Here is a 110,538-nt window from a genome sequence, read left to right as displayed (position 1 = left end):
GCGGCCGCGCCCTGCACGGCGTCCGCGTCGACCCGCGTGAGCCCCGGCCCGCCCGAGATCGTCAGCGTCTCCCGCGGGGGTACGCCCCTGGTCATCGGCCCAGCACCGCCGCCAGGTCCTCGAGGCCGCGCAGGTCGCCGTCGAGCCCGGCCAGGAGCGCCGTCATCTCGTCCCGGAACCGCTGGGCCGCCTCCGACTCCCACGCGATGCCGAGGCTGCGGCGGCCGCCGGCCGCGGCGTCGACCACGTCCTCGCGCGCGGCGAGCAGGACGGCGCGCGCCTCGCCCCCCGCGGTCGCGCTCGATGCGCCGAGGGCGGTCGCCGGAAGGAGCGCGGCGGTGGTGTCGGGCGGGACGGGAGTGGTCATGCCGGGACGCTAGGCCGGGCGACGGGCGTCCCGGCCGCTGGTCGGGCACGCCTGTGCACCGCGCCCACCTGGGGACAGGCTCCGCGCCACGGGACACCGCGCCGCCGTCCGGATCAGCCGCCGTCCGGATCAGCCGCCGTCTGGATCACACGGGCTGCGCGACCTCGGACAGGCGTTCGCGGTCGGACAGGATGTCGATTCCCACCACGCGGCCCCCGCGCACCGTGAACGCGAGCACCGAGAACACCGTCCCGTCGTCGAGCACCGTGACGAGCCCGGGCGACCCGCCCACGAGCGCGAGGCGCGAGAACCCAGCGGTGCCGAAGTGCAGCCGCGCCTGCTCGGCCACGGCGCGCGCGCCGCGCAGCAGCCGGGACATCTCGCCCGGGCCGTAGTCCACCCGCACCGTCACCTCGGGGTCGAGCAGGGCGAGGAGCCCGTCGAAGTCGCCGGCCTGCGACGCCGCGAGGTAGGCGGACACGACCTCCCGCCGCCGAACGACGTCGTCCTGCACGGGCACGGCCTCGCGCACCTTGCGCCGCGCCCGGCTGGCGAGCTGGCGCGTGGCGGCGTGGGACCGGTCCACGATCGGCGCGATCTCCTCGAACGGCACCGAGAACTGGTCGTGCAGCACGAAGGCGACGCGCTCGGCCGGAGCCAGCGTGTCCAGCACGACGAGCAGCGCGACGCCGATCTCGTCCGACTCGATCGCCCGCCGCTCGGGGTCGTCGAGCCCGTCGGCCGGCGACACGAGAAAGTCCGGCAGGTGCGCGTGGCCCACGGACTCCCCCAGCGACTCCCACGCCGCCTCCCGGCGCGTGGACCGCGAGCGCAGCAGGTTGAGCGCCACACGGCCGACGATCGTCGTGAGCCAGCCGCCGAGGTTCTCCACGCCGGCCGTCCCGGCCGACTGCGCCCGCACCCAGGCGTCCTGCACCGCGTCCTCCGCGTCGGCGGCGGAGCCCAGCACCCGGTACGCCACCGAGCGCAGGTGCGGTCGGAACGCCTCGAACTGATCCGCCATGAGCTGGTCCGTGCTCACCGGTCACACTCCTTCGCCGGGCCGTGTCAGAGAGATGACAGCAACCGCTGCCGGTACCCACCGAGCCGTGCCACCCAACCACGGGGCCACGACACCGGCCGCACACGACCGATCATCCGAGGAGCCCGCATGACCCACCTGACCTCTTCCGACACCCTCTCCCGCACCCTCACCGTCGCCCTCACCGGGCGCCTGCTACTCCCCGGCGACGACGGCTTCGAGGCCGCCTCCACCCCGTGGAACCTCGCCGTGCGGCAGCCCGTCGCGGCCGTCGTCGAGGCGGCCGACGCCGACGACGTCGCCGCAGCCGTGCGGTCCGCGCGGGACGCCGGGCTGGCGGTAGCCGCGCAGTCGACCGGCCACGGCGCGTCGGGAGACGTGGCGGACGCAATCCTGCTGCGCACCCGGGCGATCGACCGCGTCGAGGTGGACCCGGCGCGGCGGGTCGCCCGGGTCGGCGCCGGTGCCTCCTGGGGCGCCGTGCAGGCCGCGGCCGCCCCGCACGGCCTCACGGCCCTGCTCGGCAGCGCCCCCGGCGTGGGCGCGGTCGGCTACACGCTCGGCGGCGGGCTCGGCTGGTTCAGCCGCGCCCACGGCCTCGCGGCCGACCACGTGCGGTCGTTCGACGTCGTCGACGCAGACGGCGCACCCGCCACGGTCACGGCGGAGTCCGACCCGGAGCTGTTCTGGGCGCTGCGCGGCGGGGGCGGCGACCTCGCCGTCGTGACCGCGATGGAGATCGACCTGGAGCCGGTGCCGGCGTTCTCGGGCGGCAAGGTCGTCTGGCCCGCTGAGCGCGCCGCCGAGGCCCTCGACATCTTCCGCGAGGTCACCGCGGCGGCCCCGCCCGAGCTCAGCCTGTGGCTGTCCCGCGTCGAGGCGCCCGGCGCCCCGGCCGTCGTCGTGCACGCCGCCTTCCTCGGTGACGCAGGAGCAGCGCGGGAGCTGCTGGCGCCGTTCAACGCCGTGCCTGGCGCCCTCGGGCCGGACGTCGACACCGCGATCGGCCCGGTCGGGCTCGCCGACATCGGCGACATCACCGCCGACCCGACCGACCCGGCCGCGGGCCGCTCGCGCGCCGAGCTCCTGTCCCGGATCGACGACGAGGCGGTGGACCGCCTGTTCACGACGCCGGTCGCGCCGCTGCTGATGCTGCAGCTGCGGCACCTGGGCGGCGCGCTCGCCATCCCGGGGGACGGCGCCGGCGCCCTGGGAGCGATCGCCGAGCCGTACCTGCTGTACGCGTTCGGCCTGGCGTTCGAGCCGGGGCTCGCGGCCGCCGTCGGCCACCGGCTGGAGGCGCTGCCCGCCGAGCTCGCCGGGCCAGGAACCCTGCGCAAGCCGGCGACGTTCCTCGCCCCCGGCGAGAGCGCGGCCGCCGCGTACGACGCGACCGCCCTCGCCCGGCTGCAGGAGCTCAAGCGCGCCCGCGACCCGCACGGCACCATCCGCGGGAACTACCCGCTCCTCGGCTGATGGCACAGATCCCCGGACGAGCGAGCCGTCGGTCGAGCCTGCACCGTCCTGAGCCTGTCGAAGGGTCGCGACCCCGTGGCCTCGGCAGGTTCGACCGGCGGGATTCGCCCTCGTGGGAGAATGTGGGCCGTGACCTCCCCCGCGCCGCAGACCTCGCCGACCGACGTCCAGCCCGCCCGCGTGAACCTCGCCGACGTCACGCCGCCCATCGCGCTCGGCCCGCTCGACGGCCGGTACCGCGGGGCCGTCGCGCCCCTGGTGGACCACCTCAGCGAGGCCGCGCTGAACCGGGCGCGCGTCCACGTCGAGGTCGAGTGGCTGGTCACGCTGTGCAATGGAACTGCGGGCAACGGCCCGTCGACGAACGAGGGCGAGGCCCCGGGCGCCGTCGTCCCCGGCGCCCCCACTCTGACCGACGCCGAGATCGCGTACCTGCGCACGATCCCCGCCACGTTCGGCGCGGACGAGATCGCCGAGCTCGCCGCCATCGAGCGCGAGACGGTCCACGACGTCAAGGCCGTCGAGTACTTCATCAAGCGCCGCATCTCCGCCGCCCCCGACGTCCTGGGCGCCACGAACCTCCCGGCCGCGAGCGAGCTCGTGCACTTCGCCTGCACCAGCGAGGACATCAACAACCTGTCGTACGCGCTCATGGTGCAGGGCGGCGTGCGCGACGTCTGGCTGCCCGCCGCGACCGACCTGGCCGACCAGCTCGCCGGCATGGCTCGTGAGCACGCCGACGTGCCGATGCTGAGCCGCACGCACGGCCAGCCGGCGACGCCCACGACCATGGGGAAGGAGCTCGCCGTCCTCGCGCACCGCCTGCGCCGCCAGCTGCGCCGCATCGAGGGCGCCGAATACCTGGGCAAGCTCAACGGCGCCACCGGCACCTACGGCGCGCACACCGTGGCCGTCCCGGGGGCCGACTGGCCCGCCGTCTCGAAGGCGTTCGTGGAGCACCTCGGCCTCACGTGGAACCCGCTCACCACGCAGATCGAGTCGCACGACTGGCAGGCGGAGATCTACGCCGACGTCGCCCGGTTCAACCGCATCCTGCACAACCTCGCCACCGACGTGTGGACGTACATCTCGATGGGCTTCTTCACGCAGATCCCCGTCGCGGGCGCCACGGGGTCGTCGACCATGCCGCACAAGGTCAACCCGATCCGGTTCGAGAACGCCGAGGCCAACCTCGAGATCTCCTGCTCGCTGCTGGACACCCTGTCGGCGACGTTGGTGACGAGCCGCCTGCAGCGCGACCTCACCGACTCCACCACGCAGCGCAACATCGGCCCCGCGTTCGGGCACTCGCTGCTCGCGATCGACAACGTGCGGCGCGGCCTCAAGGCGCTCAACGTCAACGCCGCCCTCATGGCCGACGACCTCGACCACAACTGGGAGGTGCTCGGCGAGCCCGTCCAGTCGGCGATGCGCGCCGCGTCCGTCGCCGGCGTCGAGGGCATGGAGAACCCGTACGAGCGCCTCAAGGAGCTCACCCGCGGCCAGCGCGTCGACGCCGCGCGGATGCGCGAGTTCGTCGCCGGCCTCGGCCTGCCCGACGACGTCGCCGCGCGCCTCGCGGAACTCACACCCGCGTCGTACACGGGCGTCGCCGCGCAGCTCGTCGCGGACTACCTGGACTGACGGCCACACCCGGCCGCCGAACAGGCGGTTGACACCGTTATGGGCCTCAGACGCCGCCCATAACGGTGTCAACCGCTTGTTCGGCATCGCGGCGGATGCCCACTCGCGGATCAAGCGGCGCGCGACGTGCCCGGCGCCCGGAGTCCACCAGCGGCGGACAGGAGAGCCCGGTGTGAGGCACGCGCCTCGGCCAGCTCATCGAGTCGGTTGACGAGCCAGCGCATCGCAGTCGTCGCGGCAATCGCGAAGGCGAGCAGCGCCCAAATGTTCCCGAGGTCCACCGTCTCCGGATCGAGGGATCCCGACCAGAAGAACGACGAGCGCGCCAGCCCGACGGCAATGACGACCCCGGCGAGCGCCGGCACAGCCTCCCTCGTCCGCGGCCACAGAAGCCCGAGGCCGAACAGGCCCGCCAACGGGACGACGATCGCCTGCGCGGTCCACGTCGTCGAACCGACCCCGGACCACCAGGGCGCCCCGACGTGTGCCGAGTCGGCGAACGTCGCCGCAACGTAGCCGCCAACTGCCGACACCATGAGCGACAGGACGGTCACGGCGCGGCGCCAGTCGTGTCCCGTCACGCGGCAGCGCGCATGCTCCACGACGGCGCCCGCGTGGACGACCAGCCCGACCATCCACCCCGCGTCGAGGTATGCGGCATACTCGCGGCCGGTGAGGGCGAGCACCGCGACCGTCACGACGGCGGCAGCCGCGGCCGTCGCGACCAGCACCCGACCCGTTCGCGCGGCACCAGCAAGGAGCGCGACGACACCGACCGCCCAGATCGCCCAGGGCAGGGCCATGGGCACGGTCGACACGAACGACGGCGCACCGGCGCCGGCGAGGAGGGCCGAGGCGGCGGCCAGCGCCCTCGCCGCCGGGATCACGAGAAGTATCGGGAGGCCGGCGAACAGCACGCCGGTGCCCGAGCGGCGCTGCCCCGGCGTCGACCCCAGCGGCGCGAGCAGCCACTCACGCACGGCGGCACCGAGCAGGTCGTGACGCTCGCCGCGGGTGGGGCGCGACTGCCCGGGCTCGGCGCCGTCGAGCAGGTGGCCGAGCATCTCGGCCTCGTGCGCGCGGCGATACGTGTAGGGGAAGAGCCGCAGCAGCCGGCGGTAGTCGCGGACGAGCACCGGCGTCACGGGCATCTGAGCGTCGCTCATGCCGGCACCTCCCCCAGCCCGGCCGCGGCGGGGCGACCAGATCGCGCGGCCCGAGAGCGCTGTGCCTCGAGCCTCTCGAGCGCCTGCCGCGCCTGGACTTCGGACCGCCGCGCCTCGACGTCGAGCCGCGTGCCACCGTCCGCGGTCAGCCGGTAGTAGCGCCGCAGCCGGGAGTCGACCACCACCTCGTGGTCCACCTCGACGAGCCCCGCCGCGACGAGCCGGTCGATCGCGCCGTACAGCGTGCCCGCGCGCAGGGTGACGCGGCCTTCAGAGCTTGCCGCGACGTCCTGGGAGATTCCGTACCCGTGCGCCGGCCCCTGCGCCAGGGCGGAGAGGATGAGGAACGCCGGTTCCTGCAACGGTCTGCTAACGGTCTCCGATGCCATGCCCGGAAAGATACCATCGTCACGAGACTATGCACGTCGACACGCGTCACTGCCGCGCCGCACGTCGTCGAACAGGCGGTTGACACCGTTATGGGCGGCGTCTGAGGCCCATAACGGTGTCAACCGCCTGTTCGGCGCCCTGCCGGGTCACTGAGCCATCGCCTGCCGCCCGAGGACGGCGAGCAGGGCGAGCTTCTCCTCCGCCTCGGAGCGGGGCGGCGCGGTGAGCACGAGCAGCGCCTGGGTCTGGTCCTCCGTGAACAGCACCTGGCAGTCCAGCTCGATCGGGCCGACCTGCGGGTGCAGCAGCGTCTTGTGGTCAGCGAAGCGCTGCGACACCTCGTGCCGGTCCCACAGCTCGGCGAACTCGTCGCTGCGCGCCCGGATCGCGGCGACGAGCTCGCCCGCCCGCGAGCGCGGCCCGAGCATCCCGTGCGCCACGCGCAGGGTCGACACGAGGGCCCGGGACTGCCGGTCCCGGTCGCCGGTGGGGTACGTCTCCCGCTCGGCGGGGTCCGTGAACCAGCGGTAGGTGTCGCTGCGCGCCCAACCGGTCAGCCCCGAGCGGTCGCCGAGCAGCGCGATGGCGAGGTCGTTCGCGACCAGGGTCTCGGCCAACGCGGACAGCACCAGCGCGGGCGTGTCGGACAGCCGGTCGAGCACCCGGCGCAGGGCGGGCGAGACGTGCGACGACATCGTGACGCGGTCCGGCGCGCCCCGGCCCGCGACCCGGAACAGGTAGTCGCGCTCGTCGTCGGTCAGCCGCAGGGCCCGCGCGAGCGACGCCAGCATCTGCTCGCTGGGCTGCGGGCCACGCTGCTGCTCGAGGCGCGTGTAGTAGTCGGCCGACATCGCGGCGAGCGCCGCGACCTCCTCGCGGCGCAGGCCGGCGGTCCGGCGTCGCGCCCCCGCCGGCAGGCCGACGTCGGCGGGCCGCACCGCCTCGCGGCGGTGGCGGAGGAACTCGGACAGTGCGGCGCGATCCATGTGCCCATCGTCCGACGTCGTCGGCCCGTCGGCCAGGCCCCAGCCAGGGATCGCCGGTCCCCCGATGACCGCTCCTCTCCCGCCCGCCACCCCGGCGACGCAGGGTGGACGGCATGGACATCACCCGCAGCACCGTCTTCATCCCCGGCGCGACCAGCGGCATCGGGCTCGCCCTCGCGCTCCGCCTCCAGGCCCGCGGCGCCGCCGTGATCGTGGGCGGCCGGCGCACGGCCCTGCTCGACGAGATCGTCGCGGCCCACCCCGGCATCGATGCCGTCCGCATCGACACCGCCGACCCGGACAGCATCGCCGCCGCCAGCCGCGAGGTCCTCGAGCGGCACCCGGATCTCGACGCCGTCGTCGCGATGGCCGGCATCATGCAGGTCGAGGACTGGACGTCGCCGGACTTCCTCGCCACGGCCGAGCGGACCGTGGTCACGAACCTGCTCGGCCCGATCCGCCTCGCCGCCGCCTTCCTGCCGCAACTGCGGACCCGGCGGGCCGCAGGTACGAGCGCCGCGTTCGTCACCGTCTCCTCGGGCCTGGCGCACGTGCCGCTCGCGGTGACGCCCACCTACAACGCGACCAAGGCCGCGATACACCGGCTCAGCGAGGGCATCCGGCTGCAGCTCGAACCGGTGGGCGTGCAGGTGATCGAGATCGTGCCGCCGTCGGTCCGCACGGCGCTCATGCCGGGCCACGAGGAGAACCCGATCGCCCTGCCGCTCGACGATTTCGCGGACGAGGTGGTCGACCTGCTCGCCACGCAGCCCGACGCCCACGAGATCCTCGTCGAGCGCGTGAAGCTCCTCCGGTTCGCCGAGACGTCGGGCGCGTACGACGCGACCCTCGCGCACCTCAACGCGACCGACCCGCACGCCGTCGCGCGCAACGCCTGATCGGCGCTGGTCACTGCTTCTTCGTATTGAGGTACTTCGCCGCGACGTAGCCCACCTTGCCGTTCACGGAGATCTTGACCCATCCCTTCGAGGGCTCCCAGATCTTCTTCACGGCCTTGCCCCGGTTCATCGAGGTCAGGACCTTGCCGCTCGTGCTCGGCTTGGAGCGCAGGCGCAGCCCGTTGACCTCCACGTACCGCGTGCCGAGAGAGGTCAGCGTCGGCGAGACGTAGGACGAGTGCATCCAGCCGGTGGTGCCGTCCCGCGTCACCTTGCGCCACACGCCCGAGCTGGCGCCCGGCTTGGCCGTCATCACCCGGTTGACCCGAACCTCGCGCACCACGCGGTAGTTCGTGCCCGGCCCGGACCGCAGGTTGACCTTCGTGGTCGTGTAGTAGGTGCACGACTTCGGCACGGTGCGCTTGTACGCCCACGCGGCGCCCGCGGTGAGGGACGCGCCGTGGTTCTTCATCCAGGGCAGCGGGTCGGTGGTCTTGCCCGACCCCTTGTACGCGCCCTTCCAGATCTCCAGGTGCAGGTGCGGGGCGGTCGAGGTGCCGGAGGTGCCGACGTCGGCGATGCGCTGCCCGCGCTTGACGTACTTGCCCTTCTTCACGTATTTGTCGCCGTCGATCACGTGCCCGTAGACGGCGAAGACCTTGCCACCGTTGGCGTTGGACCGGATCACCACCACCTGGCCGAAGCCGGGCGCCGACCCGGCCTTGATCACCGTGCCCGGGGCCACGGACTTGATCTTGGTGCCCTTCTTGGCGCCCATGTCCTGCCCGAGATGAGAGGCGGACGCCGCCTTGATCGGCATGCACCGGGGCCCGTAGTACGACGAGAGCCCGTAGGACTTGTCGGGAAGCGGCCGGACGGCGGCCGACGCGGCACCGGCACCCACGACCCCCGTGCTCAGCGCCACCGCGGTGGCGATCCCCATCGTGAAGCCGGTCGTGATGATGCGTCGCAGAGTGCGCACAGCCGTTCCCCTCAGCGTCAGCGTCCCTCGGGCACCCTTGCCCAGACGCACGGTAAGCACGGGTTGTCCAGGACGCACCCGGGAGCGGAACCCTCCTGCCGGATGACGTGAACCTTCCCGTCAGGGTGCAACTGTGAAACTCTTTTGCGTGTCGCGGGGCGCGCCCCGTGACACAAGGGATTCCCGACCACCGGAGGCCTGCAATGACGCACTCGTCCGCTCCCCACCTCACGCCGGCCGGCGACGGCACCGTCGCCGCCCACGCCGTCGACCGACGCCGCTTCCTCACGCTCGCCACGGCCGGCCTCGCCGGCTCGGCGCTGTCGGTGACCGTCGGCTCGATGACGCCCGCCGGCGCGTCGTCCCTGGCCGGTTCGGCCGCCTCGCGTACCACCGAGCAGCCCACCGACCTCCCCGCCGCCCGCAAGCGAGAGCTGCGCGCGATGTGGATCTCGTCCGTCGTCAACATCGACTGGCCCTCGCGCACCGGCCTGAGCTCCGACGAGCTCAAGGCCGAGTACCGGCACTGGCTGGACGTGGCGGCCGGCATGAACCTCAACGCCGTCTTCGTGCAGGTACGCCCCACGGCGGACGCCTTCTGGCCCAGCCCGTACGAACCGTGGTCGCAGTACCTCACGGGCACCCAGGGCGGCGACCCGGGCTTCGACCCGCTGGGCTTCATCGTGGCGGAGACCCACGCCCGCAACCTCGAGCTGCACGCCTGGTACAACCCGTACCGGGTGTCGATGCAGACCGACCCGGCGCAGCTGATCCCCGAGCACCCGGCCCGGCAGCACCCGGACTGGGTGTGGCCGTACGGCGGCAAGCTCTACTTCGACCCCGGCCTGCCCGAGGCGCGCGAGCACATCTACCGCGCCATCCTGCACAGCGTGGAGCACTACGACCTCGACGGTGTGCACTTCGACGACTACTTCTACCCCTACCCGGTGGCCGGCCAGCCGCTGCCCGACGCCGCCACGTACGCCGAGCACGGCGGCGGCTTCGCGACGATCGAGGAGTGGCGGCGGCACAACGTCGACGAGTTCGTGCGCGAGATCTCCGTGCGGATCAAGGACCTCAAGGGCTGGGTCAAGTTCGGCATCAGCCCGTTCGGCATCTGGCGCAACGCCTCGACCGACCCGAACGGCTCGGACACCGCCGGCTCGCAGTCCTACGACAACCAGTTCGCCGACACGCGCCGGTGGGTGCTCGAGGGTTGGCTCGACTACATCAACCCGCAGATCTACTGGCAGTTCGGGCTCGCCGTCGCCGACTACCTCAAGCTCGTCCCGTGGTGGGCCGACCTCGCCGCACAGTCCGGCACGCACCTGTACATCGGCGAGGCGCTGTACAAGGTGACCTCGGGTGTGTTCACGGACCCCGCGGAGATGACGAACCACCTCACGTACTGCGCCGAGGTCACGGCCCAGGGCACGCCGGTGCACGGCAACGTGTACTTCTCGGCGGTGCACGTGCCGCAGGACCCGCTGGGCTCGATGTCGCAGGTGCGCGCCGACCACTACGCGCACCCCGCCCTGGTCCCGACCATGCCCCGCCTGCCGGGCACCCGGGTGCAGCAGCCGGTGCTCACGCACGCCCACCGCGACCGGGGCGGCGTCGAGCTGCACTGGGTGGACGCCGCCCCGCACCGCCGCCGTGCGACGTCGTTCGCGATCTACCGCGCCGCCGGGAAGGGCGGCCGGGTCGACGTCGACGACGCCACACAGCTGCTCGCCACGGTGCGCTCGGACGGGCGGGTGCTGCAGGACTTCACCGACACCACGGCCGCACGCGGCGAGCGCTACACCTACGTCGTGACGGCGCTCGACCGCCTCTGGAACGAGTCCCGCCCCAGCCGGACACGGACCGTCGCTGGCTGAGCCTGTCGAAACCCGCTGGTTGAGCTCGTCGAAACCGGGTTTCGACGAGCTCAACCAGCGGTCGGCGGTCAGCGGTCGCAGTCGAGCGCGCGGAGGTCGACGGCGTCGGCCATCGCGTCGTACCCGGCGTCGTTGGGGTGCAGGTTGTCCCCGACGTCGTAGCCCTCGAGGAGGCTGCGCGGGTTCTCGGGGTCGCGGGTGGCGGCGTCGAAGTCGATGACGGCGTCGTACTCCCCGCTGGTGCGGGTCCACTCGTTGACCTCGGCGCGGATCTCCTCCTTGTCCTCGTCGTAGTAGGAGGCGCCCTCGAACGGGGTGAGGGTGGCGCCCACGATGCAGACGTCCGCCGCGTGGGCCCGGGCGATGAGCTGCCGGTACGCGGCGACCAGCTGGTCGGCCGACGTGGCGTCGCCGTTGCCGATGTCGTTGATGCCTTCGAGCACGACGACGGTCGCGACGTCCGGCTTGGCCAGCACGTCGCGGTCGAACCGCGCCTGCGCGCTGACCCCGGCGCTGTCCACGAGCACGCGGTTGCCCGAGATCCCCTGGTTCATGACACCGAACCGCTGGGGACCGGGAGCGTCCGCGAGGCGGTCCGCCAGACGGTCCGGCCAGCGGTGGTTCGCGCCGACCGTGGAGCTGTGGCCGTCCGTGATCGAGTCGCCGAGCAGCGCGAGCGTGTCCACGCGCTCGGGCGCGTCCACGACGACCCCGCTCACCCAGTACCAGTGCTCCTCGGTCCGGGTGAACGCGTCCCCGCCCTCGTCGGCGGCGACGTCCCCCGCCTCCGAGACGTAGTTCGTCTGCATGGCGAGGTTGTGGCCGGTGAGCGCCGCCTGCTCGCCCTCGGCGTGCACGCTCACGGCCAGGTTGGCGTCGGCGGGGACCTTCCAGCCCACCGGGTCGCTCAGCACCTGCGCCCCGGGCGGGACGGTGATGCTCGAGGCGCCGGAGAACTCCACCTCGCGGTTGCTCCCGGGCACGACCTCGGCACCCGAGCGCTGGAGCCCGACGTACACGGAGTCGAACGTGACGGGCGCCGTGCCGAACGCGTTCGAGAGCTCGATGCGGACGCCTCGCCCGCCGATGCTGGTGTGCACGACGTTCCGCACGGTCTGGTCCGCGAGGGTCCCCGCGACACGGTCGGCGCTGGCGCCCCAGGTCACGACCTGATCGGTCCTCGACCCCGACCGATGGTCGGAGGCCGGGCTGGCGCTGGCCGTCGGCGCGGCGGCCGACACCCCCACGACGGCGGTGGACGCCGCGAGGAGGATGGTGAGGGTGCGACGAACGGCGGTTCCGGTCTGAGGCATCGTTGACTCCTGGTCCGGTTCTTCGGGATGACGCAGCAACCGTCGCCCGGACTGTGGCTTCGCGCAACCGTTGGTTGAGCTTGCGTCGTCCTGAGCCTGTCGAAGGACGACACCGAGCTCAACCAACGGAGGAGTGGAAGATTCCGTTGCCCGGGCCGACGGGCAGGTCGAGGAAGAAGAACACCGTCAGGATCGCCGCCCACACCAGCCAGAAGCAGACGGTGAACGGCAGCAGCCGCGCCATCACGGTGCCGAGCCCCGCCTGCGGCTCCCATCGCCGCAGGTACGTGAGCAGCACGATCATGTACGGGTTGAGCGGGGTGATGATCTGCGTCGCCGAGTCGCCCACGCGGAACGCGGCCTGCACGAAGCCGGGCTCGTAGCCGATCAGGGCGAACATCGGGACGAAGACGGCGGCCATGAGGGTCCACAGGGCCGAGCCCGAGATGATGAACAGGTTGAGCAGCGACGCGACGACGAGGAAGCCGAGGATCGCGCCGTAGCCGGTGAGCCCGATCGACTCGAGCGCCGACGCCCCGGACACCGCGATCCACTGCCCCACGCCGGACCAGTTGAACAGCGCGATGAACTGGCCGAGCACGAACGCCAGGACGACGAAGCCGATCATGTCCTTGAGCGCCCGGCCGAACATCACCGGGACGTCCTCGATCCGGCGCACCGTGCCGACCGTGCGCCCGTAGACGATCGCCGGGATCAGGAACAGCGTGAAGACGATGAACACGATCGAGCTGAGCAGCGGCGACTCGGGCAGGAACCCGCCGTCCTCGTTGCGCCACGGCGACCCGGGCACGAGCAAGGCGGCGATCATCACGGCGGCGACACCCAGCGCCATCAGCAGGGCGTGGCGCAGGCCGCGGCGCTCGTCGTCCGTGGTGGCTGCGGTCGCGTTCGCGAGCGGGTCTTCGCCGTCGGTGGCGACCTGCTCCAGGGGCACGCCCTGGCGCCGGATGCGCGGCTCGAGCACCTTGTCGATGAGGAAGCCCGCGAGCAGCGCCAGGACGATCGAGGAGACCGAGTTGAAGAACCAGTTGGACAGCGGGTTCACCGGGTCGCCCGGGTTCGGCAGGATCTGCGCGACCGAGCTGGTGATGCCCGCGAACAGGGCGTCGAGGCTGGTCACCAGGATGTTCGTGGAGTAGCCGGCGCCCGCCGCGGCGAACCCGCCGAGCAGGCCCGCGACGGGGTGCCGGCCGGCGGCCCGGAAGACCATCGCGGCCAGCGGCGGGATGATGATGAAGGCGGTGTCGGCCATGATGCTGCCCATCACGCCGACGAAGCCGACGGCGTAGGCCAGCGCCCACCGCGGGGCGGAGCCGAAGGCGTAGCGCACGGCGGCCCCGAGCAGCCCGGACTTCTCCGCCACCCCCACCGCCATGAGGATCGGCAGCACCGTGACCAGCGGCGGGAACCCGAGGAAGTTGGCGCCGAGGTTCTCGGTCAGCCACGTGAGCCCTTCGGCGGTGAACAGGCCCTTGACCTCGACGACCTCGTCGCTGCCGGGCATCTGCACCGTCACCCCGGCGAGCGCCATGCCGGTCGACGCGACGGCGATGACGCCGAAGAGGATGAGGAACAGGGTGAAGGGCTCGGGGAGCTTGTTGCCGACCCGCTCGACGCCGGCGAGGAACCGGTCGGTGCGGGATCGTGCGTCGACGGTGCTGGTCACGCGAGGCGACGTTAGTGGTCCGGATCACACGATGCGAGAGTTTCGTCCGTATCGTGAGATTCGCGCCGTTCGTCCGCGCGGCGGGTCCCGCCTCCCTACGATGCCTGACATGAGTACCCGACCCAGCACCGCCTACCTCGACCACCTCTTCGAGGAGACCGAGACGAAGCGGCGCGCGACGATGCCTCCCGCCGCCGCCCCGTCACCCCTGGACGAGACCGTGACCGCCGCCGTCGAGCACGCCGCGGAGGCGCTCGAGCCCGAGCTGCGCGAGATCATCGAGCGGCTGCACTCTGACCCGGAGCCCGCGTTCGAGGAGCACCGCAGCGCCGCCGCCCTGGTCGAGGTGCTCGCCCGGCACGGGATCGAGGCAGAGCTCGGCGCGCACGGCGTCCCGACGGCCTTCCGGGCGGAGCTCGGCTCTTCCGAGAGTGCAGGCGGCGGCACCGACGGGCCCACGATCGCGATCTGCGCGGAGTACGACGCGCTGCCCGTCATCGGGCACGCCTGCGGCCACAACGTCATCGCCGCCGCCGGGGTGGGCGCGTTCCTCGCGCTGCAGGGCGTCATGACGTCCGAGGGCAGTTCTTCACGCCCGGCACCGGTCGGCCGGGTCGTGCTGCTCGGCACCCCGGCCGAGGAGGGGCACTCCGGCAAGGAGGTGCTGGCGCGTGCGGGGGCGTTCGACGACGTCGACGCGGCGATCATGGTGCACCCGTACGGGCAGGACGTCGCCGAGCAGGTGTGGCTCGGCCGCCGGCTCCTCACGTGGACGTTCACGGGCCGGGCGGCGCACGCGTCGGCGCAGCCGTTCATGGGTCGCAACGCGCTGGACGCGGCGAACCTCGCCTACCAGGGCATCGGCCTGCTGCGGCAGCAGATGCCGCCCGTGGACCGCGTGCACGCGACGGTCGCCGAGGGCGGCACCCGGCCCAGCATCATCACCGAGCGCGCGGTCATGAGGCTGTACGCCCGCTCGAAGTACCCGGACACCCTGCGCGACCTGTCGGAGCGGCTCGACGACATCGCCCGCGGCGCGGCGCTCATGACCGGCACCGAGGTAGAGATCGCCTGGGACGACGGCGCGCTGCCGAGCCTGCCGGTGCGCACCAACGCCGCGCTCACCGAGCGCTGGGTGGCGGCGCAGCGCCGGCGGGGGCGCGACCCGCTGCCGGCCGGCGTCGTCTCCGAGAGCCTCGCCGCGTCCACCGACTTCGGCAACGTCTCGTTCCGCGTGCCGGGGATGCACCCGCTGGTGCAGGTCTCGGGCCCGGAGGTGGCGCTGCACACCGCGGAGTTCGCCGACGCCGCCGCCGGGCCCGCCGCCGTCTCCGCCGCCGTCGACAGCGCGTGCGGGCTGGCCCTCACCGCCCTCGAGTACCTCACCGACGACGCCCTGCGCGCGGCCGTGCACGACGAGTTCGCCGCCCAGGGCGGCCCGCTCGACGTGCCCCGCTACTTCGCTGGTTGAGCCTGTCGAAACCCGCTTCGCTGGTTGAGCCTGTCGAAACCCGCTTCGCTGGTTGAGCCTGTCGAAACCCGCTTCGCTGGTTGAGCCTGTCGAAACCCACGGACCAGGTTTCGACAGGCTCGACCAGCGAACGGAACGGGTCAGCGCGCGGCGTCCTCCCCCGGTCGGCGGGCCCGACGAGCTCGGGCTGCCGGGTGCCGCCGTCACGCAGCAGGTTCGGCTGCGCGGCGGGCCGCTCGTCGGCCACGGTGAACCGGACGGTCTCGGGGAACTCCCGGCCCGGTTGTCGGTGGCCGTCACCGTCGCGGCGTGGTGCCCTCGTCGAGGTCGGCCGGATCCGGCAGGCGCGCCACAGGTGGGCGTTCGACCGGGTGGCGTTACCGCCAGCTGTCACCCGCGAGGGCCTCGGCGCTGACCAGGTGCTGGTCGCCGAGCACCGGCGCGTCGCCCTGCTTGCCGCCGTCGCGCCACGCCAGGGCCTGGCCGGCCCAGTCGCGCCAGTGCGGCGTGTTCACGCCGAGCGCGAGCTGCAGGTCGTCGGGCTCGCCGCGGACCGTGTAGCGCTCGGAGAACTGGATGCCGTCGAGCTCCAGCGTGAGGACGCCCGGTCGCGCGCCGTCGGCCATGTACGCGAAGGGCAGGCCCTTCTCGTCGAGTCCGCCGGAGTACCAGTCGCCCGACACGGCGCCGGCCACGAGCTGGGTGTGCTCGAGGGTCTCGTACAGCGCGGGGGCGTTCTCGGTGATGACGTCCCGGTGGTCGACGACCGGCGCGTGCGCCGCGACGACGACGAGCTTGCCCTTCGGCACCTCGGCGAGGTCGTTCTCGAGCCACTCCAGCTGCTGGTCGTCGATCGCCTCGGCGTAGCCGCCGGCGGCCTGGCCCTTGTCGGTGATGTTGTCCAGCACGACGGCGTGTGCCTGGCCGACGTCGTACGAGAAGTAGCCCGGGCCCACCTCCTGGCGGAAGGTGTCGAGGGCGTGGGAGTCGTCCGCCGCGTCGTAGTCCATGTCGTGATTGCCGGGCGCCATGCGGACCGGCACGTTGGCGGCGGCGTAGATGTCCTTGAGCGCCGGGTAGAGGCTCAGGTCGTCGCCCACGTTGTCGCCGAGCAGCAGGATGCCGCAGCTCGCGTAGTCGTCGCGGGCCATGAGGTCCGCCACGGCGCCGTCCCGGGCGTAGCCCACCTGGGTGAGGTCGTACGTCTGGGTGTCCGCCGCGATCGGGCAGCTCTGCGCCGCCTTCGCCGTGGCCTTGTCCTTCGCGAGCGGGAAGTTGACCGCCTCCGGCAGCGGCCCGGTGACCGGGATGCCGCCGTACTGCAGCTCCGGCGATCCCTCAGGCAGGTGGTTGTAGCTGAACTGCGCGACCTTCTGCTCGTCCACGGGCACCTGGTAGCCCGCGGGCTGGGTGACGAAGACGGTCATGTTGTCGAACGCCGGGATGCTGAAGCGGCCCTTGCCGTCCGTGGTGACCACGTCGCGGCCGTTGGAGACCGTGACGCCGGCGATGCCCCTCTCGCGCTTGTCCTGGACCAGCCCGAGGAGCGGGGCGAGCCCTGCGACGGCGCAGGTCAGACGTGTGCTGCGGGGGTTCATGTACGTCCTCCGGGGTCTGGGAGAGCGGATCGAGTACACGCCCTCGTCGGGGCGCTCCGGCATGCCGACGACGACGCTAGTGAGCCAAGGCAACCGTCCGGTGACGTCGAGACGCCGGGCAGCGGAACGTCAGGGGGAGCCCGGCGAACTCTCAGCGAAACCTCGCGCGACGTGGGTGCCAGCGTTTGCGCCCCGCCACGATCCTCGTTATCGCCCCCGGGCGGGCGGACACCCGGGGGTGCGGACTGGCAGTATCGACCTATGCACGAGCGCGCGGGGAAGCCGGCCCAGGACATCGACCTCATCGACGTCGACACGGTGGTGGGGGCGTACTACGACCTCACGCCGGACGCGGACGACCCGGCCCAGCAGGTGGTGTTCGGCACGTCGGGCCACCGCGGGTCCAGCCTGGACACCGCGTTCAACGAGGCGCACATCGCCGCGATCACGCAGGCGATCGTCGAGTACCGCTCGTCGCAGGGCACGGACGGCCCGCTGTTCATCGGTCGGGACACGCACGCGCTGTCGCTGCCCGCGTGGCAGACGGCGCTGGAGGTGCTCGCCGCGGCGGGCGTCACCGTGATGGTCGACGCGCGCGACTCGTTCACGCCCACGCCCGCGGTGTCGCAGTCGATCCTCATCCACAACGGCGCCGCCACCGAGGACGGGGTGCGCACCCACGGCCCGGGCATGGCCGACGGCATCGTCGTCACGCCGTCGCACAACCCGCCGCGCGACGGCGGATTCAAGTACAACCCGCCGCACGGCGGGCCCGCCGGGTCGGAGGCCACCGGCTGGATCGCCGACCGCGCCAACGAGATCCTGCGCGCCGGCGGCCTCGCCTCGGTGCGCCGCGTCTCCCTCGAGGACGCCCTGTCCGCAGAGACCACCCACAAGCACGACTTCCTCACCACCTACATCGACGACCTGCCGAACGTCATCGACGTCGAGGCGATCCGCGCCGCGGGCGTACGCATCGGCGCCGACCCGCTGGGCGGTGCGTCGGTGGAGTACTGGGGGGCGATCGGCGAGCGGTTCGGCCTGGACCTCACCGTGGTGAACCCGCAGGTCGACCCGCGCTGGGCGTTCATGACGCTCGACTGGGACGGCAAGATCCGCATGGACTGCAGCTCGCCGTACGCGATGGCGTCGCTGGTGGAGCGCATGGTGTCGACAGGCTCAGCCGGCGGGGCGGCGCCGTTCGACATCGCGACCGGCAACGACGCGGACTCCGACCGGCACGGCATCGTCACGCCCGACGCCGGCCTGATGAACCCGAACCACTACCTCGCGGTCGCGATCGAGTACCTGTACGGCGGGGCACGTCCCGGCTGGCCGGATGGAGCCGCGATCGGCAAGACGCTCGTCTCCTCGGCGCTGATCGACCGGGTCGCGGACGGCCTCGGCCGCCGCCTCGTCGAGGTGCCGGTGGGCTTCAAGTGGTTCGTGCCCGGCCTGCTCACGGGCGAGATCGGGTTCGGCGGCGAGGAGTCCGCGGGAGCGTCGTTCCTGCGCCGCGACGGCCGCGTGTGGTCCACCGACAAGGACGGCCTGCTGCTCGCGCTGCTCGCCTCGGAGATCCTCGCGACCACCGGGCGCTCACCGTCCGAGCACCACGCCGACCTCGTGGCCCGCCACGGCGAGTCCTGGTACGCCCGCGTGGACGCACCCGCGTCGCGCGAGCAGAAGGGGAAGCTCGCCGCGCTCTCCCCCGACCAGGTCACCTCGACGACCCTAGCCGGGCAGGACATCACCGCCACGCTCACCGAGGCGCCCGGCAACGGCGCGAAGATCGGCGGCCTCAAGGTCACGACCGACGACGCGTGGTTCGCCGCCCGCCCGTCCGGCACCGAGGACGTGTACAAGATCTACGCCGAGTCGTTCGTGTCCGCCGACCACCTTGCCGAGGTCCAGGCCGAGGCGAAGACCCTGGTGGACGGCGCGCTGCGTGAATCCTGATCCGCGACGCAGGGGCGTCGGCGCCGTCAGCGACGACGCGGTGGCGCTCCCCGCTTGATTCACTCGCACCCGGCGCTACTCACAACCCACTCCGTCGCCGTCCCGGTCGAGACGTGAGGAGTAGCCGGGGTCGCCGCGGTGCACCGGGGCGGCCCCGGCCTCGTGCGCCTCGCCGCAGTTCGCGAACGGCTCCCGCTCGTCAGAGGACTGGTCGTCAGCGTTCTGCTCGTCAGGCTCCGGCGCCGTCCCGGTCGCGTCGACGTGCGGGGCGAGGCCGCCGGTGGGCAGCGGCTCGTCGGGGCACCCGGCGAGCACGCGGGCGACGGCGTCGTACTCCGCCTGCGTGACCCACAGCTCGTACGCCTGCTTCACGGCCACCTGCCGTGCCACGTACTGGCAGCGGAACACCTTGTTCGGCGGCAGCCACGTGGCGGCGTCGCCGTCCCCCTTGCCGGAGTTCGCCGGGCCGTCGACGGCGAGCAGGTTCAGCGGGTCGTTGGCGAGCTGCCGCCGCGACTCGGCGTCGAGCTGCTGCGCGCCCTTCTGCCACGCGTCCGACAGCGCGACGAGGTGGTCGATCTGCACCGCCGTCGACGTCTCCTGCCCGCGCTGGAAGTCGATCGTCGTCGCGATGTACGGGTCGGCGAGCACGCCGGTCAGCACGAGGCAGTCATGGGTGTCGGGGTCCGTCGTGGTGCGGGTCAGGTCGCGGGCCAGGATGTCGTTGCGCGTGTCGCAGCCGTTGCGGTCGACGTCCGCCCAGGCCGGCCCGAACTGCTCGCGCTCGTACCCCGTCTTCGGCGCGCGGCCCTTGATCGGCAGCTCGTCGAGGGCCGCGAGCGCAGAACCGACCTCAGCGGGCTCGGACGGCTCGGGCTCGGACGGCTCGGGCTCGGACGGCTCGGGCTCGGAGACAGCCGGAGCGGACGTGGCGGGCGCAGCATCGTCGGCGACCTCGCCGCCGAGATCCGTCCCACCCGGCTCGACCCCACCCGCACACGCACCGGCGAGCAGCGCGACAGCGACACCCAGGGCGGCGAGCCCGCCGCGCCGGGTGGAGGACGGGGCCCTCACCGGGCGGAGTGCGCGAGCAGGTCGGCGTACTCCGGGTGCCGCTGCACGTAAGCCTTGATGAACGGGCACAGCGGGACGATCTTCTCCCCCGCCGCGCGCACCTGGTCCAGCGCGCCGCGCGCGAGCTGCGCACCGATCCCCTGCCCCTCGAGGGCGGGGTCCACCTCCGTGTGCAGGAAGGTGACGACGCTCCCCGACCGCTCGTAGTACGCGCCGCCGGCGGTGCTGCCGTCGTCGAGCCGGGCGACGAACACCTGCTCGTCGCGGTCGTCGACGACCGTGACGGACGGTGAGGTGGGCCGGGGGTCGGGGGTGTCGTCGCTCATGGGGACATCCTGGCCGCCGCCGCCGACATCTGTCGCCACCCGGTGGGAGAATCCGCCGGTGACAGTGCCCACTCCCGAGGTCCCCGACGCGGCGCCGGTGACCCGGGCCCGCAATCCGTACCTCGACGTCCTGCGCGAGCCCGGCGCCGCCCGGTTCTCCGTGGCCGGTGTGATCGCCCGGCTCCCGATGTCGATGGTCGGCATCGGCACCGTGCTGATGGTGCAGGGCCTGTACGGCTCGTACGCGATGGCGGGCCGCGTCTCCGCCGTCCTCGTGGTGGCGCAGGCGCTGGTGGCGCCGCAGATCGCGCGGCTGGTGGACCGCGCCGGCCAGTCCAGGGTGATGACCCCCATGCTGGTGGCGACGACGGTCGGCCTGTTAGGGCTGGCGGCGGCGGCGGTGCTGGGCGCCCCCGAGTGGATGTTGTGGGTGTGCGCCGCGGTGGGTGGCGCGAGCCAGGGCTCGTACGGGTCGCTCGCGCGGGCACGGTGGTCGTACATCCTCCCCGAGCCGCGGCGGGTGCATACGGCCTACTCCCTCGAGTCGGCGCTCGACGAGCTGGTCTTCATCGTGGGCCCCGTGGTGGCCACGACCCTCGCGACGACGGTCGCCCCGGCGGGCGGCCTGCTGGTGGCGGCGGTCGTGGGCGGCGCCGGCGCGGCCTGGTTCCTCACGCAGCGGGGCACGGAGCCGCCCGCTCGGCCTCGCGCCACTGGGCTTCATGAGGGCGGGGCGCCGCAGGACGCCGAGGGCCGATCGGCGATCCGGATGCCGGGGATGCCGGTGCTCGCCGTGGTCTTCGTCGGCATGGGCGTGATGTTCGGCTCGAGCGACGTCGCGACCGTGGCGTTCGCCGAGGAACAGGGGGTCAAGGGGCTGGCAGGCCTGGTGCTCGGCTGCTTCGCCCTCGGCTCGATGGTCTCGGGGCTGGCGTACGGCGCGCGGCACTGGCTGACACCGCTCTCGACCCGCTTCACGATCACCGCGTGCGGCATCGCCGTCGGGGTCTCGCTGTTCTTCTTCGTGCAGAACCTCGTGGTGCTGGCCGCGGTGATGTTCGTGGCCGGGTTCGCCATCGCGCCCACGCTCATCAACGGCAACGCCCTGGTGCAGGCCCTCGTGGCGCCGCACCAGCTCACCGAGGGTCTCACCTGGGTGGGCACGTCGCTGGGCGTGGGGGTCTCGCTCGGGTCGTGGCTCGCCGGTGTCGCGGTGGACACCGCCAGTTCGCATTCCGGTTTTCTCGTCACGATGTCGGGCGGCTGGCTGTGCGCGCTCCTCGCGCTGGCGGCGCTGCCGGGCATGCGACGACGGCAGCCGTACGCCCCCGCCGGTTGAGCTTGCGCTGCCCTGAGCCTGTCGAAGGGTCGAAACCAAGGGTTCGACCCTTCGACAGGCTCAGGGCAGCGCAAGCTCAACCAGCGAGGTCAGGGCTCCGGGTGGTGGGCGTCGTAGCGCCAGAACCGCGGCTGGAGCCGGACGACGAGCCAGAGGACGGCGATGCACGCGAGGCCGCCGACCACCGCGGCCCACCCCTCGCCGAACCACGTGGCCTCGCTGCCGAGCACCATCTCGCCGAGCCGAGGGCCGCCCGCGACCACCACGATGAAGACGCCCTGCAGGCGGCCGCGCATGTGGTCGGGGGTGGCGGTCTGCAGGATGGACTGCCGGAAGACGGACGAGATCGCGTCGGAGCCGCCGGCCAGGAGGAGCGCGACGCCGGCGAGCACGACGGCGCCCCACAGCACGCCGTCCGGGGCGCCCGGGCCCACCGCGACGAGCACGGCGCCGAACGCGGTGATGCACAAGCCCCACGACGTGATCGCCCAGACGATGATCCGGCCCTGCCAGCGCACGCGCACCAGGGCGCCGGAGAACACGCTCGCCAGGATGCCGCCGATGGCGAACCCGGCCGCCAGCACGCCCGTCGTCGTCTCCCCGCCGCCCAGGTAGAGCGCGCCCGCGGCCGGCCACAGCACGCGCGGGAAGGCGAGGACCATCGCCGCGAGGTCGACCAGGAACGTGGTGCGCACGTTGGGTCGCGTGGCGAGATAACGCAGCCCGTCGAGCACCGAGCTCAACCCGACGCGGCGACGGGCGGGGACGGCGTCGGCCTCGCCGGTGACCTCGCCGCCGACCTCGCCGCCGACCTCGCCGGCCGTCGGTTCGGGCGGGACCGGCGGCAGCCGCCAGACCGCCCACAGGGCGGCGGCGAACAGCAGCGCGTCGAACGAGTACGCGATGCCGTAGCCGCCCCAGCCCACGAGCGTCGCTCCGATGAGCGGTCCCCCGGTGAGCGCGATGTTCATCGACAGCGTCTGCAGCGCGTTGGCCGCCGGCATGAGCTGCGGCTCGAGCAGGCGCGGCACGATCGACGAACGCGCCGGGTTGTTGATGGCGAAGGCAGCGGACTGCACCGCCACCAGCGCGTACAGCAGGTTCACCGAGCCGACGTCGAGCCAGGCCTGCGCGGCGATGCCCGCCGTCACCAGCCACAGCACCGACGACGCGAGGAGCGAGACGGTGCGCCGGTCGTAGTGGTCCACCAGCGCCCCGCCGTACAGGCCGAGGGCCACCAGCGGCACGAGCGCCGCGATGCCGAGCGTGCCCACCGCGAGCGTCGAGCCGGTCAGCGAATACACCTGCAGCCCGACTGCGACGACCGTGATCTGCGTGCCGATGTTCGACACGCCGAGCCCCCACCACAGCCGCCGGAACGCCGGGGAGACCCGGAGCGGCGTGAGGTCGGCGATCAGGCGGGGCACGGTGCCCCACCGTAGGCGTGTGCCGCGGGATCAGGCGACCGTCGTGCCGAACGCAAGGCCGAGCAGGTACGTGACGCCGGCCGCGCCCAGGCCGATGGCGACCTGTCGCAGCGCCCGCGTCCAGGGCGACGTGCCCGACAGCAGGCCGGTGATCGCGCCCGTGACCAACAGCGACACGCCGACCAGGACGCACGCCACGAGGACCGCCTGGCCACCCGTGAGCCCGAGCAGGTACGGCAGCACGGGGATCAGCGCGCCCGACGCGAAGAAGCAGAAGCTCGAGATCGCGGCCCCCCAGGCCGTGCCGTGGGTCTCGAGGTCCGCTTGCTCCGACGACTCGGCCGACTCAGGGGAGGCTGTCTCGACGTCGGCGTCGTGGTCCAGCACCTCGGGCGCGAGCGTCCCCGTCGCGGCCAGGCCCGCCAGCACGTGGTCGGCCCGCCCCTGCGCCTCGTCCGGCGACATCCCGCGCGCCCGGTAGACGAGGGCCAGCTCGTTGGAGTCGACGTCGAGGTGCGGCAGGACGGTCGCGCTCTTCGGGTCCGGCGTGGACGCCTCGAGCAGCTCCCGCTGTGACCGCACCGAGACGAATTCCCCCGCCCCCATGGACAGGGCCCCGGCGAGCAGGCCCGCCACGCCGGTGAGCAGCACGGTCTGCGACGAGACCCCGGACGCCCCGATACCGAGCACGAGGGCGAGGTTGGAGACGAGGCCGTCGTTGGCGCCGAAGACGGCGGCGCGGAACGTGCCGGACATCCGGTTGCGGCCCCGGGTCGCGAGGGCCCGCACCACCTCGCCGTGGATCTGCTCGTCGGCCGCCATGGTGGCGGTCGCGAACTCTTCGCGGTCGTACGTCGAGCGGGCCTCGGCCCGTTGCGCGAGGGCGAGCACGAAGACGCCGCCGAACCGGCGCGCGAGGAGGCCGAGCATGCGGGTCCGCAGGTCCCCGCGCAGCGGGTGCCCGACGTCGTCACCCAGCAGGTCGAGCCAGTGCTGCTCGTGCCGCCGCTCGGCGTCGGCGAGGGCGAGCAGGATCGCGCGCTCCTCGCCGGTCCGGCGCCGGGCGAGGTCGCGATAGGTCGCCGCCTCGGCCCGCTCGTCGGCGAGGTAGCGGCGCCACCGGCGCACGTCCGCGGGCCGGCGGGCCGGTCCGTCGTGAGGGTGCGCCGTCGTCGCGTCGCGCGCAGCGCTGCCACCAGCCGTGCCGTCATCCATGCCGTCATGATCGCCGCTGCGGCGCGGCCGTGGGTTCCGGCCGGAGCCGCGCCCGCTTCCGGGGCTTCGCGCCACGTTTTTCGGATGTCCGCACCCGCCGTGTGGACACGCACCCGAGTGTCACCGGCACGGGGCACAATAGGGGCGGCGCCCGGGGTCTGCCCGAGCGTCGCTCGTGGGCGGCCTCGTGGGTGACCTCGTGGGTGAACAGGAGCGGCAAGCCAGCAACAGGAACATCAACCAGGAGCAGGACACCAGGGCTCGGACACTGGGGGACTCCGGCGTGATCATTGTCAGCACCGACGGCTCGTGCCTCCGCAACCCCGGAGGCGCGATCGGCTGGGCGTGGATCGCCCACGACGGCGGCCGGTTCGACTCCGGCGGCGCCGCGTCCGGAACCAACCAGGTCGCGGAGCTCACCGCCCTGCAGCGCGCGATCGAGGCGCACCCGGGGGCAGAGCCGCTCTTCATCGAGTCGGACTCCCAGTACGCGATCCGCTGCGCGTCGGAGTGGATCCACGGGTGGAAGCGCAAGGGCTGGCGCACGGCCTCCGGCGGCCCCGTGAAGAACCTGGAGCTGATCCAGGCGATCGACCTCGCGATCACCGGCCGCGAGGGCCCGGTCCGGTTCCGCTGGGTGCGCGGTCACGTGGGCAACCCGTTCAACGAGCGGGCCGACCAGCTCGCCGGCCTCGCGGCACAGGAGTGGGCCGCGGGCCGCGGCCGCGTCGACGAGTTGCTCGTGATGGACGACGCCGCCTCGGAGGGCCCGGCGCGGGACGACGGCGGCCCCAAGGACGCGGAGCGCCCGGCCGCGAGGCCGCCCCGCGATGCCGAGCCGGTGGGTGCCCGAGCCGACACCGGCTGGGAGCTCGGAACCCTCTTTGACTAGCGCCGACCTTTTGAACAGCCTCGACGCCCAGATCGTCGTCGAGCACACCTCCGACCGCCCGGTCGACCTCGGCCTGACGCTCACCCCGCTGCGGCACGGCGCGTACGACCCGACGTTCCACCGCACCCCCGACGGCACGGTCTGGCGCACGACCCTCGTACGGTCCGGCCCCGTCACCCAGCGGCTCGTCCCCACGAGCGACCGGACCGTCGTCGCGCAGCACTGGGGGCCGGGCGCCCGGGAGGTGGCCGACGACCTGCCGCACCTGCTCGGCGAGGCCGACGACACGACCGGGTTCACGCCGCCCCTGCAGGCGCGCGACGCCGTGCGGCGGGCGGCCGGCCTGCGGATGTGCCGCAGCGGCCGCGTGCTGGAGGCGCTGGTGCCGGCGATCCTCGAGCAGAAGGTGCAGGTCGTGACGGCGCACCGCGCGTGGCGGTGGCTCGTCCTGCGGCACGGCACGCCCGCTCCAGGCCCTGCGCCCGACGGGTTGCGCGTGGTTCCCACCGCCCGGGGCTGGGCCGCCGTCCCGACGTGGGACTGGCACCGCGCGGGCGTCGACCCCCGCCGCGCACGCACGATCGTGCGGAGCGCCCAGGTGGCCGCCCGCCTCGAGCAGGCCGGCACGCTGGCCGGCGCCGAGGCGCGGGCACGGCTCGAGAAGGTGGCCGGGGTGGGTGTGTGGACGTCGGCCGAGGTGGCACAGCGCGCGTTCGGCGACGCCGACGCCGTGTCGGTGGGCGACTTCCACCTCGCCGGCGCCGTCGGCTGGGCCCTGACGGGCGAGCGCACCGACGACGAGGGGATGCTGCGACTCCTCGCGCCCTACGCGCCGCACCGGCACCGGGTGGTGCGCCTGCTGTTCCTCGAGCGCCGGGCACAGGCGCCGCGCCGAGGGCCGCGCCTGTCGATCGCGGACTACCGCGCGTTCTGAGCGACCTGTGGTTGAGCTTGTCGAAACCTGGTCTCGACAAGCTCGACCGGCGTCACTCGGGCTCGACCGGCGTCACTCGGGCAGGGCGCACACGCCGTCGACGCAGACGGCGCCGTCGTCGCCGAGAAGCTGCAGCGGGCGTTCGCCGCCGGGGGTGTCATGATGCGGGGCCGCGGCCTCCGCGGCGCTGACGGACATCAACGTGGTGCGGCGCGGGTTGGCGATCGAGTGGGACGAGCTCGCGGTGGCGTCAAACATGATCCTCCTCCAAGGGCCTCACGGCCGCGGGGCTCGAGCCTGTTCGACCCCCCCGCGACGTTGCCCGCGACGGTGCGGGACGAGGCTTCGATTCTGAGTGATACCGCGTCTCACTGCCAGGCGTGGCGTTGTGAGATGCGCCTCGTTGGGCCGCGTCAGGCGGCATCACCCTCGGCCCGGACCTGGTCGAGCACCTGGACGAAGACGTCCGGGTCCTGCGCACCCGAGACGCCGTACCGCCCGTCGAGCACGAAGAACGGGACGCCGTTGATGCCATACGCCCGGGCGCGCGCGATGTCGTCCTCGACCGCCTCGGCGAACGTGCCGGCATTGAGGGCGATGACGACCGCCTCGCGCTCGAGGCCGACCTCCGCGGCGAGGTCGGCGAGCTCCTCGACGTGGCCCACGTGCTCGCCCTCCGTGAAGTACGCGCGCAGCAGGCGCTCCTTCATCTCCGACTGCTTGCCGAAGGCCTTGGCGATGTGCAGCAGCTCGTGCGCCTTGAGCGTCTTGGTGTGCTTCACCTGGTCCATGCGGTAGGTGAGGCCCTCGGTCGCTGCGAGCTGGGTCACCTGGTCCTGCATCTGCTGGGCGGTCTCCAGCGGGATGCCCTTGTGCTCGGCGAGGAACTCGGTGGCCGAGCCCTCGAAGTCCACGGGCGTGTCGGGGGAGAGCTCGAACGAGTGGTATTCGATCTCCACCTCCGGCGCCGCCCCGTCGCGCTCGGCGATCCGCTCCAGCGCGGACTCGAACCGGCGCTTGCCGATGTAGCACCAGGGGCACGCGACGTCGGACCAGACGTCGATCTTGAGAGGAGCCGTTTTCAGAGGAGTCACGACAAGGCGAACGCCCCGCCCCGGGTCTCGATTCCCGGGGCGGGGCGTGGCGTGCGTCGCACGGCCCGATCGCGTCAGGTCAGCGTCAGTTCAGCGGTACCGCACCGTTCGCGCTCTCGGCGGGCTTCGTGCCCGACCCTGCGGCCGACCTTGCGGCCGGGCTTGCGGGCGTCAGCTGGGAGCCGGCGATGCCCGCGATGAGCTCGTGGATGTCCACCCCGGTGAGCTGCTTGATGACGCCCTGCCCCTCGCCGAGCACGGACGCGACCGACTTCGTCACCGACGACGCGCCGTCGGTCGAGATCACCGTCATGCCCTGGATCGAGCCGATCGGCTCCGCGGCGGCCCGGACGATCTCGGGCAGGCGCTCGATGAGCTCCTGCACGAGCGCCGCCTCGCCGTACTTCTTGAGCGCCTCGGCCTTGGCGTCCGTGGCGACGGCCTCGGCGCGGCCCTCGGCCTCGACGGCGAACGCCTTGGCCTCGCCCTCCGCCTTGACACCGGCGGCGAGGGCGATCTGCCGGTCACGCTCGGCCTCGCCCGCACGGCGGACGGCGGTGGCCGACGCCTCGGCGTCCTGGATGGCGGCCGTCTTGTTCGCCTCCGCGATCGTGGTCCGCTTGAAGGCCTCGGCCTCCGTGGCGGCGTTCGCCGCGTCACGACGAGCCGTGGCCTCCTGGACCTCCGCGTACGCCTGCGCCTCGGCCGGCTTGCGGACCTCGATGTCCAGGCGCTCCTGCGTGACGCGGGCCTTCTCGGCCAGCGCCTCACGCTCCTGCTGCGCCACGAGGCGGTCCTGCTCGGCCCGGGCGAGCTGACCGGAGGCGTCGGCCTGGGCGTTGGCGCGGTCCGTGTCGGCCTTGATGACCGCCTTCTTCAGGTCGAGCGCCTTCTGCCGCTCGGCGATCTGCTCGGCCGCCTCGATGACGGCGAACTCCGACACCCGGCGGGCCTCCGCCTCGGAGACCTCCGCGACCTGGAGCGCGCGGGCGCCCTCGGCGCGGCCGAGGTTCGCCAGGTATTCCGATCCCGGGGTGGAGATGTCGGAGATGTTGAGCAGGTCGACCTGCAGGCCCTGCTCGGACAGGTCGGTCTTGGTCGACTCGACGACGCGGTCGGACAGGCCCTTGCGGTCCGAGATGATCTGCTCGATCGTCATGTCACCGACGATGGAGCGCAGCGAGCCCTCGAGGGACTCCTTGATGATCTCGGTGAGCATCTCCTGCTGGGACAGGAAGCGCTGGGCGGCGCGGCGCACGCCCTCGTCGTCCCCGCGGACCTTGAAGTTGATCGACGCCTTGATCGCGATCTTGATGCGGTTCTTGTCCACACCCTCGACCGTGATGCCGATCTGGCGCTGCTCGAGGGAGATCGCGAAGCCCTGCTGCAGGATCGGCCAGACGAACGTGCGGCCGCCGATGACGACCCGCTGGCTCTGCCCGGCGGATGCCGTACGACCGGCCCCGCGGCCGACGATGACGAGCGCCTGGTTGGGCGGGACCCGGCGGATGCGCTGGGCGACGAAGGCGCCGACGGCGAGCAGCGCGACGACGAGCGCCGCGACCGCGATCGTGGTGATGAACGTGGGGTCGTTGGTAGACATGGTGGTGCGCGCCGAGGGCGCGACTCCTTCCAGCTGGGAGGGGAGGGTGCGTGCGTCAGCGGGTGTGCAACCCGACCCGCACGGTGGAGCCGGAGTGCTCGAGGACGACGACGCGCGAGCCCGCCGCGATCGGCTCGTCCGACCGGGCGAGCCGGCGCTCGAGCTCGCTGGGGACGTCGATGGAGACCTCGCCCGACGTCGGCGTCAGGTCCGTCATCGCGGTGCCGTGTGCCCCGACCAGCGAGACGGCGACGCCATCGTCGCTCGACGCCAGCCGGTGCACCAGCACTTGCGCGAGAAGGATGGCCAGCACCCCCAGCGCCGCGGACGCCACGTAGGCGATCCAGACGTCGAGACCGTTGGCGACGACGATCGTGCCGACCGCGCCGAACACCACCGCCCCCACGCCGATGGACGTCCCCGACAGCGCCCCGTCCCCGAGGTCGACCAGGTCGCCCACGAGGAGCGAGACGAGCAGCAGGACCATCCCTGCCGCGCCGATGAGGACGAAGACGAGCACGCGGTCTCCCCGGGTGGTGTCGCGAGTGATGAAGATGTGATGGTCGTGTGACGACCGGCACAGTCTAGCGAACTCTGGGAACGCCCTGGACACGCCGTCCACAGCCCTTCGAGATGCCCCGCAGCTCTTCGACGTGCCCCGCCGGAGACGCTGCGCGATGCTCGGACCATGGCCCTCGTGCCGAGCAAGGACCCCCAGCTGGTGCTGCTGCGCCACGGCGAGACGGAGTGGAGCGCGAGCGGCCAGCACACCGGCCGCACCGACATCCCGCTCACGCCGGCGGGCGAGGAGCAGGCCCGCACGGCCGGCCGCGCGCTCGCCGGCATCCCCTTCACCGTCGTGTACACGTCACCGCTGGAGCGCGCTCGGCGCACCGCCGAGCTCGCGGGGCACCCGGACGCCACCGTCGACCCCGACCTCGCCGAGTGGGACTACGGACCCGTCGACGGCCGCTCCAGCGCAGACGTCTCCGACCTCGTCGGCCACGACTTCCAGATCTTCGACGACGGCGTGCACCTGCTGCCGCCCGACCCGGAGTACGGCGAGGGCCGCGAGGGCGAGCTGCTCGAGGACGTGGCCGCCCGCGCACGGCGCTTCGTCGAGCGCGCCGACGCCACCCTGAGCGACGGCGGCAACGTCCTGGCCGTGGCCCACGGGCACCTGCTGCGGGTGCTGGCCACGGCGTGGCTCGGCATCGACCCCCGCTTCGGGTCCCGGCTCGAGCTCGGCACCGCGGCGATCTGCCAGCTCGGCTACGGGCATGCCCTGCGGACCATCGAGGGCTGGAACCTGCCGCCGCACGTCTGACCGGCGTGCCACCGGCCGGCGCGGTTCTGGCACCATGTCCGGCATGGCGCTGAACGAGGACCACCTCATCGACGGCGAGCACGTCGTCCTGGAACTGCACGAGCACGCGAAGGCCCTGATCTGGCCGTTCCTGCTCCTGGTGCTCCTGCTGGTCGCCGCGGCGTTCTCGTTCGTCGTCCCGGTCAACGACCTTGCCCGCTGGATCGTGCTCGGCCTGCTCGCCGTCGTCGCGATCGTGTGGGTGTTCGTGCCGTGGCTGAAGTGGCGCACCACGTCGTGGACCGTCACCACCAAGCGCATCGCCATGCGGTCCGGGATCGTCACGCGCGTGGGCCGCGACATCCCGCTGTACCGGATCAACGACATCGCGCTCGAGAAGGACCTCGTGGACCGGCTGCTCGGCTGCGGCACCCTGCAGGTCTCCGACGCCACCGAGAAGGCGGGCATGGTGCTGCGCGACGTGCCGCACGTCGAGCAGGTGCACGTCCAGCTGCAGGAACTGCTGCACGCTGCCGACGACGGCTCAGACGACGGCGAGTGGCCGCCCGCCGAGCCGTCGCGCGGCCGCCGGCGCTGAGCTAGCCCTAGCCGCCCGTGGTCTCGACGAGCGCCCCGTCCGCCGAGTCGTCCGGGCGGTACACGCGGCGCCACCCGTTCTGCCCTCGTCCCCCGTACCGCGGGCGAGCCAGCATGATCCAGGCGCAGGCCGCGCCCATCGGGACCATGGTCAGCGCGATGACGACGATGCCGTCCAGCGAACCGCCCTCGCCCGCGGTCAGGGTCGTCGCGGTCAGCAAGGACAGCACCATGTTGTTGCCCGCGTGGGCGAGGCTCGACGTCCAGACCGTCCCCGAACGCAGGCGCAGCCAGGTCAGCAGGATCTCCTGGAGCACGAAGGAGGCCGTCCACACCGCCAGGCCCAGGAGCACGTGCGAGAACTCGATGTACCCGAGGAACGCCAACGGGTAGTGCCACACCGCCCAGATCAGTCCGGTCAGCAGCGTGGACGCCCAGGGCCGGTGCGGCACCAGCCGCAGCCGCAGGTACGAGGTCCAGCCGAACTCCTCGCCGCAGTACAGCGGGGTGAGGACGAGGACGAGCGCCTGAAGGCCCACGACCGTCACCCACCAGGGGGTGCCGCTCCCGTCGAACATGCTCGACGACGGGGCCCAGAGGCCGAGCACCGCGGCGGTGGCCAGGGTCCCGGCGGTGAGCGCGAGCGGCCCCCACCAGGCGATCAGGTAATGCGGCCAGGCCGTGCGCCACCGCGGCCCGAGCCCGGCGTCGGCGAAGCCCTCGCGAGTGATCCACCGCCTCACGACGACGGCCGCCACGGCCGGGGCGAAGGCGAACGGGAGCTGGACGAGCGGGTCCACCACGGACCAGCCCAGGACGAGCCGTGCGACGAGCACGTACCCCCATGCCGGGACGAAGGCGAGCACCAGGAACCAGACGAGTCCGCGGGTCCGGGAGGAAGAGCGAGGGGGCGAGGGCATGGGGCGACTCGGTCCTTTCTGGAGAGGAGGCTGGTGGGATCGATCGTCGCGTCGACGGGCGCGCCGGGAATCCCGAGCGGGAGCGAAGTTTCTTCGCCCGAACGAGGGGGGCCGCACCTCCCTCCCCTGGGGGAGGTACCGCCGGTGGTCGACCGCGAGACTTGGCGCGTGCCGTCCCTCATCCACCGCCTCTTCGGGCCCGACGCACTCCGCGCCGCGGGCTACACCGTCGGCGGCCTCGCGCCCGCCGTGCTGCCGACTCCGTTCGCCCTCGTCGCCGCGCTCGCAGCCCGGCTGCCTCCGACCGGCCGCCTCCTCGTCTTCGCGGGCGCCTGGGCGGTCCTGGTCGTCGCCCTCGGCCTGATCCCGATCGTGCACGAGGGCTATGTCCGCCTCACCGACCGGCTGCTCGGCACGAGCCTGAGCGCAGTCCGGCGGGCCGGCGGCCGGCAGGTGGGGACGGGCGTGTGGGCCCTCGTGCACGCTGTCGCCGCCTGCCTCGCCTGCGGGGTGTGCTTTCTGCTCGGACTCACCGCTGCCACGCCCCTCCTCGTGTGGCTCGACGGGGGCGGAAGCATGGCGCTCCTCCGCTGGCAGGTGACCGTCCCGACGGGGCCGGCCGGCGCGTGGACGGTCGTGCTGGCGTTGTGCTGCGGCCTCCTCGGCGCCGCCGCGACCGCCGTCCTCGGTGCGGCGCTCCGAGCCTGCGCGCCGCTGCTCCTCGGCCCGCGCCAAGACGACCTCGTCACCGCGGCCGAGCAGCGCGCGGCGGTGCTCGCCGACCGCAACCGCCTGGCGCGGGAGCTGCACGACTCGATCGGGCACACCCTGACCGCGTCGACGATCCAGGCGGCCGTGGCCGGGCGCCTGGTAGACATCGAGCCGGACGCGGCGAAGGCCGCGATGGCGAGCATCGAGCACACCTCACGGGTGGCCCTGGAGGACCTTGATCACGCGCTCGGGCTGCTGCGAGACGAATCAGCCTCTCCGCGTCGCCCGCAGAGGACGCTCGCCGACCTCCCGGAGCTCCTCGACCACGTGCGGCGGACCGGGACAGCAGTGCGGGCCGAGCTCGAGCCCGACGAGGTGTCCATCCCGGCGACGGTCTCGAAAGAGGCGTACCGGATCGTCCAGGAAGGGCTGACGAACGCGATGCGTCACGCGAGAGGGGCACCGGTTCGGGTGACGGTCCGAGTGACGGCCGCCGCGTCGGGCGGGCAGCTGGAGATCGAGGTGGCGAACCCGATACCGGCACGGGCCGGCCGGCCCGGACACTCCGGGGCGGGGCGGCAGGAGCACGCGCGGCACGGAGGCGGGCACGGGTTGCCCGGCGTGGCGGACCGTGTGCGCACTCTGCGGGGAGTGGTGAGCTTCCGCCCGGCCGACGGCCCGGACGGACCGGAGTGGCGCTTGTCGGCCTGCCTGCCCCTGTCGACGGGGCGGGGGTGAGGGCGTGCGCGTGCTGATCGTGGACGACGAGGAGCTCACTCGGAGGGGGTTGCGGGCGCTGTTGTCGTTGGAGCCCGACATCGAGGTGGTGGGGGAGGCCGCGGACGGCGCGGAAGTCGTGCCGTCGGTTCTGGAGCTCCGCCCGGACGTGGTCCTGATGGACGTGCGGATGCCGGTGATGGACGGGATCGCGGCGACAGTCGCGCTTCGTGATGCCGCGCTGCGCGAGGCGGCGCTGTACCAGGACGCGCCGGAGCCGCCGAAGGTCGTCGTGGTGACGACGTTCGAGAACGACGAGTACGTCTACGACGCGCTGCGCGCGGGCGCGGACGGGTTCCTGCTGAAGCGGGCGCCGGCGGAGCGGATCGCGGCGGCCCTGCGGCTCGTGGCCTCCGGGGACAGCCTGTTGTTTCCCGAGGCAGTCCGCCGTCTGGCGCAGGCCCGCCCCACCACGACGGGGATCATTCCGGAGGGGACGTTGACGACAAGGGAGCTGGACGTGCTGCGACTCATGGCGGGCGGGCTGTCCAACCAGGACATCGGCGCTCGGTTGTACGTGACCGTGGAGACCGTGAAGACCCACGTGGGGAACGTCCTGACCAAGCTCCGTGCGACCAACCGGACGCAGGCAGTGGTCATGGCCTATGAGTCGGGCCTCGTGGCGCCCGGGGGAACCCGGTAGCGCATTGCCGTGCCGCAGCACTCGTGGCCTGCTCAAAACATTGCCTGCTCAAAACATGGCCTGATCATTGGCCTGATCAGAACATGGCCTGCTCAGAAACTCGCGGCCTGCTCAGAACGGCGGCGACGTGCCCTCGTCAGCGCCGTCGACCGCGTCGGGACGTCCGGCGGTTGGGATCTGGTCGGGCGGGATCTGGTCGGGCGGGATCTGGTCGCGCGGGATCTGGTCAGGTGGCCCGTGGACCGCGGGCGGCCGGTCGTGCCGGTGCCCCGTCGGCGCAGTCCAGCGGGTCATGCCGGACGCGGAGTCACGGTCGACCCGCCAGCCGCCGCTGGTCTTGGCCCGATGGTGCGTGCGGCACAGGGCGTGCAGGTTGGCACCGTGCGTCTGTGGCCCTTCGGCAGTCGGGTCGAATGGGTCGACATGATCGAGGTCGGAGGATGCCGCGGGCACCCGGCAGCCCGGGAACGTACACGTGACGTCCCGCGCGACGACGGCCGCGCGCAGCGCCTCGCTCGGGCGGTACGACCGCGACGACACGTCAGTCAGCACGCCGCTCGCCGGGTCGGTGAAGATGCGCTGCCACACGGTGTCCGGGTCGCTGGCCAGCGCCCGCGCCATCGGGGCCGGGATCGGCCCGTGACCCGCGAGGATCGCCGGCAGGTCGTCCGAGCCCAGCAAGGTCGACGCCGCCACCGTCACCCGCACGGCGCCGCGGCGCGATCCGCGAGGTCGCCCGGCCGCAACCCCGGCGCCGCCGCTCTCTTCACCCGCGGTGGCCCCACAGCCCGCAATGGACGCACCGCACGCGGTCGCCCCACCGCCCATCGTGACCCCGCCGCCCGTTGTGCCTGCACCGGTCGGGCCCACCCCCACTGAGCCGAGGCGCCCGCTGACGAGCCCGACCAGCGCATCGGCCCGGCACTCGTCCAGCCGTCGCTCCTCCCCCGGCGCCCGGCGCATCGCCAGGGCGACGTCGTCGACGGTGGCGAACACGCGGGCGGCGTCGTCCGCGGGCAGGTAGGCGGTGAGGTACGCCATCGCGTCGTCCACGGGCTCGAGCCGGACGAACCGTTCGGCGCGCGCCGCGCGGTGCCGCTCGTTTGCGCCCTCCGGATCCGTCGCGATCTCGGCGCGGCGCATCCGCTCCCGGAGCTGCGGGGCGGTGAGGTGCTCGGCGTCGGGCAGCACCGTGGCGATCGCCTCACGGCGCCGGTCGTCGGGGAGCCGCCCGGTGGAGACCAGGACCTCGGCCTTGCGCCGGTCGACGACGCCCGCCGCGAGGGCATCCGCCACCTCCGGCAGCCGCGCCGTCCCGTGCGCCACCGTGACGAGCTGCGCGCCCGCGTGCCGGGTCAGGCCGAGCCGCGCCGCCACCGCGTCGGCCACGAACTCGTGCCGCGACGACCCGCGGGTGCGCTCCAGCATCTCGGCGAGCACGCGCGCCGATCCCGCCTGCGCCCACGCGGAGATCCGCTCCCAGGCGGCGAGCACCTCCAGGATCGTGAAGTCGTCCAGGTCCGCCTCGCTCAGCGACGCCAGCGTCCTCGCGAGGTCCGGGCCGGGGAGCGCCGCGTCCAGCAGCGCCAGCAGCGGGCGGCCGGTCTCGACCACGCCCGGCGCGGCAGCACCATCGCGCGCCAGCGCGCCCAGCGCGGCAGCGCGGTCGCGCGGCGTCGCGCCAGGCACGTCCGCAGCGGGACGCGCCGACACCGCGACACTCTGCCTACCCTGACCGCGATCACCGTGCTGGCCGCTGCGCGCCCGGTCACGGACGGCCTCCGCGACCCGGTCGCGGGCCGCTTCGCCGACCTGGTCACCGCCGGCGTCGTCACGGCCGTGGCCCACCGTGTGCCACCTGACGGCGACCGGCGCCCAGCGGAGATCCGTCGCTCCGGCACCACGGCGCTCCGTGCGATCGCCCTCGGCCACGCCTGCGACGCCTGCGCCTGCACGTGCACCCACGCCAGTGAGCGCGAGTTCGACGAGCGACGCGCCTACCGCCGTGACGGACGGTACGCGCGACGTGTTCGGCTCCGGCGCGACCGGGGCACGGGTCGCGCCGGAGCCGTGTGCCCGAGAACGACGGCTACCGGCCGCGTGGGCGGACGCTGCCACTTCGTCGTCTTCGAACATGTGTTCGAGCGTAGCCGTTCGACACCCACCCCACAAGGGCAGATCCGCGGGCTGTTGACGGTCAGATCAGGCCGTCCTCGCGCAGTACGCGCTCGGCCACCGCGAACGCGCTGTTCGCGCTCGGCACGGAGCAGTAGACGGCGGTCTGCAGCAGGACCTCGCCGATCTCGTCCACCGTGAGCCCGTTGCGGACGGCCGCCCGCACGTGCATCGCCAGCTCGTTCTCGTGCCCGCCCGCCACGAGCGCGGTCAGTGTGATCATCGAGCGACTGCGTCGGTCGAGCCCGGGGCGCGTCCAGATCTCCCCCCACGCGTAGCGGGTGATCAGGTCTTGGAAGTCGGCCGTGAACGACGTCGTCCCGACCACCGCCCGGTCCACGTGCGCGTCGCCCAGGACCGCTCGCCGCGCCGTCATCCCGGCAGCATGCCGCGGATCGTCGTTCGCCGCCAAGCCGTCGCCCCTCGGATCGTCGTTCGCCGCCGGATCGTCGTTCGCCGCCGGATCGTCGTTCGCCGCCGGATCGTCGTTCGCCGCCGGATCGTCGTCCCGCGGGCCCTCGCGCCGCGCCACGTCGCCGTCCCGCCGACCGTCGTCCTGCCTCATCACTGCGTCCCCTCGGCCATGAGCTCGCGCACCAAGGTCGCGGTGCGGCCGGGCCACTCGGCGGGCGCGAGGTGCGCCGCCTCGTGGATCACGACGAGCCTCCCGTGGCGCACCCCCTCCGCCACCTCCGCGACGACGTCGGGCGGCGTCGCCGGGTCGTCGGCACCCGCGACGGCGAGCACCGGCGTGCCGATCTCGGCGAGCCGGTCGCGCACGTCGAACCGGGCCAGCGCCCCGCACACGGCGGCGTAGCCGAACCGGTCCGCGGACTGCAGCGACGCGAGCAGCCGCGTGCCCACCTCGGGCTCGCGCTCGAGGAAACCCGGCGCGAACCAGCGCCCCGCGGCGGCGGAGACCTGCGTCGGCGTGCCTGCCGCTGCCACCAGCTCCCCCCGGTCGTGCCAGGGCCCGGGCTCACCAAACCGGGCCGCGGTGCAGCACAGCAGCGCCCCGCGCACCCGCTCGGGCGCGTCGAGCAGCAGCTGCTGGCCCACCGCCGCGCCCGCCGAGACGCCCGCGTACCAGAACGGCGAGCCCGGGTCGCCGCGCTCGGCCTGCGCCCGGTCGACGAGCGCCAGTACCTCGGCGGCCAGGTCCTCGATCGTCAGGTTCCCGAGCGCCAGGCCCCCAAGGGCCACGTCCCCAAGAGCCACGTCCCCGAGCGACCCCGGCGCCACCGCGGGCGACGTGCCGTGGCCGGGCAGGTCCCACCCGAGCAGATCCAGCTGGTCGTCCAGCAGCGGCACGACGTCGTGCCACACCGCCGACACCGACGTACCCAGCGACGGGCCGAGTACCAGCAGCGGCCGGGTCGCGTCGCGCAGCGCGAGGGCGACCGCGCCCAGCTCGGGCCGGGTCACTCGTCGCCTCCACCCGCACCTGCAGTGCCCCCGTACCGGGCGAGCACCCGGTCGACGACGGCGGTCGCCGCCCCGACGTCCCAGCCGGGCCCATCCTCGCCCGCGCTCGTGCCCGCGTCCCCGGGACCGTCGTCGTCCCGGCCACCGGGCAGGTACTCCCGCAGATTTCGAGCGACGGCGTCCAGGTCCACCTCGAGGCCCGCGAGCAGCTCGGCCGCGGCGTGCGACGCCGCCACGGCGTGCCGGGCGAGCTGCTGCAGCGCGGGCCACTCGGCGTGCCAGGCGCCGTCGGGCCGCTCGTCCACGGCCTGGCCGGAACTGCCGACGACCTGCGCCGCCAGCAACGGGGCCGCGAGCGCCGACCGGCGCACCAGCACTGACAGCACCGGGTTGCGCTTGTGCGCCATGGCCGTCGACGTGCCCCGGCCAGGCGCGGCCGGCTCGCGCAGCTCGCCCACCTCGGCGCGGGAGCCGACCAGGATGTCGGCCGCGACCGTCCCCAGCGCGGCGCACACCTCGGCGAGGGCGTCGGACACGCGGACCATCGGGAAGCGCGTCACGTGCCAGGGTCCTGCGGTGACGGGCAGGCCCAGCTCCGCGGCCCACGCGTCGACGAGCTCGGCGGCCCGGGACGCGGCGGGCTCGAGCTGCGGCGTGGTCTCGACAGGCTCGACCGACGAAACCGGCTCGAGCAGCGACGTGGTCTCGACAGGCTCGAGCGGCGGCGTGGTCTCGACAGGCTCGACCGGCGACACAGGCTCGACCGACGACACAGGCTCGACGAGCGCCACGGTGCCCGCAAGTGTTCCCGCCGCGCCGCCGTATGCGAGCGGCAGCGCGCGGGCGGCGGCGGCGAGCCGCTCGCGGGCCTCTGCCACGGCCTGCAGCCAGCCGGCACCGCGGGCGCCGAGCGTCGTGGGCACGGCGGGCTGGGTGAGCGTCCGGGCCAGGGCTGGGACGTCGCGGTACCGACGCGCGAGCCCCGCCGCCGCGTCGACGGCACGCCCGAGCCCCGCGTCGGTGGCGCGCGCGGCGTCGCGCAGCACGACGACGAGCGCGGTGTCGAGCACGTCCTGCGACGTGAGCCCGGCGTGCACCGCCCCGACGACCTGCGCCACCGGCGTCCCGCTCTGCACCGCCGCGCCGCACCCGGCCTCGACGGCGGCGCGCAGCCGGGCGAGCAGCGGGATGACGGGGTTGCCGCCCGCGGCCGCGTCCCGCGCGACGTCGGTCGCCAGCGCGAGCGCGGCGGCGTCGTCGGCGGCCAGGGCGACGACCGCCCGGTCGACGACGGTCCCCACCGCAGCCGGGACGACACCGCAGCGCACCTGGGCTCGCACCCACGCCGCCTCGGCGGCGAGCATCGCCCGCAGCACCGCGACGTCGTCGGTGACGGCGGCTGGCGACCCCCGGCCGAGGTCCGCGCCCGGGGTGAGCAGGCCGACGTCAGGCACGGGGGGTCCCGACACGTGGATCCTGAGCCTGTCGAGACCTGGTTTCGACAGGCTCGACCGGCGGAGCGGAAGGCACCCCGTTCAGCGCCGCGCCGCTCGGGTCACGCAGGTCGAGCGGGTCCGACGGCGGGCCGGGCGCGACGCCGCGGACGACGCCGTGCACGTGGTCGGGCACGGGCTCGGGCACGTCGTGACCCGTGCCCCGGCGGGAGCTGGTGTCGGAAGAGATGTCGAGGAACACCGTCTCCCCCTCCCCCTGCAGCCGGATGTCGTGCCGCAACGAGCCGTCGGGCTCGTGCGTCGCGACGAGCGTCGCACGACGGTCCGGCTCCAGCCCGGCGAGGAACGGGTCGGCCGCGAGCGACGCGGCGGCTTCCGGGGAGTCGCCGGGCAGGTAGATCCGCGTGAACAGCCGGTCGGTGAGGCCGCGGGCGAAGACGGCCATGGCGATGACGGCGGCGTGGTCGGGCGCGGTCGGGCCGGGCTCGAGCGTGCGGAACCAGTACCCGCCCTCGCGGTCGGTGGCGGCGCGGCCCCAGCCGGTGAACGTGCCGTCGCGCAGCACGGAGCCGCTGCGCCGCACGACGGCACCGCTCGGGTCGGCGTGCCAGATCTCCAGCATGGCGTCGGGCACGGGTCGACCTGCGCCGTCGAGCACCCGCCCGTGCAGCCGCACCGCGCCGGGAGTGCCGGGCTCGACCAGCTCGTGGCCGTGCTCGTACGGCAGCGCGAAGCCGAAGAACGGGCCCACGGTCTGGCCGGGGGTCGGGCGCAGCTGCGGCATGCCCGTCGTGCTCCGCGCGCGGCCGGATCGCGTCTCGTCACTCATGGTCGTCCTCCGGCCTCGTCGTCGTCGTCCCCTGGCTCGGTCCAGGTGCGCCCCGCCCCGGACAGCACGATGTCCCACCGATAGCCGGTGGACCACTCGTGCGACGTGAGCGCGTGGTCGTAGACGGCGACGAGCCGATCGCGGGCCTGCGGGTCACGGATCGACTGGTAGATGGGGTCGAGGGCGAACAGCGGGTCGCCCGGGAAGTACATCTGCGTCACGGTGCGCTGCGTGAAGTCCGTGCCGAACAGGGAGAAGTGGATGTGCGCGGGCCGCCAGGCGTTCACGTGGTTCTTCCACGGGTACGGGCCCGGTTTGATGGTGGTGAAGCGGTACCAGCCGTCGTCGTCGGTGAGGGCGCGGCCCACGCCCGTGAAGTTCGGGTCGATCGGAGCGGGGTGCTGGTCGCGCTTGTGGATGTAGCGCCCGCCCGCGTTGGCCTGCCAGATCTCGACGAGCTGGCGGCGCACGGGCCTGCCCGCGCCGTCGAGCACGCGGCCCGCGACGACCATGCGCTCGCCGATCGGCTCGCCGCTGTGCGCCGCGGTGAGGTCGGCCTCGAGGGGGCCGATGTCGCGCTCGCCGAAGACGGGCGAGAGCAGCTCGATCGTCTCCGGGTCGGCGTGCCGCAGGTCCTTGGTGGGGTGCCGCAGCAGCGAGCTGCGGTACGGCGCGAAGTCGCGACGCGGCCCGGTCTCCTCGGGCGCGCCGTCAGCACGGGGCTCGGCTGTACGGGGCTCGGCGCGGGCGTCCCGATACTCCTGGTGGCTCGCGCGGATCTCGGTGGACAGGTCGGTCTGGCTCTCGCTCACATCGCTCCTTCGGTCATGATCTGTCCCCAGCCGGTGTACCCCTCGGCGAGGAGGCGTCGCCCGGCGTCCGACGCGACGAGCGTGCGCAGCTCGGCGAGCCGGCGCCGGTGCTCGAAGCCGGACTCGCCGGGGTGCGTGTGCAGCATCCGGCTCATCCACGCGGAGAAGTGCTGTGCCCGCCAGACGCGCTCGGACACGCGGCGGCCGTACTCGTCGAGCAGGGCGTCGTCCCTCGCCGCGCCGCCCGAGCGGGACAGCCACCGGCTGAGTACGTCGTGCAGCACGACGACGTCGGCGAGCGCGAGGTTGAGCCCCTTGGCGCCGGTGGGCGGCACGGTGTGCGCGGCGTCGCCGGCGAGCAGCAGGCGGCCGTGCCGCACCGGCTCGACGACGGACGACCGGAACCGCAGCACCGAGCGCTCCTGGACGGGACCCTCGGCGAGGCGGAAGCCGTCCGGGCCGGCGACCCGGCGCTGCAGCTCGGCCCAGATGCGGTCGTCGCCCCACCCGGCGGGGTCCTCGTCCGGGTCGCACTGGAAGTACAGGCGCTGATGGGTCTCGGTGCGCTGGCTGATGAGCGCGAACCCGTGCTCCGACGCCGTGTACACCAGCTCGGGGGCGCTGCGCGGCGCCTCGACGATGACGCCGAACCAGGCATACGGGTACTCGTGCACGTAGTGCCGGCGCACGTCCTCGGGCAGGGAGTGGCGGCAGGCCGAGTGCGAGCCGTCGGCGCCGACGAGCACGTCGCACCGCAGCTCGTGCTCGCGGCCCTCGGCGTCGGTCCACCGCACCCCGGGGGCGTCGGTATGGATGTCGAGCACCTCGGTGACCGTGGCCTGCCAGCGCACGTCGCCGCCGTCGGCCGCGCGGCGGTCGGCGAGGTCGGTGAACACCTCCGTCTGCGGGTACAGCCAGACGGCGCTGCCGGTGAGGCCGTGCAGGTCGATGCGGTGGCTCTCGCCGTCGAACCGCAGCGCGATGCCGTCGTGCCGGTCGCCCTCGCGCAGCACCCGGTCCAGTCCGGCGTCGACCAGCGTGGACACCGAGCTCGCCTCGAGGATGCCCGCGCGGGTGGTCCGGTAGATCTCGTCGCGGGTGCGCGACTCGAGGACGACGTGCTCGATGCCCGACGTGTGCAGCAGGTGCGACAGCAGCAGCCCCGCCGGGCCGCCGCCCACGATCGCGACGGGGGTGCGCTCGACCTCCACCTGACTGGTCATGCCTCGCCCCCCAGGGTCAGTCCGAGCAGGTCCTCGAGCTCCGTGTGCCCGATGCCGAAGCGCTCCACGACCGTCGCACCGTCGGGGCCGACGTCGAGCACCGCGCGGTCCGCGTAGACCCGCGAGACGCATCCGACGCCCGTGAGCGGCAGCGTGCACTCCTCGACCAGCTTGGGCGCGGCGTTCTTGGTCAGCAGGGTCATCATCACGACCGTGCGCCGGGCGCCGACGGCGAGATCCATGGCGCCGCCGACGGCGGGGACGGCGTCGGGCGCACCGGTGGACCAGTTGGCCAGGTCGCCGCGCACGGACACCTGGAACGCACCGAGCACGCAGACGTCGATGTGGCCGCCGCGCATCATCGCGAACGAGTCGGCCTGGTGAAAATATGACGCCCCGTTCAGCTCCGTGACCGGCACCTTGCCCGCGTTGATGAGCTCGGGGTCCACGTCCTCGGGGGCGGGGGCCGGGCCCATGCCGAGCATGCCGTTCTCGGTGTGCAGCGTGATGCCCGAGCCGGCCGGCAGGTGCTCGGCGACGAGCGTCGGCAGCCCGATGCCGAGGTTCACGTACGAGCCGGGCGCGATGTCGGCGGCGACGCGCGCCGCGATCTGCTCACGGGTGAGCGGGCCGGTGGCAGGCGAGGCCATCATGCCGACACCCCCGCGATCGCGGTCTCGCTCCTGAGGGCGACGACGGCCTCCACGTAGATGCCGGGCGTCACGACCGCCTCCGGGTCGAGCGCGCCCGCGGGCACGACGTCGCGCACCTGGGCGACGGTCCGCGCGGCCGCGGTGGCCATCACCGGGCCGAAGTTGCGCGCCGTGCGGCGGTAGACGAGGTTGCCGACCGTGTCCGCGCGGTGCGCCTTGACCAGCGCGACGTCGGCGCGGATCGGTGTCTCCAGCACCATCGGGGAGCCGTCAAGCACCCGCGTCTCCTTGCCCTCGGCGAGCGGCGTGCCGTAGCCGGTGGGCGTGAAGAACGCGCCGATGCCCGCGCCGGCCGCCCGGATCCGCTCGGCGAGGTTGCCCTGCGGCACCAGCTCCAGCTCGATGCGCCCGGACCGGTACGCGGCGTCGAAGTGCCACGAGTCCACCTGACGCGGGAACGAGCACACGATCCGGCGCACCCGGCCGTCGCGCACCAGCCGGGCGAGCGCGTCGTCGCCGTTGCCGGCGTTGTTCGACACCACGACGAGGTCTGCGGCGTCCGAGGCGAGCAGCGCCTCGATGAGCTCGACCGGCTGCCCGGCGGGGCCGAACCCGCCGATCATCACGGTCGCGCCGTCCGGCACGTCCCCCAGCGCCTCGAGCGCGGTCTCCGCGACGCGCGTCATGCACTCTCCCCCCGGTCGTGGCCCGCGGCCGGGGCCACGTTCTCCAGCACGACGGCGGTGCCCTGGCCGACGCCGATGCACAGCGCCGCGACACCCCACCGCGCGCCCGACGCCTGCAGCCGCCGCGCCAGCGTGCCGAGCACGCGTGTGCCGGACGCACCCAGCGGGTGCCCGAGGGCGACCGCGCCGCCCCACGCATTAAGAATCCCCGCGTTGAGGATCCCCACGCCGTCGTCGTCGAGCTCCACGTCGATGCCCCACGCGTCGGCGCACGCGAGCGCCTGCGCGGCGAACGCTTCGTTGAGCTCGACGGCGCCCACGTCGTCCCAGGTGATCCCGGAGCGCTCCAGCGCGCGGTTCACGGCCTCGACGGGCGCGAACCCGAAGTACTGCGGCTCCCCGGCGACGGTCGCCCGGCCGGCGATGCGCGCGAGCGGCTCGAGGCCCGTGAGCGCCGCGGCCCGCTCAGACCCGATGAGCGCCGCCGACGCGCCGTCCGACAGCGGGGACGCGTTGCCGGCAGTCACCGTGCCGTCCGCCGTGTCGTCGGCAGAACCACGGAACGACGGGGCGAGCGCCGCCAGCTTCTCGAGGGACGTGTCCGGGCGGATCGCTTCGTCGCGGCGCAGGTCCGTCCCGGGGTACTGGGCCACCAGGTCGTCGTAGCGCCCGGCCTCCCAGGCGCGGGCGGCGAGAACCTGGCTGCGCAGCGCGAACGCGTCCTGCCGCTCGCGGGAGATGCCGTGCTTCTCGCGCAGCCGCTCGGTGGCCTCCCCCAGGGAGACCGTCCAGTCGGGCTCCATGCGCGGGTTCACGAGCCGCCAGCCCAGCGTGGTGGACACGAGTGCGGCGTCCCCGGCGGGGAACGCCCGCGCGGGCTTGGGCAGCACCCACGGCGCGCGGGACATCGACTCGACACCACCCGCCACCACGACGTCTGCGTCGCCGGTCTCCACGGCCCGCGCGGCCTGCACCGCCGCCTCCAAGGACGACCCGCACAGCCGGTTCACCGTGGCGCCCGGCACGCTCAGCGGTAGCCCGGCCAGCAGCACGGCCATGCGCGCGACGTCGCGGTTCTCCTCCCCCGCGCCGTTCGCGTTGCCGAGGATCACGTCGTCGATCGCCGCCGGGTCGAGGCCCGGGGCGCGGCGTACCTGCTCGCCGACGACGAACCCGGCGAGGTCGTCGGGGCGCGCGCCCGCGAGCGCCCCGCCGTACCGGGCGAACGGCGTCCGCACGGCGTCGTACACGTACGCGTCCTGTGTCACCGGAGCCTCATCAGGTCGTCCTCGATCCGCTTCGCCGCCGCCAGCAGCGGCGGCACGATGTCGTCGCGGATCTCGGCCACGTCGCCGCGCCGCACCGGGGCGGAGGCGTTGACGGCGGCCACGACATTCCCGCCCGCGTCGTGCAGCGGGGCCGCGACCGACCGCAGCCCGTCCTCCAGCTCCTGGTCCACGATGGCCCACCCCTGGTCGCGTACCCGGGCCAGCTCCGTGCGCAGGGCCGCGGCGCTGGTCACGGTGCGGGCGGTGAGCGCGGGCAGCTCCGCGGCGGCGAGGAACGACTCCCGCTCGTCGTCCGGCACGTGCGCGAGGATCGCGCGGCCCATCGACGTCGCGAACGCCGGGAAGCGGGTGCCCACCCGGATGGCGGCCGACATGATCCGGTGCGTCGCGACGCGCGCCACGTAGACGATGTCCGTGCCGTCGAGCACCGCGACCGACGACGACTCGCCGACCTCCTGCGACAGCTGCTCCAGGTGCGGCGCAGCGACCTCGGGCAGCGTGAGGCTGGACAGGTAGGCGTAGCCGAGGTCGAGGACGGCGGGCCGCAGCGTGAACTCCCGTCCGTTCGAGCGCACGTACCCGAGCTCGACGAGCGTGTGCAGGAACCGCCGCGCCGACGCCCGGCTCAGCCCGGTGACGCGGGCGACGTCGCTCAGCGTGAGGGCCGGCCGCTCCGCGCCGAACGCGCGGATCACCGCCAGCCCGCGGTCGAGGGACTGCACGAACTCGCCGGACCGGGCCGGGTTCTCGCCGGCAGCCTCGTCCACGCTCTCGTCCACGCTCTCGTCCACGCTCTCGTCCACGCTCTCGTCCACGGCCTCAGCCGGCATGGGTCAGCCTCGCGTCCGCCAGGGAGCGCACGCCCTGCTTCGCCTGCTGCACCAGCTCGTAGACGTGGGTGCGCAGCCGCGCGAACTCCGGGGCCCCGCGGGTCTCGAGCTGGTCGCGCTCGGGGCCGAGGCCCACCCGAACGTCCTCGAGGATCACGGTCGGGCGCGCGGAGAGCACGAGTACGCGCTCGCCGAGGTAGATGGCCTCGTCGATGTCGTGCGTGACGAAGACGACCGTCACCCCCAGCCGCTTCCACAGGGCCCGCACCAGGTCCTCGAGCTCGAAGCGTGTCTGGGCGTCGACGGCGGCGAACGGCTCGTCCATGAGCAGCACCTGCGGCTCGTACGCCGCGGCCCGGGCGATCGCCACCCGCTGCTGCATGCCGCCCGAGAGCTGCCACGGGTAGGAGCGGCCCACGTCCGCGAGGCCCACCGCCTCCAGCGCCTCGGCGACCAGCCGCGCCCGCTCCGCGCGGGCCACGCCCTTCTCCTTGAGCGGCAGCTCGACGTTCTGCGCCACCGTCATCCACGGGAACAGCGAGCGCCCGTACTCCTGCAGCACCACCGCCATCCCGGTCGGCGGCCCGGTGACGGGCGACCCGGCGAGCTCGACCTCGCCCGACGTCGCCGGCATCAGCCCGGCGAGGCAGCGCAGCAGCGTCGTCTTGCCCGCCCCGGACGGTCCCACCACGCACACGAACTCGCCGTCGTCGACCTGGAACGACAGTTCGGCGATCGCCTCGACGGGCTCGCCGCGCCCGGCATAGACCTTGTTCAGGCCGCGGACGTCGAGCATCGAGCTGGACGGGGTGGACGGGGTGGACGGGGTGGACGGGGTGGACGGGGTGGACGGGGTGGTCATCTAGGCACCTCCACGTTGGGACCGCAGGTACCCGTGGTACCAGGCGAGGACCGCGGCGGTCGCGATCCGGAAGACGAAGGACAGGAGCACCCCGAGCAGGCCGAGCATGATGACGCCGCTCCACATCTCGGGGATGGCGAAGCTGCGCTGGAACTGGACCACGGAGAAGCCGAGGCCGTCGCGCGCGGCGAACATCTCGCTGATCACCATGAGGATGATCGCGATCGACAGCGCCTGTCGGGCACCGGTGACGATCTGCGGGCTGGCGCCCGGCAGCATGAGCCGGCGAATGCGACCCCACCGCCCGAAGCGGAAGGCGCGCGCGGTGTCCTTGAGCACCGGGTCGAGCCCGCGCACCCCCTCGACCGTGTTGAGGAGGATGGGCCACAGCGCACCGGTCGCGATGACGAACACCCGCATCGACGTGCCCACCCCGAGGAAGAGCATGAGCACGGGCACCATGACGGGCGGCGGGATGGCCCGGAAGAACTCCAGCACCGGCTCTGCGAGCTCGCGCAGCGGCCGAATCGCGCCGATGAGCAGCCCCAGCGTCACCCCGACCACCAGGGCGACGGCGTACCCGGCGAGGAGGCGGCCGAGGCTCGGTAGGATGTCCTGCACGAAGCGGGTGTCCGCGAACGTGTCCCCGGAGAACCACGTGGGCCCGATCGTCGCGAAGATCTCCGACAGCGGCGGGTTGTAGGGCGAGACGCTGTTCGCCGTCACCGCCCACCACAGGGCGAGCAGCACCAGCGGCAGACCCACCGCCAGCAGCAGCGAGCGGAGGGCGCTCGTGACCGTACTCATGCGATCCCCCTCTCGCACGATCGCTGCGGTGCCTCGCTCCGGCACACCTCGTGCCTCGGCGTACCTCTGCGGGGGCTCCTCGCGCTCATGCCATGACCTCCCCACGCACCGACGGGTGCCAGAACAGGGCCCGGTGCTCCAGCGCGCGGGCCAGCAGGTTGACCGCCACGCCCAGCAGGCCCGTCACCACGACCAGCGCGTACATGGACGGCACGGCCCCGGACTCGCGGGCGACGGCGAGCAGCTTGCCGATGCCGGGCGTGCCGATGAGCATCTCGCCGGTGACGGTGAGGATGAGCGCCACCGCGGCACCCAGCCGCAGTCCCGTCATCACGTACGGCAGCGCCGTCGGCCACACGAGGGTGCGCACCCGGGCGAGCACCGAGAACCGGTACGACCGGGCGGTGTCGCTCGCGACCGGGTCCACGTCCTGCACGCCCGCGAGCACCTGCACCAGCACCTGCCAGAACGACGCGTACACCACCAGCAGCAGCGTGGCCTGCATGCCCGTGCCCCACAGCAGCACCGCGATCGGGATGAGCGCCACGGACGGCACCGGCCGCAGGAACTCGATCGTCGACGCGGTGACCGCGCGCAGGAACGGGACCATACCGATGACCACGCCGAGCACGACGCCCGCGACGACGCTGATCGCGAGGCCGGTGATCCACGTGACCAGCGTGTCGCCCAGGGCCACCCAGAACTCCGGCGTCTGCACGCGCTCCACCAGCGCGGCGAGGATCATCGTCGTCGTCGGCAGGAAGTCCGGGTTCACCAGGCCCGTGGCCGGCAGCAGCTGCACCAGCACGAGGAGCGCGACGACACCCGCCATGCCGAGCAGCGCCGGTCGAAGACTCGCCGGACGGTGGCCGGTCAGGCGCGGCGCGGCCGCCGTCATGGCATCAGCGCCGAGACGTCGACCGGCTCGTCGAACATGCCGTACTCGAGGCCCAGGTCGGCGAGCAGTTGCACCTGCGCCTCGTCGAGCTCGGCGGTGAAGCGGGGCATCACCATGGCGTCCTTCACCGCCGGTTCGATCTCGGTGTACGAGTCGAGCACGGCGCGCGTCTCGTCCGGGTTCTCCTCGGCGAACGTCAGCGACTTCTCCAGCGCGGCGGTGAACGCGTCCACAGTCTCCGGGTCGTCGGCGATCTGCTGGTCGGAGGTGAAGTAGGCGGCGATGAGCAGGTTCGGGTCGGTCTCCGCGAAGTTCCACACCACGGGCTCGGCCCCGGACTGCAGCGCGCGGGTGAGGTGCGGCTCGAGGATCCACGCCGCGTCGACCTGGCCGCTCTCCACCGCGGCGGGCATGTCGGGGAAGCCCATCTCGACGAACTCGACGGCGGTCGGGTCGCCGCCCGCGTCGTCCACCACCTTGCGCACCGTGGTGTCGCCGATGTTGTTGAGCGTGTTGACGGCGACCGTCTTGCCCGCGAGGTCCGCGGCCGTCTCGATCCCGGAGTCCGGCAGCGCGACGACGGCGGCGAAGTCCTTGCCCGGCTCGCCGGTCGTGAGGTTCCCGGGGGCGACGATCTTCAGGGGCAGGCCCTGCTGCGAGGCGAGCAGGAGGGACGTGACGTTGCTGAACCCGAACTGGTACTCGCCGCTCTGCACGGCGGGCACGATCGCGGCGCCGCCCTGCGCCAGCTCGAGCGTGATGTCGAGGCCCTCGTCCTCGAAGAACCCCTGCTCGACGCCCAGGTAGATGGGCGCGACGTCCACGATGGGGATGACGCCCACGGTGACGGGCGTGAGCTCGCCGTCGCCCGACGCGGTGGGGTCGGGATCCCCCGACGAACCGCCGCACGCGGCGAGGGCGAAGGCGGACGCCGCGGCGACCGCGGCGGGGACGACGCGGCGCACAGCGCTCCTCATCGGCCCAGCGATCGACATCGGACCGGCGATCGACTTCGGACCCACGCTCTTCCTTGGCACGGTGTTCTCCTTTGAATGGTCCGACCGGATCGACGGACCGTCATTGGTCCGTTCTCCGAACGAGTGTGCTGAGAGTGAACATAGTGGGCGCCGGTCGGGCCGGTCAACGGTCCCCGCGGCGACCGTGAGCGCGCGACGCGACCGCCCCTTGCCCCTGAGCCGCACCGCCCCGTTCACGCACCCGGAGGATGCGGTTCCCCCGCCGGGGGGAGGCCGGGGCGCCGGCCGCGGCGGGAACGTGGAGCCAACCCACCGAGGAGGCACCACGATGACCACCAGGTTCATCCCCCACGACGGCCCCGCACGCGAGGTCCCGACCCCCGGGCCCGCCCCGGGGAATCGAGGTTCTCGGCCACCGGGCAGGTCGCTCGGCGCCGCCGCGCTCGGCACGTCGGCCGCGACGGCCGCGCTGCTCGGGTTCTTCGCCGCGCGGCCCGACGTCGACCCGTTCCGCGAGGCGGACAACACCCTCGGACACTCCCTCCTGCCCGGCCTGCCGCTCACCTGGCTGCTGCTCGCGGTGGCTCTGTTCGGCACCGCGACGGCCGCGGTCCTGCTGGCCACCGGGCGGCAGCCCTGGCGGGCGGTCACGCCGGTCGCCCTCGTCCAGGTCGCCGCGTTCGGGTTTTTCGCCCAGGGCTCCGGGACGCTCAGCGTCGCCGGCTACCTCGTCGCCCTCGCCGTGCCGGTCCTTGCGGTGTGGGCGGGGACGCAGATCTTCCGGACGCATCCCGCGTGGCGGCTCCCGCTGCTGCTCGCGGCGGTGGCCGCCGTGGTGGGGGTCGTCGTCGCGCGCGACGCGTTCGCCACCTGGCTCGCCGGCATCACGACCGGGTTCGCGCGCGAGCGCTGGAGTCTCGTCGCAGTGCTCCTCCCGCTCGCGACGGCGTCCGCCTGGGCCGGGCTCGTCCTCGTCGGCGCCTGGCGGCGGGGTTCGCTGCAGCGAGCCACCGCCTGGGTGACGCGCCACCGCCGACTCTTCACCATCGTCGCGGCACTCGGCCCGCTGCCGTACGCGCTCGCCCGGCTCACCTGGCTGACCCCATGGCCGCAGCTCGCGGGCCCCGGGGAGGAGCTCACCCTCGCCGTGCGGATCCAGGGCCTGTCGCTCTCGTCGGGAGCCTGGCTCGGCATCGTCCTCACGCTCGGCCTGATCCTGCCGTGGGGCGAACGGCTCCCCCGGTGGTTCGGGCGGCGGGCGGGGTGGCCCGTGCCGCCGGCGGCCGCGATCGTCCCCGGCGGGATCGTCGCCGTCATGCTCTGCGGCGCGGCGGTCCCGATGCTCCTCATGATGGGCGGCACCGCGGCGCTGTACTTCCCCGCGTGGTTCTGGGGGCCGGCGCTCGCACTCGCCGTCTGGGGCTACGCCGGGCGCCGGTACGGCGTCGGCACCGGGAAGGCCGACCCGGACGAGCCCGGCGCCGCCGGGGTCAGCGCACCAGCGCCTTCTCGGCCCGCTCCCGCATCTCGTCGCTGAGCCGCAGCTCGCCGACGTCGTGGGCGACCAGCAGCGCCTTCGCGACGTCGGCGAGCTCGGGCGCGCCGTCGAGCCGGTTGAACGCCCCGAACCAGTCCGTGAGGGTGACTCCGTGGGCGGGCCGGTGCACGACCTCCACGGCGTCGCCGGCGCCCAGGTCGCCGTTCTCGACCACGCGTAGGTAGGCGCCGGTCCGGTTCGCCTGGGTGAACCGGCGCACCCAGCGCGGCGGCGAGCCGAGGCGGCGGGCGAACGTCTGGCACGGCGTGCGGGGCTGCGTCACCTCGAGGAGGGACGAGCCCACGCGCCACTGCTCGCCGACGACGGCGCGGCTCACCTCGAGCCCGCGCGTGCGCAGGTTCTCGCCGAACAGTCCCGGCGTCACCTCGTACCCGAGGTCCGCCCCCCAGGCCTCGGCGTCCTCCTGGGAGTAGGCGTAGACCGCCTGGTCGAGGCCGCCGTGGTCGGCGCGGTCGGCCTGCACGTCGGCGTACAGCCCGTACGGGCGGGCCTTCACCCGGCCGTCGACGGGGCGCTTGTCGATGGCGGTGACGCCGACCGTGCCCGCATCGGGCAGGAGGGCGAACACGCGGCAGACGGCGAGGAGCTCGGGCACGGGACCATCGTCTCAGGCCCGGCTCGGTCGACGACAGCAGGGCACACCGCCGCCGTTCGCCTACGGTGGTCCCGTGAGCGAACGCACCGACCTACCCCACGTCGTCGTCGTCGGTGGAGGGTTCGGCGGGCTCGCCGCCGTGAAGGCCCTCGCCGGCGCTCCCGTCCGCGTCACGCTGATCGACCGCCGCGTCTACAACACGTTCCAGCCCCTGCTCTACCAGGTAGCGACCGGCGGGCTCAGCCCGGGCGACGTCACCTACTGGCTGCGCGGACTGCGCCTGAAGCAGAAGAACGTGCGGGTGCTGCACGAGCACCTGGTGGGCATCGACCACGACGCGCGCCGGATCCGCCTCGCCAACGACGAGACGGTCCCGTTCGACTACCTGGTGCTCGCCAACGGCGTGACCGTGAACTTCTTCGGGACGCCGGGCGCCAAGGAGAACGCGGTCGGGATGTACTCCCGCTCCCAGGCCCTGCGGATCCGCGACCAGCTGTTCATCCGGCTCGAGCGGTCGGCGTTCACCCCCGGGTCGGACGACGGGCTGCGCGTCGTCGTGGTGGGCGGCGGCGCCACCGGCGTCGAGGTCGCCGGTGCACTGGCCGAGCTGCGCACCGCCGGGCTCGCCCCCGCCTACCCGGAGATCCGCGGCGACGCCTTCGAGGTGACGGTCGTGCAGCGCGGCACCGAGGTGCTCAAGTCGTTCCACCCGAGCCTGCGCGAGTACGCGGCGAAGGAGCTGGAGCACCGCGGCGTCCGGCTGCACCTGGGCGCCGGCGTGGCCGAGGTGCAGCCCGACGCGGTCGTCCTCACCGACGGCACGCGCATCCGCTCCGACCTGACGGTCTGGTCGGCGGGCGTCGCGCCCCACCCGGAGGTGGACGACTGGGACCTGCCACGCCGCGACGGCGGTCGCATCGCCGTCGCCGCCGACCTCCAGGTCGAGGGACGGCCGGGCGTCTTCGCCGTCGGCGACATCGCGGAGCCGCCCGAGTGGCTGCCCCAGCTCGCGCAGCCCGCGATCCAGGGTGGTCAGCACGCCGCGCGGAACATCCTTGCGCTGTTCGCGGGTCGCCCGACGACGCAGGTGCGCTACCACGACAAGGGCACGATGGCGGTGGTCGGGCGTCGTGCGGCCGTCGCCGAGCTGACCCTGCCGGGCACCTCCAAGGCGCTGCGGCTCACGGCGGGGCGCGCCTGGTTGGTGTGGCTCTTCGTGCACATCATGTCGCTCGTCGGGCCCCGTAACCGCGTCACGACGCTCGCCGGCCTCCTGACCCGGTACGGCTTCCCGTTCCACCGCCGGCCGATCCCGATCGTCGGCGACGTCCCGACCGTCCGGCCGCCGAAGACCGCCGGTTGAGCGTGTCGAGACCGCACCCGGCGGTTGAGCTTGCGCCGTCCTGAGCCTGTCGAACGGTGGCTGTCCCCTGACCGACCGCGGGCTTCCTCGCTCCGTCCCCGCCACCGAGCGTGACGTCGCCTCGGTCCTCGAGGACGACCGGGAAGCTCTACGGCTCGCGGGCGAGAAGCCCCCGTACGTCCTGGCCCCGCACCCGATGGGCGGGCTCGAGGCCCTGTACCGGGCGCAGACCCACCCGGACGAGGTCGCCGGCATCGTCGGCCTCGACATGGCCGTGCCGCACTACGACTCGCTCGACAACGCGGCCACCGTGCAGGCGGGCACGGTCCCGGACGTGCCGATGCCCCTGTTCGTCTCCGACGGCACGGAGATCGGCGACTTCTGGGTCCCGGCGAGCACGCAGTTCGCCGCCGAGGCCGGAGCCCGGCTCGTCCAGCTGGACGTCGGTCACGACGTGTTCCAGCACGAGCCGGACCTCGTCGCGCAGAAGACGACGGCGTTCATGAAGACGCACTTCGAGTAGCCGGAGGTGCGTGCGCCTCGGCCGCTCACGTCGTCATTTCATCTCGTCGCGACGTCCCGCCGCCGGAAGCCGACGAACGCGAGCACGAACAGCACCGCGGCCACGGCGGCCAGCCCGCCGACGTGCGCCCAGTCGACGTCCTCGGTGAGCGGGTCGGGCACCCAGAAGAACGGCGAGATCCGGCGGGCCCAGTCGGGCAGCCCGAACAGGTCGGCGAACAGCGCCACCAGGATCGTGTACTCGAGCAGCAGCCACACCAGGGAGGTGGCCTTGGGCGCCCACGCGAACAGCGCCGCGGCCAGCCCGACGAACACCGCGAGCGCCGGCAGGTACAGCAGACCCGCCTCGGTGGCCTGGCCGAAAGTCACGTCCTCGGAGCCGGCGACGGCGGCGCCGGCGGCCAGCGCGAGGATGCCGGTGACCAGCACCACGAGGGTCCCGGCCGACGTGACGGCGACCTGGGCCCCGAGCCAGCGGCCCCGGGAGACCGGCGTCGCCAGGGCGAGCTCGGCGTGCCCCGCGTCCTCCTCCGTCTTGGCGCGCAGGGCCGCGACGATGCCGTAGGCGGCGGCGCCCAGCGCGGCGTACAGGACGATGATGCCGACGAAGGCCTTGGTCACCTCGCCGTCGCCCAGGACGCTCGCATAGACCGGGTTGTCCGCGAGCGACGCGGTCATCGACGACACCTGGTTGACGATCGTGCCCGTCGCGAACCACATGAGCGCGAGGCCGAGCGCCGTCCACAGCAGGGCCATGCGCTGCTGCGCCCACACGAGCGCGGACGGGCTGCGCAGGCGCGCCAGGGCGTCGGCGCGGCCGGGGCGGTCGGCGACGAGCCCGGCGCCGAAGTCGCGTCGGGACGCGAGGGACGACGCGACGAGCAGCAGCGCGACGATGGCGACGGCGCCGAGGGCGGCCGGCCACCAGCGCAGGTCCACGAAGGCCCGCATCTGCTGCGCCCACGCGATGGGCGACAGCCAGGAGACCCAGCTGCCGTGCGCCTCCTGCATGTCGCCGATGGTGCGCAGCGTGAACGCGGCGCCGAGCGCGGCGAACGAGATCCCGCTGGCCCCGCGCGAGTGCTCCGTGACCTGGGCCGCGACCAGCGCGATGGCGCCGAACGTCATGGCGCTCATCGCCACGCCGAGCGACAGCGCGACCGAGTCGACGGCCTCCAGGCCGTTGCCGACCAGCACCGCGGCGGACAGGGCGGCGACCACCAGGTTGACGAGCAGCACCACGACCAGCGCCGCGACCACCGTCGCGTGCCGCCCGACGGCCGCCGCCCGCACCAGCTCGGACCGGCTGGACTCCTCCTCCGCGCGGGTGTGCCGCACCACCTGGAGGATGCTCATGACGGCGAGCGCGAGCACCATCCACAGCACGAGCTCGTTGGAGACCGCCGCCCCGACCGTGTAGTCGTCGGTGCCGTAGCCGGGCCCGGTCATCGACACCATGGCCGGCGTCTGGACCAGCGCGGCGCGCGCCTGCATCCCGGCCGGGTCGTCCGCCATCGTCGTGTACTCGGCGATGGAGGCCACGTAGAGCGCCGGGACGGCGAGCGCCCACACGAGCAGGCGCACCCGGTCGCGGCGCAGGATGAACCGCACCAGGCTCCAGGTCCCCGTGAGCGTGGTGCCGCCGCCGCCGGCGCGCGCGGCGGCGGGCCGGGCCGCGCGCGGGGGCGCGGCGGCGACGGCGCTCATCGCGCACCTGCCGTGCTGCCGGAGACGGCGGCGTGCTTGCCCGCGCCGTCCCCGCCGTCCCGGCCGCCTGTGGGCACGCCGTCGGCGGCGAGCTCGTCGCCGTAGTGCCGCATGAACAGCTCCTCCAGCGACGGCGGCGCGGCGGTGAACGCGTGCACGCCGAGGGCGCTGATCGCGGGCAGGAGCGTGCCCATCGTGGCGTTGTCGACGTCGAAGGTCACGCGGGTCCCGGCAGCGTCCGTCGTGGTCGCGAGGTCGTGCACGCCGGGCAGGGACGCGATCGGGGCCGGGTCGCGGTCGACGACGGCGGTGACGCTGGACCGGGTGAGGTGGCGCAGCTCGTCGAGCGTGCCGGACTCCACCGCGCGGCCGCTGCGGATGATCGTGATCGTGTCGCAGACCTTTTCCACCTCGCTGAGGATGTGGCTGCTGAGCAGCACCGACGTGCCCGCGGCCTTGGCCTCGCGCACGTACTCGGTGAACACGGCCTCCATGAGCGGGTCGAGGCCGGACGTCGGCTCGTCGAGCACGAGCAGGTCGACCTCGGTGACCAGGGCCGCGACGAGCGCGACCTTCTGCCGGTTGCCCTTGGAGTACGTGCGCGCCTTCTTGGTGGGATCGAGCTCGAACCGCTCCAGCAGCTCGGCCTTGCGCCGCCTGTCCGGCGTGCCGCGCAGGCGGGCGAGGTAGTCGATCGCCTCGCCGCCCGTGAGGTTCGGCCACAGGGACACGTCGCCCGGCACGTAGGCCAGGCGGCGGTGCAGCGCGACGGCGTCGCGCCACGGGTCGCCGCCCAGCAGGCGGGCGCTGCCGGACGTCGGGCGCAACAGGCCGAGCAGCACCCGGATGGTGGTGGACTTCCCGGCGCCGTTCGGCCCCAGGAAGCCGGCCACCTGGCCCGCCTCGACCGTCAGGTCCAGGCCGTCGAGGGCCTGGACGGAGCCGAAGGACTTGCGCAGGTCGTGGATCTCGATCGCCGGCGCAGACTGCGTGGTGGTCATGGTTCCTCTTCGTGGGACGGGTCCTCGTGGGACGTGTCGTCGTGGTGCATGAGCTGGAGGTAGTCGTCGAGCATGCGGGGCGTGGTGAGGAAGCCCTCGGTGAAGAGCTCGAGCATCGGCAGGTAGAGATCTGCGATGAAGCGCCGCACGGCGGCCGAGATGTCCTCGGGGTCGGACGGCGGGTCGAACGTGACCGACAGCATCAGGGCGCCGAGGGAGGAGTACACGAGGTAGCGCACTCGTGCCCGCTCGTCCCGGCTGGGCTTCACGATGCCGTCGGCGACGGCCTCGGAGGTGTACTGCTCCGCGTCGTCGACCATGTGCTCGACGAACGCCCGGCCCACGGCGCCGCCGCCCTGCAGCGACCGCAGCACGTAGCCCACCAGGGGCGCCATCTCGTCCGTCCGAGCGAGCACCTCCAACAGCTGGCCGCCGGTGGCCTTGCCCATGTTCTCCCGCTTGGTCTCCACGATCCAGGCGAGCACGCGCTCGTCGCACGCCGCGCGGAGCTTGTCCTTGGAGCCGAAGTGGTGGATGACGAGGGCCGGGCTCACCCCGGCGTCCGTCGCGATGGCACGGACCGACGCCCCGAAGCCCGAGCGCGCGAAGCGCAGCACCGCGGCGTCGAGGATCCGGGCACGAGCGCTGCCGTCGGACGGCACGAACGCGGCGTCGGGGACCTCGGGAGCAGGCTGGGCTGAACGCATGTTCAACAGACTAAACACTCGTTCAGTCGCTCCGCAAGCCCCCCCCCCGACGACCGCGGCCGGCAGCCCGCGCGAGGCCTGGGACGGGTGTGAGCCTCAGAGCCACCCCATGGCGGCCGCGATGAGCAGCTGGGTCACCAGGAAGCCTGTGACGAGGTTGAGCCACAGGAACCGCCGCCAGCCGGCGTGCGCCTCCTCGCACCGGGAGTCGGGCACGCTCCGGTAGGGGGCGATGCTCACGACGTACGGCACCACGAGGACGGCGGCGAGCGCCCCCGGCCAGCCGGCCAGGAGGACGGCGACCCCGGCCGCGGCGTAGAGGCCCATGGCCGCGCGCACGGTGCGCGCGGCGCCGAGCCACGTGGCCACCGACCCGATCCCGGCGGCGCGGTCCACCTCGACGTCCTGCACCGCGCCGAACGCCTGGGAGGCCATGCCCCACAGGAAGAAGCCCGCGAGAGCCGCCAGTACCGGGCCGGTGGGCACCCCGCCCGCCAGTGCGAGCCCGAAGACCGCGGGGCTGACGAAGTGGGTGCTCGACGTCACGGAGTCGAGCACCGGGCGCTCCTTGAACCGCAGCCCGGGCGCCGAGTATGCAACGACGGCGAAGACGCTCACGGCGAGCACCGCGGTCGACGCCGCGTCGCCCACCACCACGAGGTACGCGAGGAACGGGACGTTGCTCAGCACGGCCGACCACACGGTGAGACGGTGCCAGCGGCGCGACAGCACGACGCCCTCGATGCCGCCCTTGCGGGGGTTGCGCAGGTCCGACTCGTAGTCCCACACGTCGTTGAGGCCGTACATCAGCAGGTTGTACGGGACGAGGAAGTAGAGCGCGCCGACGACGAGCTCCGCGACCCCGGCCCGCCCGAGCCCGCCCGCCAGCACGTACGCCGCGGCGAACGGATACGCGGTGTTGACCCAGCTCACCGGGCGCGACGAGCCCACCACCTGGCGCAGCGCGGCGGCCGCCCCGCTCGGCGGCGTCGCGGTCCCGGCGCCCGCCCCCGTCGCCGTCACGCGTCCTCCTCGTCCCCGCCCGCCAGCGCCCACAGGGCCGGCAGCAGCAGCGCCGCCACGACGGGCCACGCCAGGTCCTCCACGGGCGTGAGCCACACCCGGGCGCCCAGCAGCGCGCCGTCGCCGTAGTGGAACAGGTCGGCGGCGATCATGAGGCTGTCGAAGACGATCGTCAGCGCGGTGAGCACCAGGGCGGTGAGCAGCGTCGTCGCCCACCACCGCGCGCCGAGCCTGCGCACCGCGGACGCGAGGACGGCGACAACGAGGGCACCCGCCAGGACGGCGGCCGCGAGCCCGGCGTAGGTCACGACGCCCTCGCCCGTGCCCCGGGCGTGGCCCGGCGGAGCGTGCGCCGCAGGAGCCCGTGCAGCAGGAGGGTGACGTACAGGAGGAACAGAACGAAGAAGAGCTCCTCGAGCGGCAGGTGCGGGGCCAGCTCGACGCCGGTCATGGCGGCGCCGCCGCGGGAGTAGAAGCCCTCGGCGATCGCGACCAGGTCCCAGGCGAGGAACGCGACCGCCCCCAGGACGAGCACGGCGGCGCCGCGCACGGGCCGCGCCGACCAGAGCACCAGACACCCCCGGCGGTCGACGAGCGCCATGCAGGCGAGGGCTCCGAGCAGGAGGCCGAGGTAGACGAACGACGTCCAGTGCAGAGGGATCACGTCCTGGGGGCGAGGGGCGGGGAGGTCACGGGCAGGGGGTCCGCGCTCGTGTCGCCGCGGACGCGCTTGACCGCGAGCTCGGCGCTGATGAGGCACATCGGCAGCCCGACGCCGGGGATGGTCGATCCCCCGGCGTGCAGCAGGCCCGCGACGCGGCGCGACCGGTTACCGGCCCGGAACATCGCGCTCTGCCGCAGCGTGTGCGCCGGGCCGAGCATGCCGCCCGACCAGGACGAGAGGTCGGCCGCGAAGTCGCCCGGGCCGACGGTGCGCCGCACGACGATCCGCTCGCGCAGGTCGGGCACGCCCGCCCACGCGGCGACCCGGTCGATCGCAGCGTCGGCGATCTCCTCCACCGCCGAGTCCCCCGCGCCGTCCTCGCCGCCGCGGCCCAGGCCGGGGTCGGCCGGGACGGGCACGAGCAGGAACAGGTTCTCGTGCCCGGCCGGGGCCACCGTCGGGTCCGTGCGGGAGGGGGCGCACACGTACAGCGACGCCGGGTCGGGCACCCGGCCGTCGGCGATCGCGCCGAAGTTCTCCTCCCAGTCCGCGGCGAAGAACAGCGAGTGGTGCGCGAGCTGCGGCACCCGGCCCCGCACACCCAGCATCACCAGGACCCCGCCCGGCCCCGGGTCACGCCGGGACCACCAGGACGGCGACCGGTCGCGCAGGCCGGGCGGCAGGAGCTCGGTCTCGACGTGGTGCAGGTCGGCGGCGGCGACGACGACGTCGGCCGGGGCGTGATGCGTCGCCCCGGCACTGTCCACCCAGCGCACGCCGGTGACCGTCGCCCGAGGCCGGCGCGGGCCGGGGACAGGGGCCCCGTTCCGCCCCGCCCTCGGGCGGGCCTCGACGGCAGTGGTCGTGACGGCGGTCGCGCGGGCGCGGGTGCGCAGGACGGCCCCCGCGCCGACCGCGAGCGAGGCGACCGCGTCGACCACGCGGGCGAATCCCCCCAGCGGGTATCGCACGCCGCCGTCGAGATCGAGGGCGCTCATGAGGTGGTACATGCTCGGCGCCCGGTCGGGGGACGAGCCGAGGAAGACGGCAGGGTAGCCGAGCACCTGGCGCAGCCGCGCGTCCTGGAAGCTCGCCGCGACCCGCGAGCCGAGCGACGTGCCGAGCAGCGGCACGAGCCGGTGCAGCCGGGTAGCGACGTCGGGGTGCATGAAGGGGCGCCAGGAGGCGAACGTCGTGTAGAGGAAGTGCCGCAGCGCCATGTCGTAGGTGTCGTGCGCGGAGTCGAGGTACCGGTCGAGGCGCGCGCCGGCGCCGGGCTCGATCCGCTCGAAGGCGGCCACGTTGGCCCCGCGGTCGGGAGACACGTCGAGCGCGGACACGTGGCCCTCGAAGAAGACGCGGTAGGCCGGGTCGAGCCCGACCAGGTCGAGCTCGTCGTCCGCGGTCGAGCCCATGAGCCGGAACCAGTGGTCGAAGACCTCGGGCATGAGGTACCAGGACGGCCCGGTGTCGAAGCGGAAGCCGTCCCGCTCCCACGAGCCCGCCCGGCCGCCCGGGGAGTCGTGCCGCTCGAGCACCTCCACGTCGTGGCCCTCGCGCGCGAGGAGCCCCGCCGTGGCGAGGCCCGCGATCCCGGCGCCGACGACGACGACCCTCACCGGAGCACGTCCCTCGCGATCGCGCCGGCGACGAGCCGCGCCTTGACCAGGTCCGGCACCCGCACCCGGTCGCGGCGGATCGTGGCGGCGGGGGTGGCGGCCAGCCGCCGGGAGAGCTCGGCGAACAGGTCGTGCGCCACGCGGACGGCCACGCGCGAGCTGCGCGGCAGGTCGCCGATCACGGCGTCGGCGGCGCGCAGGTCGGCGTCGACATCGGCGAGCAGCCGGTCGCGGTCGGCGTCGTCGAACGCGTCGACGTCGAGCCCCGGGAAGTAGGAGCGGCCGCGCGCCTCGACGTCCTCGGCCAGGTCACGCAGGAAGTTGATCTTCTGGAACGCCGCGCCGAGGCGGGCGGCGCCCGGGGCCAGGCGGTCGTAGACCGCGTCGTCGCCCGCGACGAACACCCGGAGGCACATCAGCCCGACCACCGCGGCCGACCCGTGCACGTAGGCGGCGAAGCTGGCCTCGTCGTGCGCGGCGACGGTGAGGTCGGCGCGCATCGAGGCGAAGAACGGCGACACCAGGTCGTCGCCGATGCCGAACCGGTCCGCCGTCCGCGCGAAGGCGTGCACGACGAGGTTGCTGCTGCGGCCGCGTGGCAGGGCCCGGGCGACCTCGCTCTCGAGCTCGGTCAGCAGGTCGTCGCGCTCGGCGGCCGTGAGGTCGGGCTCGACGTCGTCGACGATCTCGTCCGCGACGCGCACGAGCGCGTAGACGTTCCGGACGTGATCGCGCACCGGGTCGCCGAGCAGCCGGCAGGCCCAGCCGAACGACGACGAGTAGGCGTCGATGACCACCGCGGCGCTGCGCACGGCGACGGCGTCGTACGTCGCGCCGGCGGTCCCGGACAGGGACTGGGCCGGGACGGTGCTCACGCAGCATCCCGGGAGTCGCCGTGGCGGAGCCCGGTGACCGGGCCGGCGAGCGCCGCCAGGCCGAGCTCGGAGGCGATGGCCGTGGCGTCGCGCTCGAGGTTCGTCACGAGGCTCTCGACGGCCGCGCGGGCTCCGCACGCCACGAGGAGGTCGCGGGCGCGCCGGAGCTCCGGCTCCCCGGCGTCGGGGTCACCCAGCACGGTGCGCAGGTCGTCCCAGGCCCACGTCCCGCGGGCGAGCACGACCAGTGCCGTGCACTTGCCCTCCGGCAGGTCGGCGGCGTTGCTCTTGCCCGTCGCTGCCGGGTCGCCGAATACGCCGTCGAGGTCGTCGCGCAGCTGGTAGGCGAGGCCGAGCGCCCGGCCGAGGCGCTGGGCGCCGGGCTCGAGGTCGTCGCGCCCGGCCAGGATCATCGCGGCCTGGAGCGGCAGCTGGAAGCTGTACACGGCGGTCTTGTGCTCGGCCGTGAGGAGCGCCTCCTCGAGGTCGGCGCACGTGCCCAGGCTGAGCCAGACGTCGGCGAGCTCGCCGTCCGCGGTGAGGTGCAGGCACTCGTCGAGCACGTCGAGGAGGCGTTCGGTCGTCGCCGGGGCGGCGCCGCAGAGCGCGATCGCACGGACGGCGCCGGCGAGGGCGAGGTCGCCGGCCAGGATGCCTGCGGCGTTGCCGTAGCCGTGCGCCTGGCGCGGGCTCGCCCCGGACTCGCGAGCACGGGCGGCGTGCGCGCCGGCGACGTTGGGCCGCCCTCGCCGGATGTCCGCGTCGTCGATCACGTCGTCGTGCACGAGGAGCGCGGTGTGGAGGAGCTCCAGGGCGGCGCCGACCCGCTCGGCGACCTCCCGCGGCTCGGGCGGCGCCGTCCCGGCGACGGTGTCGTACGCGGCGAGCAGGATCCGCGGCCGCAGCCGCTTGCCCCCCTGGCTCGTGTCGCGCAGATCCCGCCACAGCCGGGTGCCGCCCGGGCGATCGCCCGCGGCGAGCACGCGCTGGACCGCGCCCTCGATCGTGCCCTCGATCGTCGACGAGCGATGCACGGCCGCACCTCCTTCGCTTCGAATATGCCTCGCCTAGCAAGATACTAGCCACCAACGAAGTTCGCTAGGATGACGGGGTGACCCAGGTACCCACCGCGGGATCGTCCTACTGGTACGGCGAGGAGGACGCGGAACCACGCCACCTTCTCGAGGCTCTGCGGGTGTTCCGCCGCGCGGACGAGGGCATGCGCCGACGCGCCGGCCGCGACATGGGGATGAACGTCACCGATCTCCGCGCGCTCCAGCACGCCATCGCCTGCGAGGGGCGCGACGAGCCCGCGACGCCGCGCGGGCTCGCGGAGTACCTGTCGATCTCGACCGCGTCGACGACGAAGCTGCTCGATCGCCTGGTCGCGTCCGGCCACCTCGAGCGGCACCCGCACCCTTCCGACCGCCGCTCGGTGGTCGTCGTCGCCTCGCCGGCCGCGCACGCCGAGGTGCGCGAGCGGCTCACCCACGTGCACGACCGCATGCTCGAGATCGCCCGAGCCGTCCCGGCGCACTGCCGGCCTGCCGTCCGGGAGTTCCTCCTGGCGATGGCGACGGAGGCCGAGGAGGAGCCCGACGACGCCGCCGGCACCGTCGTCGCCGTCGTCGCTCACCCCACCCACCTGAGGAGCGCCTCATGACCACCGGCGCCGCCACCGCTCCCACGGCGGCGAGACCCGCCAGTTCAGGTGCAGGGTGCGCCAGGCGCGATCGAGCCGCCGTCGCCGCTGGCGTCGCCCGCGGAGACACCGTGCGGAGGCCCCGACCCGCCAGGAGCGGTCCAGACGGATCCGTCGGCGAGGGCCCAGCCGGAACGCCAGGTCGAGGTCGTCGTGCACCTCCGGGTCGGCGCGGACGACGTCTCGACGGACGGCCCGCCAGGCGCTGGAGCGGACCGCCATGCACGACCCCCACAGCGCGGTGTGGCCGAGCGCAAGATGCCCGAGCAGGTAGTAGGCCCCCAGGTAGCCGACGGACGTGACGGTCCGGAGCCCGTGCGGCAGGTCGTAGAACGTGCCGGTCCCCGTGAGCGCGTCCAGGCTCGGGTCGGCGGACATGCGCTCCACGAGCGTCTGCAGCCACCGTGGTCCCGGTCGCGAGTCAGCGTCGAGGCGCGCGATGATCTGGCCCTGGGCTGCGTCGTACCCGGCCGATGCGGCGGCAGGGATCCCGACGCGCGGCTCGCTGACGACCACGGCGCCCCAGCGCCGCGCGACCGCCGCGGAGGTGTCGGTCGAGCCGTTGTCGACGACGACGATCTCCCACGGGGCGACGGTCTGGCGCGCGAGCAGGGACAGGCACACCTCCAACGCCTGCGCATCGTCGCGGACCGGCACGACCACGGACACCGTCGGTGCCGCCCCGGCCGTCACCTCCCGGCCCTCCGGCGAAGGCCCCTGCCCGCCAGGACGACTCCGGCGACGGCCGCGCCCAGCACGCCGAGCGCGAGGTCGGAGACGGTGTCCAGGTACCCGACGTCGATCCCTTCGTCGAGATGGGTGTGGCCGGCCCACTCTCCGAGCTCCCACAGGACCGCGCCGAGCGCGCCGAGCCCTGTGGTCGCCGCCACCACGCCGAGCCGGGCGCGCCTCTCGTGGGCACCGGCGGTCAGCGCCTGCCCGCGCACGAGGGCCATGCCGACCGCGGCGACGAGGGCCGTGCAGACCGCATGCATGACGAGATCGAGCCACGGCTCGGCGTCGTACCAGCCGAGCTGCGCCGCCCATGCCGCCAGCAGGAGGCTGGCGCCGAAGCAGACGTCCAGGACCGCCGAGAGGCCCAGGAACCGGGGGACGAACGTTCCGCCCAGGACGAGGAAGAACAACGCGCCCGCGACGCCTCCGAGGGCGAGGCCGCCGACCACGAGGCTGGCCACCGCAGCCGCGCGCACCACGTCGCCTGGCACGAGCGCGGTCGCGGCGGCGGTGTGGCGCCTCGGCATGCGCTCTACCCTCTCGATCCCGGTCGCGCCCCGGACACCCCGCCGACCGCACGCAGCTCGTGCACCTGGGCGACCGCCCACGGGCTCAGCGCCCAGGGCGCGAGCGTCACGAGCGCCTCGAGATCCTTCCCCGCCACCCACCGCAGCTCCATGACCTCGTCGGGACTCGGCACGGGAGCCGCCTCCACGGAGGCGAACAGGACCGGGCAGATCTCGTTCTCGACGACGCCGCCGGCGTCCACCGCGCGATAGCGGAACGACGGGAGCACCGGGTCCCCGACGGCTACCGCGCCCAGCCCGAGCTCGTGGCGGGCGTGCCGCCGGACGGCGTCCGGCAGGGACTCGCCCCGGCGGGGGTGGCCGCAGAAGGAGTTGGTCCAGACGCCGGGCCAGGTCCGCTTCGTCAGCGCCCGCCGGGTGAGGAGCACCTGGCCGTCGGGGCGGAACAGGTAGCAGGAGAAGCCGAGATGCAGGGGCGTGTCACGGGTGTGCACGGTCGCGCGCGGCGCGGTACCCACCGGCCGGCCCGCGTCGTCGAGAAGGACGACGTGGTCGTCGGCCTCAGCCGTCATCGCCGGCCCGAGCCCTCTCGCGCGGCGCGGCCTGCACGCGCAGCACCAGCGCGACGCCGAGAACGATGACCGCGGCCGCCGTCGCTGCCGCGACGGTCGGCACGGACTCCGGCTCCCCCTGCGACCTGGCGACGGCCACCCAGGCCAGGCCCCACGCGATGGCCGCCGCCACCGCGATCCGGCCCCGGCCCCTCACCGCCAGGGCGACCCCGATCCCGGCCACGGCCGCCAGGACCCCGATCGCCCACCAGTCCGCGGCGTCCCCGCCGTCGAACCCCGAGCCGGCGAGGGCCGCCGCGACGTTCGCCACGGTGGCCACGCAGACCCAGCCCAGGTAGAGACCGAGGGTCCCGTCGACGAGCACGCGTTCCAGCCGCCCTCCCGCCCGGGTCTGCACCAGGATCACGAAGGTGCGGGCGAGGAGGCCGAGGAGCACCACGATGACCAGCACGCTCCACCACAACCACCCGGCCTGGACCACGAGGATCCACGCCGCGTTCAGGAGCATCGTCGCGGCGACCGGGAGCCTCAGGCGGCGCTGCCTGGCGTCCGCCGCGTGCGCGGGCAGCCACTGGAACACCGTGTAGCCGGCGAGACCGAGGTAGATGACCGTCCAGATGGAGAACGCCGGCGAGGCCGGCGCCAGGAGGGTGGCGTCGGCGGCGAGGGCGCCGCCAGCGGCCTCCGCGATCGGCGTACCGCCGAACACGCCGACGCCGATCATCGACCCCGCGACGCAGATCAGGAAGCTCATCGTGACCGCGACCTGCCGCGGTCGGTCGGCGACCGGTGGGTCCACCATGGGAGCTCCTCCTCGGGTCGTCTCGTCCGGCGTCGGACCTGCCACCCTCCACGATGCCACCGCCGCACCGATATTGCTAGCCTGGCTAGTAACCGGCTCCCATGCCAGTCAGGTCAGGTGGTCACCATGACGTTCGTCGACGGGCCCGCGCCCGATGCTCCCGGCTCCGCGACCGACGGGGCGGCTCCCGGCGGCCGCGGCCCCGTCGTCCTCGTCACCGGGGCCACCGGTTACATCGGCGGGCGACTGGTGCCCGAGCTGCTCGCCGCCGGCTACACGGTGCGCGTCATGGCTCGGCACCCCGAGCGGCTCACCGGGCGGGACTGGTTCGACGCCGTCGAGGTGGTAGCCGCCGACGCCACCTCCCGCACGGACCTGCGTCGGGCGCTTGCGGGGGTGGACATCGCGTACTACCTGATCCACGCCCTCGGAGAGGGGCCGGGGTTCGCGGAGCGCGACCGCCGCACGGCCCGCGGGTTCGCGCTCGCCGCCGAGGAGGCGGACCTGCGCCGCGTGGTCTACCTCGGCGGGCTGCGACCCGACGGGGAACGGCTCTCCCCCCATCTGGAGTCCCGCCGTGAGGTGGAGGAGATCCTGCTCGACGGGGCCGTCCCGACGATCACGCTCCGAGCCGCGGTGATCCTCGGCTCCGGGAGCGCCTCGTTCGAGATGATGCGTTACCTCACGGAGCGGCTGCCGGTGATGGTCGCCCCGCGGTGGGTCGACAACCGCATCCAGCCCATCGCCGTGCGCGACGTGCTGCGGTACCTCGTCGGGGCGGCGAGCCTCCTGGGAACGGTCCGCCGGGGGTTCGACATCGGCGGACCCGACGTCCTGACCTATCGCGCGATGATGCAGCGCTACGCCGCGGTCGCCGGGCTCCGCCCGCGGGTGATCCGCGCCGTCCCGGTGCTGACCCCGCGCCTGGCCAGCCTCTGGGTCGGCCTGGTCACGCCCGTGCCCCCGGCGATCGCCCGCCCGCTCGTGGAATCCCTGGTGCACGAGGTGGTGGCGCGCGAGCAGGACGTCAAGGCCTACCTCCCAGATCCTCCCGAGGGGCTCGTCGGCTTCGACGACGCGGTTGCGCTGGCCCTTGCGAGGATCCGCGACCTCGACGTGCGGACGAGCTGGGCCTCGGCGTCGACCCCGGGCGCGCCCTCCGACCCGTTGCCCGAGGACCCCGACTGGACCGGCGGCAGCCTCCTGGTCGACGACCGGTCCCGCGAGGTGGACGCGACCGGCGAGGCCCTCTGGTCGGTGATCGAGGGCATCGGCGGCGCCCGCGGCTGGTACTCCTGGCGCCTGGGATGGGTGGCCCGCGGCGTCATGGACCGCCTCTTCGGCGGGCCCGGGCTGCGGCGCGGCCGCCTGCACCCGCAGCGGCTCGCGCCCGGCGACCCGCTCGACTGGTGGCGCGTGGAGAAGGTGGTCCCGGGGCGGCTGCTGCGGCTGCGCGCCGAGATGCGCCTCCCGGGGCTGGCGTGGCTCGAGCTGTCCGTCGAGGGCGGCGGCGAGCGCCCGACGTTCCGCCAGCGCGCGATCTTCGCCCCGCGCGGCCTCCCCGGACAGCTGTACTGGTGGGCGATCAGCCCGTTCCACGGCATCGTGTTCGGCGAGATGCAGCGCAACATCGCCCGCGCGGCCGAGCAGCTCGGCGCCGCCGAAGGCAGGTGACCCGGCGGCGGCTCTTGCCTCAGTGCCTCGCTCGGCGGGCGCCGAGCGGCCCGCCGAAGACGAGCGAGATGCCGAGCACGAACCCGACGTCGTACCAGTTGCCGTTGTTGTGCACCTCGTACACCGACACCGAGTCGGTGAACAGCGAGACCACGAACGTGATCGGCAGGATCATCCCCTGCCACAGCCCCCACCAGAACCCGTACGGCCCCTGCCCGCCGACGGTCGTGGTGTCCAGCTCGGGGTTCGGCCCCGCGGCGCAGGCGGCGAGCACGAGCAGGGCGCCGGCCGCGACGACCACCGTCGTCGCGCGGCGGGGCCACCGCCGGCCTGCGGGCTGCACCGATTCCACCCCACCACGATCGCACCGGTTCGTCGGTCGAGCCCGTCAAGCCCCGGGTTTCGACAGGCTCAACCAGCGGGGCCGGGCAGCGGGCCGGCCCCCGATCGCGACCGGGATCCAGCCCGAGGAACGGCAGCGCGAGCGGGTGTCGGCGGGTCGGGGCAGGCTGGACGGCATGCCCCGCGGAGCGGTGTTCCCCGTCGTCAACTGTCGAGACCTCGCGACGGCAGGCGAGTTCTACGTGCGCACGTTCGGGGCCGTGCGGGCCTACCAGTTCCCGCCCGACGGCGAACCCGCCTACGTGGCGCTGCGGATCGGCGCCGGCCAGGTGGCGCTCGGCGTGGGCACGGGCCCGGCGCTGTACGGCGAGATCCCGCTTCCGGCCACCGGGCACGCGGTGGACCTGTGCCTGTACGTACCCGACCTGGACGCCGCCGTCGCGGCGGCGCCCGGCGCCGGCGGCGCAGTGGTCGTGCCCCCGGCGGAGATGCCGTGGGGCGAGCGGGTGGCGTACCTCGGCGACCCCGACGGAACTATGCTGCTGGTGATCCAGGACGATCCGGCGCAGGGCGACCCCGCCCGAGAAGAACCGGCCGGAGAAGGAGAGGGACCGTGAGCGAGACGCCGATCGAGGAGAAGACCGCGCCGCGCGTCGCGGCGCTGGACGCGCTGGTCTTCGACGCCCCGGACCCGCAGCGCTCGGCCGACTTCTGGCAGGCGCTGACGGGCGCCGAGGTCGAGCAGCAGGGGTACGGGGAGGACTGGATCACGCTGAACGCCCCGGACGGGTGGTCGCTCGCGTTCCAGCCCGCGCCCGGCCTGGTGCGCTCCGAATGGCCCGGACAGGAGCATCCGCAGCAGCTCCACCTGGACCTGCGCGTGCCAGACGTCGCGGCGGCCGCGGCGCGCGCCGTCGAGCTGGGCGCCACCGTGCTGCGCGAGAACCCGGAGTGGACCACCCTGGCCGACCCCGCCGGGCACCCCTTCGACCTGTGCCACGCCCCCGACAACGACGGGCTCACCGTCATGGGCGTGACGTTCGACGTGCCCGACGCGTCCGCGGCGGCGGCGTTCTGGTCGCGGATCCTCGGCGACCCGGTGGTGTACGACGCCGAGGGGATGGCGATGCTCGGCGGGGAACAGGCCCTGCTGTTCCAGCAGGTGGAGGGCTACAACGCCCCGCGCTGGCCCGATCCCGCGTACCCGCAGCAGCTGCACCTCGACCTGCAGATCGGCCCGCAGAGCCTGGACGACGCCGAGGCGGCGGCGCTCGCCGTCGGGGCCGTGCGGCTGCCGGGCGAGGAGGCGACGTTCCGGGTGTTCGCCGACCCGGCCGGGCACCCGTTCTGCCTCTGCACGGGGTAGCGCGGCCCGATGGTTGAGCCGGCGCCGTCCTGAGCCTGTCGCAGGGGGAAACCCGGTTGCTCAGCCGGGCAGCAGCAGCGCTGGCCGGTCGGGGTGGTCCACGCGCACGACGACGTCGGCCCGGCGCTCGGGCTGCGCCTCCCGCCGGTAGCGTCCGTACGCCGCGAGGGTCCAGGCGTCGTCGAGCGGCGTGTTCCGCGTCTCGGTGGCCGGCCGGAGCGCGAGGTGCACGGCGAGGTCCACGTCGAGCCCCCGGCCCAGCGCGAGCGACCCGTCCAGCACGACGACGGTGCCGGGCGCGGCGTCGACGTAGCCCGCGCGCGTGGCGCGGTCGGTGGCCGGGTCGCGCAGCGTGGGCAGCCAGCGCCCGCGCCGCACGATGCCGGTGAGCACCTCACGGTTCAGCCCGCCGACGTCGATCCACTCGGTCAGCAGGGCGTCCGGGTCCCGTCGGCCGCGCTCCAGGCGCAGCGACGCGGGCCGCAGGAAGTCCCGCACCGCCACGCGCGCCACCGGTCGGCCCGCCGCGCGCAGCGGCTCGACGAGCGCGTCGGCGAGCTTCTCCGGGCGAGTGGACGGGTGCCCGTCGACGAGCACCCGCACCGGGCCCGGCCCGTCCAAGGAGAGGACCCGCGCCACGACGTGGTCCACCACGCCGTCCGGGGTCACGGGTTCCACGCGCACCCCGTCATGCTGCCACCCGCCGAGTGTTGTGAGCGCGCGGTTGGCCCTGTTTCGGGCGCGAGACGGGGCCGAACGCACGCCCCCAGCACGGGCTGCGACCGTAGGCCCAGCGAGCTCAGCGGGCGTGGTCCACGCAGCGGGTCGTGGCGGGCCGCACCTCGAGTCGCGCGGCGGGGATGGGCCGGCCGCACACCTCGCACACGCCGTAGGTCCCGGCGGCCACGCGGTCCAGCGCCGCCAGCAGCGCGCGCCGCTCGGCCTCCGCCTCCCCCGCGAGCGCCGCCGCCTGCTGCCGCTCCCAGGCGAGGGTCGCGCCCTCCGGGTCGTGCTCGTCGTCGACGTTGGAGTCCCGCGCCGACTCGACCAGCCCCTCGACCGTGCGGCGCTGTGCGGCCAGCCGCGACTCCACCTCGGCCAGCCGCGCCCGCAGCCGTGCCTCGGCGCTCTTCATCCAGGCAGTCTCCCACCGCAACCCGCTGGTTGAGGCTGTCGAAACCCCGCTGATGGTTTCGACAAGCTCAACCGACGAACCTGATTTCGACAAGCCCAACCGACGAACGGGCTCAACCGGCGTGTGTCAGAGCGACCGGTGGGTCCAGCGGCCGGCGACGAGTGTGCCGGCGACGGGTGTCCCGCGCAGGACGGCGGGGTCGCTCGCGTCGAGATCGAGCGGGTCGACGTCGAGCACGGCCAGGTCGGCCGGAGCGCCGACAGCGAGGTCCAGCGGCTGCCCGTCGACGGACGCCTCGAGGGCGGCGCGGACGTCGATCCGCTGCTCGGGGTGCCAGGGCCGCCGCCCGTCGCGGGCGCGGGTGACGGCGGCCGCGATCGCCACCCAGGGGTCGAGGGGCGCGACGGGCGCGTCGGAGCCGAGCGTGAGCGGCACGCCCGCGGCCCTCAGCTCGGCCAGCGGGAACGCGCGGTCGGCGCGCCCGGGCCACAGCTCCTCGGCGATGTCGCGGTCGTCCATCGCGTGCTCGGGCTGCACGCTCGCCGTCACACCGAGGGCGGCGAACCGCGCCACGTCCTCGCGCCGCAGCAGCTGGGCGTGCTCCACGGAGCCCCGCGCGCCGGAGGCCTCGAACGCGTCCAGGGCGAGGGCGTTCGCCCGGTCGCCGATGGCGTGGATCGCGCAGCGCAGCCCGGCGTCGTGCGCGCGGGCCATGAGCGGGGCGAGGCGGTCCGTGGCGATGTTGAGGATGCCGTGCGCGTCCGGGCCGGCCGCCCCGGCGTACGCGTCGAAGCAGTACGCGGTGAGCGTGTTGAGCGATCCGTCGCTGATCACCTTGAGCGGGCCCTGGGTGACGAGCCCGCTGGCCGGGGCGAGCGGGTCGCCGTGGCGCAGCCCGGCGTCGAGCACGGCGTCCAGGTGCTGCTCCCACACCCCGGCGCGCACCCGCAGCCCGTCCCAGCCGCCCGCGACCCGGCGGCGCCAGGTCGTGAGGTTGTCCGCCACCTCCAGGTCGACGACGCCGACCACGCCGCGCGCCGCCGCCGCCCGGGCCGCGTCCGCCACCAGGGCGTCGGACACGACGTCGTCCACCGTGACGATGCGGGGGCTCGCCGGCATCCACTCCTCCTCGCGCAGCAGCCCGGTGGGGTGATGCGCGACGCCGAGGAACCGGAGGCCCGCCGTCGAGGCCCACGCGCTGTGCAGGTCGCCGGACAGCAGCACCACCGGGATCTCGCCGGCGACGGCGTCCAGCACCGCGGCGGTGGGGCCGTCCGGCCAGGTGGCCCAGCGGAACCCGTAGCCCACCAGCGGCTGCCCGCCCTGCGGCGGAGCAGCGCGTCCGAGCCGGTCGCGCACCAGCGCGGCGGCGTGCGCGGCGCTCGTCGCCATGGACACGTCCAGCCGCTGACGCACCATCGCCCACTGCGTGAGGTGGGTGTGCGCGTCCCACAGCCCCGGCACGACGGTGCGGCCGTCCAGTTCGACCCGCTCCGCCGGTCGGGCCGCCCACGCTGGTTGAGCCTGTCGAAACCTGGTCTCGACCAGCGGATCCTGAGCCTGTCGAAGGGCGACCGGCGAGATCGCGGCGATCTTGCCGTCGTCGAGCAGCACGTCGACCGGCGCGTCGGGGCGGCCGGCGAGCCGGGAGTTCGTCAGGAGCAGCGCAGGCACGGGGCCACCGTAGACGGCGCGTGCCCGCGCGTCAGGAGCCGTCCCGGGCGAAGGTGCGCAGCGCCTCGACGACGAGGGCGTGGTCGTCGGCCTGCGCCAGGCCGGACACGGTGACGACGCCGACGATCCCCACGCCGTCCACCCGCACGGGGAACGCTCCGCCGTGCGCGGCGTACTCCTGCAGCGGCAGCTGGTGCTGCGCGCCGAAGTCCGTGCCCCTCGCCCGCGCGCGCAGGCCGACGAGGAACGACGACGCGCCGAACCGCTCCACGACGCGCACCTTGCGCGCCACCCACGAGTCGTTGTCCGGCGTCGTGCCCTCGCGCGCGGCATGGAACACCTGCTGTGGTCCCTTGCGGACGTCGACGGTGACGGCGAGGTCGCGCTCCGTCGCGAGCTCGACCAGCAGGCAGCCGAGCCGCCACGCGTCGTCGTGGGTGAACCGGGTCAGCACCAGCTCCCGCTCCTGCTGCTCGACCTCCGCGACCAGGGCTGCGACGTCTTCGGTGTTCCCCATGGCGCCAGCGTCCCACGGCGCCAGGCGCCCGGAGTGACGAACGTCATGGACGGCATATCTTGCGGTTCCGGGGGATCATTGACCAGGCCGCCCGAACGGGCTGTCCGTGTGTGTCCTCCGTGGCGCGCCGCCCTCACCAGCTCGACAAGGACGGTGCAGCTGTGGCCGATTCGCCCATGCCCCGAAACGCCTCCGCGACGACGGACGAGTCGTCGCAGATGTCGTCGGAGAAGCTCTGGAGCCGCGAGCTCGTGCTCGCGTGGATCGTGAACTTCTTCCTCGCGTTCGTCTTCTACTTCCTCATGACCACCATGGCCGTGTACGCGGTCACGCAGTTCGCCGTCGGGGAGACGGCGAGCGGCCTCGCCTCCAGCATGTTCGTCATCGGGTCCACCGTGGCGCGCCTGTTCGCGGGCAACCTCGTCGACCTCGTGGGCCGGCGCAAGATCCTGCTAATCGCGCTCGTCGTCGGTGCGGTCGCCTCGGTGGCCTACCTGCCGGTGTCGTCCTTCGGAGCGCTGCTCGTGGTGCGCGCGGTGCACGGCGCGTCGTTCGCCATCGCCTCGACCGCGGCGATGGCGCTGGCGCAGTCCGTCATCCCGGCGTCGCGCCGCGGCGAGGGCACGGGCTACTTCACGCTGAGCATGACGCTCGCCACCGCGGTGGGCCCGCTGCTCGGGCTGCTCCTGGTGGACCACCTCGGCTACGGGGCCCTGTTCGTCGGGTCGGTCGTGGCCTCGGTCCTCGCGCTGGTGCTCGCCCTGTTCCTGCGCACGCGCGACGCCGCCCCCACGCCGGAGGTGCGCGCACGCCTCGTGAGGTTCCGGCCCGCCGACATGCTGCACCCCGCCGTGCTGCCCGTCGCGAGCTTCATGCTCGTCCTCGCGATCTGCTACTCCGGCGTCCTCACCTACCTGCAGCCCTACGCCGCCGAGGCGGGGCTGGCAGGCGGCGCGAGCGTCTTCTTCCTCGTGTACGCCGCGTCGATGCTGGTCACCCGGTTCTTCATGGGCCGCCTGCAGGACCGGCGCGGGGACAACGTCGTGGTCCTCGTCGCCGTGCTGGCCTTCGCCGTCGGGCTGGCCCTGCTCGGCCTCGCGACGACCGACGCGCTCGTCCTCGTCGCCGGCGTCGCGATGGGGCTGGGCTACGGCACCCTGCTCGGCGCGCTGCAGGCCGTCGCGGTGTCGAAGGTGCCGATGCCGCGGGTGGGCGTCGCCATCTCGACGCACTACTTCATGGTCGACCTCGGCATCGGCCTCGGTCCCGTGCTCCTCGGCGTCCTGCTGGGCGTGACCGGGTACGGCGGCATGTACCTGGTGCTCGCCGTCGTCGCGCTGGCGTCCCTCGCCCTCTACGCGCTGGTGCACGGCCGGCACGAGCGCGCCCGGCGTGCCCGCGGGTTCCGCGCGACGACGGTCGATAGCGTCAGCGCGTGACCCGACTGGTGCTCGTCCACGGCCGCGACCTCGACGGGTTCGACCCTGACACCCTCGAGGCGGAGTGGCTCGGGGCGCTCGGCGCCGGGCTGGCTGCCGCGGGGTCGTCGTACCGGCCGGGCGACGCCGACGCGTCGTTCGTCTACTACGGCGACACCCTCGAGCACCTGGTCGGCGGCGGTACCGGCGCCGGGCCGCCGGTAGCGGTCCGCGCGGCTGTCGCCCCTGATGCCCCCGGTGCCCTCGCCGCCCTCGCCGTCGACGAGCTGCGCTTCGCGCTCGCCGTCGCGCGCGAGGTGGCGGCGGGCGCCGGACGACGGGACGACGGGGCGCGTGTCACCCCGGTCGAGGCCGAGGGCCCGTCGTCGGAGAACCTTGTGCTCGACGCGCTCGTCGAGGCGTTGGTCGCCGCCCTCGCCGTGGTGGACCGGCACGTGCCCGGCCTCAGCGGCGCCGCCGTCCTGACCCTCGCCCGGGACGTGCACGCGTACCTCCACGACGACGCCGTGCGCCGGGTGCTCGACGACGGGCTCGCGGCCGCGCTGGCTGATGCCGGGCCCGCCGTCGTCGTCGCGCACTCGCTCGGGAGCGTCGTCGCGTACTCGGTGCTTGCCGCCCGGGCAGATGGCCCCGACGTGCCGCTGCTGCTCACCCTCGGCTCGCCGCTGGGGATCCGCGCGGTGCGGGAGGCCGTGGCGGCTCGGACCCCGATCGCCGTCCCCGCGGGGGTGGGGCGCTGGGTGAACGTGCGCGACCCTGGCGACCTGCTCGCCCTGACCGACCTCGATCTCACCGGCCTCGATCTCACCGGCCTTGAGGTAGGGGAGGTCGAGAACCTGCGCGTGGACAACCTCGCGCCGTGGAACCACGCGGCCGCCGCGCGGCTCGAGGACGGCTCCTGGGCGGGCTACCTGGCCGTGCCGGCCGTCGCCGCGCTCGTCGGCGAGCACGCGCCGTAATACTCGCCGGTCGAGTGTTACGGCGTGGTGTTGCGCCGGCCGGGGAGCAGCCGCTCGAGCGCGGCGACCAGGTCGATGGAGCTGCCGTCCTTGCCGCCGGCGCCCAGCACGAGCGGGGGGCGGCGGGGCTCCAGGCGGACGCCGCGGAGCCGGTCGACGAGCGTCAGCGGCGCGGTCAGCACGTAGAACTCGCCGTCCGTGGTGACGCCGGCCGTGCGGTCCTGGCGCAGGTACCAGCCGTGCAGGGACGTGCGGGCCACCCCGCGGCCGCCGTAGCCCTTGACCTCCAGCCGCTCGGGCTCCAGGCCGGCCTCCCGCGCGGCGCGCACGAACCGGCCCAGCAGGGCCTCCGCCTGCGCGTGCTCGGCGTCCTGCCGCGCCTGCAGGAGCTCCCCCTGCACGCGCGCGGCCTCCGTGCGCTGCGCCGCCCAGTCGTCGCTCACCGGGGCAGTCTTCCACCCCGCGAGTTGTCAGGACCACAGGGACGTTCTCATGGTCCTGGCCCTGACAACTCGGGGTGGGACGGGTCAGAGCTCGCGCTCGGCGTAGGCGACGAGTGCGTCGCGCACGAAGGTGGCGCCCTCGGTGCCGCCGTAGTTCTTCGCGAACCGGGGGTCCGCGACGTACATCTCGGCGAGCCCCAGGAGGTACTCCTTCGCCGGGCGCGCCTGCTCCGACCCGGGCGTGCCGGGGACGGAGCCGAGCCACTCGGCGTGCCGGACGGCGAGGGCCTGCGCCTCGTCGGACGTCGGGTCGACGCCGCGCGACGCCGCCTCGCCCCACGCGTCGGTGAGCTCCTGCGTGCGTGCCTGGAAGGCCTTCCGGCCCTCCTCGCCGAGGCCCCGCCACCACGCGTCGCTCGTGGCATACGCGTCGGCGCCCCAGCGCTCGGTCACCTCCTCCTGGTACTGCGCGTGGTCGAAACCGTCGAGCATGTCCTCGGCCATGAGCTGTTCTCCCTTCTCGATCGCGGTCACGGTCCGCTCCACGGATGCGATCTGCCGCGACAGTCGGTCCTGCTCGGCGCGCAGCTGGTCGAGGTGGCGGCGCAGAGCGCCTGCTTCCTCGGCCTGCTCGTCGAGCATCCTGCCGATGTCGGTCAGCGGCAGGCCCAGGTCGCGCAGCAGCAGGATGCGCTGCAGCCGCCGGATCGCCGCGGCGTCGTAGCGGCGCAGCCCGGCCGTCCCGGTGCCCGACGGCGGCAGCAGGCCGATCTGGTCGTAGTGACGCAGGGTGCGGCTGCTGACGCCGGCGAGCCGGGAGACGTCCTGGATAGAGCGGGTCATGACTCGACCGTAGAGGTTGACGTTGCGTCAACCGCAACCCCTGGTTCGCGGGGCCACCCGAGATCACCCCCGCGGCCCGTTGACCCGCCGCGGCGCCGGTGGGTCACTGGAGGCATGGCCCGCTCGGTCGAGACCGACTACCTGGTCGTCGGCGCCGGGGCGGCCGGGATGGCCTTCGTCGACGCGCTCGTCGACCACGACCCGACGGCCCACGCGACGCTGGTCGACCGACGCACGGCGCCCGGCGGGCACTGGCTCGACGCCTACCCGTTCGTGCGGCTGCACCAGGCGTCCCAGCTCTACGGCGTCGCCTCGACCCGGCTCGGCGGCGGCGAGGTGCAGACCTTCGGACCCGAGCGGGGCCTGCACGAGCGGGCGGACGGCGCCGAGGTGTGCGAGTACTACGCGCGGGTGCTCGCCGAGCGGCTGCTGCCGACCGGCCGGGTGGAGCTCCTCGGCGGGCACGAGTTCCACGGCGGGCGCGTCGTCGATCTCGCCACCGGCCGGGACGTCGACTCGCGCGTGCGGCGACGGGTCGTCGACGCCCGGTACCTCGCGCCGTCGGTCCCCGCGCTGACGCCGCCGCCCTTCGCGGTGGAGGACGAGGCCGTCGTCATCCCGGCCGGCGCGCTGCCCGAGGTCGCCGGCGCCGACCGGTACGTGGTCGTCGGGTCCGGCAAGACCGCGACCGACGCGATCGTGTGGCTGCTCACCCGCGGCGTCGAGCCCGATGCGATCTGCTGGGTGCGGCCCCGCGACCCCTGGATGTTCGACCGCGCCACCATCCAGCCCGACCCGGCGGTCTTCCTCGCGATGGCGACGACGCTCATGGTCGCGGCCGGGGCGGCGGCCACCGTGGACGACCTGTTCCTCCGGCTCGAGGACGCCGGGATCATGGTCCGTGTCGACCGGACGGTCACCCCGACGATGGCGCGCACGCCCACGCTCGGGCGGTGGGAGCTCAACCTGCTGCGGTCCGTGACCGACGTGGTCCGGCTCGGCCACCTGCAGAGCGTCGCACCCGGGCGCCTGACGCTGCGCGACGGCGAGGTCGCCGTGCCGCGGGGTGCCGTCGTCGTGCACTGCGCCGCCTACGGCCTGCACCAGCGGCCCGCGCTGCCGATCTGGGGCGAGCGGATGACGGTGCAGTCGGTGCGGGCCGGGTTCCCGTGCTTCGGGGCGGCCCTCGTCGGGTACGTCGAGGGCACCCGGCACGACCGGCCCGACGAGGAGAAGAACCGGCTGTGCCCGCCGACGCCGTACTGGAGCACGCCGGCGGACTGGGCGGCGCTGCAGGCCCGCGGCGCCCGGGCCACGGCCACATTCATGGCCGAGCCGGACGTCGCCGCCTGGGCCAACTCCGTGCTGCTCAACCCCGTGCGGGTGCCACCCGAGGACGCCGCGCGGCCCGAGGTGCGCGACGCCGTCGGCCGGCTCTCCCGGCACGCCGCGGCAGGGATCGCCGGGCTGGAGCGCGTGGGCAGCACGGCGCTGTGAGCTGCCCCTGTCGACCCAGTCGGCTTCAGCCGGCCAGGACCTCCCGCAGGCGCGCCGCGAACGCCGCGGGGTCGTTGTCGGGCGACCACTCGTTGGCCACGAACCCACCGTGGTCACCGGGGAAGACGACCGGTTCGACGCCGAGCGCGGCGGCCAGCGCCTCGCCGCCGCGGCGCGGCATCGTGCCATCCCCCGCCTCGCCGACGGCGGGGACCAGGCGCACCGCGGTGCGCCGCAGCGCGTCGAGGTCCGGCTCGAACCACGGCAGCGAGGCCATGTTGCCGTTCAGCAGCAGGTCGCCGCGGGAGCCGTCGTCCTCGGTGGGCAGGCCGAACGCCGCCGGGTCGGGGGCCGGCTGGGCGAGGTAGTCGTCGGTCAGCGGCTCGGACTGCATCGAGACCTGGATGAACTTCGCCATCGCCGGGCCGAATCCGTCGCGCCGGTACGTCTCCACGATGTCCTGGGTGACCTTGCGCTGGACCTCGCGGTCCTCCAGCAGCGCCCACAACGGCGGCTCGTGCGCCACGACGGTGCCCAGCTCGTCCGGGTGAGTAGTAATCCACGGGAGCACGTTGACGGCACCGCCGCTGGAGGCGAACACGTCGACCGGGCCGTCGCCGATCTGCGCCCTCGCGGCCTGCACCACGCGGCGGAAGTCGTCGGCGTGGAGCTCCACCGAGACGTCGCCGTCCGGGGCGAGCGTGCTGCGCTCCGTGCCCCGCGGGTCGTAGGTGATGACGGTGCGGTCGTCGACATGCTCCACGAGCTGCTCGAACCCCGACGCCGCCATCGGCGAACCGAGCACGAACAGCGGCGGCAGGTCGCCCGGGGTCGCCGGCCGACGCACGTCGTAGGTGAGGACGGCGCCGGGCGCGTCCACGGTGAAGGTCTGCGGCGTGCTCATTCGAGGTGCCTCCGTCGTCGTCGATGGTGCTGCCATCTTGCGTCATCCCTCTGACACGGCGGCGGCGCGGAACTCATCGGTCGGCGCGGGCCCGACGCTGGCACGCCGCTGCAGGCTATGAGCCTGCCCCCTGACGGGCGTCGTCCACAGATCGGCATCGCCGGGGCCGTCCGGGGCGACGACCGACGAAGGTCGGACCACGCCGCCCTCTCCGGGCCCTGACCGCCACCAGAAGGAGACCGACATGGCCGCCGCACCCGCGCCACCGGCACCGCGCGGAGCCCGTCCCGCTCCACCCGCCGCCCGCTTCACCCCGCCCGACCTGGTCGACCTGCACACCGCGTGGACCCGCGAGCGGGAGCTCGCCGGCCGACCCGACGCCCGGCACGACGGCGGCCCCGGCTGGTCGTGCCCCGACCGGCACGGCCGGCTGCTCGACGACGGCCTCGACGTGCTGCTGGAGCCCGTGCTCGGCGCCAACGCGCAGCCGGGCTACTACCCGTTCAGCCTGCTCGACGAGCGCACCGCCGCCGGCCTGCTGGACCGGCTCCCGGAGGAGGAGCTCGCGACCCAGCGGCAGAACCTGGGCCCCACTCTCGGGTCCGTGCTGCGGGCCGTGGTGCGCCACCCGGACCGCGTGCTCGCGCAGGGGTACGTCATCGGGCCGCTGCGCTGCGACGAGCGCATCAGCGTGACCGGAGTGCTGCTGCGCACCGACCGCACTCTGCGGCTCGACTCCCGCCACGGCCCCGGATGCGGGTGCCACGAGGTGGTCACCGTGCTCGTCGACGAGCTCGGGATCGACGACCTGCATGCCCCGCCGGACGAGGTCACGCCGTGGCGGGGGGTCGGCCGCACCGACGACCCGGAGGACGGCGAGACCTGGTACCGCGTGTGGTGGGACTGATCCGGGCCTGTGGACAACTCCGGTCGCCATGCCCCCGCCCTCGCTACCGTCGTGCCCGCGCCCCGGCGCAGCCACCGACTGCCACGACCCAGGACAGGACGGGATGACCCAGCTCGACCTCGACACCACGGCCCTCGCGGCCGCCGGAGCGGACGTGGGTGGCGCCGCCTCGGCGCTGTCCGGCTCCCCCGGCCTCGCCCTCGGCGCCCTGTCCACGGCGCCGCCGGCCCAGGCCACGGGCGACGCCGGCCTCTCCGCGGATCTGGACGACCTGGCCTCCGCGTGGCGGGCCGCCCAGGAGTCGCTCGTCGGCGCGCTCGGCTCGGTCGGGTCCGGGCTCACGCGAGCGGCCGAGGTGTTCGACGGCGCGGAGCAGGTCACCGCGGACGCGCTCGCGGCGTTGCTCGGCCCTTCTGTGCCCACAGCGCCCACGGTGACCGGGGCCGGGGCCGGGGGTGGCGAGTGATGCTCGACGTCGAGTTCGAGCCGCTGACCGGCAGCCCGGCCGCGCTCGCGGACGCCGCCGCAGGGTCGTCACGCACGGCCGCGCGGCTGACGGACGCGCGCGGGCAGCTGCTGCGGGTGCACGCCGCGCTGGAGGGTCAGCGAGGCGGCGCGGTCGCCCAGGCACGCACCCGCGTGACGGAGCTGGCCGACGATACGCAGGCCGGCGCCGGCGTGCTCGACGCCGCGGCAGCGACCCTCCGCCGGCACGCCGAAGCGCTCGGCGACGCCCAGGCAGCGGCCGAGCGGGCGATCGCCGCCCGTGGGGAGGCGCTCGCCCGCGAGCGCACCTGGCAGGCGGAGGTCGACGAGGCGCGTCGTTCCACGTGGAACGCGGCAACGCCGGGCGCGGCTGCATCGCTCGGCACCGCAAGGGCACTCGGCACGATCACGCTCGGCACGTCATCCCTCGGCTCGGCGGCGCTCGACACCGGTGCGGCGCCCGCCCGGCTCCTGACCGCCGAGCGGGAGCTCGCCGCAGCGCGGGTGGACGTCGCCACGGCGGAGGCGCGTTGGCGTGCCGCCCGCGACGCCAAGGCGGACGCCTCCCGGCGGGCGACGGCCGCCGTGCACGCACTCGCCGACGTCCGTGCGGTCCGCATCGCCGTGGCCGCCGGCATGTCCGGCGCGCAGCTCCAGGCCTCGGCGGCCGAGGGCCGGCACGCCGCCGCGCTCCTGCGCGTCGCCGCGGGCGGTGCCGGCGGGGCCGAGGCGGGACGCCGCACTGCCCTGACGGAACTCTTCGCCGCACGCTCCGACGACCCCGCGTTCTGGGCCGCCTTCTGGGACAGCGCGACACCGGAGCAGCTCTATCGGGCCATCGCACCAGCCGTGGACGGCCCCTTCGACATGCTCGACCCGGGGCTCGCCGACACGCTCGAGCACGGGGTCGAGCAGTGGGCCCGCTCGGCGTCACCGGAGGAGCTGCAGCAGTTCGGGCACAGCGTGGTCGACGGGGTCGAGGGCGCGCCGTTCGGGCAGGCCGGACGCTCCGACGTCGCCGCGGCCCTCCTCCCGGCTGACCTGCCGGCGGCCGCGCACGCCGGAGCCGGCGACGCACTCGACGCCTGGTGGGGGGACTTCCGCCTCGACGACCGGTCGCTCACTGTGATGGCACCGGTGGTCGTCGCCGTCGCCGGCGGGCATGCCGCGCACCGGCGACTTGCCTTCGACCGGCTCGCCCCCGCGGACGAGGCCCGGCTCGCCCGGTCGGCCGGGCAATGGCTCGGCACGACGCCGCGCGGCGGGTGGCCGGACGGCGGCCGCACCATCGCGCAGGCGTTCGGCACCGCGGTCGAGGTCGGCTCGACGTCCGCGGACCGGAGCGACCAGGCCCGCGCGGCGCTCCTCGTCTCGCACGCCACGCGAGTGCTGCCGGACGGCCTGCTCGCGACGCCGGCACTGGCCGGTGACGCGGCGAAGGACATTGCCCTCGCCTACGAGCCTTATCTCCCGAGCATGGGTGACGCGACCCGGGACCAGAGCCCGTCGATCCGGTGCGACGACGTAGAGCCCGCGCCGCCTCCCGGCATCGTCCGCGACGCCCGGGTGGCGGACCAGGTCGGCGACCGGGCCACCCTCGTCGTCCAACCCGAGCTCGATGCGTTCGCCCTGCGGGACGTGATCGGCGCAACCTCCCGCACCCCGGAGGCTGCCGGAGTCTGGCTCGGTGCCACCGACCGGTATGCCGCCTCGATGCTCGAGGTCACCACCTCCGGAGCCTTCGACGTGGACACCGGGCCACGGAACTCCCTGGTGCTCGAGTCGCTCAGCGACATCGGGGCCGTTGCCGGGGGGATGCAGGCGGAGACGATCGCCGCAGCCAAGGATCGCGTCGAGACCCGCGAGGCCGTCGTCTCTCTCACCGGTGTCGGTCTCGGCCTCACAGCCATCGAGCGAGGGGCCGCCGCATCGGCCGCGTCGACGATCGGCGGGACCGCCCTGTCGTTCCTGTCCACGGATGCCCCGCTTGATGATGCCCGCGAGGACGTACGGGCCACGGAGGCCGACCTGCGCGACCGGTACGCCCCCGAGATGTTCGACGCCGTGATCGCCCACGACCGAGCCCTCGGCCTGCCTCCCGACCAGGTCGAGGAACGCGGTCAGACGATCGACCCCGCAGAGAACAACTCCGAACCAGAGTCGGCGTTCGACGACACCTTCGACGACCTCTCCGAGCCTCCCGAGGAGGAATGCCGATGAGCCCGACAACGCGGCGCGTCTTCGCCGACCCCAGCGTCACACCCCTCCTGATCTTCTGCCTCGCCGCGACGGGGCTGTTCCTCTGGTTCCACGTGGGCAAGGACATGTGGCGGGACTGGCAGATCCACCGTGCGGCCCACTGGGCCCCCGAGCCGTGGGCGCTGACCGCCGACGACTTCCCCGGCCACGACGCCTTCGAGCTACCCATCGAGCGGGAGTGGATGACGCCGGTGCGCCAACGCGGGTGGAGCGTCGCGGCGATCACGCAGGAAGGCCTGGGCCCGCTTTTCTACCGCGACCGCTCCTACCGCGAGTTCGGGACCACGAGCGACGATGCATGGGAGAGCGAGGACGACAGTCTGTTCCCCACCGACGCGACCTCCGGCCTGGTCGTGGACGGGGTGCAGGTGTTCACGTACGTCACCGCGTCCCCGTACGGTTCCTACGCGACGGGTCCCGGAAGCCACAGAGCCTGGGGCCTGCAGCGCGACGCGCTCGGGGCGGAGGTCCTCCTGCAGGACGGGTTCCGGTCGAACGTCTGGAACGCGGAGGGAACGGTGCTCTCGGTCGGGTACGTCGGCCCACAGCTGACGGGTGAAGAGATCACCGAGCTGGAGGTGGGGAGCTTCGGCCCCGGTGATCCCGGGTACTTCGGTGTCACGACCCACCAGCTCGGCAAGGACGGCGAGGGGTTCCGCACCACGACGATCGCCACGGTCGTCGAGGGCTCGCTCGCGGTGGTGGGCGTCGTCGTGCCCGACGGCGTGGAGCCGGCCGCGGACCTGGAGCCGGCGCTGCTGCTGGAGCGACTGTCCGCGGAGGTGCGCGCGGACCCGCCGTCGGACACGTCCCCTGATGAGGAAGGCGAAGGCATTCGGGCCGACTCGCGCACCACGAGCGAGGTGGGCAGCGTGATCGCGGCAGAGCTTGCTGGTTGAGCCTGTCGAGACCAGGTTTCGACAGGCTCAACCAACGAGTTTCGTCAGGCTCAACCAGCGAGTTTCGTCAGGCTCAACCAGCGAGGGTCAGCAGGTGGCGAGCAGCGCCGGCACCATCGCGGTCATGAGGTCCGACTCCAGCGTGGTGAGGTCCCGGCCGGTCAGCGCCACGGTGGCCTGACGCTCCCCGTCCGGGGAGGTCAGCGTCATGCTGAGCGTGCCGTACGAGGCGCCGTCGTGCCCGTAGAGCCACTCGCCCTCCTGGCACGGGTCGGGCAGGCGGTACACGCCCAGGCCGTAGTCCAGCTGGGTGTCACCGCCGGCCGTGCGCGGCGTGAGGACGTCCGCGACGGTCTCCGGCTCGAGCAGGTCGCCGGTGACGAGCGCCTCGGTGAACCGCTGCAGGTCGGCGGTGGTGCTGGTCACCGCGCCCGCGGCGCCGAAGCCCGTCGGGTCGAAGTGCGTCAGGGAGTACCAGCCCGAGCCGAGGTCGCCGGTGTACGCGGACTCCTGGAGGTATGGCCCGCGCAGCCCCGGCTCGTCGGGGTAGTCCGAGCGCCCCATCCCGGTGGGCCCGAAGATCCGCGTCTCGAGCAGCCGCTCGACGCTGGACCCCGTGGCTTCCTCGAGCGCCAGGCCGAGCAGCACGTAGCCGGCATTGGAGTACGAGAAGTCGGTGCCGGGCGCGAACAGCCACGGCTGGTCGTCCATCGCCGCGAGGTGGTCGGCGACCGGGTACTCCTCGCCGAGCACCTCGAAGAACTCGTCGAAGTCCTCCGGGTCGTCCATCCGGTTCGCGACCAGGGGCCCGAGGTGGTCCGGCAGGCCCGAGCGGTGGGCGAGCAGGAGCTCGAGGGTGACGGCGTCCTCGTACTCGTCGGGGATCACGGCCGCCGCCTCCGGCACGGCGTCCACCACCGGGGTGTCGAGCGTCCAGGTGCCCTTCTGGATCTCCTGCAGGACGAGCGTCGACACCATCATCTTCGTGTTGCTCGCCACCCGGAACCCGTCGTGCGGGCGGGCCGGGGCGCGATCGCCCCGCTCGCGCTTCCCGTCGGCACCGCGCCAGTGCAGCCCCGGCGCGTCGACGCGGGCGACGACGCCCACGGGGATGCCGGCGACCGTGTCCTCGAGGGCCTGGTCCAGGCCCTTCTTCACGTCGCGCACCCCCTGCGGGGTCGCGTCGCTCGGGGCGGTGAACGTGCGGGCGCTCGCCTGCTGCTGCGCCTCCTCGGCAGCCTCCGCGACGGCACGGGCCAGCGACTGCGAGTCCTCGTCCAGGGCGGAGGAGCCCGCGGCGGGCGATGGGGGTCCCGGTTTCTGCGCGCTCGCGGGGACGGCCCCGAGGGCGAGCGGCAGCGCGAGGGCGGCAGCGATGACGGTCAGGGGTGCGCGCATGCGACGACGCATGGTGTCTCCTTCAGGTCGGTGTGCCGCCACCCTCGCAGGTCACCCGGCGAGCGCGGATCCGCCTTCCGACGGAGATTCACCGCGCCCGGCCTCCCCCTTCCGTTCGATCACGCCGGTCGATCAAGGTCGGTGAGGTCGAGCACGAAGCGGTAGCGGACGTCGCCACGAGTACGTCCGCCGTCCGGACCTGGTCCGGCTGGCGACGTGGGCTCGGCTCGAACGGCGCCGCACTCTGCTGCGGGACTCCGTCCGGCGCGCGGTGCGCCCCGAGGCCGCCGGCTAACCCCGCCCGGGTTCGAGACCGGCCAGGCGCGCATCCGCCTCGTCGCGACGGCGGGTCGCCTCGTCCCGCGCCCGCTCCGCCCGCTCCCGGCGCAGCGCCGCACCCCGCAGCTCGGCCTCGACGGTCTGCGCCTCCTCGTCCAGGACCGCGAGGCGACGGCGGACGGCGTCCCGCTCGGCGTCCAGCCGGCCCGCGGCCGCCTCGATCCGCGCGACGTCGTCCGCCGCCGCCGCGTGCTCCCGCTCCGCGGCCGCCAGGTCGTCGGCGGCGTCCGCGACGTCGCGTCGCACCTGCTCGCGCACCTGCTCGCGCTCCGCCTCGGCGGTCCGATCCGAGGCCGACCGGCGGCCGCCGCTGCCCGATCCCGGGATGTCGGGCACGGCGTGCAGGTGCCGCCGCCTGCCGTCCGTGTGCGGCTCGATGCCGAGCTCCTGCGGCGCGGCGACGGCGGACGCGACGTCCGCCGGATCCACCCCGGTCGCCTCGAGCGCGCCGACCAGCACCCCGGCACGCACCGCCCGTCCCGCGCCGTCGTCGATCATCGCGGCGGTGAGCGTGGCCTCGACCTGCGTCGCGACGGCGTCCGACACGATGGTCCCGGCCTCGGCCGCGAGCGCCCGCGCCCGCGCGGTGACGGCCGCGGTGAGCTTCCGCCGCTGCCTGGTCAGCTCACGCAGCTGGTCCCCGTCCACGCCTTCCTGGGCCGCGCGCATTGCCGCGCCGAGGTCCACGACCTGCTGCACCTGGTCCGGATCGGCGCGCACCAGATGGTTGACGACCCACGCCGCCGTCGACGGCTTGCGCAGCGCCCGCACCTGCCGCGCGAGGTCGGGCTCGTCGTCGGACCCCAGCTCGGCGGCGCGCGCCTCGCGCGCCGGCACGAACCCGCCCGGGGCCAGCGCGTAGAGCTCGGTGGCGACCTCCAGCAGCGTGGGCACCCTTCGAGGGTAGAGGGGCGGCCCGCACCCGGCTCGGCGCTTAGGATCGATTCGATCATCATGACCGACACCCCGCCGCAGAGCCGGCCCCCCGTAGCGTCCGCCGGCCGAGCGCCCGTGGACGAGCGCCGCGCGACGATCATCCTGCTCGCGATGGCGCTGTCGACGTTCCTGTTCGTCACCGTCGAGTCGCTGCCGTCCGGGCTGCTCACGCTGATGGCCCCCGACCTGGACCGCTCGACGTCGCAGATCGGCCTGCTCGTCACCGGGTACGCGGTGGTCGTGCTGCTGACCTCGATCCCGCTCGCGCACTGGACGCGGCGGGTGGCGCGGCGCTGGGTGCTGTCGGGCTGCGCCGGCCTCGCGGCCGTGGCGACGCTGTGGGCGGCGCTCGCCCCGACGTACGAGCAGCTGATGGTGGCACGGCTCGTCACCGCCGCCGCACAGGCGCTGTTCTGGGTCGCGGTGGTGCCGGCCACGACCGGGCTGTTCCGGCCGATCGTGCGCGGCAAGGCGATGGCGCGGCTGGCGCTCGGCAATTCGCTGGCCCCGGTGCTCGGCGTCCCGGTCGGCACCTGGCTCGGCGAGCACACGTCGTGGCGGTGGACGTTCGCCGCGGTCGCCGCGCTGTCGCTGATCGTCACGCTGGTAGTCCTCGCCCTGTTCCCCACCATCCCGCCGTCCGAGGGCGGCGCGAGCCGCGCCCCCCACCCCAACGCGCGCCGGTTCGGCTTCCAGATGGTCACGACCGGGCTGGTGCTGGCGGGCGCGTTCGGCATCATCACGTTCGTCACCCAGTACCTCATCGACGTCGCCGGGTTCACCCAGGCCGACATCCCGCGGCTGCTGCTCCTGCAGGGCGCGGCGAGCGTGGTCGGCGCGATCGTCGTGGGCCGGTTCATCGACGCCTACCCCGTGGTGGTGCTCCTGGCGGGCCTCAGCGTGCTGACCGTGTCCCTGGCGGCGATGTGGGCGCTCGGCGACAACCCGGTGGCCGCCGTGACGACGCTCGCGCTGTTCGGGTTCTCCTTCTCCACCGTGCCGCCCGCCCTGTCGCACCGCGTGATGCTCGTGGCCCCGCGGTCGACCAACATGGGCGTGGCCGTGTCGTCGTCCATGTTCAACGTCGGCATCGCGGCCGGCTCCGGGCTGGGCGCGGCGCTGGTCGCCGTCGTCGGCATCCGTGCCGTGCCGCTCGCGAGCGCCGTCGCCGTGCTGCTGGCCCTGCTCGTCGCCCTCGCCGAGGAGCGCTTCAACCCGCCGCTCACCACGGCGAACACCCCCGCCCGACCCGACATGACGCAATGACTGAATCAGTGCGTCACGTCTCCGCCGACCATTGGCAGGTGGACGACACCGACCGCTGCCCCTGCGGCTCCGGGGACACGTACGGCGCGTGCTGCGGCCCGCTGCACCGCGGCGAACGACCGGCGCCGACGGCGGAGGCGCTGATGCGCTCGCGCTACAGCGCGTTCGCCGTCGGGGACGCCGCCTACCTGAGGGCTACGTGGCACCCCCGCACCCGGCCGTCGTCGCTCGACCTCGACGTCGACCAGGAGTGGCGGCGCCTCACCGTGCTCGCCACCCACGCCGGCGGCCCGTTCCACGACGGCGGCGAGGTGGAGTTCGTCGCGTCGTACCGGTCCGCGGGCACCGGCGCGCGCGGCCGGCTGCGCGAGGTGAGCCGGTTCGTCCGCGAGGGTGGGCGCTGGTTCTACGTGGACGGCGACGTCGAGGCCTGACCATCCACGTGCCGTGCGACCGGGTGGATGTCCGGGTGGATGTCCGGGTGCACGTCGGCGACGTGCAGGTCGACGGCCACCCGGTGGGCGTCGAAGTCGGTGCCGAGCACCGCCGACACGGCGTCGGCCGTGGCCCCACGCACCAGGTCGGCGGCGTCGGCGATCCGGGAGCCGAAGCGCACGCTCAGCACCACGGTGACCGACTCCAGCTCCGGGGCGGCCGCCCCCGAGGGGTCGCCGGCGGCGCATCGGACGTCCCTCACCCCGATCTCGCCGTCCGGGTCGTCGAGCGCCGCGCGCACCCGGTCGACGACGAGGCGCGTCGCGACGACGAACGGCCCGCCGGCGTGCCGGCCGGCCACGTACGCCGAGGGCCGCGCGGTCCGGAGCACCCGCGTGAGGACGGACTGCCGCGCCCGCACCCAGCCCTCGTCCGTCAGCTCGCGCAGTCCCGCGGCGGCACGGCCGAGCACGTCGTCCTGCACGTCGTCCTGCACCTCGTCCTGCACCTCGTCCTGCACCTCGTCCTGCACCTCGTCCTGCGCGGTGTCGTCGCCGAGGTCACCCGTGCCCGGGTTCACCTCCATGGCTCCAACCTCCTCCCGAGGTTCTGGCGCGCCCGGTGGACCGCTCCACGCACCGCACCCACCGTCGTCGCCTGGACCTGCGCGACGTCTGCGTAGGGCATTCTCTCCACCTCGGCCAGGATCCAACAGGCCCGCTGCAGCTCGGGCAGGTCGGCCAGCGCTCCCTCCAGCGCCTCGAGCAGGTCGCGCACCCGCGCCGCGGCCGCCGGGTCGGAGGACCCGTCGGCGGGCAGGCTCTGCGGCAGCTCCTCGGCCGGGTGCCGCACGATGTCCCGCACGCGACGACGCACCGTGTTCGCGAGGATGCCGAAGAGCCAGGTTCGCACGGCCGCGTCCCCGCGGAACCGGTCGACCGATGTCCACGCCGCCACGAGCGCGTCCTGCACGCAGTCCTCGGCGGCGGTGCCGTCGCCCAGCATCCTGCGCGCGTAGCGGTACATCGCCGTCCCGTGGCGGGCAGCCAGCGCGCCAAACGCATCCTTGTCCGCGAGCCTGGCGCGACGGACCAGCTCGGCGTCGTCGTCCACCGTCGGCCATGCGACGCCCAGCACGATGTGACGCAGATCACTCTCCTCGGAGCGTGACGATCGACGGGCTGCGGGCACTCACCCAGTGTCGGAAGAAACCGCACTCGTCGCGCGACAGACGACGCACGGGGCACCGAGCACGGAGGCTGGACATGGCAGAGAGCACGCAGCAGGATGCCACCACCCAGGGGGGGAACGACTCGGCGAACACCCGGCGACAGCCGGCCGAGCGCACCCCGAAGGGCCCGCTGGCGACCGACAAGGGCACCACCACCATCGCCGACGGCGTCGTCAGCAAGATCGCCGGTATCGCCGCGCGCGACGTGACGGGGGTGCACGGCGTCGGCGGCGGCGCAGCCCGTGCGTTCGGCTCCATCCGGGAGCGCATCCCGGGCGGCACCACCAACTACGCCCAAGGCGTCAACGTCGAGGTGGGCCAGGCCGAGGCAGCGGTCGACGTCGAGATCGTCGCCGACTACGGCGTTGCCATCGCCGACGTCGCCGAGGCGGTGCGCCGCAACGTCATCACGTCGATCGAGCGGATGACCGGGCTCAAGGTCATCGAGGTCAACGTCGACGTGAGCGACGTCTGGTTGCCCGATGAGGAGGACGAGGGCGGGCAGCAACAGCAGCAGCGGGTGCAGTGAGCGGGCCGACGCTCCCCACGCCCGCCCGCAGGTTGCACGACGCCGCCGTGGCGGTCCCGGGGGTGGCAGAGCTGAGCGGCGGACTCCTCGGTGAGGTCGCCACCTACCTGCCCGGGGACCGGGTGCCGGGCGTGCGGTTCGACGAGGACGGCGTGCACGTGCACGTCGTGGTCACCGAGGCGGGCCTGCACGACTTGCCCGGCGTGGCCGGCGCCGTGCACGAGGCCGTCCGGGAGGCGCTGCGGCGGTCCGCGGCGCAGGGCTACGACGAAGGCGAGGAAGGCCCGGCGGCGGACACGCCCGTCATCGTGCACGTGGACGACGTCGAGGCCACCGGGACGACCGGTGGCCCGGAGGTCCCGACGACCGGGACGTGGAAGGACGAGACATGAACAACCTCACCACGACAGGGCTGATCGCCGGCCTGCTGCTCGCGCTCGCCGTGACCACCGGGGGCTTCCTGGGCTTCCTCCTGGCCATCGTGCTGGGAGGGATCGGCCTCGCGGTCGGCGCGCATCTCGACGGGAGACTGGACATCGGCGCGCTCCTGGGAGGCCGGCGCCGTGGCTGACGACGACCTTGACGACGACGTGTCCGGCGAGGTGGCCGGCGAGGTGGCCGGCGAGGTGGCCAGCGACCCGGACGGCGGGCAGGACGCCGGGTCCGTCGCCGGCCGCGTCACCGTCGCCGACCGGGTGGTGGTGAAGGTGGCGCAGCGCGCCGCCGCGGGCGTCTCGACGCGGGTGCCCGGCGGGCTGGCGGGCAGCGACCTCCCACGAGTCGACATCGAGCTCGCGGGCCTGCGGGCACGCGTGCGGGCTCAGGTCGCGTCGACCTGGCCCGAGCCGGCCGCCGACGTGGCGGCGCGGGTGCGCGACGCCGTCCGCGACGAGCTCCGGCGCCTGGTCGGGGTGCACGTGGACGACCTCGTGGTGACGGTGGCCGGGGTGCAGCCGCCCGCGGCAGAGATCAGGAGGGTGCGATGACGACGATCGTGGAGGGTTTCGGGCCGGCGCCCGGCGCCGAGGCTGGCGCTCCGGTGCCCGCCGCGCCGCCGCATCGTTCCGCGGCCGCGGCGCGCGCCGCGAGCGTCGTGCTGGCCGTGCTGCTGATCGCAGCGGGCGTGGTCGCCGGGCAGGAGGCGCTCTCCGCGCTGTCCGTGGGGGGCCTCTTGCCCGAGGACGGATGGCTGCGGCTGACGGCGGACCGGCTGGACGGGACGACGCTGAGCTCCGGCGCGATCGGCGCCGGGGTGGCGGCGATCGTCGTCGGCGTCATCGTGCTGGCCGCGGCGTGGCGCACCGGGGCCCGCACGGCGCGGCTGCGCCACGCGCCCGGCGTGGAGCTGCGGGCCCAGGACGTCGCACGGTTGGCGTCGGCGGCGGCGGACGACGTCGACGGCGTGCTCGCCGCGGCCTCGACGGCGTCGCGCCGCAGCGTCGTGGTGCGGGTGCGGACGACCGGGGACGACGGCGTCCCGGGCGAGGTGACCGAGGTGGTCACCTCCAGGCTCGCCGTCCTGGACCCCGCCCCCCAGGTGCACGTGCACGCCGTGACCGCTGGGGGTGCGCCATGAGGACGCGCCGCCACGTCGTGGGAGCCGACCGCACGATCCTGACCGTCGTCGGCCTGGTGCTGGTGATCGGCGGGGCCGGCCTCGTCGCCCTCGCCGCGGGCTGGCTCCCCACGGGAGCCGGGCTGCCCCAGCCGGGTACGTCGTTCGACGCCTCCGTCGTCGGCGATGCGGCGGACGCGAGCTGGTGGGCCGGCGCCTGCGCCGTGGCGGCGCTGCTGCTGGTCGGCCTCGGGCTCTGGTGGTTGATCGCGCACCGGCCGGGTCCGCGCTCCGGGTCGCTGCCCCTGCCGGGCTCGCGCACCGGCGACCGGCTGCGAGTCGTTCCGGACGCTGCGACCCGGGCGGCGTCGGCCGCCCTCGAGTCGGACCCCCGCGTGCGCTCCGCGTCGCTGGGGCTGAGCCGGGAGCACGGTCAGCTCGTCCTCGTGGGACGCGTCAGGGTCGCGTCGCAGGCCGACGTCACCGCGCTGGGCACCCTCGTCGACGACGTCGCCCGCCGCACGGGTGAAGTGCTGGGGCAGGACCTCACGGCGCGGGTGCACCTCGCCGTCGCCCGCCGCGGCGCGGCGGGCCGTCGCGTCGCCTGACGCGCGTCAGGCGATGCTCTCGCGAGGCGCGACGGCCACCGGTGCGACGGCCGCCAGCGGGGACGCCGGCAGCGCGCCCCGACCGCCAGAAACCCCAGCGACTGGATGATCGACGCGATGCCTACGATGTGACATCTCCTCGTTCGAGTCGATTCACCCTTCTTTGAGCCTCAGAACCTGAGCTCAGAACGGGTAGCGCTGGACCTGCGACTGGACGGTCACCCACTGCGTCTCGGTGAACGCCTCCACGTTGGCGTCGTGCCCGCCGAACCGCGCGCCGGTGCCCGACGCCTTGGTGCCGCCGAACGGCGCCGCCGCCTCGTCGTCCACCGTCTGGTCGTTCACGTGCACGATGCCCACGTCGAGGCGGTCGGCCAGCTCGTAGCCGGCAAACGCGTCCGCGGTGAGCACCCCCACCGAGAGCCCGTACTCGGAGGCGTTGACCAGGTCCACGGCCTCGTCCACCGACGAGAACCGCAGCACGGGCGCCACCGGACCGAAGATCTCCTCCGCCCAGGCGCGGTGCTCAGGCGTGACCCCGGACAGCACGGTGGGCTCGTAGCAGAGCCCGTCGTACCGGCCGCCCGCCTCGAGCACCGCGCCCGCCGCGACGGAGTCGGTCACGATGCCGTGCACCTTGTCCCGCTGGCCCGCGTCGATGAGCGGGCCGAGCGGCGTGCCCGTGGCCGGGTCGCCCACGGGGATGTTCCGCGCCTTCTCCGTGAGCGCCGCCACATACGCGTCGTGGACGTCGGTGTGCACCAGGTGCCTGCCCGCCGTCATGCAGATCTGCCCCTGGTGCAGGAAGGTCCCCCAGGCGCCGGCGCTCGCGGCGGCCTCGACGTCGACGCCGGGCAGCACGACGAGCGCGTTGTTGCCGCCCAGCTCGAGGTGGGCCCGCTTGAGCAGCCGCCCACACCGCTCCCCGATGACGCGGCCCGCGGACGTGGAGCCGGTGAACGACAGGACCGGCACGCCCGGGTGGTCGACGAGAGCCGCGCCGGCCTCCGCGCCGCCCGGCACCACGGACAGCACGCCGGCGGGGAGCCCCGCCTCCTCGAGCACGGCCGCGAGGAACAGCCCGCCCGCGACGGCGGTGCGCGGGTCGGGCTTGAGCACGACGGCGTTGCCCAGCGCGAGCGCGGGCGCCACGGACCGCATCGCGAGGATGCCGGGGAAGTTGAACGGCGAGATGACGCCGACCACGCCCACCGAGCGCCGCCGCGCCAGCGACAACCTGGGCTGCGCCGTGCGCAGGAGCTGCCCGTACGGGACGAGGGCCGTCGCGGCGGCCAGGTGGAGCTCCGCGGACACGAGGCCCACCTCGAAGGCCGCCTTGCCCTGGCCGGAGCCCGCCTCCCGCACGAGCCAGTCCACGTACTGCGGCGTGCGCTCCGCCAGGACGGCGGCCGCGGCGCGCATGACGGCCGCGCGCTCCTCGGCCGGGCGCGCCGCCCACTCGCGCTGCGCGGACGTCGCGAGGTCCGCGGCCCGCGCGACGTCGTCGGCGCCGCCGGCAGCGACCCGCCCGATCGTCTCGCCGGTGGCGGGGTTGACTACGTCGGCCGTGGCAGCGGTGGCGGCCCACCCCCCGAGGTATGCACACCCGTCCCAGTCGGCCGGATCGAAGAACGTCATCGTCTCCCCATCTCGTCGTCCGCACTCGGACGTTAACCCACCCCGACCCCTCCTCCGTCGGCGTTTTGTGCACTAGCGTTCGCAGGACCGGGCAGCCCGTGCACGGAGGCACCATGGCAGTACTCGAGGTCGAGAGCGCCGACGCCTGGCAGGACGTCGTGAGCAACTTGTTCGTGCCCCTGAGCTGCCTCGGTTTCGAGCGGACGTTCCGCGGCCGGATGGAGCACGTCGGGCTCGACGACGGGATCTCCGTCTCTCTCGTCACGACCTGCGGCACCAGCGCGGAGCGGTCGGCCCGGCTCGCGGCGCACGCCGCGAGCGACGACCTGCACCTGTCGCTGCAGCGCTCCTCGCGCGGGCTCGTGCGCGCGAGCGGCACCGCTGTCGGGGTGCGGCCGGGCTCCGTGTCGGTCTACGCCACCGACGCCCCGTACTACCTCGACTACTCCGCGCCCCACCAGCAGCAGCTCATCGTGCAGGTCTCCCGATCCTCGCTCGGCCTGCCCGAGGGGATGCTCGACGCCGCCCGGCGCCGCCTCGCGCTGCCGGGCTCGCCCGCCGCGCGGGTGCTGTTCGGCTACGTCGCGGGCATCGTGCCCGGCCTGGGCGGCATCGCGATCGACGACGGTGCCGCGGTGGACGACGCCGGAGCCGTGGCGCGCGACCTGGCGGTGGCGATGCTGCGCACGTCCTTCGCGTCGGGGCCGGTGCTGCCGGAGACGCCGGCGGGCCTGCTCGCGGCGATCCAGGACTTCGTGCGCACGCACGCGGGCGACCCGGCGCTCGACGTCGAGCTGATCGCCCGCCGATTCTCCATGTCGCGGCGCCGGCTGTACGTGCTGTTCGGCGCGCTGGGGGCCACCCCGGGCGAGCACCTGCGATCGGTGCGGCTGGCGGCGGCCGCCACCCGGCTGAGCGACCCGACCGAGCGCCGCACCGTGGCCCAGATCGGGTCGGCCTGCGGGTTCGACGACGCGACCACGTTCACGCGGGCGTTCCGCCGCGCCTACGGCACGCTGCCGCGCGACCACCGCGCCGCGTTCCGCTGAGCCCCTGAGCCGCTGCCCGGGCCAGCGGCGGCGCGCCCGCGCATCGGCGTTCTGTGCACGGTCGCGGCACACTCCTTGAGCCGTTCGCACAGCGGACCTACGTTCGCGACACGCCCGACGACGAGGCCGGGCCCGCCGATCCCCGTCACCGTCGACGGGCGGAAGGACGTGTCATGATGCGCGGACTGCGAACCCGGACCATGGCGGCCGTGACGCTCACGGCCGCGACCGCCCTCGGCCTCGGCGCCTGCTCCGACGACGCCGGCGTGGACGACCCCTCCACGGGCCCGGGCGGCTCGAGCGGGGCCGCCGACGTCGCCGCCGCAGAGGAGTTCCTCGCTCCCTGGCTCGGCGGCACGGAGAAGGACCTGCTGATCGATGAGCCCCTCGACGCCCCCGTCGAACCCGGCACGCACGTCGTCTACCTCGACGTCGGCACGCCCGTCAGCGCCCAGATGTGGGCCAACCTGCAGGCCCCGGCCGAGCTGCTGGGGCTCACGCTGGAGCGGGTCGAGACCGGCCAGGACGCCCAGTCGATCAACGCCGCGATGAACTCGGTGGTCGAGCTCGAGCCCGACGGGATCATCAACATCACGCTGGACCCGGTCTTCTTCGAGCCGCAGCTCGCACAGCTCGAGGAGCTCGGCATCCCCATGGCCAGCGGCTCCGTGATGAACACGGAGGAGCTCGGGCTCCCCGAGGCGTTCAACGGCCCCGAGTGGATGCGGGCCAACGGCGCCGCGCTCGCCGCCGCGGCCGTCGTGCGCTCGGGCGGCGCGCAGGAGTACGCGTTCTACAACATCCCGGAGTTCCCCTTCTCCTCCTACGAGCTCGAGGGCGCGCAGGAGAAGATGACCGAGCTGTGTCCCACCTGCGAGCTACGCGTGATCGACATCCCGATCGCCGAGCTCGGCTCCACCGCCGCCGACCGCATCGTGAGCGACCTCCAGTCCAACCCCGACACCGAGTACTTCATCGGCGCCGTCGACGAGGTGCAGATCGGCCTCGCGCAGAAGCTCGACCTGGCCGGGATCGACGTCGACGGGATCGCCATGTGGCCCGCCCCGGCCAACCTCGAGCAGGTCGCCGGCGGCCAGCAGGACGCGACGCTCGCCGTCGATCTCAACCTCATGATGTGGACGGTGCTGGACCAGCTCCTGCGCGAGATCGGCGGCCAGGACTACGCCTGGCCGGACGACCTGGTTCGCGCCCAGACCCTCACCCAGGTGATCGACACGTCGACCGTGCCCGACGACCCCGCCGTGGGGTACGTCGCGATCGAGGACTACCAGGACCGGTTCGCGGCGAACTGGCTCGTGGGCCGGTGACCGGACGTTCCGCCGGCGCCGCTCCCCTCCTGCGGGTCACCGGGGTCGTCAAGACCTTCCCCGGCCTGGTGGCCCTCGACGAGGTGTCCCTGGATGTGAACGCCGGCGAGGTCGTCGCCGTCGTCGGCCACAACGGCTCCGGGAAGTCCACCCTGGTCAAGGTGCTCGCGGGCCTCTACGTCCCCGACGCGGGCACGATCGAGAGGGGCACGAACGAGAAGAGCGGCGCCGACGACGGGACCGCGACCGAGGTCCACTTCATCCACCAGGACCTGGCACTCGTGGGCGAGCTCAGCACCGTCGAGAACCTCACCCTGCTCGCGGGGTCCGGCGCCGCAGCGCTCGCACCCACCCCCGTCGCGGCGCCGCGGGCGCGCGCCCGCGAGCTCGTGGGGCGGTTCGGCGACGTGTTCGACGTCGACGCCCCGGTCCGCACGCTGACCCCGGCGCAGCGGGCGATCGTCGCGATCGCGCGCGCCCTGGACGGGTGGACGCACGGCCGGCATGTCGTCGTGCTCGACGAGCCCACGGAGTCGCTGCACCGCACCGAGGTCGAGGTGCTCTTCGCCGCCGTCCGACGGCTCGCGGCGGACGGCGCCGGGGTCGTGTTCATCTCCCATCGCCTCGACGAGGTGCTGGCGCTCGCGGACCGGGTGGCGGTGCTGCGCGACGGTCGCAAGGTGGCCGACGAGCCGGTCGAGGGTCTGGACCACGGCCGCCTGGTGGAACTCGTGACGGGCGAGCTCGGCACGGGTTCACTCGGCACGGGTTCACTCGGCACCGGCTCGCACACCGCGGACGGCGCCGCCCGGCCGGGGCCCCGCGCGGGCGCCGAGCCCGTGCTGCGGGCCCGGGCCCTCGCCGGCCCGGGCCTGCGGGGCCTGGACCTCGACCTGCACCCGGGCGAGGTGGTCGGCGTCGCGGGCGTGCTGGGCTCGGGCCGCGAGACAGTGCCCGCCCTCCTGTTCGGCGCGGCCCACGGCACCGCGGCGGAGCTGACCGTGCGCGGCAGGCCGTACCCGCGCCGTTCGCCGGCGGCGAGCATCCGACGGCGGATGGCGTTCGTCCCCAGCGACCGCGCCCGCGACGGGTCGACCGGGCCGATGACGGCGCGCGAGAACCTCACGCTGCCGCAGCTGCGCACGCTCACGGGGCGGCTCGGGGCGGTCGCGCGGCGTCGGGAGAACGCCGAGGCGGAGCGGCTCCTGGAGCGCTTCGACGTCGTGCCGCGGCGGCGCGAGCAGACGTTCTCGCTGTTCAGCGGCGGCAACCAGCAAAAGCTGGTGCTGGCGCGGTGGCTGCGCGACGACCCCGCCGTGCTGCTGCTCGACGAGCCCACGCAGGGCGTCGACATCGGCGCCAAGCACGCGGTCTACGCGGCCGTCGACGCCGCGGCGGCGGGCGGCGCCGCCGTACTCGTTTCCTCCTCGGAGGCCAAGGAGCTGGTGCGGTTGTGCGACAGGGTGCTCGTGCTGCGCGACGGCGAGGTCGCCGTCGAGCTCGCCGGCGGCGACCTCACGGAGCACCGCCTCGTTCGCGAGGGCTACGGCCTCGCGGGCTCGACGCAAGGTGCACCATGAACTCAGCGCTGCGCGCCTTCTCGTTCCGCAACATCAGCGCGGTCTACATCTTCGTGGCGATGTTTGTGCTGTTCTCGCTGTGGATCCCCGAGAAGTTCCTGCAGCCGGGCGTGTGGCGGTCGCTGCTCGACGCCGAGGCCCTCACCGGCCTCGCCGCGCTCGCCGCGCTGGTGCCGCTGGTCGCCGGGTCGCTCAACCTCGCCGTCGGCGCCCAGGTGGGCTTCTCGGCCATCCTGTCGGCCTGGTTCCTCGCCCGGGCGGGCCTGCCGATCGCGGTCCAGCTACCGCTGGTGGTGTTCGTCGGCGCGGTCATCGGCCTGGTCACCGGGCTGATCATCACGCGGCTGCGCGTCGAGTCGATCATCGCGACCCTCGGTGCCAGCTCGATCCTGCTCGCCGGGATGGCCTGGGTCTCGGACAGCCGGCAGATCCTCGACCTCGGCCCCGACTACCGCGCGATCGCCACGACCGACCTCCTCGGCGTGACCGTGCCGGTGTACGTGCTGCTCGCCGTCGCGCTGGTCACCTGGTACGTGCTGGAACGCACCCCGGCGGGGCGACGCACGTACGCGACGGGATTCAACGCGGACTCGGCGCGCCTGGCCGGCGTGCGGGTCCAGCGCGTGCGGGTCGCAACGCTCGTCGCGGGCGGGGCCGTCGCCGCTCTGGCGGGCGCGCTGCTGACCAGCCGGATCAACGCCGGCGACCCGACGGTCGGGCCGAGCTTCCTGCTGCCCGCCCTGACCGCCGTCTTCCTCGGTTCGACGCAGTTCCGCGGCGGCCGGTTCAACGTGTGGGGCACGATCGTGGCGATGTACGTCCTGGCCGTCGGGATCAAGGGGCTACAGCTCGCCGGGTCCCCGGCCTGGGTGAACGACCTGTTCTACGGCGTCGCCCTGATCCTCGCGACCGCGCTGTCCCGCTGGAAGGCCGCCGCCCGCGAGACGGCGGCGATCCGGCGGGCGACGCGCTTCCTGCGCAGGCCCACGGCCGGCCTGCGAGCCAGCCCGCCAGGCGGTCCGGCCGGTCGGTGACGATCTCGTCGACGCCGAGGGTGACGGCCGCCGCCCAGTGCTCGGGCTCGTTCAGCGTCCAGACGGCGGCCGCGAGCCCGCAGGTCCAGGCACCACGGCCTCGCCGTCGACCGTGAGCCGCCTGCGCCCCCGACCGTGGCCGGCCCGGCGCTCACAGGTAGGGCTCCACGTTCTCCCTGAACGCCGTCTCGATGCGCGGCGTGATCGCCTTGAACCCGGCGGCCGGGTCGGCCCCCTCGATGACGATCTGCTCCAGCGCCTCGTTGAGCAGCACGCCGGCGCCGGGCACGAACACGCGCTACGTCACCGGGCGGCGCGTGGACCGCGCCCGCCGGCTGCTGCTGGAGGGCAGGACGCCCGCGGACGCGGCCGTCGAGGCGGGGTCCCACGACCAGTCGCACCTGACGCGGCACTTCCGTCGCGTGCTCGGTACGACGCCGGGCGCGTTCGCCGCGTGGCGGTTGTCGCGTGGCGGTTGTCGCGTGGCGGTTGTCGCGTGGCGGTTGTCGCGTGGCGGTTGTCGCGTGGCGGCCGTCGGGCCGTCAGCGCAGGCCGCGCCGGCGCTCGGACGTCCCCATCCCCCAGCGCACGGCACGGACGGCGACCGCACCGGCGGGGCCCCCGCACGCGCGCCGGAACGGGGTGCCGACGCCGAGGGCATCGCGGGCCCAGCCGGGGAGCAGCGCGACGGCGCCCGCGGCGAGCAGGCCGTACGGCGCGCGGGCCGAGCGCGGCAGCGGCGGCTCGCGCAGCATGAAGTCCGCGGCGTCGAGCGCCGCGGGCGTGGCCTCGAGCTCAGGGCGGTAGGCCGTGATCGTCTCGCGCAGCTCGGCCACCGTCTCCGGCACGACGACGGCGCCCAGCGCCCGTGCGATGCGGGCGGACTGCGCCACGTACTCGTCGGCCTCGCCGGCGGCGAGCGGGCGCTCGCCGTAGCGGGTGTGTGCGGCGAGGAACGAGTCCGCCTCCGCGGCGTGCACCCAGGTGAGCAGGTGCGGGTCGCCCGCGCGGTACGGGCGGCCGTCCGGGGCCTTGCCGCGCACCCGCTCGTGCACCCCGCGGACGCGGTCGATCATCGCCTCCGCGTCGTCGGTCGTGGCGAACGTGGTGGTGGCGATGAAGGTGGACGTGCGCGCCAGCCGGCCCCACGGGTCGCCGCGGTAGCCCGAGTGCCCCGCCACGCCCGCCATCGCCAGCGGGTGCAGCGACTGCAGCAGCAGCGCCCGCAGCCCGCCCACGAACATCGACGCGTCCCCGTGCACCCGGCCGATCGGGCTGTCCGGGGTGAACCATCGCGGCCCTGGCGTGAGGTGGATGCGGTCGCGGTTGGCATGCCCGTCCGGCCCGGCGACCTTGAGGAAGAGGGCGTCGCCGACCTTGGCCCGCACCGATTCCACGGGGTTCGTCGCCGTCGTCATGCGGCCAGTATCGCCCCCGCTCAGACGTCCATCGGGGTGAGCACCGCGATGCGCCACCCGTCGTCCGTCGTCATGTCGCGTTCGGTCGTCATGTCGTGGCCTCCCTCGTTGGTGGCGCCGTCGATGTCGAGCCCACACAGGGCCGCAGACACCGTCACACGAACGCGCTGATCCCGGTGATCGCGCGGCCGACGACGAGGTGGTTGATCTCGTCCGTGCCCTCGAACGTGTAGATCGCCTCGGCGTCGGCGAAGAACCGCGCGACCCCGGCGTCGAGGGTGATGCCGTTGCCGCCGCACACCTCGCGGGCGAGCGCGACGGTCTCACGCGTGCGCCGCGCGATCCACCCCTTGGCGAGCGCGGCGTCCGCGTCGGAGAACCCCGGCGCGTCGACGGTGCCGGCGTCGGCGAGCTGCGACAGCCGCACCGCCATGCCGAGCGACGCGGTGAGGTTCCCGAGCATCGCCGCCAGCTTGGCCTGCACCAGCTGGAACGACGCGATCGGCCGCCCGAACTGCTCCCGCTGGGTCGTGTACGCGAGCGCCGCCCGGTAGGCGCCGGCCTGCGCCCCGGCCGCGAGCCACGCGACGTCGGTGCGCATGGCACGCAGCAGGCGGTTGACGTCGCGGAACGACTCGACCCGCTGCAACCGCATCGACTCCGACACGCGCACGCCGTCGAGCGTCACGTGCCCGTTGGGGACGATGCGGACCGCGGTCTTGCGCCCGATGGTCTCGACGGTGACGCCCGGGGCGCGACGGTCGACGAGGAACGCCATGACCCGACCGTCCGCGGCACCCTCGGAGCGGTCCTTGGCGAAGACGCAGAGCAGGTCCGCGCGCCCCGCTCCCCCGATCCACCGCTTCGCGCCCGTGAGGGTCCAGGTGTCGTCCTTGCTGTCCCGGACGGCCGCGGTCTCGAGCCCGCGCGCGACGTCGCTGCCGTGGTCGGGTTCGGTGAGCGCGAAGGCGCCCCAGGTGCTCCAGTCGCGGACGGCCGGGTCCCAACGGTCGACCTGCTCCGGCGACCCGCCGCGCAGCACCGCGTTGCGGAACAGCCACCCGTGCCCGCCGAAGAGCACCGCCGTCGAGACGTCCGTGCGCGCCAGCTCGAAGGTGCGGAAGCCGGCGAACAGCGCCGACGGCTCGGGTGGCGTCGTGGCGCCCCCCGGCTCCGGCGGGTCCATCAGCCGCAGCCCGGCGAGCGTGTCGCGCAGGGCCGGCGGGCACTCCGCGCGCTCCCACCAGTCGTCGACGTGCGGCGCCACGTCGCGCTCCAGCGCGTCGCGCAGCCGGCGCAGCACTGCGCGCTCGGCGCCGGTCAGCAGCAGCTCGTAGTCGTAGGGGTCGACGTCGGCGTACAGCCGGTCGTCGGTCACCTCATCCTGCCGCGTGTCCCTCGAGCTGCTCGTCATCGCGGCCGCCTCAGGCGTAGAAGCGCGCGAGCCAGGTGGCGACGACCGCTGGCTTGGTGCCGCCGTCCACCTCGATCACGGCCTCCACGGCGAGCTGGTGCCCGCCCGCGACTGCGGTCACCTCGCGCACCGTCGCGGCCATGCGCACGCGGGAGCCCACCGGCACGGGCGCCGGGAAGCGCACGCGGTCGAGGCCGTAGTTGACCTTGGTGCCCACGCCCTCGACCTGCAGCAGCTCCTCGGAGAACGGCACCACCAGCGACAGCGTGAGGTAGCCGTGCGCGATCGGGCCGCCGAACGGGCCGGCCGCCGCGCGCTCCGGGTCCGTGTGGATCCACTGGTGGTCGTCGGTGGCGTCGGCGAACAGGTTCACCTGCTCCTGTGTGACCTCACGGTAGGCGGTGACGCCCAGGTCGGCGCCGGCCAGGGACTCGATCTCGGCGTACGGGACGGTGGTGGTCATGCGGTCTCCATCGTGTCGGTGCCGGTCTCGGTCTCGAAGCGCTCGCGGAGAGCGTGCTTGCGGAGCTTGCCCGTCGCGGTGCGCGGCAGCTCGGGGCACAGCACCACGTGCTGGGGGATCTTGTAGCGGGCCAGCCGGTCGGCCAGTGCCTCCCGGACGCGGGCCGCGGCGACCTCGGGCGTGAGGCCCGCGCCCTCGGCGGGGACGACGAACGCGCAGCCCACCTCGCCCCACCGCTCGTCGGGCACCCCGACGACGGCGACCTCCGCGACGCCGGGGACCTCGAGGAGCGCGTTCTCCACCTCGGCCGGGTACACGTTCTCGCCGCCGGAGATGTACATGTCCTTGAGCCGGTCGCGCACGAAGACGTACCCGTCGACGTCCACGGTGGCGAGGTCACCGGTGCGGTACCACCCGTCGGCGAGGACGGCGGCGCTGGCCTCGGGGTTCTGCCAGTAGCCCGCCATGACGTTCGGCCCCTGGGCGATCACCTCGCCGATCTCGCCGGGGGCGGCGTCGGTGCCGTCGCCGCGCACCACGCGCCCCTCCACCCAGAAGTGCGGGCGGCCGGCCGAGCCGGGCTTCCGCGCGGCGTCCTCGGCGGTGAGCAGGAAGACGCCGGGCGCTGTCTCCGTCATGCCGAAGCCCTGCAGGATGCCGACGCCGCGCCCGGCCCACGCCCGCAGCGTGCGGTCGGGCAGCGGCGAGCCGCCCACATACACGTTGCGCAGGCTGGAGACGTCGGTCGTGGCGAAGTCCTCGTGCCGGGCGAGCAGGTCGAGCATGGTCGGCACCGCGAACATGCTGGTGGCCCGCTCGGCCCCGATCGCGCGCAGCACCCGCTCGGGCCGGAACTGCTGCTGCAGCACGATCCGCCCGCCCTTGAGGAACGTCGGCATGGCCAGCATGTTGAGCCCCGCCACGTGGAACAGCGGCGCGAACGCCAGCGCGACGTCGTCGTGCACCACGTCGGAGTCGACCAGCACCGAGAAGTACTGGAAGCTCAGCGAGCCGTGCGTGTGGACGGCGCCCTTGGGACGGCCGGTGGTGCCCGAGGTGTACATGATCAGGGCCGGGTCGTCCCAGGAGACGGGCTCGTCGATCTCGGCCTCGGCCGCCGTCGCGAGGAGCCGCTCGTAGTCGACGGCGCCCGCCACCTCGGGTCCGGCCGGATCGGCGTCGACCGCCACCCAGGCGCCGACCCCGTCCAGCGCGGGCGCGACGCGCACCGCCAGCTCCGCGTGCTCGCGCCCGTGCACGACCACGCAGGCGCCGCAGTCGCGCAGCACGTACTCGACCTCGTCGGACGCGAGCCGCGCGTTGACGACCACCCAGATCGCTCCGAGCTGCGCGGTCGCGAAGAACGTCTCCAGCAGCGCCGGGTGGTTGAACCCGACGTACGCGATGCGATCGCCCTTCTGGACGCCTGCGGCCCGCAGCGCGTTCGCGAGCCGGCGCGTGCGGCGCTCCACGTCCGCGTAGGTGAACGAGCGGTCGCCGAACGAGATCGCCGTCCGCCCCGCCGTGTTCTTCAGGCGGCGGCGGGGCCACGACCCGATGCCGAGGTCACGCACGGCCGGCCCCGGCGAGGCCGAGCACCCGCAGCGCGTTGTCCTTGAGGATCTTGGGCCGCACGTCGTCCTTGACGTCGAGGGCGGCGAAGTCGCGCCGCCAGCGGTCCGGCGTGAGCAGCGGGAAGTCGGAGCCGAAGAGCACCTTGTCCTGCAGCAGGCTGTTCGCCTGCCGCACCAGGGCCTCGGGGAAGTACTTCGGCGACCAGCCCGACAGGTCGATGTACGCGTTGCCCTTGTGCGTCGCGACGGCGATCGCCTCGTCCTGCCACGGCACGGACGGGTGCGCCATGATCACCGTGAGCTGCGGGAACGTGCCCGCGACGACGTCGAGCAGCATCGGGTTCGACAGGCCGAGCCGCAGCCCGTTGCCGCCGGGCATGCCCGCGCCGATGCCGGTCTGGCCGGTGTGGAAGAGGGCGGGCACGCCCGCAGCGGAGATGGCTTCGTAGAGCGGGAACCAGCGTTCCTCCGACGGGTCGAAGCCCTGCAGGGTGGGGTGGAACTTCATGCCCCGAACGCCCAGGTCGTCGAGCTGGCGGCGGGCCTCGTCGAGGGCGTCGGGGCGGCGCGGGTCCACCGAGCCGAAGGGGATGAGCACGTCGGCGTTCGCGGCCGCGCCCGCGACGAGGTCGTCCACGCTGTTGGGCGCGTGGCCGAGCTCGGTCGTGGCGTCGACGGTGAAGACCACGGCGGCCGTGGCGCGCTCCCGGTAGTGGGCCGCGGTCTCGTCGACGGTGGGCCGCTCGGTGGGGGCGCGGAAGTAGCGGGCGGCGGCCTCGATCACCTCGCGCGGCAGGGAGTGGCGGCCGTCGTGGTCCTTCTCCACGTGCACGTGGACGTCGACGGCGTCGATCGCGTCGACGTCGACCGCGCACTCGTACCGCGCCACGTGACGGGTCACGTCACACCCCCGGCGCCGGCGGCTCGGGGAACTTCTGCCCGACCGTCTGCAGGTGCGGGCCGACGACCGAGCCGAAGTCCTGCGCGAGCTCGTCCGCCGTCCAGCCGCCGTCGGCGAGCGCGACGACCGCCTCCTGCGGGTGCGTCCACAGCGCGAGGCGGTCGCCGCCGACGCCGATCGCCTGGCCGGTCACCGACGCCGCGGCTTCCGAGGCGAGGAACGCGACCAGGCCCGCGACGTCGTCCGGGCCGCCGAAGCCGAGCGCCCGGCGCGCGAAGGGCGGCATCGGCTCACCACGCTGCGCTGCCTCGACGAACGGGCGGAAGAACGGGACCGTCTCCGTCATCGCCGTTGCCGCGACGGGCACGATCGCGTTGACCGTGATGTCGGCGCGCGCGAGCTCCAACGCCCAGGTGCGGACCATGCCGACGATGCCGGCTTTTGCCGCGGCATAGTTGGTCTGGCCGAAGTTGCCGCGCTGACCGGTGGGAGAGCCGACGCAGACGATGCGGCCGCCCTCGCCCTGCTGCCGTAGATGGGTCGCGGCCTCGCGCACGCAGGTGAAGGTGCCGCGCAGGTGCACGCCGATGACGGTGTCGAAATCGTCGTCCGACATCTTCCACAGCACGCCGTCGCGCAGCACTCCCGCGTTCGTCACGAGGACGTCGAGCCGGCCGAACGCGTCCACGGCGGCCGCCACGAGCTCCTGTGCCGTGGCCGTCGGACCCACCGGCGCGACCACCGCGACCGCCCGGCCCCCGGCGTCCTCCACCCGGGCGACCGCCGCCTTTGCGACGTCGTCGTCGACGTCGTTCACGACCACCGCGGCGCCGCGGCGCGCGAGCTCGGTGGCGTAGGCGAGGCCGAGCCCCCTGCCGCTGCCCGTGACGATCGCGACCTTGCCGTCCAGGCTGACGTTCCCGCTGGCCATGCACTCCCCCGGTCATCGTCGACTGCAACGTCGCTATGACGTCGTTGCGCCGTCGACCGCGTCGTCGAGGCGTGCTGCCAGCGTGGCCCCGGATAGTGAGGATGTCAATCATTGTGATTCTCAATGATCGCGGGTAGCGTCGACGACGTGACAGGCATCCACCGGCTCGGCCGGGAGAACATCGGGCTGCTGCTCGCGCTGTCCAGCGGACGGGCGGTCGCCGCGGCCCGCGAGGCGCTGGTGCCGCACGAGCTCAACGCCCGCTCGTACTCGTTGCTGGAGCAGCTTGTGCTCTCCCACGGCGTGAGCCAGCGCGAGCTCGCGGACGCGCTCGCACTCGACCCGAGCCAGATCGTCGCGCTGGTGGACAACCTCGAGAGGCGCGGGCTCGCCGAGCGGCGCCCGCACCGGGCCGACCGCCGGCAGAAGTCTGTCATCGCCACCGCCGCCGGAGCGGACCTGTACGTCGAGGCCCGACGTCGGGTCGAGGGGTCGCTCGACGAGCTGCTCGGCGACCTGTCCACCGACGAGCGCGCCGTGCTCGCCGACCTGCTGCACCGGATCGCGCGTCCGGCGTCGGGCGCGCTGGAGGACGTCGGCTGACGCCCTCCGCTCACCTCGACGAAGGGGAAGCATCATGCGCACAAAGACGTGTGCTCTGGCCGTGGGGACCGTCGCGGCCCTGATCCTGTCGGGCTGCTCGGGCGGCGACGCCGGCGGCGATGGCGGCGGTGGCGAGTCGGAGGGCGGCACCACCGCCGTGACCGTGGGCGTGCTGCCCATCGTGCCGAGCGCCGCGCTGCAGCTCGGCATCGACGAGGGGATCTTCGAGGAGCACGGCTTCGACGTGACGCTCGAGTCCGGGCAGGGCGGGGCGGCCCTGCTGCCGGCGGTGGTGTCGCAGCAGATGGAGTTCGCGATCTCCAACCCGCTGAGCGTCATGCTGGCGCAGGAGCAGGGCCTCGACGTCCAGCTCGTCACCGGGTACTCGCACTCCAAGGCCGAGGGCGACGACGTCACCAGCGTGTGGGCGGCGCCCGACTCGGGCATCGAGCGGCCGGCCGACCTGGCCGGCAAGACCGTGGCCGTCAACACCCTCAAGACCATGGGCGAGGTGTCGATCCGCGAGATCGTCACGCAGGACGACGGCGACGGCGCGAGCGTCGAGTTCGTCGAGATGGGCTTCCCGGACATGCCCGCCGCGCTCGACGGCGGCGACGTCGACGCCGTGTGGGTGCCCGAGCCGTTCCAGACTCAGCTCAAGGAGGGCGGCAACACCCTCGTGTCGTACAACTACCAGGAGGTGTTCCCCGGCGTCATGACGATGGGCGTCATCACCTCCGGCGCGCTGGCCGAGAAGGACCCCGAGATGGTGGAGGAGTTCACCGCCGCCGTCGACGAGGTCACCGCGTACGCGCAGGAGAACCCAGACGCCGTGGCCACCTCGCTGGCGGGGTTCCTGGAGATGCCGGAGGACGTCGCCGGGTCGCTGGTGATGGAGGACTTCCGCTCCGACATCGACGCCGACGCCATGCAGACGCTGTCCGACCTGTCCATCGAGGACGGCATCCTGTCGCAGCCCGTCGACATGGGGACGTTCCTGCCGGGCGAGTAGCCCGGCGCCTCGTCAGGCGACGCGCAACCGGGCGTACGCCTCCTCGAGCACGCCGTCGAGACGACTGCGTGCCGTGCCGAGCTGCTCGATCTGCGCATCGATCCGGGCCCTCTCCCGCTCGAGCCGTTCGACCATCGCCGGCGACGTCGTCCCGGAGTACACGCAGGGCAGCAGCCCGAGGACGTCGTCGCTGGACAGGCCGGCGCCGAACAGCTGCTGGATCAGCACTACCCGCTCCACCGCATCTGGCCGATACAGCCGCTGGCCGCCGGAGGATCGCTCCGACGCCAACATGCCCCGGGTCTCGTAGTACCGCAGCGACCGCACGCTCACGGCGGTGCGCCGCGCGAGGTCGCCGATCTTCAGCTGCTCCATCCCGTCCACGCCTCCCACTTGCACCTGACATTGATGTCAGCTTCTAGTGTGCCGTACATGAACACACACGGATCCACCGCACTGGTCACCGGCGCAAACCGCGGGCTCGGCCGCGTCTTCGTCCAGGAGCTGCTCGCCCGCGGCGCCCGCAAGGTCTATGCCACCGCGCGCGACGTTGAAGCCATCGACGTACCGGACGGGGACGGCCGCGTCCAGCCGCTGCGCCTCGACATCACCGACCCCGACCAGGTCGCCGCCGTCGCGGCGGCCGCCCAGGACGTCGACCTGCTCGTCAACAACGCCGGCATCGCCACCGCGCAGAACCTGCTCACCGGCGATCCCGCCCTGATCCGTGCCGAGCTGGACACCAATTTTTTCGGGACGCTCGACGTCACCCGCGCCTTCGCGCCGATCCTCGGCCGCAACGGCGGCGGCGCGATCGTCAACGTCCTGTCCCTGCTGTCGTTCCGCACGTTCCCGGGCAACGGCTCCTACGCCGTGGCCAAGGCGGCCGAGTGGCAGCTCACCAACAGCACGCGGCTGGAGCTCGCCCCGCAGGGCACACAGGTGCTCGGTGTGCACCTCTCGTCCACCGACACCGACATGATGGCCGGCTGGGACATCCCCAAGAACGACCCGCTCGACGTCGTCCGCCTCACCCTCGACGCGCTCGAAGCCGGCGAGCTCGAGGCGCTCGACCCCGACTCCAGCGCCGTCAAGGCGCTGCTCGACCTGCCTCCGGAGAAGCTGTACGCCGACTTCCTCTGACTCGACGGGCGGCCTTCCGTGACATCCCTGCGGTGTCGCCGGCCGTCGGCAGTCAGCCGTGGCGCTCGATCTCGTCGATCCAGTCGTTGAGCACGTGCATCGAACACGTCGACGCACGCTTTCCTCAACGACATGACGGACGGCGGCCCGTCCGCGACGAGCGGCCGCAGGCTCAGGAGGTCGACGACGTCGCGGGCACGATCCTTGACCGACGACGGCGGGTCATGCGGGTCGGAGCATACATGCAGCTTCTGGGCGATCTGATACCGGAGCGATCTACCCAGGAGCGCGTCGGGAGTCTTGAGGCCAAAATGCTCGAGCCGCGGAGCCGGGAGGATATCGACCTCGCCCGCTGCACCGCCCTCGTCCGGCGAGATCTCGACCTGCACGCGTCGCCACACCTTGCCGCGAATGCTCAGAACGACGTCGAAGCGGCGCGGCTTGACGAGGCGCGCGGGTGTCTCGATGACGGCGAGCCGCTCTCGGTGGAGTTCGAACGGTGGCCACGGTTCAGCCAGGAGGTCGTCCAGCCCGGCAAGGAAGCCCTCGATATCGCCTCGCACGATGCCGTCGAGGTCCTTGGTCGGACGAGAGCTCGCCCCGAGCCTGTGCTGGAGGTACGTGCCGCCCTTGAGGAGAAATGACGGGGAGTCGTCCGCGACGACGACACGTTGGAGTGCGGCCGTCACGACGGTAGTCGCGATCAGCCAGCCGAGCCGCCCGCCGTCGATGGCCGTGCTTCGCTGGGCGGCGGCGATCCAGCCTTCGAGCACGCGAACAGTCGCGGGCTCTTTCTCCCGCGGCGAGAGCCGGCCAATGCGGGCGATGGGATCCTCAGCTGCCATCGCGATCCTCCAACTGCGCGGCGAGCGCGGTCCGTTGGCGCGGCGCGATCAGTCCGCGTTCCGCGGCTTGCGCGAGTGCCGGTCGCAGGAGATAGGTCGGGGTGCCGGTGCCGATGCACTGCCGGGTCGCCGTGCCCACCGTCACCGTGGGAATCTCCTCCCACCATCCGATCTCGTCGTCGGCGAGGTTCATGCGATGCACGACGTACAGCTCTCCGCCGGCACGTCGGATGCGCCGGTTCTTCGGCACGGTGAGGTGAACGCGATCGGGGTTCACGTCACTGAGCTCCCGGACGGAGAGTGCAGTCTCGTGGCTCAGACAGGCCCGCTCGTCACCGGCCCAGAGGACCGCGAGCATGTAGTGGTCGCCGGCTCCCACAGGGAACCGCGGGAAGCGGTAGACCCCTGTCGCCACCCGGTCGAGCTGCTTGCGGTACTGCAGCATCTTCAGCGCATCGGCGGAGATCCCCGCGTCCTTGGCGTCTCGGCGCGTGACGAAACCGTGCTGGTCCGCAGCACGCTCCCAGAGAACGTCGTACGCCGTCTCCGCCACTCATCACCCCCGCGTCAAATCTGCCGACGGTCTTGACGCGTCCCGGGATGACCACCAGGGCGATTGCCGAGCGCGGACGTCTCTGCCCGCCAACCTCGGGGAGAGGCTGTCGGGCAGAGACGGTCATCAGGTCGCGGGCATCACTTCACCGCGACCTGCACGCCCCCGGAGAAGATCGAGTCGTGCAGCTCGAGGGTGGCCGGGATGGCCTTCTTCGGGAGGTCGAAGACCACGACGCCGTCGACCTTGTTGCCCGGGTTGATCTCGTTGAGGAACGAGTTGGACTCGTCGAGGTAGATGGCTGCCTCGGTGTCCGTTGAATGGGTACGCCCCTCGGTGTCGACGAGCTCCTGGCCGGTGCCGTCGAAGAACTGCGCCTGGTCGCCGATGTTCTCCACAGTCATGTGGACGAGCACGAACTGGCCCTGCGCCTTCTCACTGAGGTACTCGTTGCCGATCTCCGTGCCGCCGTCCTCCAGGTCGGTGACGGTGAACTCGAACTTGCCGTCGCGGACCTTGTCTCCGACGGTGGGCAGCTTCTCGGCCTTCGCCGGCACCTCGGCCTTCTCGGGCTTCTCCGCCTCGGCGGCCGCATCGTCCGCCTCGGTGGTGTCAGCGCCCTTCGCGGTGTCGTCCTGCGTCGTGGCGGCGTCGGCCTCGGCGACGCCAGCGGCGCCGGCGCCGTCGTCGTCCCCGCCCCCGAGGCTACTGCTGATGATCGAGATCAGGGCGATCGCGCCGATTCCGGTGAGCACCTTGTGGCGGGCGAACCAGTTCTTGCGCTTCTCCGGAGGCGGCGTCTGCGGCGTCCAGCCCTGCGGCGGGCCGTACTGCTGGCCAGCCTGAGGCTGACCGTACGGCTGCTGACCGTACGGCGGCTGCGGCGCGTACTGCGGCTGCGGCGCGTACTGCGGCTGGCCCCGGTGCTGAGACTGCTGGGGCTGCTGCGGCGTGGGCTGCTGGGACGGGTCGGGGTACGGCGTGGACATGATGACTCCTGGAATGGACGGTGACGATCGGAACGGCACGATCGTCCGGCGCGGGCACACCCCGGCGGATCCCCTGCGCGGCTGGACCCGGCGAGCCGAAAGGTGGACGCCGGGGCCGCGTCGTCGAGCCGATCCGGCGACGGCGGCGCCCCGACGCCCGCCGTACGCTGCCCGCATGAATCCGCCGTCGAACCCCGCCGACCCGTACGGCCCACCGCCGTCGGCCCCGGCCCAAGGCTCCCCGGCTGCGCCGTATGGGCCGACGGCACCCGAGCCGCTCCCCCCGCCACCCGTGCCTCCCTGGCCGCCTCGGCGCGGCCGGCGGTTCTGGAGCGTCACGGGGACGATCGGCGCGATGGTCGTGGCGTGGTTCTCCGCCATGGTCGGGCTGGCGTACGCCTCCCCGGGGCCGGAGCTCAGCGGCGGCGAGCTCGCGCTGGCGCTGCTGTGGTTCGTGGTCGCCGGCGGGGTCGCGGCGGCGATGTGGTGGCGGATGTCGCACCCGGTGGTGGTCTGTCTGGCCACCGCCGCGGTCGGCATCGTCGGGCCGCTGGGCGCGGTCGCGCCGCTCATCGCGCTGCCGTGGGTGATCGCCCGGACCGACCTGCGCCGCAGCTTGCTGTGCGGCGGGGCCACCGCCGTCGCGCTGGGCGTGTCGCTGTGGCGGGACGCGTCCCGCGAGGTCGACGTCGTTTTCGCGGTGGTGCTGGAGAGCGGCCGGACGTCGTTCATGTCGCCCGTGGGGTATGTCGTCATCGGCGTGCTGGGCCTCGCCCTGGCCGTCGGCATCGGGCTGCTGCGCCGGCTCCTCAGGGCCAACGCCGACGCCGACGCCGCGCGCCAGGCCGCACAGGAGGCGACCGTCGAGGCGCACGCCGCCCGGCAGGAGGCGACCGTCGAGGCGCGGCGTGCCGACCGCCTTCGGGTGGAGTCGGAGGCGCTGCGGACCGAGCTGACGCGGCAGGAGGAGCGCGACCTCATCGCGCGGGAGATGCACGACACCGTCGCGCACCAGCTGTCCCTGGTCTCGCTGGAGGCGGTGGCGCTCGAGGTGTCCTCGGACGACCCCGACGTCGGCGAGGCCGCGCGGTCGATGCGGTCGTCAGCGCACCGCGCGCTGGAGGAGATGCGCACGCTCATCAAGTCGCTGCGCGAGGGCGCCGACGAGTACACCGGCGTCGCGCCGTCGCTCGGCGATCTCGCGGAGCTCCTCGATGGCGCACGGGAGCGCGGCGTCGACGTCACCGCCACCGTATTCGTCACCGACGCCGAGGCCGCGCCGCCGGTGCTGACGCGCGCCGTCTACCGCGTGGTGCAGGAGTCGTTGACCAACGCCGCCAAGCACGCGCCCGGCACGCGGGTGGACGTGAGCGTGCGCGCTCGGCCCGGCGCCGGGATGGACGTTGACGTCCGCAACGGCCCGGGCGCTGACATCTCGGGTGCCGTGCCCGGCGGTGGCGCCGGGATCTCCGGGATGCGCGAGCGGTGCGAGGCGTTGGGCGGCACATTCGACGCCGGCCCGCAGGACGACGGCGGGTTTCGGGTGCAGGCGCACCTGCCGTGGGCTTGCCCCGGTGCCGGAGGCACCGCCCGAGCCGCGCTGACCTGCGCGCCCGACGCCGCCCGTCGCTAGGGTCGGCAGTGTGGTCAGGGTGATGGTGGTCGACAACGACGCGATGGTCCGCGGTTTCCTACGCACGATCCTGACCCAGAGCGGGCTGGCCGTCGTCGCCGAGGCCGCCGATGGCGACGAGGTGATCACCGCCGTGCAGGCGTACCACCCCGACGTTGTCCTCATGGACCTACGAATGG

115 protein-coding genes and 2 pseudogenes (1 of these 117 cut by a window edge) are annotated in these 110,538 nt (G+C 73.8%); 45 read left to right on the top strand and 72 right to left on the bottom strand.

Annotated features, from left to right (window positions below):
• Positions 1-91: 91 nt before the first annotated feature.
• The gene (locus AC1C2W_RS15200) at positions 92-367 is read right to left on the bottom strand and encodes a hypothetical protein (RefSeq protein ID WP_495413556.1); all 276 of its coding nucleotides are present in this window, start codon (positions 365-367) and stop codon (positions 92-94) included.
• Between the two features lie 145 nt (positions 368-512).
• Positions 513-1,409 carry a sigma-70 family RNA polymerase sigma factor gene (locus AC1C2W_RS15195; RefSeq protein ID WP_495413555.1) on the bottom strand — a complete coding sequence of 299 codons (897 nt, stop codon included), beginning with the start codon at positions 1,407-1,409 and terminating at the stop codon, positions 513-515.
• A gap of 129 nt (positions 1,410-1,538) precedes the next feature.
• Here AC1C2W_RS15195 and AC1C2W_RS15190 point away from each other — a divergent pair, with 129 nt between their 5' ends.
• Together AC1C2W_RS15190 and purB are read left to right on the top strand one after the other, a co-directional pair.
• Positions 1,539-2,885: an FAD-binding oxidoreductase gene (locus AC1C2W_RS15190; RefSeq protein ID WP_495413554.1), complete on the top strand. Its 1,347-nt coding sequence runs from the start codon at positions 1,539-1,541 to the stop codon at positions 2,883-2,885.
• A 120-nt stretch (positions 2,886-3,005) separates the two neighbouring features.
• Positions 3,006-4,529: an adenylosuccinate lyase gene (purB, locus tag AC1C2W_RS15185; protein ID WP_495413553.1), complete on the top strand. Its 1,524-nt coding sequence runs from the start codon at positions 3,006-3,008 to the stop codon at positions 4,527-4,529.
• Between the two features lie 110 nt (positions 4,530-4,639).
• Here the strand turns inward: purB and AC1C2W_RS15180 are convergent, their stop codons facing one another.
• The 3 genes from AC1C2W_RS15180 to AC1C2W_RS15170 form a co-directional block, all read right to left on the bottom strand.
• Complete coding sequence (locus AC1C2W_RS15180) at positions 4,640-5,695, bottom strand: hypothetical protein (protein WP_495413552.1); 1,056 nt, start codon at positions 5,693-5,695, stop codon at positions 4,640-4,642.
• Positions 5,692-6,084 carry a PadR family transcriptional regulator gene (locus AC1C2W_RS15175; RefSeq protein WP_495413551.1) on the bottom strand — a complete coding sequence of 131 codons (393 nt, stop codon included), beginning with the start codon at positions 6,082-6,084 and terminating at the stop codon, positions 5,692-5,694. Before AC1C2W_RS15175 ends, AC1C2W_RS15180 begins: the two co-directional genes overlap by 4 nt.
• A 147-nt stretch (positions 6,085-6,231) precedes the next feature.
• Complete coding sequence (locus AC1C2W_RS15170; RefSeq protein ID WP_495390097.1) at positions 6,232-7,071, bottom strand: helix-turn-helix transcriptional regulator; 840 nt, start codon at positions 7,069-7,071, stop codon at positions 6,232-6,234.
• Between the two features lie 113 nt (positions 7,072-7,184).
• Between AC1C2W_RS15170 and AC1C2W_RS15165 the strand changes: the two genes are divergently transcribed.
• Positions 7,185-7,970: an SDR family oxidoreductase gene (locus tag AC1C2W_RS15165; RefSeq protein ID WP_495413550.1), complete on the top strand. Its 786-nt coding sequence runs from the start codon at positions 7,185-7,187 to the stop codon at positions 7,968-7,970.
• A gap of 10 nt (positions 7,971-7,980) precedes the next feature.
• Here the strand turns inward: AC1C2W_RS15165 and AC1C2W_RS15160 are convergent, their stop codons facing one another.
• The gene (locus tag AC1C2W_RS15160; RefSeq protein WP_495390095.1) at positions 7,981-8,952 is read right to left on the bottom strand and encodes an SH3 domain-containing protein; all 972 of its coding nucleotides are present in this window, start codon (positions 8,950-8,952) and stop codon (positions 7,981-7,983) included.
• A 203-nt stretch (positions 8,953-9,155) separates the two neighbouring features.
• On the opposite strand from AC1C2W_RS15160, the gene AC1C2W_RS15155 reads away from it, so the two are divergent.
• Complete coding sequence (locus AC1C2W_RS15155) at positions 9,156-10,832, top strand: glycoside hydrolase family 10-like protein (protein WP_495413549.1); 1,677 nt, start codon at positions 9,156-9,158, stop codon at positions 10,830-10,832.
• A gap of 68 nt (positions 10,833-10,900) precedes the next feature.
• Here the strand turns inward: AC1C2W_RS15155 and AC1C2W_RS15150 are convergent, their stop codons facing one another.
• Together AC1C2W_RS15150 and AC1C2W_RS15145 are read right to left on the bottom strand one after the other, a co-directional pair.
• Positions 10,901-12,145: an SGNH/GDSL hydrolase family protein gene (locus AC1C2W_RS15150; protein ID WP_495413548.1), complete on the bottom strand. Its 1,245-nt coding sequence runs from the start codon at positions 12,143-12,145 to the stop codon at positions 10,901-10,903.
• Between the two features lie 118 nt (positions 12,146-12,263).
• Positions 12,264-13,832 carry an AbgT family transporter gene (locus AC1C2W_RS15145; protein ID WP_495413547.1) on the bottom strand — a complete coding sequence of 523 codons (1,569 nt, stop codon included), beginning with the start codon at positions 13,830-13,832 and terminating at the stop codon, positions 12,264-12,266.
• Positions 13,833-13,941: 109 nt separating this feature from the next.
• On the opposite strand from AC1C2W_RS15145, the gene AC1C2W_RS15140 reads away from it, so the two are divergent.
• Positions 13,942-15,303: a M20 family metallopeptidase gene (locus AC1C2W_RS15140; RefSeq protein ID WP_495413546.1), complete on the top strand. Its 1,362-nt coding sequence runs from the start codon at positions 13,942-13,944 to the stop codon at positions 15,301-15,303.
• 377 nt (positions 15,304-15,680) lie between these two features.
• Here AC1C2W_RS15140 and AC1C2W_RS15135 read toward each other — a convergent pair whose 3' ends face one another.
• Positions 15,681-16,901 (bottom strand): calcineurin-like phosphoesterase C-terminal domain-containing protein, encoded by a 1,221-nt coding sequence (locus AC1C2W_RS15135; protein WP_495413545.1) that lies wholly within the window; start codon positions 16,899-16,901, stop codon positions 15,681-15,683.
• A gap of 261 nt (positions 16,902-17,162) precedes the next feature.
• Between AC1C2W_RS15135 and pgm the strand changes: the two genes are divergently transcribed.
• On the top strand, positions 17,163-18,860 hold the full coding sequence (gene pgm, locus AC1C2W_RS15130; RefSeq protein WP_495413544.1) for a phosphoglucomutase (alpha-D-glucose-1,6-bisphosphate-dependent): 1,698 nt from the start codon (positions 17,163-17,165) through the stop codon (positions 18,858-18,860).
• 75 nt (positions 18,861-18,935) lie between these two features.
• On the opposite strand, the gene AC1C2W_RS15125 is transcribed toward pgm, so the two are convergent.
• Both AC1C2W_RS15125 and AC1C2W_RS15120 read right to left on the bottom strand, forming a co-directional pair.
• Complete coding sequence (locus tag AC1C2W_RS15125) at positions 18,936-19,934, bottom strand: GmrSD restriction endonuclease domain-containing protein (protein WP_495413543.1); 999 nt, start codon at positions 19,932-19,934, stop codon at positions 18,936-18,938.
• A complete protein-coding gene (locus AC1C2W_RS15120; protein WP_495390085.1) occupies positions 19,931-20,260 on the bottom strand; it encodes a GNAT family N-acetyltransferase in 330 nt (109 codons plus the stop codon). The genes AC1C2W_RS15125 and AC1C2W_RS15120 overlap by 4 nt, the downstream gene beginning before the upstream one ends.
• A 58-nt stretch (positions 20,261-20,318) precedes the next feature.
• On the opposite strand from AC1C2W_RS15120, the gene AC1C2W_RS15115 reads away from it, so the two are divergent.
• Positions 20,319-21,599, top strand: a complete 1,281-nt coding sequence (locus AC1C2W_RS15115; RefSeq protein ID WP_495390084.1) for an MFS transporter — start codon at positions 20,319-20,321, stop codon at positions 21,597-21,599.
• Positions 21,600-21,688: 89 nt separating this feature from the next.
• Here AC1C2W_RS15115 and AC1C2W_RS15110 read toward each other — a convergent pair whose 3' ends face one another.
• Positions 21,689-23,026 carry an MFS transporter gene (locus tag AC1C2W_RS15110; protein WP_495413542.1) on the bottom strand — a complete coding sequence of 446 codons (1,338 nt, stop codon included), beginning with the start codon at positions 23,024-23,026 and terminating at the stop codon, positions 21,689-21,691.
• A 30-nt stretch (positions 23,027-23,056) separates the two neighbouring features.
• A complete protein-coding gene (locus AC1C2W_RS15105) occupies positions 23,057-24,241 on the bottom strand; it encodes a VIT1/CCC1 transporter family protein (RefSeq protein ID WP_495390082.1) in 1,185 nt (394 codons plus the stop codon).
• Between the two features lie 283 nt (positions 24,242-24,524).
• Between AC1C2W_RS15105 and AC1C2W_RS15100 the strand changes: the two genes are divergently transcribed.
• Positions 24,525-25,133 (top strand): ribonuclease H family protein, encoded by a 609-nt coding sequence (locus AC1C2W_RS15100; protein ID WP_495390081.1) that lies wholly within the window; start codon positions 24,525-24,527, stop codon positions 25,131-25,133.
• A 10-nt stretch (positions 25,134-25,143) separates the two neighbouring features.
• Positions 25,144-26,067 carry a DNA-3-methyladenine glycosylase family protein gene (locus AC1C2W_RS15095; protein ID WP_495390080.1) on the top strand — a complete coding sequence of 308 codons (924 nt, stop codon included), beginning with the start codon at positions 25,144-25,146 and terminating at the stop codon, positions 26,065-26,067.
• Between the two features lie 72 nt (positions 26,068-26,139).
• Here the strand turns inward: AC1C2W_RS15095 and AC1C2W_RS15090 are convergent, their stop codons facing one another.
• The 4 genes from AC1C2W_RS15090 to AC1C2W_RS15075 form a co-directional block, all read right to left on the bottom strand.
• Positions 26,140-26,325 carry a hypothetical protein gene (locus AC1C2W_RS15090; RefSeq protein ID WP_495390079.1) on the bottom strand — a complete coding sequence of 62 codons (186 nt, stop codon included), beginning with the start codon at positions 26,323-26,325 and terminating at the stop codon, positions 26,140-26,142.
• Positions 26,326-26,480: 155 nt separating this feature from the next.
• Complete coding sequence (locus AC1C2W_RS15085; protein WP_495390078.1) at positions 26,481-27,161, bottom strand: DsbA family oxidoreductase; 681 nt, start codon at positions 27,159-27,161, stop codon at positions 26,481-26,483.
• An 85-nt stretch (positions 27,162-27,246) separates the two neighbouring features.
• A complete protein-coding gene (locus AC1C2W_RS15080; RefSeq protein ID WP_495390077.1) occupies positions 27,247-28,764 on the bottom strand; it encodes a flotillin family protein in 1,518 nt (505 codons plus the stop codon).
• Between the two features lie 55 nt (positions 28,765-28,819).
• The gene (locus tag AC1C2W_RS15075) at positions 28,820-29,284 is read right to left on the bottom strand and encodes an NfeD C-terminal domain-containing protein (protein ID WP_495390076.1); all 465 of its coding nucleotides are present in this window, start codon (positions 29,282-29,284) and stop codon (positions 28,820-28,822) included.
• A 168-nt stretch (positions 29,285-29,452) separates the two neighbouring features.
• Between AC1C2W_RS15075 and AC1C2W_RS15070 the strand changes: the two genes are divergently transcribed.
• Entirely contained in the window at positions 29,453-30,091 is a 639-nt protein-coding gene (locus AC1C2W_RS15070) for a histidine phosphatase family protein (protein ID WP_495390075.1), read from the top strand.
• A 43-nt stretch (positions 30,092-30,134) separates the two neighbouring features.
• Complete coding sequence (locus AC1C2W_RS15065; RefSeq protein ID WP_495413541.1) at positions 30,135-30,668, top strand: PH domain-containing protein; 534 nt, start codon at positions 30,135-30,137, stop codon at positions 30,666-30,668.
• A 7-nt stretch (positions 30,669-30,675) separates the two neighbouring features.
• Here the strand turns inward: AC1C2W_RS15065 and AC1C2W_RS15060 are convergent, their stop codons facing one another.
• Complete coding sequence (locus AC1C2W_RS15060) at positions 30,676-31,587, bottom strand: CPBP family intramembrane glutamic endopeptidase (RefSeq protein ID WP_495413540.1); 912 nt, start codon at positions 31,585-31,587, stop codon at positions 30,676-30,678.
• A 168-nt stretch (positions 31,588-31,755) separates the two neighbouring features.
• Between AC1C2W_RS15060 and AC1C2W_RS15055 the strand changes: the two genes are divergently transcribed.
• Together AC1C2W_RS15055 and AC1C2W_RS15050 are read left to right on the top strand one after the other, a co-directional pair.
• A complete protein-coding gene (locus AC1C2W_RS15055; protein ID WP_495413539.1) occupies positions 31,756-33,036 on the top strand; it encodes a sensor histidine kinase in 1,281 nt (426 codons plus the stop codon).
• Positions 33,037-33,040: 4 nt separating this feature from the next.
• Positions 33,041-33,718 (top strand): response regulator, encoded by a 678-nt coding sequence (locus tag AC1C2W_RS15050; RefSeq protein ID WP_495390071.1) that lies wholly within the window; start codon positions 33,041-33,043, stop codon positions 33,716-33,718.
• Positions 33,719-33,829: 111 nt separating this feature from the next.
• Here the strand turns inward: AC1C2W_RS15050 and AC1C2W_RS15045 are convergent, their stop codons facing one another.
• The 15 genes from AC1C2W_RS15045 to AC1C2W_RS14975 all read right to left on the bottom strand — a co-directional run bounded on the left by AC1C2W_RS15045 (position 33,830) and on the right by AC1C2W_RS14975 (position 48,626).
• Complete coding sequence (locus AC1C2W_RS15045; RefSeq protein ID WP_495413538.1) at positions 33,830-35,431, bottom strand: HNH endonuclease signature motif containing protein; 1,602 nt, start codon at positions 35,429-35,431, stop codon at positions 33,830-33,832.
• A gap of 484 nt (positions 35,432-35,915) precedes the next feature.
• Positions 35,916-36,305: a 4-carboxymuconolactone decarboxylase gene (gene pcaC, locus AC1C2W_RS15040; RefSeq protein WP_495413595.1), complete on the bottom strand. Its 390-nt coding sequence runs from the start codon at positions 36,303-36,305 to the stop codon at positions 35,916-35,918.
• A 152-nt stretch (positions 36,306-36,457) separates the two neighbouring features.
• On the bottom strand, positions 36,458-37,318 hold the full coding sequence (locus AC1C2W_RS15035; protein WP_495390069.1) for an alpha/beta fold hydrolase: 861 nt from the start codon (positions 37,316-37,318) through the stop codon (positions 36,458-36,460).
• Positions 37,315-38,787: a lyase family protein gene (locus AC1C2W_RS15030; protein ID WP_495413537.1), complete on the bottom strand. Its 1,473-nt coding sequence runs from the start codon at positions 38,785-38,787 to the stop codon at positions 37,315-37,317. The genes AC1C2W_RS15035 and AC1C2W_RS15030 overlap by 4 nt, the downstream gene beginning before the upstream one ends.
• Complete coding sequence (gene pcaG / locus AC1C2W_RS15025) at positions 38,765-39,601, bottom strand: protocatechuate 3,4-dioxygenase subunit alpha (RefSeq protein WP_495413536.1); 837 nt, start codon at positions 39,599-39,601, stop codon at positions 38,765-38,767. The genes AC1C2W_RS15030 and pcaG overlap by 23 nt, the downstream gene beginning before the upstream one ends.
• A complete protein-coding gene (pcaH, locus tag AC1C2W_RS15020; protein ID WP_495390066.1) occupies positions 39,598-40,413 on the bottom strand; it encodes a protocatechuate 3,4-dioxygenase subunit beta in 816 nt (271 codons plus the stop codon). Before pcaH ends, pcaG begins: the two co-directional genes overlap by 4 nt.
• Positions 40,410-41,636 (bottom strand): 4-hydroxybenzoate 3-monooxygenase, encoded by a 1,227-nt coding sequence (locus AC1C2W_RS15015; protein ID WP_495413535.1) that lies wholly within the window; start codon positions 41,634-41,636, stop codon positions 40,410-40,412. The genes pcaH and AC1C2W_RS15015 overlap by 4 nt, the downstream gene beginning before the upstream one ends.
• Positions 41,633-42,289 (bottom strand): 3-oxoacid CoA-transferase subunit B, encoded by a 657-nt coding sequence (locus AC1C2W_RS15010; protein WP_495413534.1) that lies wholly within the window; start codon positions 42,287-42,289, stop codon positions 41,633-41,635. The genes AC1C2W_RS15015 and AC1C2W_RS15010 overlap by 4 nt, the downstream gene beginning before the upstream one ends.
• Entirely contained in the window at positions 42,286-42,975 is a 690-nt protein-coding gene (locus AC1C2W_RS15005) for a 3-oxoacid CoA-transferase subunit A (protein ID WP_495413533.1), read from the bottom strand. Before AC1C2W_RS15005 ends, AC1C2W_RS15010 begins: the two co-directional genes overlap by 4 nt.
• Positions 42,972-44,243 (bottom strand): thiolase family protein, encoded by a 1,272-nt coding sequence (locus AC1C2W_RS15000; RefSeq protein ID WP_495390062.1) that lies wholly within the window; start codon positions 44,241-44,243, stop codon positions 42,972-42,974. The genes AC1C2W_RS15005 and AC1C2W_RS15000 overlap by 4 nt, the downstream gene beginning before the upstream one ends.
• A complete protein-coding gene (locus AC1C2W_RS14995; protein WP_495413532.1) occupies positions 44,240-45,094 on the bottom strand; it encodes an IclR family transcriptional regulator domain-containing protein in 855 nt (284 codons plus the stop codon). The genes AC1C2W_RS15000 and AC1C2W_RS14995 overlap by 4 nt, the downstream gene beginning before the upstream one ends.
• Positions 45,084-45,890, bottom strand: coding sequence for an ABC transporter ATP-binding protein (locus AC1C2W_RS14990; protein ID WP_495413594.1), 807 nt, complete (start codon positions 45,888-45,890; stop codon positions 45,084-45,086). Before AC1C2W_RS14990 ends, AC1C2W_RS14995 begins: the two co-directional genes overlap by 11 nt.
• Positions 45,891-45,956: 66 nt before the next feature.
• Positions 45,957-46,763: an ABC transporter permease gene (locus tag AC1C2W_RS14985; RefSeq protein ID WP_495390059.1), complete on the bottom strand. Its 807-nt coding sequence runs from the start codon at positions 46,761-46,763 to the stop codon at positions 45,957-45,959.
• An 85-nt stretch (positions 46,764-46,848) separates the two neighbouring features.
• Positions 46,849-47,661 carry an ABC transporter permease gene (locus AC1C2W_RS14980; protein WP_495390058.1) on the bottom strand — a complete coding sequence of 271 codons (813 nt, stop codon included), beginning with the start codon at positions 47,659-47,661 and terminating at the stop codon, positions 46,849-46,851.
• Positions 47,658-48,626 (bottom strand): ABC transporter substrate-binding protein, encoded by a 969-nt coding sequence (locus AC1C2W_RS14975; protein ID WP_495390057.1) that lies wholly within the window; start codon positions 48,624-48,626, stop codon positions 47,658-47,660. The genes AC1C2W_RS14980 and AC1C2W_RS14975 overlap by 4 nt, the downstream gene beginning before the upstream one ends.
• Positions 48,627-48,966: 340 nt before the next feature.
• On the opposite strand from AC1C2W_RS14975, the gene AC1C2W_RS14970 reads away from it, so the two are divergent.
• Positions 48,967-50,175: a hypothetical protein gene (locus tag AC1C2W_RS14970; protein ID WP_495413531.1), complete on the top strand. Its 1,209-nt coding sequence runs from the start codon at positions 48,967-48,969 to the stop codon at positions 50,173-50,175.
• Here AC1C2W_RS14970 and AC1C2W_RS14965 read toward each other — a convergent pair.
• Positions 50,129-50,791, bottom strand: a complete 663-nt coding sequence (locus AC1C2W_RS14965) for an MOSC domain-containing protein (protein ID WP_495413530.1) — start codon at positions 50,789-50,791, stop codon at positions 50,129-50,131. The two genes, AC1C2W_RS14970 and AC1C2W_RS14965, sit on opposite strands and share 47 nt — an antisense overlap.
• A 73-nt stretch (positions 50,792-50,864) precedes the next feature.
• On the opposite strand from AC1C2W_RS14965, the gene AC1C2W_RS14960 reads away from it, so the two are divergent.
• Together AC1C2W_RS14960 and AC1C2W_RS14955 are read left to right on the top strand one after the other, a co-directional pair.
• A complete protein-coding gene (locus AC1C2W_RS14960) occupies positions 50,865-52,154 on the top strand; it encodes an NAD(P)/FAD-dependent oxidoreductase (protein ID WP_495413529.1) in 1,290 nt (429 codons plus the stop codon).
• A gap of 196 nt (positions 52,155-52,350) precedes the next feature.
• A complete protein-coding gene (locus tag AC1C2W_RS14955; RefSeq protein ID WP_495413528.1) occupies positions 52,351-52,677 on the top strand; it encodes an alpha/beta fold hydrolase in 327 nt (108 codons plus the stop codon).
• A 38-nt stretch (positions 52,678-52,715) separates the two neighbouring features.
• On the opposite strand, the gene AC1C2W_RS14950 is transcribed toward AC1C2W_RS14955, so the two are convergent.
• The 9 genes from AC1C2W_RS14950 to AC1C2W_RS14910 all read right to left on the bottom strand — a co-directional run bounded on the left by AC1C2W_RS14950 (position 52,716) and on the right by AC1C2W_RS14910 (position 61,306).
• Positions 52,716-54,383, bottom strand: a complete 1,668-nt coding sequence (locus AC1C2W_RS14950) for an ABC transporter permease (RefSeq protein ID WP_495413527.1) — start codon at positions 54,381-54,383, stop codon at positions 52,716-52,718.
• Complete coding sequence (locus AC1C2W_RS14945; RefSeq protein WP_495413526.1) at positions 54,380-55,384, bottom strand: ABC transporter ATP-binding protein; 1,005 nt, start codon at positions 55,382-55,384, stop codon at positions 54,380-54,382. The genes AC1C2W_RS14950 and AC1C2W_RS14945 overlap by 4 nt, the downstream gene beginning before the upstream one ends.
• Positions 55,381-56,091, bottom strand: a complete 711-nt coding sequence (locus tag AC1C2W_RS14940) for a TetR/AcrR family transcriptional regulator (protein WP_495390045.1) — start codon at positions 56,089-56,091, stop codon at positions 55,381-55,383. The genes AC1C2W_RS14945 and AC1C2W_RS14940 overlap by 4 nt, the downstream gene beginning before the upstream one ends.
• A gap of 96 nt (positions 56,092-56,187) precedes the next feature.
• Positions 56,188-57,114 (bottom strand): prenyltransferase, encoded by a 927-nt coding sequence (locus AC1C2W_RS14935; protein WP_495413525.1) that lies wholly within the window; start codon positions 57,112-57,114, stop codon positions 56,188-56,190.
• A complete protein-coding gene (locus AC1C2W_RS14930; RefSeq protein ID WP_495390043.1) occupies positions 57,111-57,422 on the bottom strand; it encodes a lycopene cyclase domain-containing protein in 312 nt (103 codons plus the stop codon). Before AC1C2W_RS14930 ends, AC1C2W_RS14935 begins: the two co-directional genes overlap by 4 nt.
• Positions 57,419-57,778, bottom strand: coding sequence for a lycopene cyclase domain-containing protein (locus AC1C2W_RS14925; protein WP_495413524.1), 360 nt, complete (start codon positions 57,776-57,778; stop codon positions 57,419-57,421). Before AC1C2W_RS14925 ends, AC1C2W_RS14930 begins: the two co-directional genes overlap by 4 nt.
• Positions 57,775-59,397 carry a phytoene desaturase family protein gene (gene crtI / locus AC1C2W_RS14920; RefSeq protein WP_495390041.1) on the bottom strand — a complete coding sequence of 541 codons (1,623 nt, stop codon included), beginning with the start codon at positions 59,395-59,397 and terminating at the stop codon, positions 57,775-57,777. The genes AC1C2W_RS14925 and crtI overlap by 4 nt, the downstream gene beginning before the upstream one ends.
• Positions 59,394-60,272 carry a phytoene/squalene synthase family protein gene (locus AC1C2W_RS14915; protein WP_495390040.1) on the bottom strand — a complete coding sequence of 293 codons (879 nt, stop codon included), beginning with the start codon at positions 60,270-60,272 and terminating at the stop codon, positions 59,394-59,396. The genes crtI and AC1C2W_RS14915 overlap by 4 nt, the downstream gene beginning before the upstream one ends.
• Complete coding sequence (locus AC1C2W_RS14910; RefSeq protein ID WP_495413523.1) at positions 60,269-61,306, bottom strand: polyprenyl synthetase family protein; 1,038 nt, start codon at positions 61,304-61,306, stop codon at positions 60,269-60,271. The genes AC1C2W_RS14915 and AC1C2W_RS14910 overlap by 4 nt, the downstream gene beginning before the upstream one ends.
• Positions 61,307-61,383: 77 nt before the next feature.
• Between AC1C2W_RS14910 and AC1C2W_RS14905 the strand changes: the two genes are divergently transcribed.
• Positions 61,384-61,935 carry a MarR family winged helix-turn-helix transcriptional regulator gene (locus AC1C2W_RS14905; RefSeq protein WP_495413522.1) on the top strand — a complete coding sequence of 184 codons (552 nt, stop codon included), beginning with the start codon at positions 61,384-61,386 and terminating at the stop codon, positions 61,933-61,935.
• On the opposite strand, the gene AC1C2W_RS14900 is transcribed toward AC1C2W_RS14905, so the two are convergent.
• The 4 genes from AC1C2W_RS14900 to AC1C2W_RS14885 are packed head-to-tail and all read right to left on the bottom strand — an operon-like array spanning position 61,930 to position 64,610.
• Positions 61,930-62,667: a glycosyltransferase family 2 protein gene (locus tag AC1C2W_RS14900; protein ID WP_495390037.1), complete on the bottom strand. Its 738-nt coding sequence runs from the start codon at positions 62,665-62,667 to the stop codon at positions 61,930-61,932. The two genes, AC1C2W_RS14905 and AC1C2W_RS14900, sit on opposite strands and share 6 nt — an antisense overlap.
• Positions 62,664-63,236, bottom strand: a complete 573-nt coding sequence (locus tag AC1C2W_RS14895; RefSeq protein WP_495390036.1) for a DUF2238 domain-containing protein — start codon at positions 63,234-63,236, stop codon at positions 62,664-62,666. The genes AC1C2W_RS14900 and AC1C2W_RS14895 overlap by 4 nt, the downstream gene beginning before the upstream one ends.
• Positions 63,237-63,241: 5 nt before the next feature.
• Complete coding sequence (idi, locus tag AC1C2W_RS14890) at positions 63,242-63,808, bottom strand: isopentenyl-diphosphate Delta-isomerase (RefSeq protein ID WP_495390035.1); 567 nt, start codon at positions 63,806-63,808, stop codon at positions 63,242-63,244.
• Entirely contained in the window at positions 63,798-64,610 is an 813-nt protein-coding gene (locus tag AC1C2W_RS14885) for a TspO-related membrane protein (RefSeq protein ID WP_495413521.1), read from the bottom strand. Before AC1C2W_RS14885 ends, idi begins: the two co-directional genes overlap by 11 nt.
• Positions 64,611-64,736: 126 nt before the next feature.
• On the opposite strand from AC1C2W_RS14885, the gene AC1C2W_RS14880 reads away from it, so the two are divergent.
• Positions 64,737-66,284: an SDR family oxidoreductase gene (locus tag AC1C2W_RS14880; RefSeq protein ID WP_495413520.1), complete on the top strand. Its 1,548-nt coding sequence runs from the start codon at positions 64,737-64,739 to the stop codon at positions 66,282-66,284.
• Positions 66,285-66,303: 19 nt separating this feature from the next.
• Here the strand turns inward: AC1C2W_RS14880 and AC1C2W_RS14875 are convergent, their stop codons facing one another.
• Positions 66,304-66,636 carry a hypothetical protein gene (locus tag AC1C2W_RS14875; protein ID WP_495390032.1) on the bottom strand — a complete coding sequence of 111 codons (333 nt, stop codon included), beginning with the start codon at positions 66,634-66,636 and terminating at the stop codon, positions 66,304-66,306.
• Positions 66,637-66,802: 166 nt separating this feature from the next.
• Here AC1C2W_RS14875 and AC1C2W_RS14870 point away from each other — a divergent pair, with 166 nt between their 5' ends.
• Together AC1C2W_RS14870 and AC1C2W_RS14865 are read left to right on the top strand one after the other, a co-directional pair.
• A complete protein-coding gene (locus AC1C2W_RS14870) occupies positions 66,803-67,243 on the top strand; it encodes a VOC family protein (protein ID WP_495413519.1) in 441 nt (146 codons plus the stop codon).
• A complete protein-coding gene (locus AC1C2W_RS14865; RefSeq protein ID WP_495413518.1) occupies positions 67,240-67,992 on the top strand; it encodes a VOC family protein in 753 nt (250 codons plus the stop codon). Before AC1C2W_RS14870 ends, AC1C2W_RS14865 begins: the two co-directional genes overlap by 4 nt.
• A gap of 60 nt (positions 67,993-68,052) precedes the next feature.
• Here the strand turns inward: AC1C2W_RS14865 and AC1C2W_RS14860 are convergent, their stop codons facing one another.
• The 4 genes from AC1C2W_RS14860 to AC1C2W_RS14845 all read right to left on the bottom strand — a co-directional run bounded on the left by AC1C2W_RS14860 (position 68,053) and on the right by AC1C2W_RS14845 (position 71,318).
• On the bottom strand, positions 68,053-68,676 hold the full coding sequence (locus AC1C2W_RS14860) for a nucleoside/nucleotide kinase family protein (protein ID WP_495390029.1): 624 nt from the start codon (positions 68,674-68,676) through the stop codon (positions 68,053-68,055).
• Between the two features lie 115 nt (positions 68,677-68,791).
• Positions 68,792-69,127 (bottom strand): TraR/DksA family transcriptional regulator, encoded by a 336-nt coding sequence (locus AC1C2W_RS14855; RefSeq protein ID WP_495413517.1) that lies wholly within the window; start codon positions 69,125-69,127, stop codon positions 68,792-68,794.
• Between the two features lie 126 nt (positions 69,128-69,253).
• Positions 69,254-70,801 (bottom strand): amidohydrolase, encoded by a 1,548-nt coding sequence (locus AC1C2W_RS14850; protein ID WP_495413516.1) that lies wholly within the window; start codon positions 70,799-70,801, stop codon positions 69,254-69,256.
• A gap of 31 nt (positions 70,802-70,832) precedes the next feature.
• Entirely contained in the window at positions 70,833-71,318 is a 486-nt protein-coding gene (locus tag AC1C2W_RS14845; RefSeq protein WP_495413515.1) for a heme-degrading domain-containing protein, read from the bottom strand.
• Between the two features lie 176 nt (positions 71,319-71,494).
• Between AC1C2W_RS14845 and AC1C2W_RS14840 the strand changes: the two genes are divergently transcribed.
• Both AC1C2W_RS14840 and AC1C2W_RS14835 read left to right on the top strand, forming a co-directional pair.
• Positions 71,495-72,757, top strand: coding sequence for an MFS transporter (locus AC1C2W_RS14840; RefSeq protein WP_495413514.1), 1,263 nt, complete (start codon positions 71,495-71,497; stop codon positions 72,755-72,757).
• The gene (locus AC1C2W_RS14835; protein WP_495413513.1) at positions 72,754-73,716 is read left to right on the top strand and encodes a hypothetical protein; all 963 of its coding nucleotides are present in this window, start codon (positions 72,754-72,756) and stop codon (positions 73,714-73,716) included. Before AC1C2W_RS14840 ends, AC1C2W_RS14835 begins: the two co-directional genes overlap by 4 nt.
• A gap of 17 nt (positions 73,717-73,733) precedes the next feature.
• On the opposite strand, the gene AC1C2W_RS14830 is transcribed toward AC1C2W_RS14835, so the two are convergent.
• Positions 73,734-74,159, bottom strand: a complete 426-nt coding sequence (locus AC1C2W_RS14830; protein ID WP_495390023.1) for a hypothetical protein — start codon at positions 74,157-74,159, stop codon at positions 73,734-73,736.
• A gap of 84 nt (positions 74,160-74,243) precedes the next feature.
• Positions 74,244-75,002 (bottom strand): MerR family transcriptional regulator, encoded by a 759-nt coding sequence (locus tag AC1C2W_RS14825; protein WP_495413512.1) that lies wholly within the window; start codon positions 75,000-75,002, stop codon positions 74,244-74,246.
• 114 nt (positions 75,003-75,116) lie between these two features.
• Between AC1C2W_RS14825 and AC1C2W_RS14820 the strand changes: the two genes are divergently transcribed.
• Entirely contained in the window at positions 75,117-76,499 is a 1,383-nt protein-coding gene (locus AC1C2W_RS14820; RefSeq protein WP_495413511.1) for a pyridine nucleotide-disulfide oxidoreductase, read from the top strand.
• 25 nt (positions 76,500-76,524) lie between these two features.
• Here AC1C2W_RS14820 and AC1C2W_RS14815 read toward each other — a convergent pair whose 3' ends face one another.
• Positions 76,525-77,403, bottom strand: a complete 879-nt coding sequence (locus AC1C2W_RS14815; RefSeq protein WP_495390020.1) for an alpha/beta fold hydrolase — start codon at positions 77,401-77,403, stop codon at positions 76,525-76,527.
• A gap of 244 nt (positions 77,404-77,647) precedes the next feature.
• On the opposite strand from AC1C2W_RS14815, the gene AC1C2W_RS14810 reads away from it, so the two are divergent.
• From AC1C2W_RS14810 to AC1C2W_RS14795, 4 genes are all read left to right on the top strand, one after another.
• A complete protein-coding gene (locus tag AC1C2W_RS14810; RefSeq protein ID WP_495413510.1) occupies positions 77,648-78,310 on the top strand; it encodes a hypothetical protein in 663 nt (220 codons plus the stop codon).
• A 103-nt stretch (positions 78,311-78,413) separates the two neighbouring features.
• Complete coding sequence (locus tag AC1C2W_RS14805; RefSeq protein ID WP_495413509.1) at positions 78,414-78,776, top strand: hypothetical protein; 363 nt, start codon at positions 78,414-78,416, stop codon at positions 78,774-78,776.
• Entirely contained in the window at positions 78,776-81,016 is a 2,241-nt protein-coding gene (locus AC1C2W_RS14800) for a hypothetical protein (RefSeq protein ID WP_495413508.1), read from the top strand. The genes AC1C2W_RS14805 and AC1C2W_RS14800 overlap by 1 nt, the downstream gene beginning before the upstream one ends.
• Positions 81,013-81,954: a hypothetical protein gene (locus tag AC1C2W_RS14795; protein WP_495413507.1), complete on the top strand. Its 942-nt coding sequence runs from the start codon at positions 81,013-81,015 to the stop codon at positions 81,952-81,954. Before AC1C2W_RS14800 ends, AC1C2W_RS14795 begins: the two co-directional genes overlap by 4 nt.
• An 87-nt stretch (positions 81,955-82,041) precedes the next feature.
• Here the strand turns inward: AC1C2W_RS14795 and AC1C2W_RS14790 are convergent, their stop codons facing one another.
• Together AC1C2W_RS14790 and AC1C2W_RS14785 are read right to left on the bottom strand one after the other, a co-directional pair.
• Positions 82,042-83,352, bottom strand: coding sequence for a serine hydrolase domain-containing protein (locus AC1C2W_RS14790; protein WP_495413506.1), 1,311 nt, complete (start codon positions 83,350-83,352; stop codon positions 82,042-82,044).
• 291 nt (positions 83,353-83,643) lie between these two features.
• Positions 83,644-84,585, bottom strand: coding sequence for a hypothetical protein (locus AC1C2W_RS14785; protein WP_495413505.1), 942 nt, complete (start codon positions 84,583-84,585; stop codon positions 83,644-83,646).
• A 60-nt stretch (positions 84,586-84,645) separates the two neighbouring features.
• Here AC1C2W_RS14785 and AC1C2W_RS14780 point away from each other — a divergent pair, with 60 nt between their 5' ends.
• Together AC1C2W_RS14780 and AC1C2W_RS14775 are read left to right on the top strand one after the other, a co-directional pair.
• Positions 84,646-85,893, top strand: a complete 1,248-nt coding sequence (locus AC1C2W_RS14780) for an MFS transporter (protein ID WP_495413504.1) — start codon at positions 84,646-84,648, stop codon at positions 85,891-85,893.
• Entirely contained in the window at positions 85,890-86,327 is a 438-nt protein-coding gene (locus AC1C2W_RS14775) for a YchJ family protein (RefSeq protein WP_495390012.1), read from the top strand. Before AC1C2W_RS14780 ends, AC1C2W_RS14775 begins: the two co-directional genes overlap by 4 nt.
• On the opposite strand, the gene AC1C2W_RS14770 is transcribed toward AC1C2W_RS14775, so the two are convergent.
• Both AC1C2W_RS14770 and AC1C2W_RS14765 read right to left on the bottom strand, forming a co-directional pair.
• Positions 86,300-86,914 carry a hypothetical protein gene (locus AC1C2W_RS14770; protein WP_495413503.1) on the bottom strand — a complete coding sequence of 205 codons (615 nt, stop codon included), beginning with the start codon at positions 86,912-86,914 and terminating at the stop codon, positions 86,300-86,302. The two genes, AC1C2W_RS14775 and AC1C2W_RS14770, sit on opposite strands and share 28 nt — an antisense overlap.
• Entirely contained in the window at positions 86,905-87,519 is a 615-nt protein-coding gene (locus AC1C2W_RS14765; RefSeq protein WP_495413502.1) for an RNA polymerase sigma factor, read from the bottom strand. The genes AC1C2W_RS14770 and AC1C2W_RS14765 overlap by 10 nt, the downstream gene beginning before the upstream one ends.
• A 74-nt stretch (positions 87,520-87,593) precedes the next feature.
• On the opposite strand from AC1C2W_RS14765, the gene AC1C2W_RS14760 reads away from it, so the two are divergent.
• The 6 genes from AC1C2W_RS14760 to AC1C2W_RS14735 are packed head-to-tail and all read left to right on the top strand — an operon-like array spanning position 87,594 to position 90,251.
• Positions 87,594-88,088: an Asp23/Gls24 family envelope stress response protein gene (locus AC1C2W_RS14760; protein ID WP_495413501.1), complete on the top strand. Its 495-nt coding sequence runs from the start codon at positions 87,594-87,596 to the stop codon at positions 88,086-88,088.
• Positions 88,085-88,480 carry a hypothetical protein gene (locus AC1C2W_RS14755; RefSeq protein ID WP_495390008.1) on the top strand — a complete coding sequence of 132 codons (396 nt, stop codon included), beginning with the start codon at positions 88,085-88,087 and terminating at the stop codon, positions 88,478-88,480. Before AC1C2W_RS14760 ends, AC1C2W_RS14755 begins: the two co-directional genes overlap by 4 nt.
• A complete protein-coding gene (locus tag AC1C2W_RS14750) occupies positions 88,477-88,659 on the top strand; it encodes a DUF2273 domain-containing protein (RefSeq protein WP_495390007.1) in 183 nt (60 codons plus the stop codon). The genes AC1C2W_RS14755 and AC1C2W_RS14750 overlap by 4 nt, the downstream gene beginning before the upstream one ends.
• Positions 88,652-89,074, top strand: a complete 423-nt coding sequence (locus tag AC1C2W_RS14745) for an Asp23/Gls24 family envelope stress response protein (RefSeq protein WP_495413500.1) — start codon at positions 88,652-88,654, stop codon at positions 89,072-89,074. The genes AC1C2W_RS14750 and AC1C2W_RS14745 overlap by 8 nt, the downstream gene beginning before the upstream one ends.
• On the top strand, positions 89,071-89,664 hold the full coding sequence (locus tag AC1C2W_RS14740) for a DUF6286 domain-containing protein (protein ID WP_495413499.1): 594 nt from the start codon (positions 89,071-89,073) through the stop codon (positions 89,662-89,664). Before AC1C2W_RS14745 ends, AC1C2W_RS14740 begins: the two co-directional genes overlap by 4 nt.
• Positions 89,661-90,251 carry a hypothetical protein gene (locus tag AC1C2W_RS14735; RefSeq protein WP_495390004.1) on the top strand — a complete coding sequence of 197 codons (591 nt, stop codon included), beginning with the start codon at positions 89,661-89,663 and terminating at the stop codon, positions 90,249-90,251. Before AC1C2W_RS14740 ends, AC1C2W_RS14735 begins: the two co-directional genes overlap by 4 nt.
• A 183-nt stretch (positions 90,252-90,434) precedes the next feature.
• Here the strand turns inward: AC1C2W_RS14735 and AC1C2W_RS14730 are convergent, their stop codons facing one another.
• Positions 90,435-91,889 (bottom strand): aldehyde dehydrogenase family protein, encoded by a 1,455-nt coding sequence (locus AC1C2W_RS14730; RefSeq protein ID WP_495413498.1) that lies wholly within the window; start codon positions 91,887-91,889, stop codon positions 90,435-90,437.
• A 113-nt stretch (positions 91,890-92,002) separates the two neighbouring features.
• Between AC1C2W_RS14730 and AC1C2W_RS14725 the strand changes: the two genes are divergently transcribed.
• The 4 genes from AC1C2W_RS14725 to AC1C2W_RS14710 all read left to right on the top strand — a co-directional run bounded on the left by AC1C2W_RS14725 (position 92,003) and on the right by AC1C2W_RS14710 (position 96,880).
• The gene (locus AC1C2W_RS14725) at positions 92,003-92,938 is read left to right on the top strand and encodes a helix-turn-helix domain-containing protein (protein ID WP_495390002.1); all 936 of its coding nucleotides are present in this window, start codon (positions 92,003-92,005) and stop codon (positions 92,936-92,938) included.
• A 209-nt stretch (positions 92,939-93,147) separates the two neighbouring features.
• A complete protein-coding gene (locus tag AC1C2W_RS14720) occupies positions 93,148-94,266 on the top strand; it encodes a substrate-binding domain-containing protein (RefSeq protein ID WP_495413497.1) in 1,119 nt (372 codons plus the stop codon).
• Positions 94,263-95,846, top strand: a complete 1,584-nt coding sequence (locus AC1C2W_RS14715) for a sugar ABC transporter ATP-binding protein (protein ID WP_495413496.1) — start codon at positions 94,263-94,265, stop codon at positions 95,844-95,846. Before AC1C2W_RS14720 ends, AC1C2W_RS14715 begins: the two co-directional genes overlap by 4 nt.
• Complete coding sequence (locus tag AC1C2W_RS14710) at positions 95,843-96,880, top strand: ABC transporter permease (protein WP_495389999.1); 1,038 nt, start codon at positions 95,843-95,845, stop codon at positions 96,878-96,880. Before AC1C2W_RS14715 ends, AC1C2W_RS14710 begins: the two co-directional genes overlap by 4 nt.
• Positions 96,881-97,031: 151 nt before the next feature.
• Here the strand turns inward: AC1C2W_RS14710 and AC1C2W_RS14705 are convergent, their stop codons facing one another.
• Complete coding sequence (locus AC1C2W_RS14705) at positions 97,032-97,169, bottom strand: hypothetical protein (RefSeq protein WP_495413495.1); 138 nt, start codon at positions 97,167-97,169, stop codon at positions 97,032-97,034.
• Here AC1C2W_RS14705 and AC1C2W_RS14700 point away from each other — a divergent pair.
• Positions 97,120-97,272 (top strand): annotated as a pseudogene (locus AC1C2W_RS14700) (hypothetical protein); the annotation flags it as partial. The gene AC1C2W_RS14705 and the pseudogene AC1C2W_RS14700 sit on opposite strands and share 50 nt — an antisense overlap.
• A gap of 150 nt (positions 97,273-97,422) precedes the next feature.
• Here the strand turns inward: AC1C2W_RS14700 and AC1C2W_RS14695 are convergent.
• Genes AC1C2W_RS14695 through AC1C2W_RS14665 form a run of 7 tightly spaced genes read right to left on the bottom strand, consistent with a single transcriptional unit; the run spans position 97,423 to position 103,581 of the window.
• Positions 97,423-98,298 (bottom strand): oxygenase MpaB family protein, encoded by an 876-nt coding sequence (locus tag AC1C2W_RS14695; RefSeq protein WP_495413494.1) that lies wholly within the window; start codon positions 98,296-98,298, stop codon positions 97,423-97,425.
• 20 nt (positions 98,299-98,318) lie between these two features.
• Entirely contained in the window at positions 98,319-98,456 is a 138-nt protein-coding gene (locus tag AC1C2W_RS14690; RefSeq protein WP_495413493.1) for a hypothetical protein, read from the bottom strand.
• Entirely contained in the window at positions 98,453-99,712 is a 1,260-nt protein-coding gene (locus AC1C2W_RS14685) for an acyl-CoA dehydrogenase family protein (protein WP_495413492.1), read from the bottom strand. Before AC1C2W_RS14685 ends, AC1C2W_RS14690 begins: the two co-directional genes overlap by 4 nt.
• Positions 99,713-99,722: 10 nt before the next feature.
• Positions 99,723-100,175, bottom strand: a complete 453-nt coding sequence (locus AC1C2W_RS14680) for a MaoC family dehydratase (protein ID WP_495389995.1) — start codon at positions 100,173-100,175, stop codon at positions 99,723-99,725.
• On the bottom strand, positions 100,172-101,749 hold the full coding sequence (locus AC1C2W_RS14675; RefSeq protein ID WP_495389994.1) for an acyl-CoA synthetase: 1,578 nt from the start codon (positions 101,747-101,749) through the stop codon (positions 100,172-100,174). Before AC1C2W_RS14675 ends, AC1C2W_RS14680 begins: the two co-directional genes overlap by 4 nt.
• Complete coding sequence (locus AC1C2W_RS14670; RefSeq protein WP_495389993.1) at positions 101,742-102,650, bottom strand: amidohydrolase family protein; 909 nt, start codon at positions 102,648-102,650, stop codon at positions 101,742-101,744. Before AC1C2W_RS14670 ends, AC1C2W_RS14675 begins: the two co-directional genes overlap by 8 nt.
• Position 102,651: 1 nt before the next feature.
• A complete protein-coding gene (locus tag AC1C2W_RS14665; RefSeq protein WP_495389992.1) occupies positions 102,652-103,581 on the bottom strand; it encodes an SDR family oxidoreductase in 930 nt (309 codons plus the stop codon).
• Between the two features lie 147 nt (positions 103,582-103,728).
• Between AC1C2W_RS14665 and AC1C2W_RS14660 the strand changes: the two genes are divergently transcribed.
• On the top strand, positions 103,729-104,184 hold the full coding sequence (locus tag AC1C2W_RS14660; RefSeq protein WP_495413491.1) for a MarR family winged helix-turn-helix transcriptional regulator: 456 nt from the start codon (positions 103,729-103,731) through the stop codon (positions 104,182-104,184).
• A gap of 34 nt (positions 104,185-104,218) precedes the next feature.
• Complete coding sequence (locus tag AC1C2W_RS14655) at positions 104,219-105,196, top strand: ABC transporter substrate-binding protein (protein WP_495413490.1); 978 nt, start codon at positions 104,219-104,221, stop codon at positions 105,194-105,196.
• 12 nt (positions 105,197-105,208) lie between these two features.
• Here AC1C2W_RS14655 and AC1C2W_RS14650 read toward each other — a convergent pair whose 3' ends face one another.
• A complete protein-coding gene (locus AC1C2W_RS14650) occupies positions 105,209-105,571 on the bottom strand; it encodes a MerR family transcriptional regulator (protein ID WP_495389989.1) in 363 nt (120 codons plus the stop codon).
• A gap of 57 nt (positions 105,572-105,628) precedes the next feature.
• On the opposite strand from AC1C2W_RS14650, the gene AC1C2W_RS14645 reads away from it, so the two are divergent.
• Positions 105,629-106,339, top strand: coding sequence for an SDR family oxidoreductase (locus tag AC1C2W_RS14645; RefSeq protein WP_495413489.1), 711 nt, complete (start codon positions 105,629-105,631; stop codon positions 106,337-106,339).
• Between the two features lie 62 nt (positions 106,340-106,401).
• Here the strand turns inward: AC1C2W_RS14645 and AC1C2W_RS14640 are convergent.
• The 3 genes and pseudogenes from AC1C2W_RS14640 to AC1C2W_RS14630 form a co-directional block, all read right to left on the bottom strand.
• A pseudogene (locus AC1C2W_RS14640) lies at positions 106,402-107,184 on the bottom strand (nucleotidyl transferase AbiEii/AbiGii toxin family protein); the annotation flags it as partial.
• Positions 107,174-107,737: a type IV toxin-antitoxin system AbiEi family antitoxin domain-containing protein gene (locus tag AC1C2W_RS14635; protein WP_495413488.1), complete on the bottom strand. Its 564-nt coding sequence runs from the start codon at positions 107,735-107,737 to the stop codon at positions 107,174-107,176. The gene AC1C2W_RS14635 and the pseudogene AC1C2W_RS14640, both read right to left, overlap by 11 nt.
• A gap of 140 nt (positions 107,738-107,877) precedes the next feature.
• Entirely contained in the window at positions 107,878-108,726 is an 849-nt protein-coding gene (locus AC1C2W_RS14630) for a DUF4352 domain-containing protein (RefSeq protein ID WP_495413487.1), read from the bottom strand.
• Positions 108,727-109,081: 355 nt separating this feature from the next.
• Here AC1C2W_RS14630 and AC1C2W_RS14625 point away from each other — a divergent pair, with 355 nt between their 5' ends.
• Together AC1C2W_RS14625 and AC1C2W_RS14620 are read left to right on the top strand one after the other, a co-directional pair.
• Positions 109,082-110,359, top strand: coding sequence for a sensor histidine kinase (locus tag AC1C2W_RS14625; protein WP_495413486.1), 1,278 nt, complete (start codon positions 109,082-109,084; stop codon positions 110,357-110,359).
• Between the two features lie 10 nt (positions 110,360-110,369).
• Positions 110,370-110,538: the beginning of a response regulator transcription factor gene (locus AC1C2W_RS14620; protein ID WP_495413485.1), read on the top strand. Its footprint extends 470 nt past the window's final position; only the first 169 of its 639 coding nucleotides appear in the window; the start codon lies at positions 110,370-110,372; its stop codon lies off the right edge, out of view.

It is taken from the genome of Isoptericola sp. Y581 (assembly GCF_059445475.1).
Note: the sequence above shows the minus strand (reverse complement) of the source record. Positions and strands in the feature narration are given on the sequence as shown.

Bases quoted from the DNA above. Each gene is read 5' to 3' on its own strand.
- AC1C2W_RS15070 (WP_495390075.1), top strand. From the start codon at position 29,453: ATGGCCCTCGTGCCGAGCAAGGACCCCCAGCTGGTGCTGCTGCGCCAC.
- AC1C2W_RS15105 (WP_495390082.1), bottom strand. From the start codon at position 24,241: ATGGATGACGGCACGGCTGGTGGCAGCGCTGCGCGCGACGCGACGACG.
- AC1C2W_RS15140 (WP_495413546.1), top strand. From the start codon at position 13,942: ATGAGTACCCGACCCAGCACCGCCTACCTCGACCACCTCTTCGAGGAG.
- AC1C2W_RS14940 (WP_495390045.1), bottom strand. From the start codon at position 56,091: ATGCGTTCAGCCCAGCCTGCTCCCGAGGTCCCCGACGCCGCGTTCGTG.
- AC1C2W_RS14725 (WP_495390002.1), top strand. From the start codon at position 92,003: ATGGCAGTACTCGAGGTCGAGAGCGCCGACGCCTGGCAGGACGTCGTG.
- AC1C2W_RS14680 (WP_495389995.1), bottom strand. From the start codon at position 100,175: ATGACCACCACCGTCCCGTACGCCGAGATCGAGTCCCTGGCCGGCGCC.
- AC1C2W_RS14665 (WP_495389992.1), bottom strand. From the start codon at position 103,581: ATGGCCAGCGGGAACGTCAGCCTGGACGGCAAGGTCGCGATCGTCACG.
- AC1C2W_RS14790 (WP_495413506.1), bottom strand. From the start codon at position 83,352: ATGCGCGCACCCCTGACCGTCATCGCTGCCGCCCTCGCGCTGCCGCTC.
- AC1C2W_RS14945 (WP_495413526.1), bottom strand. From the start codon at position 55,384: ATGACCACCACGCAGTCTGCGCCGGCGATCGAGATCCACGACCTGCGC.
- AC1C2W_RS14810 (WP_495413510.1), top strand. From the start codon at position 77,648: ATGGCCGCCGCACCCGCGCCACCGGCACCGCGCGGAGCCCGTCCCGCT.
- AC1C2W_RS14825 (WP_495413512.1), bottom strand. From the start codon at position 75,002: ATGACCCGCTCTATCCAGGACGTCTCCCGGCTCGCCGGCGTCAGCAGC.
- AC1C2W_RS14625 (WP_495413486.1), top strand. From the start codon at position 109,082: ATGGTCGTGGCGTGGTTCTCCGCCATGGTCGGGCTGGCGTACGCCTCC.
- AC1C2W_RS14645 (WP_495413489.1), top strand. From the start codon at position 105,629: ATGAACACACACGGATCCACCGCACTGGTCACCGGCGCAAACCGCGGG.
- AC1C2W_RS15015 (WP_495413535.1), bottom strand. From the start codon at position 41,636: ATGACCAGTCAGGTGGAGGTCGAGCGCACCCCCGTCGCGATCGTGGGC.
- AC1C2W_RS14650 (WP_495389989.1), bottom strand. From the start codon at position 105,571: ATGGAGCAGCTGAAGATCGGCGACCTCGCGCGGCGCACCGCCGTGAGC.
- AC1C2W_RS14985 (WP_495390059.1), bottom strand. From the start codon at position 46,763: ATGAGTACGGTCACGAGCGCCCTCCGCTCGCTGCTGCTGGCGGTGGGT.
- AC1C2W_RS15120 (WP_495390085.1), bottom strand. From the start codon at position 20,260: ATGAGCGACGACACCCCCGACCCCCGGCCCACCTCACCGTCCGTCACG.
- AC1C2W_RS15135 (WP_495413545.1), bottom strand. From the start codon at position 16,901: ATGAACCCCCGCAGCACACGTCTGACCTGCGCCGTCGCAGGGCTCGCC.
- AC1C2W_RS14815 (WP_495390020.1), bottom strand. From the start codon at position 77,403: ATGAGCACGCCGCAGACCTTCACCGTGGACGCGCCCGGCGCCGTCCTC.
- purB (WP_495413553.1), top strand. From the start codon at position 3,006: ATGTGGGCCGTGACCTCCCCCGCGCCGCAGACCTCGCCGACCGACGTC.
- AC1C2W_RS14770 (WP_495413503.1), bottom strand. From the start codon at position 86,914: ATGGAGGTGAACCCGGGCACGGGTGACCTCGGCGACGACACCGCGCAG.
- AC1C2W_RS15010 (WP_495413534.1), bottom strand. From the start codon at position 42,289: ATGATGGCCTCGCCTGCCACCGGCCCGCTCACCCGTGAGCAGATCGCG.
- AC1C2W_RS14840 (WP_495413514.1), top strand. From the start codon at position 71,495: ATGCCCCGAAACGCCTCCGCGACGACGGACGAGTCGTCGCAGATGTCG.
- AC1C2W_RS15090 (WP_495390079.1), bottom strand. From the start codon at position 26,325: ATGTTTGACGCCACCGCGAGCTCGTCCCACTCGATCGCCAACCCGCGC.
- AC1C2W_RS14795 (WP_495413507.1), top strand. From the start codon at position 81,013: ATGAGCCCGACAACGCGGCGCGTCTTCGCCGACCCCAGCGTCACACCC.
- AC1C2W_RS15170 (WP_495390097.1), bottom strand. From the start codon at position 7,071: ATGGATCGCGCCGCACTGTCCGAGTTCCTCCGCCACCGCCGCGAGGCG.
- AC1C2W_RS14845 (WP_495413515.1), bottom strand. From the start codon at position 71,318: ATGGGGAACACCGAAGACGTCGCAGCCCTGGTCGCGGAGGTCGAGCAG.
- AC1C2W_RS14895 (WP_495390036.1), bottom strand. From the start codon at position 63,236: ATGCCGAGGCGCCACACCGCCGCCGCGACCGCGCTCGTGCCAGGCGAC.
- AC1C2W_RS14980 (WP_495390058.1), bottom strand. From the start codon at position 47,661: ATGACGGCGGCCGCGCCGCGCCTGACCGGCCACCGTCCGGCGAGTCTT.
- AC1C2W_RS14695 (WP_495413494.1), bottom strand. From the start codon at position 98,298: ATGACGACGGCGACGAACCCCGTGGAATCGGTGCGGGCCAAGGTCGGC.
- AC1C2W_RS15180 (WP_495413552.1), bottom strand. From the start codon at position 5,695: ATGAGCGACGCTCAGATGCCCGTGACGCCGGTGCTCGTCCGCGACTAC.
- AC1C2W_RS14780 (WP_495413504.1), top strand. From the start codon at position 84,646: ATGACCGACACCCCGCCGCAGAGCCGGCCCCCCGTAGCGTCCGCCGGC.
- AC1C2W_RS14740 (WP_495413499.1), top strand. From the start codon at position 89,071: ATGACGACGATCGTGGAGGGTTTCGGGCCGGCGCCCGGCGCCGAGGCT.
- AC1C2W_RS14730 (WP_495413498.1), bottom strand. From the start codon at position 91,889: ATGACGTTCTTCGATCCGGCCGACTGGGACGGGTGTGCATACCTCGGG.
- pgm (WP_495413544.1), top strand. From the start codon at position 17,163: ATGCACGAGCGCGCGGGGAAGCCGGCCCAGGACATCGACCTCATCGAC.
- AC1C2W_RS14655 (WP_495413490.1), top strand. From the start codon at position 104,219: ATGCGCACAAAGACGTGTGCTCTGGCCGTGGGGACCGTCGCGGCCCTG.
- AC1C2W_RS14800 (WP_495413508.1), top strand. From the start codon at position 78,776: ATGCTCGACGTCGAGTTCGAGCCGCTGACCGGCAGCCCGGCCGCGCTC.
- AC1C2W_RS15190 (WP_495413554.1), top strand. From the start codon at position 1,539: ATGACCCACCTGACCTCTTCCGACACCCTCTCCCGCACCCTCACCGTC.
- AC1C2W_RS15200 (WP_495413556.1), bottom strand. From the start codon at position 367: ATGACCACTCCCGTCCCGCCCGACACCACCGCCGCGCTCCTTCCGGCG.
- AC1C2W_RS14750 (WP_495390007.1), top strand. From the start codon at position 88,477: ATGAACAACCTCACCACGACAGGGCTGATCGCCGGCCTGCTGCTCGCG.
- AC1C2W_RS14870 (WP_495413519.1), top strand. From the start codon at position 66,803: ATGCCCCGCGGAGCGGTGTTCCCCGTCGTCAACTGTCGAGACCTCGCG.
- AC1C2W_RS14995 (WP_495413532.1), bottom strand. From the start codon at position 45,094: ATGCCGGCTGAGGCCGTGGACGAGAGCGTGGACGAGAGCGTGGACGAG.
- AC1C2W_RS14970 (WP_495413531.1), top strand. From the start codon at position 48,967: ATGACCACCAGGTTCATCCCCCACGACGGCCCCGCACGCGAGGTCCCG.
- AC1C2W_RS15155 (WP_495413549.1), top strand. From the start codon at position 9,156: ATGACGCACTCGTCCGCTCCCCACCTCACGCCGGCCGGCGACGGCACC.
- AC1C2W_RS15065 (WP_495413541.1), top strand. From the start codon at position 30,135: ATGGCGCTGAACGAGGACCACCTCATCGACGGCGAGCACGTCGTCCTG.
- AC1C2W_RS15150 (WP_495413548.1), bottom strand. From the start codon at position 12,145: ATGCCTCAGACCGGAACCGCCGTTCGTCGCACCCTCACCATCCTCCTC.
- pcaG (WP_495413536.1), bottom strand. From the start codon at position 39,601: ATGAGTGACGAGACGCGATCCGGCCGCGCGCGGAGCACGACGGGCATG.
- AC1C2W_RS14955 (WP_495413528.1), top strand. From the start codon at position 52,351: ATGGGCGGGCTCGAGGCCCTGTACCGGGCGCAGACCCACCCGGACGAG.
- AC1C2W_RS15005 (WP_495413533.1), bottom strand. From the start codon at position 42,975: ATGACGCGCGTCGCGGAGACCGCGCTCGAGGCGCTGGGGGACGTGCCG.
- AC1C2W_RS14685 (WP_495413492.1), bottom strand. From the start codon at position 99,712: ATGACGAGCAGCTCGAGGGACACGCGGCAGGATGAGGTGACCGACGAC.
- AC1C2W_RS14950 (WP_495413527.1), bottom strand. From the start codon at position 54,383: ATGAGCGCCGTCGCCGCCGCGCCCCCGCGCGCGGCCCGGCCCGCCGCC.
- AC1C2W_RS14885 (WP_495413521.1), bottom strand. From the start codon at position 64,610: ATGGTGGACCCACCGGTCGCCGACCGACCGCGGCAGGTCGCGGTCACG.
- AC1C2W_RS14855 (WP_495413517.1), bottom strand. From the start codon at position 69,127: ATGAAGAGCGCCGAGGCACGGCTGCGGGCGCGGCTGGCCGAGGTGGAG.
- AC1C2W_RS14805 (WP_495413509.1), top strand. From the start codon at position 78,414: ATGACCCAGCTCGACCTCGACACCACGGCCCTCGCGGCCGCCGGAGCG.
- AC1C2W_RS15165 (WP_495413550.1), top strand. From the start codon at position 7,185: ATGGACATCACCCGCAGCACCGTCTTCATCCCCGGCGCGACCAGCGGC.
- AC1C2W_RS14990 (WP_495413594.1), bottom strand. From the start codon at position 45,890: ATGCTCGACGTCCGCGGCCTGAACAAGGTCTATGCCGGGCGCGGCGAG.
- idi (WP_495390035.1), bottom strand. From the start codon at position 63,808: ATGACGGCTGAGGCCGACGACCACGTCGTCCTTCTCGACGACGCGGGC.
- AC1C2W_RS15060 (WP_495413540.1), bottom strand. From the start codon at position 31,587: ATGCCCTCGCCCCCTCGCTCTTCCTCCCGGACCCGCGGACTCGTCTGG.
- AC1C2W_RS15080 (WP_495390077.1), bottom strand. From the start codon at position 28,764: ATGTCTACCAACGACCCCACGTTCATCACCACGATCGCGGTCGCGGCG.
- AC1C2W_RS14735 (WP_495390004.1), top strand. From the start codon at position 89,661: ATGAGGACGCGCCGCCACGTCGTGGGAGCCGACCGCACGATCCTGACC.
- AC1C2W_RS14880 (WP_495413520.1), top strand. From the start codon at position 64,737: ATGACGTTCGTCGACGGGCCCGCGCCCGATGCTCCCGGCTCCGCGACC.
- AC1C2W_RS14760 (WP_495413501.1), top strand. From the start codon at position 87,594: ATGGCAGAGAGCACGCAGCAGGATGCCACCACCCAGGGGGGGAACGAC.
- AC1C2W_RS14630 (WP_495413487.1), bottom strand. From the start codon at position 108,726: ATGTCCACGCCGTACCCCGACCCGTCCCAGCAGCCCACGCCGCAGCAG.
- AC1C2W_RS15175 (WP_495413551.1), bottom strand. From the start codon at position 6,084: ATGGCATCGGAGACCGTTAGCAGACCGTTGCAGGAACCGGCGTTCCTC.
- AC1C2W_RS14710 (WP_495389999.1), top strand. From the start codon at position 95,843: ATGAACTCAGCGCTGCGCGCCTTCTCGTTCCGCAACATCAGCGCGGTC.
- AC1C2W_RS14820 (WP_495413511.1), top strand. From the start codon at position 75,117: ATGGCCCGCTCGGTCGAGACCGACTACCTGGTCGTCGGCGCCGGGGCG.
- AC1C2W_RS14775 (WP_495390012.1), top strand. From the start codon at position 85,890: ATGACTGAATCAGTGCGTCACGTCTCCGCCGACCATTGGCAGGTGGAC.